The following is a 115343-nucleotide window of genomic DNA, read 5'->3' as shown; positions in this document are numbered from 1 at the left end:
TCGAGCAGGTCGCCCTCGATCACCGCGTGGCGGACGTCCGCAGCGACGAGCAGGTCGTGCAGTGCCTCGGCAGCGGTGGACTTGCCGACACCGGACCGCCCGCTGATGAACAGGACCTCGGAGCGGGGCGTGCTCGGCGCCGTCACCCGAGGCCCAGCGACAGGAGCGCGAGGGCAGCGTCCTCGGGGCCGTAGTCGAACATGCGCTCCCAGAACGGGTCCTCGGCCCACGGCACGTCGCCGTCCGCCGGTGTGGACTGCGCGGTCTCCACCAACCAGTCGAGTTCGGGCAGGACCGCGGTCGCGAAGGTCGGCGGCTGCCACCCGAGCGCGCGTGCCGCCGTCGTGTCGAGGACGAACGGTGACGGCGACGACCACGGGGTCGTGCCGACGAAGGCAGGGGCGTCGGCGTCGAGCAGGACCTCGTCGAACCGGTGGTCGAGGTGACTGGCGATGGTCCGCACGATCTCGAGCGCCGTCGGAGCGGTGTCGTCGGCGACGTTGAGGATGCGCCGGTCGGGAGCGTCCGCGACCAGTCGGACGAGCGAGCCGATGCCGCTCGCCGCCGTCGTGTGGTCCACGCCGCGGCCGCGGCCCGCGAGCAGGATGCGCTCGCGGCCGTCGAGCACCCGGCGGACCACGAACCACTCGCGCGGCCGACCGATGCCGACGCCGTAGACCTTCGACGGGCGCAGCACCGTGACCGGGGCGCCGTGGTCGAGCAGCACCTGCTCGGACGCCACCTTCGCCGCGCCGTAGCCGTCACGGCTGGTCGGGTCGCCGTCGCCCGCGGTGACGGTCGGTTGGATCTCGGTGACCGCGGCGCCGAAGACCGGCTTGTCCGTCGAGTTCGCATGCCGGCCCTGCTCGTCGACGTAGACCGCCCGCGAGGAGACGAAGGCCGTGGACCCGACGTCGTCGAGGAACGGCAGGAGCTGCGTCGCGTCGTCGCCGGTCAGCCCCACGGTGTCGACGAGCAGGTCCGCGCCGGGGCGGAGGAGGTCGCGCAGGGTGCTCGTGTCGCGGCGGTCACCCGCGGTGAAGGTCGCGCCGCGGGCGGTGACGGAATCGGCTGCCGGGCCACCGCGGCGGGCCAGGACGTCGACCTGCCAGTCGTCGCCGCCCCGCCCGGAGGCGTCGAGGAGCTCACGCGCGACGGCCGAACCGATCCCGCCGGTACCGCCGAGGATGACCGCGCGTCTGGAACTCATGCGCCAACGCTAGCCGGGACGCGCGTCGTCGTCAGGACGCCAGGGCCTCGGGCTCGTGCCGCCACCAGTCCAGCAGCGAGCCGTCGTACACGGTCACCTTGTCGTGGCCGAGAACGGTCAGCGCCAGCGCGTCGACGCACGCGGCGCTGCCGACCCCGCAGTACGTGACGATCTCGTCCTCGCCGACGACCGCGGCGAACGCCTCGGCGAGCTTCGGCCCGCGCAGGTACGCGTTCGTGTCCGGGTCGACCAGGGTGTCCACGGTGATCGGGGTGCTTCCCGGGATGATCGGCGGGTGGTCGTCGCCGAGGGCCGCTGCGGGCGCCGCGAACACCAGTGCCGCGGGCTGTTCACCCGTCACCGCTCGGCGGACACGGGCGTGGTCGGCCCAGAGCGGGCGTTCTTCACCGGCGAGGAAGGCGCTGTCGTCATCGGGCGTCTTCGCCGGCGATGGTGCCTGGCGCAGGGCACCGACGCGGACCGGTCGGCCCTCGTCCCGCCACTTCGTGAACCCGCCGTCCAGGACCGCGACCGAGTCGAAGCCGAACGACCGGAAGATCCACCACAGCCGTGCCGACCACTCGCCGACGCTGTCGTCGTAGACCACGACCGTCGAGGTGTTCGTGACGCCGAGGTCGCCGGCAGCTGCCTCGAACCGCTCGGCACTCGGGCGGGTGAAGGGCACCTCGGCACCCGGCGTGGAGAACGCGTCGACGAGGTCGGCGAAACGGGCGCCGGGGACGTGTCCGCGCTGCTCGTAGGAGTCGACCGCGGAGTGCCACATCGTCTCGAGGCCCGTCCCCACCGTGTGCACGGAGGCGTCGAGGACGACGAGCTCGTCACCACCGAGGTGGTCGGCGAGCCACTGCGTCGACACGAGCGGCGAGGTCAGGACGGGGGCCATGCCGCACACGATAATGCGGATCTCTGACGGGCGACAGGGAAACCGACACACTGCGCAACCGGGGCGCGTGTGGTGGCTCGTGCGTCGACTCGGAACGACAAGGTGGTCGTCGCACGACATCGCGATCGTCGTATCGAGTCCGCCCCGCACCCCCGCCCGCCCCGCACCCCGCCCCGCACGCACGAACGGCCCGCCCCGGCAGAACCAGGACGGGCCGTTCGGACGAGCTGACGCGTCAGTGTGCGGCGGCGGGGATGCTCCCGGTCGTCGTGGACGCAGCGTGGGCGAGCCGGTCGAGCCGCACCGACTGCCGGTTGATGAGCAGGCCACCCGCGAGGGCGACGAGCACGAGCACGCCGGCCGAGATGCCGAACGCCACGTGGTAGCCGTCGAGCGTGGCCTGCGCCTGCTGCAGCTTCGTGGGTGCCGCCGACAGCCCGGTCAGGCTGTTCTTCACGACGTCGGCGAAGATCGTCGACAGCAGCGCCGTGCCGATCGAGCCACCGATCTGCTGCATGGTGTTGACCGTCGCCGAGGCCACACCGGCGTCGGCGCGGGCCACTCCGGTGGTCGCAGTGTTCATCGCGGACGAGAAGATCGTGCCCATGCCGAGCCCGATGACGATCAGCGCTGGCAGGACGGTGCCCGCGTAGGAGCTGTCCAGGTCGGTGCGCAGCAGCAGGAGCAGGCCGATCGCGGCGACGAGGCCACCGGCGAAGATCAGGATCTTCGGGCCGATGCGGGGCAGCAGTCGCCCACCGATCTGCGTCGCCGAGATCATGATCGACAGCGGCATCGGCAGGAAGGCCAGACCGGTCTGCAGCGAGCTGAACCCGAGGGTCTGCTCGAGGTAGTAGGTCAGGAACAGGAAGATGCCGAACATGCCGATCGCCACCAGGCCGATCGCGATGAACGACCCGCCGCGGTCACGGTCGAGCACGACCCGCAGGGGCAGCAGCGGGTGCGCCACACGGGTCTCGATGAACACGAACGCGGCGCTGAGGACGACGCCACCGGCGAGCATCGTGATGGTGACGGGGGAGTCCCAGCCGTTGGTCTCGGCGTTCGAGAACCCGTAGACGACGCCCACCAGACCGGCCGTGATGGTGATGACGCCGGCGACGTCGATGCGTGGGCGGTCGACCTTCGGCGGCTTCTCCATGAAGACGAGCGCGCCGATCACCCCGAGCACGGCGAAGACGACGTTGACGTAGAGGCACCAGCGCCACGACGCGTACTCGGTGAGCACGCCGCCCAGGAGCAGACCGATGGCCGCACCGGAACCGGCGATCGAGCCGAAGATGCCGAACGCACGACCGCGCTCCTTCGGGTCGCGGAACGTGGTGGTCAGCATGCCGAGCGCGGACGGTGCGAGCAGGGCGCCGAAGACACCCTGCAGGGCGCGGGCTGCGACGAGCAGGCCGAACGAGTCGGCGAGGCCGCCGAGCACCGACGCGACCGCGAAGCCGACCAGGCCGATGATGAAGGTGTTCTTGCGGCCGAACAGGTCGCCGAGGCGCCCGCCGAGCAGCAGGAGCGAGCCGAACGCCAGCGAGTACGCGGTGACGATCCACTGGCGCTGGTCGGTGCCGAACCCCAGGTCGGCCTGGGCCGAGGGGAGCGCGATGTTCACGATCGTGGCGTCGAGCACGACCATCAGCTGGGCGAGGGCGATGACCGCCAGGGCGATCCAGCGGTGGTTGCTCTTGGCGGGGGTGGTGCCAGAAGTCGTGGGTGCTGCCCCGGTGGGGGTCGGCACGGTGTGTTCTGCCGTCACGGCAGCCTCCTTCGAGAAGGTTGGAGGGGGAGCACGAAGCGCGCACCGTCGGGCGTTTCGAAGAGGGGAGGTGTCAAACGGATGCGCGGCATCCGTTTGTCAACAGTGTAGACCGAAACGGAAGGCCCGCATCCACTTATTCCCAGAAAGTTCAACTAGGTTCGGCATCGTGAGCACCACCGAGTCCGCGCCCGACCTCGAGCGCCCGCTGCGCGCCGATGCGGCACGCAACCGCGAGCTGATCCTGCAGACCGCTCGCAAGTGCTTCGCGGAGCGCGGGCTGTCGGTCACCCTGAACGACATCGCGCACGAAGCGGGGGTCGGTGTCGGCACCGTGTACCGACGCTTCGCCGACAAGGACTCCCTGATCGAGGCGCTGCTCGCCACCAAGTTCGAGGCGATGAACGACGCAGCGGCCCGCGCCGCCGACGTCGTCGACCCGCGCGAGGCCCTGCGGGTCTACCTGACCGGGGTGTTCGAGTTCCGCGCCCGCGACCGTGCGCTCGCCGACGCCATCGTGCGCGCAGGCAAGGCACGTCCGTCGATCGTGCAGGAGCGTGACCGGCTGGAACGCCAGGTCTCCGCGATCATCGGTCGGGCCGAGACCGCCGGGGTGGTCCGCGCCGGCTTCGACTACCGCGACCTGCCGATGCTCACCGCCATGGTGGGTGCGGTGGCCGATGCCACCCGCGAGCACGACCCGAACGCCTGGCGCCGGTACGCCGAACTCCTCATCGAGGGCGTCCTGCCGCAGACCCGGACCGCGCCGAGCATGGTCGGCGACCCGCTCGACCGCGAATCGATCGAGCGCGCGCTGCACGCGCAGTCCTGAAGCGTCCGCGCGGACCGTGTGCGGCTCGGGTGCCAGCCGACTCCGGACCGGAGGCCCGTGGCGGAGTCGATCCGTGCCTCCCGTCCGGCGGTCGGGTCACGACCAGTGCGCCGGGCCGGTCACGACCAGTGCGCCGTGCCGGTCACGACCAGTGTGCCGGGCCGACACCCGACGCGCGCTACAGCCAGCTCGGCAGCCAGTAGTGCGACCGGATGAAGTCCCACGGCACCTGGATCGCGGTCCACATCGGGTACCAGTACGCCGACGCGAGCAGCACCACGGCCAGGTACACGCCCACCCACACGACCGCCCGGGTCCGTCGGGGCCGCGGATCGGTCCGTGACCCGAGCACCAACCCGATCGCCGCCGCCAGCGCCATCACCATGAAGGGCTCGAAGGCGATCGTGTAGAACTGGAAGACCGTCCGGTTGACGTACATCAGCCACGGCAGGTACCCCGCGGCGACGCCGAGCAGGACGAAGCCGTACTGCCACTGTCGGCGCAGGATCCAGAGCACGAGCAGCGCCACGGTCGCGATGACCGCCGCATACCAGATGAACGGGTTCGCGACGCCGGTGATCGCCTCGCCGCAGCGGCTCGCCGAGCAGCCGTCCTGGCCGGCATCGGTGCCGACGTAGAACATCGACGTGGGGCGCTGCATCACGAGCCAGAGCAGCGGGTTCGCCTGGTACGAGTGCGGCGTGTGCAGCCCGATGTTGAAGTTGTAGATCTCCGACTGGTAGTGCCACCAGTTCTGCAGGCTGTCCGGCACCCACCGGAGCACCCCGGTCCACCGCTCTCCACCGGAGGCCAGCCAGTTCCGGTCCCAGCCGTCCTTCGACACGAACCAGCCGGTCCACGACGCGACGTAGGTGACGGCGGCGATCGGCACGGTGAGCAGGAACGACACGGGGGCCTGCTGCAGCAGTGCGCTCGACGACCAGAACTCGACGCCCGCACGACGGCGCATCAGCATGTCGCTCAGCACGGAGTACACGGCGAAGAACGCCAGGAAGTACATCCCCGACCACTTCGTCGCGGTGGCCAACCCCATCGTCAGCCCCATCGCGAACAGCCACGGACGCCACCAGAGCACGGGCCCCCACAGGGTGTCCCGGCCGGCGGCGACGCGCTCGGCGACCCAGTCGTCGAGCCGCCGCTGACTCCGGCGCCGGTCGAGCAGGAGCGCCCCGAACCCGAGCACGACGAAGAACGTCAGGATCCCGTCGAGCAGCGTGACGCGGGACATCACGATGGCCTGGCCGTCGATCGCAAGCAGGCCGCCGGCGAGCGTGCCGACCAGGGTGGAGCGGAACAGCGACCGGGCGATCACCGCGGTGAGGAACACCGTCGCGATGCCGAGCACGGCGACGGCGAACCGCCAGCCGAACGAGTTGTCCGCCCCGAACAGGAGCATGCCGAGCCCGATCAGGTACTTGCCGAGCGGCGGGTGCGCGATGAACTCCGCGGCGCTGGTGAAGATGTCCGTCTCACCACTCGAGAACCGGTCGTCGGTCGTCGGGGCGGAGTCGCTGCTCGGGTTCGCCGGCCAGGTGCCCTCGTACCCGAGGTGGACGATCGACCAGCCGTCCTTGACGTAGTAGGTCTCGTCGAAGACCAGCGAGTGCGGGTTCCCCAGGTTCGCCAGGCGCAGCACGGCGGCGAGCAGCGTCACCGCGATCGGTCCGGCCCAGCGCCACACCGCGACGCGCTGGGCGGTAGAGAGCACCCGCTCCCACCAGTCGTCGAGGCGCGAGCCGACCGGCCCGTCGGGCACGGCCGTGCGGTCGTCGGTCAGCTCGCTGGTCATCGCTGAGCATCCTACGGATCGACCGCATGTCCGCGCTGCGTCGGTGCTGCGACGACAATGGGTGGCGTGATCGTCCTCGCAGCAACCCCCATCGGCAACCTCGGGGACGCCTCGCGCCGTCTCGTCGAGACCCTCTCCAACGCCACGGTGGTCGCGGCGGAGGACACCAGGACCGCCATCCACCTCATGCGCGCCCTCGGCATCGAGAACCGTCCGCGGCTCATCGCCCTGCACGAGCACAACGAACGGGCGAAGGCGTCCGAGGTCGTCGAGCTCGCCCGTGACGAGGACGTCGTGGTCCTCACCGACGCCGGCATGCCGGCGATCAGCGACCCCGGCTTCCCGCTCGTCGAGGCCGCGGCAGCCGCGGGCGTCACGGTCACGGCACTGCCCGGCCCGTCGGCGGTGCTCATGGCGCTCGCCGTCTCCGGACTGCCGACGGACCGCTTCACGTTCGAGGGGTTCCCGACGCGCAAGGGCGGGGAACGTCGTCGTGCGTTCCAGGCGCTCGCGGGGGAGCAGCGCACGATGGTCTTCTTCGAGTCGCCGCACCGGTTGGCCGAGACGCTCGCCGACATGGCCGTCGGGTTCGGGGGCGACCGTCGCGCCGCGGTCTGCCGTGAGCTCACGAAGCTGTACGAAGAGGTCCGTCGTGGGCCGCTCGACGAGCTCGTCACGTGGGCATCCGAGGGGGTCCGGGGCGAGATCTGCATCGTCGTCGCCGGTGCCGCCGAGGCCACCGAGGAGGCAACGCTCGACGACGGGGTCCGCCTCGTGCTCGAGCGGGTGGCCGCCGGCATGCGCATGAAGGAGGCCGCAGCGGCGGTCGCGGACGCGACCGGCCTGTCGAAACGCGACCTCTACGAAGGCGCGCTCGCGGCGCGCTGAGCGGGGCTCGTCACGTTCGCGTCGGCCGGTCTGGAGGCGCGGGGCGGGCCCGCCACGGGCCTCCCGGATCCGGTTTTCCACAGTCCACCGCCGCGCGCGTCATCCGGGTTCCGCGCGCCCGTAGGATGGTCCGCATGTCCGACGGGTCCTCGTTCAGCATCACCACGCCGATCTTCTACGTGAACGACGTGCCTCACATCGGGCACGCCTACACCGAGGTCGCCGCGGACGTCCTCGCACGCTGGCACCGGCAGCGGGGTGACGACACCTGGCTGCTCACCGGCACCGACGAGCACGGCCAGAAGATCCTGCGCACCGCCTCGGCGAACGAGGTCACGCCCCAGGAATGGGCCGACCGACTCGTGACCGAGGCGTGGAAGCCACTGCTCGACACCGTCGACGTGGCCAACGACGACTTCATCCGCACCACCGACGAGCGCCACGAGCGCGGTGTGACGGCGTTCCTGCAGAAGCTCTACGACGACGGCTTCATCTACGCCGGCGAGTTCGAGGGCTTCTACTGCGTGGGCTGCGAGGAGTACAAGCAGCCGAGCGATCTGGTCCCCGGCACCGGCGCGTACGAGGGGCAGCAGGTCTGTGCCATCCACTCGATCCCGGTCGAGGTGCTGTCCGAGCGCAACTACTTCTTCCGGATGTCGGACTTCGAGCAGCGCCTGCTCGACCTGTACGAGTCGAACCCGCTGTTCATCCAGCCGGAGAGCGTCCGCAACGAGATCATCTCGTTCGTGAAGCAGGGCCTCCGCGACCTGTCGATCTCGCGGTCCAGCTTCGACTGGGGCATCAAGATCCCGTGGGACAGCGACCACGTCCTGTACGTGTGGTTCGACGCCCTGCTCAACTACGTCACGGCGCTGGGCTACGGCACCGAGGACGACGAGGCCTTCAAGCGCCTGTGGCCGAGCGTGCACATCGTCGGCAAGGACATCGCCCGCTTCCACGCCGTCATCTGGCCGGCGATGCTCATGGCTGCCGGCCTGCCCGTCCCCGAGCGCGTCTTCGGTCACGGCTGGCTGCTCGTCGGCGGCGAGAAGATGTCCAAGTCGAAGCTGACCGGCATCGCGCCGTCGGAGATCACCGACACCTTCGGGTCCGACGCCTTCCGCTACTACTTCCTCCGCGCCATCACCTTCGGGCAGGACGGCAACTTCAGCTGGGAAGACATCTCGGCGCGGTACCAGGCCGAGCTCGCGAACGGCTTCGGCAACCTGGCCTCGCGCCTGGTCGCGATGCTGCAGAAGTACTTCGACGGCGCAGTGCCGGCGCGCGGGTCGCTGACCGAGTCGGACGAAACCGTCGACGCCCTGGCGGTGTCGGTCACCGAGCGTGCCGACGCGGCCATCGCCGCGTTCGCCCCGCACGAGGCGATCGCCGCCGTCTGGGAACTCGTCGACGCTCTGAACGGGTACATCACCGAGCAGCAGCCGTGGGCCCTGGCGAAGGACGACGCGAACCGCGAGCGGCTCGGCACCGTCCTGACCACGGCCCTCCGTGGGCTCGGCACCGTTGCGGTCCTGCTCTCCCCGGTGATGCCGAAGGCCACCGAGAAGCTGTGGGCGTCGATCGGTGCCGGCGGCTCGATCGCCGAGCAGCGAGTCGATCGCGCCTTCGAGTGGCAGGGTGCTTCGCGCGTCGTGGCGCTCGAGAGCGGGCTGTTCCCGCGCATCGAGCAGTCGGAGCAGGTCTCCGCGTGACCGACGCCCACCTCCGCTCCCGCGGCGACGGGGACGGCTCCAAGCGCGACCTGACCTACCCGCCCCTGCCCGAGGCGCTCGTGGTCCCGGTCTACGACAACCACACGCACATGGAGATCGCCGACGGTGGCGACGGGGCGCTCGACTACCGCGAGCACCTCGGCCGTGCCTCGAGCGTCGGCGTCCGCGGTGTCGTGCAGGTCGGCACCGACCTGGCGACCTCGCAGTGGTCCGCGTCGATCGCCGCCCGTGAGCCCCGCGTGCTCGCAGCGGTCGCACTGCACCCGAACGAGGCGCCGTCGCTGCAGGAGCAGGGACTGCTCGACGAGCACCTCGCCGGGATCGAGGCCCTGGCGGCACTGCCCCGCGTCCGGGCGATCGGTGAGACCGGTCTCGACTTCTTCCGCACCGGTGAAGACGGGCGCGACGCCCAGATCCGCTCGTTCGAGGAGCACATCCGCATCGCGAAGGAGCACGGCCTCGCGCTGACCATCCACGACCGTGACGCGCACGACGCCGTGGTCGAGGTGCTCGACCGCGTCGGGGCTCCGGAGCGCACGGTGTTCCACTGCTTCTCCGGCGGACCCGACCTGGCTCGGCTCTGCGCCGAGCGCGGCTGGTACATGTCGTTCGCCGGCACCGTGACGTTCAAGAACGCAGCACTGCTCCGCGAAGCCCTCGTCGTCGCGCCGCGGCACCTGATCATGGTCGAGACGGACGCGCCGTTCCTGACCCCGACGCCCTACCGCGGCCGGCCGAACGCCCCGTACCTGATCCCGATCACCCTGCGGTCGATGGCGGAGACCCTCGGCACCGATGCCTCGATGCTCGCCGCGCAGATCGCGTCGAACACCGAGCTCGTCTACGGTGCGTGGGACGCCGAGCCCGTGACGGTGGACGAGTAGTGGGCGCGCTGCTCGGCCCGGCCGAGATCCGGGAGCTCGCCGCCGAACTCGACGTGACCCCGACGAAGAAGCTCGGGCAGAACTTCGTGCACGACGCCAACACCGTCCGGCGCATCGTGTCGGTCGCCGGCGTGACGCCGTCGTCCCGCGTGCTCGAGATCGGGCCGGGCCTCGGCTCCCTGACGCTCGGGCTCACCGAGACCGGGGCGCCCGTCACCGCGGTGGAGATCGACAAGCGGCTCGCGGCGAAGCTGCCGTCGACGGTCAGCGCGCTGCAGCCGGCAGCGACGTTGACGGTCGTGCAGCAGGACGCGATGACCGTCGCCGCCTCGGACCTCGACACCGAACCGACGCACCTCGTCGCGAACCTGCCGTACAACATCTCGGTGCCCGTCCTGCTGCACCTGCTCGCGACCTTCCCCTCGATCGAGCGGTCGCTCGTGATGGTGCAGGCCGAGGTCGGGTACCGTCTCGCGGCGGGCCCGGGCAGCAAGGTCTACGGGTCGCCGAGCGTCAAGGCCGCCTGGTACGGCTCGTGGAGCACGGCCGGGCTCGTCAGTCGGCAGGTGTTCTGGCCCGTCCCGAACGTCGACAGTGTGCTGGTGGCGTTCGACCGGTACGAGCCCCCGGGGGACGAGCGGCTGCGGTCGCGGGTCTTCACCCTGGTCGATGCCGCGTTCCAGCAGCGTCGGAAGATGCTGCGGCAGAGCCTGTCCGGTGTGCTCGGCGGCAGTGCCCACGCCTCCGAGGTCCTGACGGCTGCGGGCATCGACCCGACGGCGCGGGGCGAGGCGATCGGGGTCGACGGCTTCGTGCGGCTCGGTCGGACGGTCCTCGCGGCTGCGGAGTAGCTCGTCTCCCGCCTCGGATCGGCGAAATACGGAATGTTCGGTGCCGTCCGTTCGGTGCTCTTAGGGTTGATCACATCGACCGAGGAGGCACCGTGCAGCCGACCGAACCACGCCGACCGAACCGCCGCGGCCTGACTGAGGAACAGCTCACAGCGGGACGTCGTCGCGCACTGCTCAGCGCGGACCCCGGTCGGCAGCGGGGGCCGAGGATCTTCTCCGAAGCCGAACGGCAAGCGCTGTTCGCTCGGACGCCGCGACCTGAAGGCACGTTCGAAGAACGTCGCGAGCGCCGACGGCGCGCGATCGAGTCGATCGATCCGGACTTCTGGGTCGAGCCGACCGTCTCATTCCACACGCATCCCTGACCGTGTTCGAGCGACTCACGCCCGAGCATTTCGACGAGCACCGGGTCCTCGAGTTCAACGACTGCGCCGCGCGCCCGGACGCCGTCCTCGTCGATTCGAGCTTCCTCCGGAGCGCGCTGCGCCGGACCGATCGTCACAAGGTGGAGTCGGTCGCGTTCCTCGACCACCTCGACCTCGCGGGTACAGAGATGACGTACAGCGCCTACGCGGAGTTCTGCACTGGGTCGGGATCGATGCGGTCAGCGATGAGGTCCCAGCCCTCATGGCAGAGTTCGGCCTGACCGTCTCGGGTGCATTGCACGTTGCAACAGCTCGGCATTGGGAAGTCGACGGCTTCGTGACGGTCGATCCCGCGTTCGGCGTCGTCGACAAGGAGCGCCTCCCGCTGATCATCGACGCCGAGGGTGCGCAGCTGGCGCGTCGCCTGCGGGCAGGTTCCCAGCGCTGATCCGCGATGGCGGTGTCCTGCGGCCTACGATGACGGCATGACCGACGGAACGGTTCGCTCGCACGCGCAGGGGATGGCGCCGGACCGTGTCCTCGCGGCGACGGGCAAGTCACCGGACGAGTGGCACGCGCTGATCGACACGGCGGGCGGAGCCACCATCGGGCACGCTGCGATCGCTTCGTGGATCGTTGGTCAGGGCGTCGAGCCGTGGTGGGCGCAGGGCATCACCATCGGGTACGAACAGGCGCGTGGGCTCCGCATCCCCGGGCAGCGCACAGACGGTACCTTCGCGGTGTCGGCCTCGCGGCAGGTCCCTGGTGAGCGCGAGGCGGTACTCGATCGGATCGTGCCGGTGTTCGCGGCCGCACTCGGGTCCACGCCGACGTCCGAACGCCGCGGCGGCAAGCGCCCGTCGGCCCGGTGGACCCTCCCCGACCGCGAATCCGTGCTGCTGAACACCGAGGACGGTCCCAAGCCCGACACGGTCCGCATCTCGGTGCAGCGGGAACGGCTCACCGGCCCCGAGCGGATGCCCGACGCCAAGGCCGAACTGCAGCACCTGCTCGCCGGCCTCTGACGCCGCGAACGGGGGAGCGCGCGCACGGGCGTCACGCCCCTACGATCGGCGGGTGCCTCGCATCACCCTCCCCCGCTGGATCACGATCATCGCCGTGCTCGGCGGGCTCGCCATCGACTGCTTCGCAGTGTCGGTCATCGTCCGCGATCCGTCCAGCGACGGGGCGTGGGCCGCGGTGGTGCTCGGCCTGAGCATCGTCGTGTGGGGGGTCGCGTTCGCGTACTTGGACGACGGACCGAACACCGACGAGCCGAACACCGACGAGCCCGGCACGACAGCGGTCGGGTCCGTGCCGCGCATGCACCGTGACCGAGCGCATCGTCTGCTCAGCACAGCACTGACGGTGATGGTGTTCACCGCGATCTACGCGGGCACCCGCTGGCAACAGGTGCCGGTCGGCTGGGCGCTCGGCGGAGCGGTGATCGCGACGGGACTCCCCATGCTGAACCGCGCCCTCGACCGGCGGATCGCTCGCAACGAGCAGGCCGAGGGCGCAGCCGACTGATGTGCCGCGCGTCAGTGCGCGCGCGACGCCATCGCGTCGAAGATCTGCTGGTGCGTGCCGTCGCGCTCGGCGAACCGGAGCGGCAGCACGTTCTGCACCAGGATCTCGGGCGATGCCCCCGACTCCAGCAGCGAGAGGACCTCGTCGGCGAAGGCGTCGAGCGGCATGCCACCGAAGTCCGCTCCGCCCATCAGGTCGGTCGACACCGCCGGGGGAGCGAGCTCGAGCACCGACACCGGGGTACCGAGCAGCTGCTGACGGAGGGACTGCGTGTACGAGTGGACGCCGGCCTTCGTGGCGTTGTACGTCGGCGTCGCGGTGAGCGGGACGAACGCGAGGCCGGACGAGACCGTGACGATGGTCGAGGCGGGCTGCGCCAGCAGGTGCGGCAGGAACGCGTCGATGAGGCGGATCGTGCCGACCAGGTTGGTCTGGATGATCTCGAGCGCGTCGTGGATGTGGTCGGGGGAGCGCAGGTCCTCGTTGCGCATGATCCCCGACATGGTGACGAGGGTGTCCAAGGACGGGTGGGTCTCGAGGACCGAGGCGGCAGCGGCCTCGATCGAGACGGCATCGCTCACGTCGATCTGCACGGTGCCGAAGCCGTGCTCGGCGGCGAGCGAGTCGAGGAGCGACTGGCGACGCCCGCCGATGACGACGGTGCTGCCCGCGGCCTGCAGGCGCTGGGCCAGGGCGAGGCCGATGCCGGAGGTCGCGCCGGGGATGAAGACGGTGGAGTTCGTGATGTCCATGTCCACCACCATGCGCCGTCGTCGGCAACCCATCCAGACCTCGGTCATCGGGGGATCGGCGATCCCTGGCACGGCGGCGGGAACCGGACGACAATCGGGACCATGGACCGTGCTGCACTCGCCGACTTCCTCCGCCGTCGCCGCGAACTGCTGCGCCCCGAGGACGTCGGCCTCGGTCAGGGACCACGACGCCGGACGCCTGGTCTCCGGCGCGAAGAAGTCGCTGCGCTCGCGGGCATGTCGGTCGACTACTACACGCGTCTGGAACAGCAGCGCGGACCGCAGCCGTCGGAGCAGATGATCGCCGCGATCGCCCGGGCGCTCCGCTGCAGCCTCGACGAACGCGACCACCTGTTCCACCTCGCCGGACAGAACGCGCCGACCCGGTTGCACCGCGCCGACCACGTCGACCCCGCGATCCTGCGGGTGCTCGACCGGCTCGAGGACACGCCCGCGATCGTGGTCAGCCACCTGGGCGAGACCCTGGTCGAGAACCGGCTCGCGGCGGCGCTGCTCGGGTCGTCCGTCAGCCTGCCCGGCAACGAGCGCTACCAGGCGTGGCGGTGGTTCGTGACCGGCGACGAGCTCGCGAAGTACGCGCCGGAGCAACACGAGCGACTGGCCCGGGTCGTGGTGGCGTCGCTGCGGGCGGCGGTGGGGCTGGCCGGACCGGGGGACCGCCGGGCCACCGAGCTGATCGCCGAGCTCGAGACCCGCAGCCCCGAGTTCCGCCAGCTCTGGGCACTGCACGAAGTGACGAGTCGCTGGTCCGACAACAAGACGATCGTGCAGCCGCAGCTCGGCCGGATCACCGTCGACTGCCAGGTGCTGCACACCGACGACCAGGCACAGGCACTGCTGCTCTTCACCGCACCCCCAGGATCCGAGGACGCGCAGAAGCTCGAGCTCCTCGGCGTCGTCGGCCAGCAGGCCTTCGCGGGCTGACGACCTCGCACGGTGCGGGTCCGTTCGGCTCGTGCGAGGTTGGTCGAGCCCGCACGGTGCGAGGCCGATGATCCCGTGCGCCGTTGACCGCTCGGTGCCGCGCTTCATCCCGGCACCGAGCGACCGACCTCGCACCGGCCGGACAAGCGCGCACCGTGCGACCCGGACCCCCGAACCCCCGAACCCCCGAACCCCCGAACCCCCGAACCCCCGAACCCCCGAACCCCCGAACCCCCGCCCCCCCCGGACGCACCACACGAAGCAACCGCGCGTCACACACTTGGCCGCGTGCGGTATACCGTGCCTAGGGTGGGCGGGTGAGCACTCCCCGCGTGTACGTCATCCACGAGAACCCCGAGTGGTTCCCGCCGCTCGCCGCAGCCTTCGAGGCCGAGGGTGTCCCGGTGCAGGAGATCCTGCTGACCGAGGGACAGATCGACCTCGGTGCCGAGCCGGAGCCCGGTGTGTACTGGTCCCGCATGTCGGCGTCGAGCCACACCCGCGGCCACGAGCACAGCAAGGAGTACACCCGCGCGGTCCTCGGCTGGCTCGAACGATCGGGTCGCCAGGTCGTCGGCGGCAGCCACGTGCTCGAGCTCGAGGTCTCCAAGGTGGCCCAGCACGGGCTGCTGCAGAACGCCGGGTTCGACGTGCCCCGCACCACCGCCGTGTTCGGCACGACGACGCTCAAGCAGGCCGCGCGCACCTTCACGAACGGCCAGGACGTCCCGTTCATCACGAAGCACAACCAGGGCGGCAAGGGCCTGGGCGTCCGCCGGTTCGACTCGCTCGCCGAGTTCGACGCCTACGTCGACTCCCCGGAGTTCGAAGCGCCGGTCGACGGCATCACCCTGCTGCAGGAGTTCCTGACGGCCCGCGAGCCCTTCATCACCCGTGTCGAGTTCGTCGGCGGCGAGTTCGTCTACGCCGTCCGCGTCGACACGAGCGCCGGCAGCTTCGAGCTGTGCCCGGCCGACGCGTGCGAGGTCCCCCAGGTCATCGCTGGTGCGGTCTGCGACGTGCCCGGAACCGAGACCGCCGGAGCACCGCCGGCGTTCAGCGTCCGGACCGAGGTCACGGCCGAGCACCCGCTCGTCCAGCAGCTCCGCACGTTCCTCGCCGACCAGCGCATCACGATCGCGGGCGTCGAGTTCATGGAGACCACGGACGGCCGCACGGTCGTCTACGACATCAACACGAACACGAACTACAACCCCGCCGTCGAGGAGTCCGCGCCGGCCTCCGGCCCGCGCTCCATCGCGCGCTACCTCGGTGGCCTGCTGGAGACGCAGTACGCGGCGCAACTCACGGCCTGAGCACGCAAGAACCACCGGACAGGAGGCCCGTGGCGGGCCCGCCACGGGCCTCCCGTCCGTTCCGCGCCCCTTCCCGGGCACTTCCCACCTCCCCAAGGAACTCACCCCGTGCGATTCGGATACTGGACCCCGCTCTTCGGCGGCTGGCTGCGCAACGTCGACAACGAGAACATGCCGGTCACCTTCGACTACGTGAAGCGGCTGGCGCAGCGCGCCGAGCGGATCGGCTTCGACCTGACGCTCGTGCCGGAGCTCAACCTCAACGACATCAAGGGCACGGCCGCGCCGTCGCTCGAGGCCTGGTCACTCGCCGCGGCCATCGCGGCGACGACCGAGCGCCTCGAGATCATGGCGGCCATGCGCCCCGGCTACCACCTGCCCGCGGTGACGGCGAAGCAGGCGGCGACGATCGACGACATCTCCTGCGGCCGCTTCACGTTCAACGTGGTGAGCGCGTGGTGGGCGGAGGAGGCCAAGCAGTACGGCGGCATCTTCTCGGAGCACGACGACCGCTACAAGCGAACCGCGGAGTTCGTCGAGGTCATGAAGGGGATGTGGCGCGAGACCCCGTACTCGTTCTCGGGCGACTACTACGACATCGAGAACGCGCACCTCGAGCCGAAGCCCCGCGTGACGCCGCGCATCTACGCCGGCGGCGAGAGCGAGGCGGGCAAGGCCGCGATCACCGGGTACGCCGACGCCTACGTGACCCACGGCGGCACGGTCGAGGAGCTCCGCACGAAGATCGCCGAGATGAAGCAGCGCCGAGTCGACGCCGGACTGCCGCCGTTCGAGGCGTTCGGCATGGCCGCGTACGTCATCGTCCGCGAGACCGAGCAAGAGGCGCAGGCCGAGCTCGCGCGGATCACCGACGTGCAGCACGGCAACGCGTACGAGTCGTACCAGGACTTCATCTCGAAGTCGCAGCTCGAGCACGTCCCCTCGCTCGAGGACTACTCGGTGTCGAACCGCGGCCTGCGCCCCGGGTTCGTCGGCACGCCGGCGCAGGTCGCTGCCCGGATCAAGGAGTTCGAGGACGCGGGGGTGGACACGCTGCTGCTGCAGTTCTCGCCGCAGCTCGAGGAGATGGACCGCTTCGGCGAACAGGTCATCCCGCTCGTCCGCCCGATCGTCGCGGCGCAGTCCTGATGGGTGCCGCGGAGACCAACGCCGAGGACGGCTGGGCGTTCGAGACCCGGCAGATCCGCGCGGGCTTCAAGGCCGACCCGGGGTTCGGCGGCAACGTCCCGCCGATCGCCCAGACCGCGGCCTTCGTCTACCCGTCCGGTGAGGACGCGGCGGACCGCTTCATGCTCAACGCCCCGGGGCACACGTACTCGCGCGTGAACAACCCGTCGGCAGCGGCGCTCGAGCGGCGCATCGCGGACCTCGAGGGCGGCGTCGGTGCGCTCGCGCTGGCGTCCGGCCAGGCGGCCACCTCGCTGGCCGTCCTCGGTGTTGCCCGGGCCGGTGACCACGTCGTGTCGAGTGCCTCGCTGTACGGCGCGACGTACACGCTGTTCGCGTCGACGCTGCACGACCTCGGCATCGCGTTCACCTTCGTGCAGGACCCCACGGACCTGGACGAGTGGGCTGCCGCGGTGCGTCCGGAGACGAAGGCGTTCTTCGGCGAGTCGATCCCGAACCCGCGCGGTGACGTCCTGGACTTCGCGGGGGTGGCCGGGGTCGCGCACGACGCCGGCGTCCCGCTCATCGTCGACAACACGATCGCGACGCCGTACCTGGTCCGACCGATCGAGCACGGTGCCGACATCGTCGTGCACTCGGCGACGAAGTACCTGGCCGGCCACGGCAGCGCCATCGCCGGGCTCATCGTGGACAGCGGCAACTTCGACTGGGCGGCCCACGCCGACAAGTTCCCGCAGCTCGCGACCGCCGAACAGTCCGGGTTCGCGAACACGGACTTCGCGTCGAAGTTCGGGCGGCGCGCATTCATCCAGCGCACCCGGTCGAAGCTCTCCGCCGACCTCGGTCCGGCGATCGCCCCCTTCAACGCCTTCCTGGTGCTGCAGGGCATCCAGACGCTCTCCCTGCGCATGGAGCGGCACGTGTCGAACGCGGCCGCCGTCGCGTCGTGGCTGGACGCGCACGACCAGGTGCTCGGCGTGCACTACGCGGGACTGCCGTCGTCGCCGTGGCACCACCTGCAGCAGCGGTACGTGCCGAAGGGGCCGTCGGCGGTCCTGGCGTTCGACCTGGACGGCGGGGTCGAGGCCGGACGGCGGTTCGTGGCCGCTCTCGAGCTGTTCGACCACGTGTCGAACATCGGTGACGTCCGGTCGCTCGTCGTGCACCCGGCGTCGACGACCCACGTGCAGATGACGTCGTCGGAGCGGGCGGCGGCGGGTGTGGGTGACGGGCTCATCCGACTGTCGATCGGCCTCGAGCACATCGACGACGTCCTCGCCGACCTGGCGCGTGGCTTCGCGGCAGCCGCAGCGGGATAGGTTGGGGGCATGACCACGTTGGCCGCACCGACCCGCGTGCGGACGCGCGCCCCCGGCAAGATCAACGTGTTCCTGTCCGTCGGTGCGCTGCAGGACGACGGCTACCACGACGTGGCGACCGCGTACCAGGCCGTGTCGCTGTACGAAGACGTGACGGCCGAGCACGCCGACGACTTCTCGGTGACCTTCACCGGCCCGATCGACACGTCGAACGTGCCGGTCGACGAGTCGAACCTGGCGATCCGTGCGGCCCGGCTGGTGGCCGACGCCGCTGGGCACCGGGGCGGGGTCCGGTTGACGATCGACAAGCAGGTACCGGTGGCCGGCGGCATGGGTGGTGGCTCGGCGGACGCCGCGGCCACGCTGCTCGCGGTGGACACGCTCTGGGGCACCGCCCTCGGGCGTGAGGAACTGCTCCGTCTCGCCGCGCAGCTCGGCGCGGACGTGCCGTTCGCGTTCGCCGGTGGCACGGCCGTGGGCACCGGCCGCGGCGACGAACTCAGCCCCGCGCTGGCGAAGGGCGAGTTCCACTGGGTCCTCGCGCTGAGCGACGACGGCCTGTCGACCCCGGCGGTCTACCGTGCGCTCGACGAGCACCGGGAGCGCTACCGCGCCGACATCGCACCGGCGCCGTCCCACCCCGTGGTGGAGTCGAACGTGCTGCAGGCGCTGCGTGCCGGTGACCCCGACCTGCTCGCCGACTGCGTCCACAACGACCTGCAGGCCCCGGCCATGCGGCTGCAGCCCGGACTCGCGTCGACCCTCGAACTCGGCGAGAAGGCCGGGGCGCTCGCGGGTCTGGTGTCGGGCAGCGGTCCGACGGTGGCGTTCCTGGTCGGTGACCGTGACGCCGCGCTCGAACTGCAGGTCGAGCTCAGTGCCGCCGGCCTGGTCGCGCTCCGTGCCACCGGTCCGGTGCACGGCGCCCGCCTCGTGCACTGACCCGTACGACGAAGCGCTGACCGTACGACGACCACTGACCGGCCGTCGGCTCAGCGGCTGTACTTCCAGAGGATGACCGTGTCCTCGTGCCACCAGCGCACGACGTGGAACCCCTGTGCCTTCAGCGTCTCGGACACCTGCGGGCGGATGTTCCGCGACGTCGCGCCGACGAACCACACGGTGTCGATGTCGTCCAGGCGGGCCGGCACCGTCGTGGCGATGTCGCCGTTCGTGTTCCAGAGCTCGCCGCGTTCCGCTCCCGTACTCGTGACGGCGAGGTCCCGCATGCCGGTGAAGGCCTCGGGGTAGGCGTCGGCGATGACCTGTGCGGTCGTGGTCGGGTGCCCGTACACGCTGCCGTAGATGACGCCTTCGTCGGAGTCGGTCGCCCAGTTGCGCTCGCGCTCGATCACGGCCGCGGCGTTCGCCCAGTGCGAGGACTGCTTGGCGTGCGGCAGCCGCACGATCGTCGACGTCGGCACGGACACCAGGACCATGGCCACGACCGCCATCGCGATCCAGCGTCGCGGGCGGATGGCCGTGATCGCCAGTCCGATCAGGAGCGCCACGAACGGCAGGCTGATGCTCGCGTACTTCGGGGAGTACAGGTGCTCACCTGCGGCCGTCGCGGCGATCAGGAGCGCGGTCGGCAGGATCGTCAGGGGCACCGCGACCCGGACGGCCTGCATCCGCAGGACGTCACGCGCGCCGGGCTCCGGACGCCGGATCGCGCGCACCGTCAGCACGACGGCGACGATCATGAGCAACCACCCGAGGGCGGCGTACGGGTAGACGACCCCGAACCAGGCCGTCGCGAAGACCTGCCGCAGGGTGGCCCACCCGATGCCGGTGATCCAGCCGACCTGCTTGGCCTGACCGGCCGCGAGTCCGATGAACGGCAGGACGACCACGGCTGCTGCCGTGGCGGCGACGGCCCAGCGGACGACGACGGCGCGGTCCACCATCGACGGGGGCACCGCGCTGCGGCGGTCGGTCACCGAGGCCTGCCGTCGGGCCGCCCGATCGGCGACGCCGGTCCACGCGAGCACGACGCCGTGCGCCACGACGGCGAGGGACAGGTAGACGTTGAACAGGACGGCCACGGCCGCCAGAGCGCCGTAGACGATCCACCACCGCGTCGCGTGGTGCCGCACCCGGGTGCGACGGACCGCGGTCAGGCCGACGAGTGTGAGGAGCGCCGCGAAGGTGGTGACGGTCGCGTACGGGCGGCCCTCGGTACCAGCCCAGGCGACGCGGGGCAGCAGCAGGAAGACCAGACCGGAGACGACCCCGAGCCGGACGCCGCCGAGGCGCCGGCCGAGCGCCACCACGAGTGCGGCGGCGATCCCGATCGCCAGGGCACTGGGGAAGCGGAGCGTGAACGGGGAGTAGCCGACCAGCGCGAGCCAGACGTGCATGAGCGCGTAGTACAGGCCGTGCACGGCGTCGACGTTCTGCAGCTCCGCCCAGAGCGCCGGCCAACTGCGCTGCGCGCTCGTCAGGGTGGCGGCTTCGTCGTACCAGACCGACGGCACCCACGTGAAGGCCGCGGCGACGACGACTCCGACCACACCGATGGTGATCTCCGGTGCCCGCACCAGTGCCCGGACGGTCGAGAGGGCGAGCGCCTTGAGCCGTGCGCGCGTCGACACATCCGACGTCGTGCGTCGGACCGTGACGGTGCCGGTGCGGGGAGAACTCACGCCCGCGACCGTACCGAGCGGCTCTGAGCATCCGCCGCGTCCACCCGCTGAACATTCACATGCAGGGATTCGGCACGACCGGCCAGAATGACGGGATGGACCCCCTCGTCGCCCCCGTCGCAGCACTCTCCCCGTGGCGGACCCGGCTCGGCTCGCGGACCGCTGCCCTGTCCGACGTCGGCGCCGTCGGGCTCCGGCGGCTGGCCGCTTCACGCGTCCTGGTGGTCGGGGCCGGCGGACTCGGGGCTCCCGTCGTCGCGTACCTCGCCGGGCTCGGACGGCTCACGGTCGTCGACCCGGACGTGGTCGACGCCTCGAACCTCGCGCGCCAGACGCTCTTCACCGCTGCCGACGTCGGATCGTCGAAGGCCGAGGTCGCCGTCGCCTGCGCCCGCGCCGTCGACCCGGAACTCGACGCCGTCGCCGTGGTCGGGTCCTTCACCCCGGAGCTCGTCGCCGGGCACGACGTGGTCGTCGACGCGGCGGACTCCGTCCTGGTCACCCGGGCGGTCTCGGACGCCTGCGCCGACGCGGGCGTGCCGTTCGTCTGGGGCACGGTGCTCGGCCACGACGGCCAGGTCAGCGTGTTCCGTGACGCCGGGCCGGACGGCGTCGACTTCCACGACATGCACCCCGAGGCCCTGCCCGACGAGGGCTCGTGCGCCCTGGACGGCGTCGTCCCGGCACTGTGCGGAGCGGTCGGAGCGGTGATGGCCGGGCAGGTGACCGCCCTGGTCACCGGCACCGGCGAACCGTTGCTCGGACGGGTCCTGACCGTCGACGCGCGCCGCTGGCGGTGGAGCGAGAGCCCCGTCCGGCGCGGGCCGGCATCACGCCGTCCCGTCGCGGTCGCTCCGTCCCGGACCGAGCGCATCGCCCCGTCCGCACTCGCCGCGCGCCTGGCCGACCCCGCTGACCCGGTGGTCGTCGTCGACGTGCGCACCGACGCCGAACGCGCGGACGGCGTGGTCGCCGGAGCCGTCACGGGTGACGCGGTCACCGGCGACACCGACGCGGCGGACGTGGTCGTCTACTGCGCCCGGGGTCCGCGTGCGAACGCGTGGGCTGCCGCACAACCTGCCTGGAGGCACGTGGCGGTCCTCGACGGCGGGTTCGAGGCCTGGCGCCGCGAAGGGTTGCCCGTGGTGATCGGGCACCTGTCCTGATTCGACACTGATCGGGTCCAGGGCGCCGCTTCCGCGGCTAGGATCGTCGCATCATGACGCAACTGCGGATCCGCGACGCTGCAAGCTTCCTCGGGGTGAGTGACGACACCGTGCGTCGACTCGTCGACGGAGGCACCTTCGACCGGGCCACCGACGATTCCGGGCGCGCCGTCGTCGACGGTCGGCAGGTGGCCGAGTACGCCCGGGCGCGGAGCACCGAGCTGGCCGCCCCGGACACCGGCGTGAAGAGCTCGGCACGGAACCGCTTCGTCGGCATCGTCACCGACCTGGTCGTCGACACCGTGATGGCGCAGGTCGAACTGCAGTGCGGCCCGCACCGCGTGGTCTCGCTCATGAGCGCCGAGGCGGTGCGCGACCTCGGGCTCGAGGTCGGGTCCGTCGCCGTGGCGTCCGTCAAGGCCACGATGGTCACCGTCGAGGCGCCCACGCACCAGGAGGACCCCCGATGACCCGTCGTTCCCGCTCGCTGCTCGTGCCCCTCGCCGTCGTCGCGGCGCTCGGGCTGGCGGCGTGTTCCACCGCCGACGCTCCGGTGGGGTCGTCGTCGCCGTCATCGACGTCGAGCGCAGACGCAGACGTGTCGGGTTCGATCACCGTCTTCGCCGCGGCGTCGCTCCAGAAGACCTTCACCACGCTCGGCAAGCAGTTCGAGGCCGCGCACCCGGGCACCTCGATCGAGTTCTCGTTCGCGGGCTCGAGCGATCTCGTCACCCAGATCCAGAACGGTGCCCCCGCCGACGTGTTCGCGTCCGCCGACGAAGCGAACATGGCGAAGCTGTCATCGACCGACCTGGCGAGCGGGTCACCGCGGGACTTCGCGACGAACGTCCTCGAGATCGCCGTCGCGCCGGGCAACCCGAAGGGCATCACGAGCCTCGACGACCTGACCGGCTCCGGCGTGCAGCTCGTCACGTGTGCCGCCCCGGTGCCGTGCGGTGCCGCGACGGCGAAGGTCGAGTCCGCCTCGGGCGTCGATCTGCAGCCCGTCAGCGAGGAGCAGTCCGTCACCGACGTGCTCGGCAAGGTCGAGTCCGGTCAGGCCGACGCCGGGCTGGTCTACGTGACCGACGTGCAGGGTGCCGACGGCAAGGTCGACGGTGTCCCGTTCGACGAGTCGAGCAAGGCCGTCAACACGTACCCGATCGGCGTGCTGAAGGGCTCCGAGAACCCGGAGCTCGCGCAGGCGTTCTCCGACTCCGTCCGGTCCGCCACGGGCCAGACGGTGCTCACCGCCGCCGGGTTCCGGAAGCCGTGACCCGTGGCCTCGCGGGCTGACGGACGGCCGCCGGTCGCCTGGTGGCTCCCGCTGCCCGCGGTGCTGGGTGGCCTGTTCGTCGTCGTCCCCGTGCTCGCGATGCTCGGTCGGGTCGACTGGTCGTCGTTCGTCGCCCTCGTCACCTCGACGGCGTCGCTCACCGCCCTCGGGCTCAGCCTCGGCACCGCGCTGACCGCCACGGCCGTCGCGTTCGTGCTCGGGTACCCGCTCGCCGTGCTGTTCGCCCGGTCCCGGTCACGGTGGGTGGGGATCGCCCGCGCCGTCGTCCTGCTCCCGCTCGTGCTGCCGCCCGTCGTCGGCGGGCTCGCGCTGCTGGCGGCGTTCGGTCGCCTCGGGGTGGTCGGGGCGTTCCTCGACGACCACGGACTGCACATCGCGTTTACCACGACAGCGGTCGTCATCGCGCAGACGTTCGTCGCCATGCCGTTCCTGGTGTCCTCGATCGAGGGCGCGCTCCGCGTCGAGGGGGACCGGTACGAGCGGGTCGCCGCCACCCTCGGCGCCGGTCCCACCCGCACGTTCCTCACCGTCACGACCCCGAGGGTCCTGCCCGGCATCGTCTCCGGACTGGTGCTCTGCTTCGCGCGCGCACTCGGCGAGTTCGGTGCGACCCTGACGTTCGCGGGCAGCCTGCAGGGGGTCACCCGGACCCTGCCGCTGGAAATCTACCTGCAGCGCGAGGTCGACCCGGACACCGCCGTGGCACTTGCGGTCGTGCTCGTCGTGGTCGCCGTCGTGGTCATCGGCGCCTCGTCGCTCCGGACCCGGGGCATGGCAGCGTGACCGGGGTCACCGCACGCATCGTCGTCGAGCGGCGCGGAGTCGACGTCGCCCTCGAGGTCGCGGCGGGGGAGTGCGTGGCCGTCATCGGGCCGAACGGCGCGGGCAAGTCCACCGTGGTCGAGGCCCTCGCCGGCCTGCTGCCGATCGACGCCGGACAGGTGGTCCTCGGCGGCACCGTCGTGTCGGACCAGCGGCGGACCGTCCCCGCCCACCGCCGTCGCATCGGACTCGTCGCCCAGCGGCCCGACCTGTTCCCGTTCCTCGACGTGGTCGGCAACGTGGCGTTCGGCCCGCGCGCCGCCGGTGTCCGACGGGCCGCGGCCCGTGCCCGCGCGCTCCGGGCCCTGGCGGCCGTCGGCATCGACGACCTGGCGGGACGGAGCCCCGACGCGCTGTCCGGCGGGCAGGCCCAACGCGTCGCGATCGCCCGGGCGCTCGCGACCGACCCGGCGGTCCTGCTGCTCGACGAACCGACGTCGGCGCTCGACGTCGCCGCGCGCGACGAGGTCCGTGCAGCCCTCCGCACCGCGATCGGCGGGCGCCCGAGCGTCCTGGTGACCCACGACCCGGTCGAGGTCGTCGCGCTGGCCGACCGGGTGGTCGTCGTCGAGCACGGCCGGATCGTCGAGGACGGCACCCCAGCGGCCGTGCTCGGACGGCCGACGAGTGCCTTCGCGGCGGCGTTCTCCGGACTCGCGCTGGTGCGCGGGACCGCCACCGCGGGTGGGATCGCCACCGACGGCGGGGGCGAGCTGGCGTCCGGGACGCACGCCGTGCCTCCCGGTCGGCCCGCCCTGGGCGCCTTCCACCCGACGGCCGCCGTGCTCACGCGGGACGGCGCCGGACCGGAGCGCACCGTCACGTCGCTCGAACCGCGGGACGGTCTCGTGCGGGTGCGCGCCGGCGACCTGGTCGCGGACCTGACCCTGGCGCGCGTCACGGCGCTCGGGATCGGCCCGGGCGATGCCGTCCGCGTCGACGTCCCGGCATCCGAACTGGCGGTGTACGCGCCGCGCGGTTGAGACAATGGACGGATGACCTCCTGGTTCCCCAAGGCGTGGCCTGTGGCCATCCCGATCCTGGCGGCCGTCGTGCTCGCGTTCTCGTACGGCCGCTACGGACTCGGCACCGTGGTCGTGGCGATCGTCGCGGTCGTGCTCGCCGCCACCGTGCTCGCTGCGGTGCACCACGCCGAGGTCGTCGCGCACCGGGTCGGGGAACCCTTCGGCTCACTCGTGCTCGCCGTCGCGGTCACGATCATCGAGGTCGCGCTGATCATCTCGCTGTCGAGCTCCGGCGGCGCCCAGGCCGAGACGCTGGCGCGCGACACGGTGTTCTCGGCCGTGATGATCACGATGAACGGGCTCGTCGGCCTCGCGATCCTGATCGGGACGCTCCGGCACAACACCGTGCGCTTCAACCAGGAGGGCGCGAGCGCCGCGACGATGACGGTGGCCGCACTCGCCGTGCTGACCCTGGTGCTGCCGACGTTCACCACCGGCACCGACGACGCGTCCTTCACCGGCACGCAGTTGGTCTTCGTGGCCGTGGCGTCGCTCGTGCTCTACGGCCTGTTCGTGGTGACGCAGACCGTGGCCCACCGGGACTTCTTCCTGCCCGTGAACCGGTCAGGGGGTGTGCTCGCCGAGTCCGAGGACGCCCACGCTGCCCGGCCGACCGGTCGCGCGACGATGATCTCGCTCGCACTGCTCGTCGTCGCCCTGGTCGCCGTGGTCGGGCTCGCCAAGGTCGAGTCACCCGCGATCGAGGCCGGCGTGGCCGCGGTCGGGTTCCCGCCGTCGTTCGTCGGTGTCGTGATCGCTCTGCTCATCCTGCTGCCCGAGGGCATCGCGGCGTCGAAGGCCGCCGCCCGCAACCGGATCCAGACGAGCCTGAACCTGGCGATGGGGTCGGCGATGGCGTCGATCGGTCTGACGATCCCCTCCATCGCGGTGGCGTCGCTGTTCATGCCGGGCACGCTGCTGCTCGGGCTCGGGTCGTCGCAGATCGTGCTGCTCGCGCTGACGATCGTCGCCGCGGTGCTCACCGTGCTGCCCGGTCGGGCGACGCGACTGCAGGGCGGGGTGCACCTGGTGATCTTCGCCGCGTTCATCGTGCTGTCCGTCTCGCCGTAGCGCGGCGGCGGCGGGGGGGGGGGGGGGGGCGGCGTACCTGGTTGGATCGGGCATACCTGGTCGGAAGTTCTGCCCCGGTACGCCCGGAAGCACCAGGCATCGCGTGCGTTCTGGGAAAGAACGGGCGAGGGGCCGTTCAGCCGCCGGCGAAGGGGGGCATGACGTCGACGACCGCGACACCATCGAGCGCGGTGGCCCGGTCGCGGGTGGTCACGCCGTCGACCAGGTACGAGCACCGCTCCTGCAGCGCACTCCAGCGCGACGGGTCGGCGGCGGTGACCTCGCGCAGCGCCTCGTCGAGCGTGCCGGCCGCGGTGGTCAGCGTGTCCGCGCCCACTGCCGCCCGGGCAGCGGCGAAGAACCGGATCGTGGTCACCGCTCAGCCGCCGATCGCGCTCATGCCGCGCGTCGGGTGCACGAGCTCGTCGCTGTCGTCGCCGTGGTCGCGCGGCTTCGCCCACATCGCCCGGCGCCACAGCTCGGCCAGGTCGTCGTCGGAGACCCCCGCGCGCATCGGGCCGAGCACGTCGGTCTCGGCGTCGGAGAACAGGCAGCTCCGGACGTTGCCGTCGGCGGTCAACCGGGTGCGGGTGCAGTCGGCGCAGAAGGACTCGGTGATGCTCGCGATGATGCCCACGGTGCCGAGTGACGCACCGGAGCGCGCGTCCTGCACCCGGTACCGCTCGGCCGGGGCACCGTCACGCGGTGCCTCGTCTGGCGTCAGCACGAACGACGACGCCAGCAGCGCCCGGGTCTCGGCAGCGGTCACCATCTCGGTGCGGTCCCAGGCGTGGTCGGGGTCGAGCGGCATCTGCTCGATGAACCGCAGCTCGTAGCCGCGGTCGAGGCACCAGCGCAGCAGCTCCGGCGCGGCCTCGTCGTTGATCCCGCGCAGCAGCACCGCGTTGACCTTGATGTCGAGGCCGGCGTCGTGGGCGGCGGACAGCCCGGCGATCACCTTGTCGAGGAACGGGCGGCGGGTCACGGTGGTGAACACGTCCGGGTCGACGGTGTCGAGCGACACGTTCACGCGCCGCAGCCCGGCGTCGTACAGGGCCTGGGCGCGGTGGGCGAGACCGATGGCGTTCGTGGTGAGCGACAGCTCCGGGGCGTCGGGCAGCGCGGCGCACCGGGCGATCACGTCGACCAGGTCGTGCCGGAGCATCGGCTCGCCACCGGTGAAGCGCACCTTGCGCACGCCGAAGCGCGAGGACCCGATCCGCACCAGCCGCTCGATCTCGGCGGCGGTCATCAGGGCGTCGTCGGGGGCGAAGGGCAGCCCGGCGGCCGGCATGCAGTACGTGCAGCGCAGGTTGCACCGTTCGGTCAGCGACACCCGCAGATCGATCGCACGGCGCCCGAAGCGGTCGACGAGCCCGGCGGACGCCGGGTCCACGGTCGTGCCGAGCAGGGTCGCGGGTGCCATGCGGCTCAGCGTACGTGTTCGACGCGCCGGAACGACAGCCGTTCCCACCAGCGCCGCCAGTCCGACCGGCTCGTGCGCAGGAGCGTCACCACCACGATGACGGCCACGGCGGCGAGCAGCCACCACCGGTAGGCGTCCGTCGACGGCCACACCCCGCGCAGCGCGATGGCGAGCCCGATCGACAGCCACTCCCACCGCCCCGACAGCACCACGAACGGGATGAGCAGCAGCGCGTACCAGGGGTAGCGCGGCGTCACGGCGAGGAACGTCACGCCGATCATCAGCACCTCACCGGACCACGGCCGCGACGGGTCGGACAGCCGCCAGGCCACGAAGGCGGCGAGCAGCACGGCGAGCCCGACCACGACGGTCGCGGCGTCGCCCCGGAACACCAGCGACACCAGGGCGAACCGGGAGCCGTCCTCGTAGCCCTCCTCGCTCAGGTAGCCGGGCAGGTACCCGAGCACGTCGAGCCCCGTCGTCAGCACGTAGGGCACGTAGAGCAGTCCGAACACGGCGATGCCGACCGGGATCGCCCACCAGGAACGCCACCGGCCGAGCAACGGCGGGTACACGATCGCCGGGATGAGCTTGGTGGCCGTGGCCGCTCCGAGCGCGATCCCGCCCCAGATCGGTCGACCGAATGCGACGAGGACGGCACCCGCGGTCGCGAGCGCCGCGCCGAGGGCGTCGACGTGCGAGTTCGTCACAGCCTCGGACGCCACGAGCGGCGACCAGGCCCAGAGCGCTGCCCACCACGTCGGGCGACCCGTCTTCCGCAGCACCACGACGAGGGCGACGGTCACGACCAGCGAGAGGAGCAGGCCCGCCACCTGGAACGGCATGTACTGGGCGGTGGCCGGCACGAAGGCGCGGACCCCGGCGAACCAGAGCTGCGCCATCGGCGGGTAGATCGTCGTCACGTCCGGCCGGTTGATCGGGGTGCAGTGGCCGTCCGCGCCGTCGCCCAGGCCGCGGAACCGGGGCTTGAGGTCGTCGCACGTGCCGTTCACCTTGTCCGGGAACAGCCATTCCGGCCGCAGACCGGACAGTGCCGTGGACTGGGGGGTGTGCGCGTACGGTGAGACTCCGGCATGCTGGACGATGCCGTCCCACGCGTACCGCGCCGAGTCGGTGCTGGTGCTCGGGGGCCCGGCCAACGCCGCGAGGCCGACCACCACCGCCCCGACCATGACCACGGCGGTCATCCACCGGGCGGGCACGAACCGCAGCGCGAGCACGGCGATCACGAACACCGTCCAAGCGATCAGCGTCCACGCAACGAATGACGAACGAGTGTCGGATCGGAGGAACCCCAGATGCGTGACGCCGAAGGCGATGACGCCCGCGAGGGCCAGTACCCCGACGACCGCGCCCACGACGGCGAGGCGGGCACCGGGTCCGACGGCGGAGGACGGTCGGACGGCACGCAGTCGGTCGCTCATGGTCCGTCGAGGCTAGCGGGCGTGCGGCACCTGCTGTTCGAGGCGCGGGCCGCACTGGCCTCACCGAACCGGAACGCGCGCTCTGCGGTGGTGCTCGGACGACTGCTCGGCATCGCCTTCGTGGTGTGCTTCGGCACCGGCATCTACAGTCACCTGCTGCAGGAGCCCCTCGGCTGGATGCGGTTCCCGACCCGGCCGACGCAGCTCTACCAGTTCACCCAGGGCCTGCACATCACCACCGGCATCGCGATCATCCCGCTGCTGCTGGCCAAGCTCAACACCGTCATGCCCGCGCTGGTGCAGGTCCCGCCGGTGCGCGGTGTGCTGCACCTGTTCGAGCGGCTGTCGATCGCCGTGCTCGTGTCGGCGTCGATCATCCAGGTCACGACCGGCCTGCTCAACACGTACCAGTGGTACCCGTGGCCGTTCCCGTTCCGCCAGGTGCACAACGCGATGGCGTACGTGATCATCGGGTCGCTCATCATCCACATCGCGTCGAAGCTGCCGGTGATCGCCCGTTACTGGCGGAAGCGCGACTCCTACGACGAGCAGGGCCGGTTCATCGCGGACCCCGCGTCCGGCAGCGAGTTGCTTCCCCCGGTACGGGAGGCCCGCCCCGCGTCCGCCCCGCCGGCTGCGGGTGCCGAGACGGCCCAGTCCACGGCCGCCGGCCTGCTCGGCCGCGTGTTCCGCTGGATCGACGGCGTCGACGCGGTCAAGGCTGTCGAGGCGGTCGACGCAGCCCCGGACGAACCGGTGGCCGATGCGCCGGAGCCGACCCGGGCCTCCCGGTCGGTCGACGAGCGCGCACAGGGCCGACGCCAGCGGATCGCACGACGCGGGTTCTTCGGCGGCGTGACGGCCGCGGTCGTCGGCGTCGTCGCCCTGACGGCGGGGCAGTCCTCGAAGCTCGCCGAACCGTTCAACGTGTTCGGCGCGCGCCAGCGCGGTCTCGGCGCCAACGGCCTGCCGGTCAACCGCACCGCCCGCGCGGCGGGGGTGCTCGCCAGCGCGACTGCCGCGGACTGGACGCTGACCGTCGTCGGGCCCGACGTGACCCGGACCTTCGTGCGCGCGGAGCTCGTCGCGCTCGGCACCACCGAGGTCGACCTGCCGATCTCGTGCGTCGAGGGGTGGAGCCAGATGGGCAGCTGGAAGGGCGTGCGGATGCGCGACCTGCTCGGCGCCGTGCAGGCCGAACCCGGATCGCACGTGCGCGTCACGAGCCTGGAACGACACGGCGGCTACCGGATCATGGACATGGGGCCGGAGTACGCCGAGGACCCGACCACCCTGGTCGCGCTCGAGCTGAACGGTTCGACGCTCGACCTGGACCACGGGTTCCCGGCGCGGATCATCGCTCCGGGGCGGCCGGGCGTGCTGCAGACCAAGTGGATCGAGAAGATCGAGGTGCTGCGGTGAAGGCCGCGCGGATCGTGCTCGTCGTGCTCGGCGTGCTGGTGATCGCGTTCGGCGCTTACGTCCTGGTGACGTCGGTCAAGCCGAACCGGATCGGCGGGCTGGCGACCTGGCTGCTCGGCGCGGTGATCCTGCACGACGCGATCCTGTCGCCGTTCGTCGTCGGCGCCGGGCTACTCCTGCGTCGGGCGGGGCGGTCGCTCCGGGCGTGGGTGCTCGTCGTGGTGCAGACGGTGATCGTGCTCGGCAGTGTGCTCGCGCTCGTGGTGCTGCCCGAGATCGCGGCGAAGCGGCACGGGCAGAAGAACCCCACGATCCTGCCGTTCGACTACGGCACGCGGTTGCTGATCGTCGAGGGGGTGCTGCTGCTCGTGGTGGTGGCGGTGCTCGTCGTCGGGGTGGTCCGGGCGCGGCAGTCTGCTGTCCGCGGCTCACGCGACACTGGTTAAACCGACAACCATTCGGTAGGATGCAGCCATGACCGACGAGACCCCGTGGCTCACCCGCGAGCAGCTGCGCGCGTGGATGAAGCTCGTGGCCGTCATGGAACTCCTGCCGGCGGCGCTCGACCAGCAGCTCCAGCGTGACGCGGACCTGACGCACTTCGACTACATGGTCATCGCGATGCTCTCCGAGACCGACGGCCGCACGCTGCGGATGTCCGCGTTGGCCTCGGCGACGAACGCCTCGCTGCCCCGGCTGTCGCACGTGGTGTCCCGGCTCGAGAAGCGCGGACTCGTGACGCGCTGCCCCTCGACCTCGGACCGCCGCGCGACCGACGTCCGGCTCACCGACGCCGGGTACGCCACGATCGTCGATGCCGCTCCGGACCACGTCCGCACCGCACGCCACGTCGTGATCGACGCCCTGAGCGACGAGCAGGTCGTCCAGCTCGACGGCATCGCGGCCGCACTGCTCACACGGCTCGACCCCGAGGGGCGGTTCGCTGCCCTGACGTACCCGCGGGACGACGACGGCACCGCGATCTGCGAGGCCCGGCTGACCGGCGCCAGCACCGACTGAACGGCGCTGTGCGCCCGCGTCTGCCGGCTCGGTCGTTGCAATAGGCTCGGCCCATGACCGACCCCGCCGCGCCGTCCGACACGTACTCCTACCTCGGACCCGCCGGCACCTTCACCGAGGCGGCCCTGAAGCTCGTCGAGGCCGCGGCCGGCAAGCCCTGGCGGAGCGTCAACAACGTTGGTGAGGCCCTCGACGACGTCATGTCCGGCCGCTCGGTCGGCGCGGTCATCGCCATCGAGAACAGCGTCGACGGTGGCGTCAGCGCAACGCAGGACGCCCTCGCCCGGATCCCCGGCGTGCGGATCGTGGGGGAGTACCTCGTGCCGGTCGACTTTGTGCTCGTCGCGCGCCCCGGCACCGTGCTCGCCGACGTCCGCACCGTGAACGCGCACCCGGTCGCGTACGCGCAGACCCACAACTGGCTCGAGGCGAACCTGCCCGGTCACGGCCACATCCCGGCGTCGTCGAACGTCGCCGCGGCGCTCGCCCTGCTCGAGGCGAACCCCACCGCCGACGCCGCCGTCGCACCGCCCGGCATCACCGACCACCACGACGTCGTCGTGCTCGCGTCGTCGATCGGCGACAACGCCTCGGCCGTCACCCGCTTCGTCCTCGTGTCGAAGACGCTGGCGCTGCCCGAACCGACCGGTGCCGACAAGACGAGCGTCATCGTCGAGCTGCCGGCCGACCACCCCGGCGCCCTGGTCGACATGCTCGAGCAGTTCGCCACACGGGGCATCAACATGGGGCTGCTGTCATCGCGGCCGATCGGTGACGAGCTCGGTCGCTACCGGTTCGTCATCGACCTGGACGGGCACGTGCAGGACGAGCGCGTGGCTGACGCGCTGCTCGGCCTGCGGCGGTTCAGCCCGCGCGTGACGTTCCTCGGGTCGTACCCGCGGGCCGACGGCGCGCAGCCCGAGGTGCCGGCGCGCTACTCGGACGCCGCCTTCGTCGAGGCGCGGGACTGGCTGCGAGCGATCGTCTCCGGCGAGCCCGACGCGGGCTGACGCGCGGCGGTGTGCTCGTGCTGCCGGTGCTGTGCTGTCGGTCGGTGCTGTGCTCGTCGGTCGGTCGGTCGGTCGGTCGGTGCTGTGCTCGTCGGTGCTGTGCTCGTCGGTCGGCGCGTCTGGCGCACGGTGCGGCTCTTGTCGGCCGGTGCGAGTTTGCCCGCTCCGTGCGCCGCTACAACCTCGCACCGAGCGCGCAACCGCGCACCAGTCGAACGACCCCGCACAGTGCGTGATCACCCCGGTCCGCTCAACCGCGCACGTGCTGAACAAACCCGCACCGTGCGTGATCGGCCGATCCGCGCAACCTCGCACAGGCCGAACGACCCCGCACGGTGCGGCGCGGCCAGCTCCCGGCTCAGCGCTTGCGGCCGCGCACCCAGCTCGGCCGCGGCTCCACCGTCGGCACCTTGACCGTCAGCGAACCGGGGTCGATCCGCGCGCGGAACGCCGTGATCTCGCCCACCGGGTCGCCGTCGATCTCGAACTCGTCGGGCTTCTCGAGCCGCAGTGTGAACTCCTCGCCGCGCATGTAGCGCAGCGGACGTTCCTGCTTCGCCGCCGTGGTGATGCGCCGACCGATCAGCGTCTCGGACAGGGCCGAACGCCGGAACCAGCGCAGGATCCCGTTCTCCCAGAAGACGCGGGCACCGATCCGCACCCAGCCGAAGAAGCCGCGGGGGCGCATCACGACGATGTCGAACACGCCGTCGTCGATCTCGGCGTCGGGCAGCAGCATCGCGTTCGCCTGCAGCATGCCGCAGTTGCCGACGATGACCGAGTGCGCGCGCACTGAACCGTTGCGAGCCGACTCGTCGAGCCGGTACTTGAACTCGAAGCCGTCGGTGTCCCGCACGGAGCGGAGCAGTGAGTCGAGGTAGGCGAGCCACCCGACGCGCTTCTTCAGCTCGGGGCGGGTGTTCGCGATCATCCGGGCGTCGAGCCCGAGGCCCGCCATCACGACGAAGCCGAACTGCTCGCGGGCGCCGTCGGGCCGCTCGATGCCGATGAGGCCGAAGTCGATCGCCCGCTCATGGCCGGAGAAGATCGTGTGCGCGCTGCTCGCCAGGTCGTCGAGGGGGAGCTTCATGTTGCGGGCGAGCAGGTTGCCGGTCCCGCTCGGCAGCAGCGCGAGCGAGGCACCGGAGCCGTGCACGACCTCGGCGACGGCGCGCACGGTGCCGTCGCCACCCGCGGCGGCGACGACGTCGGCTCCCGCCTCGAGCGCTGCGCGGGCCATGCCCCCGCCCGGGTCTTCCTCGGTGGTCTCGAACCAGAGCGTCTCGGCCCAGCCGGCCTCTTGCTGGTGCTGTTCCACGGTGGCCTTGAGGGTCGGCAGGTGGACCTTGACCGGGTTGTAGACCACGGCAGCCGTCCGGTGCTCGGTGGGGAGGGCGTCCTGGTCCGCGGGCGCGGTCTCCGAAGGGGTCGACATGGGATCAACGGTACCGATCGGACGCTGCGAGCGGCGGGTTCCTCCCCGTGTCGCCGCCTCTAGGATGGAGCGGTGATCGATCCCCAGCTGCTTCGTGACAACCCGGACGTCATCAAGGCCTCGCAGGAGTCCCGCCGCGCATCCGTCGCCGTGGTCGACGAGGCCGTCGCTGCCGACGCCGCCCGACGCAGCGCGATCACCGCGTTCGAGTCGCTCCGCGCCGAGCAGAACGCCTTCGGCAAGACCGTCGCCAAGGCCCCGAAGGACGAGAAGGCCGCGCTCGTGCAGCAGGCCCAGGCGCTCTCGGCCCAGGTGAAGGAAGCCCAGGCGACCGTCACCGCGGCCGAGGAGACCTTCAACTCCGTCGTGCGCGCCATCCCGAACGTCGTGCTGCCCGGCGTCCCGGCCGGTGGCGAAGAGGACTTCGTCACCCTCCGCACCGTCGGCACGAAGCCCGAGTTCGACTTCGAGCCGAAGGACCACGCCGACCTCGGCGAGCACCTCGGCATCATCGACATCCCGCGCGGCGTGAAGGTCTCCGGCTCGCGCTTCTACTTCCTGCGCGGCCTCGGCGCCCGGCTCGAGATCGCGCTCATGTCGCTCGGCCTCGACCGCGCCATCGCTGCCGGCTTCGAGCCGCTCATCACCCCGACGCTCGTCCGCCCCGAGACGATGGCGGGCACCGGCTTCCTCGGCGAGCACGCGGCCGAGGTCTACCGGCTCGAGGCCGACGACCTGTACCTGACCGGCACGAGCGAGGTCGCCCTCGCCGGCTTCCACGCCAACGAGATCCTCGACATCGAGAAGACCGCGCACCGCTACGCCGGCTGGTCGACCTGCTACCGGCGCGAAGCCGGCTCGGCGGGCAAGGACAACCGCGGCATCCTGCGCGTGCACCAGTTCAACAAGCTCGAGATGTTCGCGTACGTCCACCCGGACCAGGCCGAGGCCGAGCACGAGAAGCTGGTGTCGTACCAGGAGCAGATGCTGCAGGACCTCGGGCTGCACTACCGCGTGATCGACGTCGCCGCTGGTGACCTCGGCACGAGCGCGGCGAAGAAGTACGACATCGAGGCCTGGGTCCCGACGCAGGGCACGTTCCGCGAGCTCACCTCGACGTCGAACTGCACGACGTTCCAGGCCCGTCGCCTCGACATCCGGTACCGCACCGAGAGCGGCAAGACCGCCCCGGTCGCCACCCTGAACGGCACCCTCGCGACCACCCGTTGGATCGTCGCGATCCTCGAGACCCACCAGCAGGCCGACGGCTCCGTCGTCGTGCCCGAGGTGCTGCGCCCCTACCTCGGTGGCGTCGAGGTGATCGAGCCCCGATGAGCGCGCAGGGGCGGTTCGTGGACGGTGCGGCGCAGGGCGCGGGCGCCGGTGCTCCCGCCCGCACGAAGCGGTGGCTGGTGGCGCTCGACATCGACGGCACCACGATGCGCGAGGACGGCGTCATCACGGAGGCCGTGGTCGCCGCCGTGCGCGATGCCGAGGCCGCCGGGCACGAGGTCATGCTCTCCACGGGCCGCAGCGAGGGCATGACGGTTCCGCTGCTGGAGACCCTCGGCATCGAGCCGAAGTACCTCGTCTGCGCCAACGGTGCGCTGACCCTGGCCCGTCGTCCGGACGGGTCCTACGAGCGCATCCACGTCGAGCACTTCGACCCGAGCGACGTCCTGCAGACCATCCGTGGCGCCCTCGAGAACGCGGCCTTCGGCGTCGAGGACGAGACCGGCCACTTCCGGTTGTCCGAGAACTTCCCCGCTGACACCATGACCAACGCCGGCGAGCTGGTGCCGTTCGAGCAGCTGCTCACGGTCGAGGCCACCCGCGTCGTCGTGATCTCGCCGGAGCACGGGCTCGAGGAGTTCCTGCAGATCGTCGAGGACATGGGCCTGCACAAGGTCTCGTACACGGTCGGGTGGACCGCGTGGCTCGACATCGCACCAGAGGGCGTGACGAAGGCCACCGCGATGGAACGCGTGCGCGAGTGGCTCGACATCCCGCGGTCGCGCGTCTTCGCTGCGGGCGACGGCCGCAACGACATCGACATGCTCCGGTGGGCCTCGACCTCCGGTCGTGGCGTCGTGATGGGCCAGGCGCCCGACGACGTCGTGGACGCCGGCAACGAACTCACCGGTGGCGTGTCCGACGACGGCCTGGCAGCGGCGCTCGACTCCCTGCCGCGCTGACCCCGGCATGCGCTGACGCGCACGGCGGACGGGAGGCCCGTTAGACTTCCCGGGACGCGGTCACGTCTCGCCACGTGGTCGCGTCACTGGAGGGTTGTCCGAGCGGCCGATGGAGCCTGTCTTGAAAACAGGTGGGCAGAGATGTCTCGTGGGTTCGAATCCCACACCCTCCGCCATGGACACCCGGTTGCGCCTGCTCCGCGTCGACGACGCGGCGACGCTCGCCGCCGTCATCACCGCGAGCGCCGAGCACCTACGCCCGTGGGAGCCGTCCCGGGCACCGGCGTACTTCACCGAACAGGGCCAGCACGACGTCATCGTGCAGTCGCTCGCTGCGGAGCGCGCCGGCACCGCGGTCCCGTTCGTGATCGAGTCGACCGACGGTGAACTCCTCGGGCGCATCACGCTGAGCGGCATCACCCGCGGGGCCCTGCAGTCCTGCGCGATGGGGTACTGGATCCGCGCCGACCGGCTGCGCCAGGGCCACGCCTCCCGCGCCGTCGCCGCTGCTGCCGCCCACGCGTTCGACGTCCTCCGACTCCACCGGGTGCAGGCCGAGACGCTGCCGGAGAACGTGGGGTCGCAGCGTGCCCTCGAGTCCGCGGGGTTCGAGCGCTACGGGTTCGCGCCGGAGTACATCAAGATCAACGGAGCCTGGCGCGACCACGTCATGTTCCAACTGCTCGCACCCCCTCCTGCCACACGGCGCGCTCGATGATCGAGGTCGTCGAGTACCAGCCGTCGTGGCCCGAGCGGTTCGCGGTGTTGCGGGACGCGTACGCCGCAGCCCTCGACGCCGCCGGCGCTCGGTACCGCAGCATCGAACACGTCGGCAGCACGTCGGTGCCCGGCCTCGCGGCGAAGCCCGTGATCGACGTCGACATCGTGGTCAACGCCAGCAACGTCGCGGCGGCGGTCGCAGCGATGGCCTCGATCGGCTTCGAGCTACGGGGAGACCTCGGTGTCCCCGACCGGCAGGCCTTCCGGACACCCGAGCGCTTCGCCCCGAGCAACACCTACGTCGCCACCGCCGGATCGCTCTCGCTGCGCAACCACCTCGCTGCTCGTGACGTGCTGCGCGCCGACTCGGTGCTGCGCGACGAGTACGCCGCCGTGAAGCGCCGAGCGGCCGCCGAAGCCGAGGACATCGACGACTACATCGAGCGCAAGAGCGGCGTGCTCGGTCGTGTCCTGGCTGCCGCAGGCATCTCCGTCGAGGAGCGCGCCGCGATCACCGCCGTCAACCGCGACATCACCGACAGAGGCGCCCGCGGTTGACCCCGAGACCCGTCAGGCCTTCGCGCTTCGGTGGATGAAGTCCGCCATGCCGGGCACGGTGAAGGCGAGGTAGCCCCGGTCTGGTGCGTAGATGTGACCGTTCTTGATGAGCTCGTTCCGGGACACCGAGAGATCGCTGGTCCGGGTCTTGCCGGTCCGAGCGACGAGATCCTGGATCGCCGAGCGGTCTTCGTCGTCGAGCGCCATCGCTTGCATGAGTTCGCGCTGCTTCGGCGTCGCGCGGTCCCAACGTGACTGGTAGAGCCCCTGGTCCACCTCGTCGCGAGCAGCGAGCACGCCGATCTCCGCAGACTCGACGTCGATGGAGTCCTCCACCGAGCGGGCATCCCAAACGTGCTTGCCACATGCTTGCGCGAAGTAGGGATACCCCCGGGTGGAACGGACGGCGAGTTGCAGCGCGCCCGCTTCCCAGGCGACGCCGACCCGCTCAGTCGGGTTCGTCAGCGCGTAGCGCGTCTCGTCATCGGTCAGGAGATCCAGGCGTCGCTAGTCGTAGAGCCGCGTCCATCGACCATGGCGTAAGTCTGTGTCAGGCCGTATACAGCCCTGCCTTATACGGCCTGACATGAGGTCACCGAACCGATCAAGCCGTCGCGAGCGCCGGGTACAGCGCCGTCAGCGGCGCACTGAGCCCGGCGCGGACGTCACGGCTGACCTGGTCCGCCAGCACCTCGTGCTCGCCGGCCTCGACGGCGTCCCAGATGAGCCGGACGATGTCGGCCGGGTCGGACTTCTCGACGTCGAGCCCCGCCGTCATGCCGGTGTCGGTGTAGCCGAGGTGCGCGCCGACGACCTGGGTGCCCTGGGGTGCGAGCTCGAGGCGGAGTGAGTTCGTGATCGACCAGAACGCCGCCTTCGACGCCGAGTACGCGCCGGCCAGGGCGACCCAGCTCAGGGCCGAGTGCACGTCGATCAGTGCGCCGCCGCCGATCGTGGGAGCCAAGGCCTTGGCGACACGGAGCGCGCCGAAGACGTTCGTCGCGAAGATGCGCTCGACCTCCGCGACGGAGGTGTCGACGAGCGGGTCGGCGCCGGCGATCCCGGCGTTGTTCACGACGATCGTGGTGTCCGCGGCGGCACGGGCTGCGGCATCGACGCTCTCCTGGCTCGTGACGTCGAGGGCGAGCGGCACGATGCGCTCGTCGTCCCAGGTGCGCGGGGTGCGGGCGGTCGCGTAGACCTTGGCGGCGCCGCGGTCCAGGGCTTGCTTGACGAACTCGGCGCCGAGGCCGCCGTTCGCTCCGGTGACGAGGACGATGGCGTTGGTGAGGTCGGTCATGAGGGGCTCCAGACGAGAGATGTTGAGTACGGAAACCGAACCTAGCACGTTGTGTCCGGAAATCGAACCCAGCTAGGATGAACGCATGCTCGGCATCCTCGGCGGCGACGAGCGCTGCCCCATCGCACGGTCCCTCGACGTCCTCGGCGAGAAGTGGACGCTCATGATCGTGCGCGACGCCCTCGCCGGTTCGACGCGCTTCAGTCAGTTCCAACAGAGCCTCGGCGTTCCGCGCGAAGTCCTGACCGCGCGGTTGGCCTCCCTCGTCGACGGGGGAGTGCTCGAGCGCACGACCTACAAGCCGGAGGGTGCCCGGGCGCGCGAGGAGTACGTGCTCACCGAGGCCGGCCGCGACCTCTCGCTGGTGCTGCTGGCGCTCGGTGGCTGGGCCGACCGGTACCGGCCGACCGAGTTGACGTCGGACCTGCGCTTCGTCGACACCGATTCCGGCGAGCCGGTCGAAGCGGTCGCGGTGACGCAGGAGTCCCAGCAGCGTGTGCCGCTCCAGCGGCTCACCGCCGTGACGGAGCGTGCGTCCGACACGTGACGCAGTCGTGTGCGGTGCCGATAGCCGTCGATGTGGGACAACAAGACCGAACCGACACCTCGCCCGAGCAGGATCGATGGAAGCACTTCATGCCGAAGCGGACCAACGGGCGCGTGCCGACCGAGGCGGACGTAACTGCGTACTTACGCGCAGCGAAGGACGCGGATCTGCGGCAAAAGGTCCTCGGGGAACTGCGAGATCGGTCGCAGCTCGGTCCAGGCCTGTTCTTGCAGCTGCTCGGAGCGGGGACAGCGATGTTCGCCATCTTGGCGGCGACCGCATCATCGGTCATCTCATCGATCGCGGCATCGGATTCCGACACCGCTTTCGGGTTCAGCCTCGTGTTCTACGTCGTGATCGTCACCGCGACGGTGATCTTCTTCGTCGTCTGTTTCCTCAGCGCCATCGTTCGGCAGCTGAAGTCACGGGTCGCTGCCGTCTGGCTGGCCGCTTACGAGGAGGCGGAACGCCGGCCGTGGTGGAAGCGATCACGAGGCGGCATGAAGGTGAACACGGCCAGCTGACGGACGGGAGGCCCTTGGCGGGCCCGCCCCGCGCCTCCCGTCCGTCTGGTGGGTGCGTCAGCGACGCACGTCGCACCCGCAACTCGCGCCCAGGACCAACTCGGCGGGCACCAGGTCGCGGTGCCACTGGTTGTCCGCGTCGAGCCCGAGCACACGGTCGACGGCGGCGGTGGCCATCGTCTCGATCGGCTGCCGGACCGTCGTGAGCTGGGGGTTCGTGTAGTCCGCCTCGGCACCGCCGTCGAACGACACGATCGCGACGTCCTCCGGTGCGCGCAGCCCGAGTTCCCACAGTGCCCGCAGCACACCGACGGCCTGCATGTCCGAGCTGACGAAGACGGCGCGGGGGCCCGTCCCGTCCGCGAACATGCGGAGGCCGGCCTCGTACCCGCCCCGTCGGGTGAAGTCGCACCGCACGATCGGGCCGTCCGGCAGCCCGGCGTCGCGCAGGGCCCGCATCCAGCCCTGTTCACGGAGTTCCATCGACCCGGCGTGCCCCATGACCAGGCCGATCGATCCGTAGCCGTGCTCGACCAGGTGGCGGGTGCCGTCGTACGCGCCGCGCAGGGCGTCGACGCCGATGCTCGCGTAGTCGGGCACCTCGAAGAAGGTGTTGAGCAGGACGAGTGGGATGCCCGGGTCGGAGACGTTGGACAGGTCCGGGTGGGTCATGATGCTCGTCAGGATGATGCCGTCGACCTGCCGGGCGGACAGACTGCGGAGTCGCTCGCGCTCCTGGGTGCCGTCACCGTCGCTGTTGGCGAGCAGGACGTCGTAGCCGCGGGCGGCCGCGGCGTGGGTGACCTCGACGGCGAGCTCCGACCAGAACGGGTTGTCGAGCTCGGGGACGATGAGCCCGAGCATCTTCGACGACCCGGTGCGCAGGGCCTGGGCGCTGGCGTTCGGGCGGTACCCGAGGACCCGGATGGCGTCACGGACCCGGGCGGCGGTGGCCGCCGCGACGGGGCGGGGGCCGTCGTGCACGACGTAGCTGACGACGGAGGTGCTCACGCCGGCGTACCGGGCGACGTCGGCGCGGGTGACCGCCCTCGGGGTCGTCGGGACGCTCACGGGTGCCACCTTCGTCGGCTCGGAAGTCGCGTTCGGGTGCCGGCCCGTGCGGACCGACACCCGAACACCACTTGCTATTCGCTGGCGATACTAGACGAGGGCACCGCCGAGGTCGTCTCCGGGGCGTCCCCGAAGTCCGGCACCTCGAGGCGTGCGCCGCCCTGCAGTGCGGACTGGTGGGCGATGATGCCGGGCAGCGTGAAACGTGCGGCGGTCCAGGCGTTCACCGGCGGCAGGGTCCGGTCGACGACGGCGCGGACGAAGTCGTCGGCCAGGAACTGGTGCGAGCCCTCGTGCCCGGTCGGCACGCCGGCGTACTCGGCGGGCAGGCGGTCGGTGTCGTGCACCTCGGCGTAGCCGGACACGAACGCGTCGCGCAGCGAGGGGTCGACGCCGGCGAGACGCGGGTCGTCGAGGTCCATCGTCGCCTGCGTGTTGATCTTGTCGCTGATGTCGTGCGAGTCCTCCTTGTCCTGCCAGACGCTGGTCTTCGCGAGCTGCTCGAAGCTGGCTTCGGTGCCGAAGTAGCGGAAGCGCGACTCGCGGATGTGCGACGGGTAGCCGACACGGCGCATCTCGTTGATGCGCATGACGCCGCCGTTGTCGAGCTCGAACAGCGCGGTGGCGTTCGAGAAGTCGTTGTCGAACTGGCTGACGTCCTTGTCGAAGACGCCGTCGCCCCGGTCGTCCTTGACACCGATGCAGCTGACGCTGACCGCGTGGCCGGGGATGGCGCCGAGGACGCCGCCGACCGAGTGGGTCGGGTACAGCATGGGCGGGTAGCTGGCGGTGCGCTTCCAGTCCTCGCCACCGCTGAACTGGTACGCGGCGTAGAACCCGAGGTCCATGTCGTGCACGTAGTCGCCCTCGGAGTAGAAGACCCGGCCGAAGGCGCCGTCGGCGACCTGCTTGCGGGCGAACACCGTCGCGGGGTTGTAGTAGCTCGTCTCGCCCATCATGTAGGTGAGCCCGGTCTCGCGGACGGCCTCGATGATGTCGCGGATCTCGTCGACGGAGATCGCCATCGGCACCGCCGAGTAGACGTGCTTGCCGGCGCGGAGCGCCTTGACGACGAGCGGACCGTGCGTCCAGCGCTGGGTGAAGATCGCGACGGCGTCGACGTCCGAGGCGAGCACGGCGTCGAAGTCGGCGAACGTGCCGTCGAGGTGCTGCGACTCGACGAGCTCCGACGCGCGGTCGTCGACGAGGTCGGTCACGAAGACGCGGTCGACGTCCGGGTGGAGCTTGAACAGCTTGGCGAACTGGGGGGCGAACTGGCCCGCGCCGACCATTCCGACAGAGATCATCAGTGACCTTTCCAGGGTGAGGGATGCGTCGCCGGGCAGGTCGCGCCGATGCGATCGACCGCCATCCTGACACGATTGTCTACACGTGACAACCCCGGATTCAGAGCATGAAAAAGCCTCTTGCCACCCGGTGTCACCACGTGTAGATTCCCGGCTCACGGACTGCTGCACGTCAGTCCACCGCAGACGAAGGAGTCGCGATGGCCACCGAGAGCCCTGTGTCGTCACCCTTGACGACCGCCAGCACGAGACGGAGGAGTCGGGCAGCCGACCTCCCGCTCGCCAGCACCACCGTCCCACGCCGCCGCCGTCCCCGGAACGACCTGTGGCTCGCGCTGCTGTTCATCGCGCCGGCCGCGATCGGCTTCGTGGTGTTCCTCGCCTGGCCGACCGTGCGGGGCATCTACCTGAGCTTCACGTCCTACAACCTGCTCACCGAGCCGGAGTTCACCGGGCTGCAGAACTACGCCCGGCTCGTGCAGGACTCGATCTTCTGGCACTCGATGGTCGTCACGATCGAGTACGTGCTCATCAACATCGTCATCCAGACGGTCGTCGCACTGTTCATCGCCGTGATGATGCACCGCCTGACGAAGTCGACCTTCGTGCGCGGCATCGTCCTGGCGCCCTACCTGGTGTCGAACGTCGTCGCGGCGCTCGTCTGGCTGTGGATCCTCGACACCCAGCTCGGCATCGGCAACGAGATGCTCGCGGCCCTCGGCCTGGACCGCATCCCGTTCCTGCAGAGCGACGTCTGGGGCATCCCGTCGATCGCGCTCATCAACGTGTGGCGGCACGTCGGCTACACGGCGCTCCTGATCTTCGCCGGCCTGCAGTCGCTGCCCGAGACGGTCTACGAAGCCGGCCGCATCGACGGTGCGAGCGAGTGGAAGATGTTCTGGCGCATCACGGTGCCGCTGCTCCGCCCGATCCTGTCCCTGGTGCTCATCATCACCGTGATCGGGTCGTTCCAGGTGTTCGACACCGTCGCCGTCACCACGCAGGGCGGCCCCGCGAACGCCACGAACGTCGTGCAGAACTACATCTACAACCTGGCGTTCGGCCGGTTCCAGTTCGGCTACGCGTCCGCGGTCTCGGTCGCGCTCCTCATCGTCCTCAGCATCATCACGATCATCCAGTACCGACTCACCCGCTCGGGTGAGTCGGACCTGGACTGAACGGAGCGCCGCACCATGACCACGACCCTCACCCGTTCCGTCACCACGAAGCGCCCGCCCCGTCCGGGAGCCGGCCACCGTCGCCGTCCGTCGGTCGGCCGCGTCCTCGCCTGGGTCGCGATGATCATCGTCATCGTCGTCACCCTGTTCCCGTTCTACTGGATCCTGCGCACCGCCCTGTCGTCGAACGGTGCGATCAACTCCGACCCCACGTCGCTGCTGCCCGTCGGGTTCAGCCTGGGCGGGTTCGAGCGGGTCCTCGGCCTGCAGTCCACCGAGGAGGCCCTCGCCCAGGGTGGCTCCGGCGCTGCCCTGAACTTCTGGCGGTACCTGCTCAACTCCGTGATCGTGTCGACGCTCGTCACGGTCGGCCAGGTGTTCTTCTCGGCCGCCGCCGCGTACGCCTTCGCCCGACTGCGCTGGCCCGGACGCGACAAGGTCTTCGGGGTGTTCCTCGCTGGCCTGATGGTGCCCGCGATCTTCACGCTGCTGCCGAACTTCACGCTCATCAAGCAGCTCGGGCTCGTCGACAACCTGCTCGGCATCGCGTTGCCGACGATGTTCATGACCCCGTTCGCGGTGTTCTTCTTGCGGCAGTTCTTCCTCGGCATCTCGAAGGAGGTCGAGGAGGCCGCGCTCATCGACGGCGCGGGCAAGGTCCGGGTGTTCTTCCGGCTCGTCATCCCGATGGCCGCCGCACCGATCGCGACGCTCGCCGTGCTGACGTACATCACGAGCTGGAACGACTACTTCTGGCCGCTCATGGTGTCGTACACCGACAGCTCGCGGGTGCTCACCGTCGCACTCGGCGTCTTCAAGTCGCAGTCCCCGCAGTCCGGCACCGACTGGGCCGGGCTGATGTCCGCGACCCTCGTGGCGGCGCTCCCGATGATCGTGCTGTTCGGCGTCTTCGCCAAGCGGATCGTCAACTCCATCGGCTTCTCCGGGATCAAGTAGCCCCGGCACGGACAGGACCACACCATGACGAACACCCTCTCCCGCCGCGCACTGTTCGCCGGCGGCGCCTCAGCCCTCGCCCTCGGTGCGCTCGCCGCCTGCTCGTCCCCGAGCCGGGGGACCGCCTCGAAGGGCGGCGCCCGCACCGTGAGCTACTGGCTCTGGGACTCCAACCAGCTGCCCGCCTACCAGCAGGTCGCGAAGGCCTTCCACCGCGAGAACCCCGACATCACGGTGCAGATCACCCAGCTCGGGTGGGCGGACTACTGGACCAAGCTGACGGCCGGGTTCATCGCCGGCACCGCGCCGGACGTCTTCACCGACCACCTGACGAAGTTCCCGCAGTTCTCCGACCTCGACGTGCTCTACAAGCTCGACGAGCTCGACGCGACGAAGTCCATCAGCGACGACGACTACCAGTCCGGCCTCGCCGAGCTGTGGAAGGGCCAGGACGGCCACCGTTACGGCTCGCCGAAGGACTGGGACACCATCGGGATGTTCTACGACCGGAAGGCGATGCAGAAGGCCGGCGTCTCGGACGACGAGCTCGCCACGCTCGAGTGGAACCCCGACGACGGCGGCTCGTTCGAACGGATGCTCGCGCACCTGACCATCGACTCCAAGGGTCGGCGGGGTGACGAGCCCGGCTTCGACAAGGAGAACGTCGAGGTCTACGGCATCTCGTCGAACGGGTCCGGCGGCGACGGCTTCGGCCAGACGCAGTGGTCGCCCTTCACCGGGTCGACCAACTGGTTCTACACGAACGAGAACCCGTGGGGCGACAAGTTCCGCTACGACGAGAAGACCGTGCAGGACACCCTCGCCTGGTACTACCGCCTGGCCGACAAGGGCTACATGGCGAAGTACGGCGTCTTCTCGACGACGACCGGCCCGGACGTGCAGCTCGGCGCCGGCAAGTGCGCGCTGTCGTTCAACGGCTCGTGGATGATCGGCACGTACCTGAACATGAAGGACCTCGACATCGCCGTCGCCCCGACGCCGATCGGGCCGACGGGCAAGCGGGCGTCGATGTTCAACGGACTCGGCGACTCGATCACGAAGCAGGCGAAGGACCCGGAGGCGGCGGCGAAGTGGGTCGCGTTCCTCGGCAGCGACACCGCGCAGGAGATCGTCGGCCGCGCAGGCGTGGTGTTCCCGGCCCGTCCCGCCGGTACCGAGGCGGCGGTCGCGTCGTTCCGGAAGCGCGGGCTGGACGTGTCGGCCTTCACCCGGCAGGTCGAGGAGAAGACCACGTTCCTGTTCCCCGTCACCCGCAACCCGGCGGACGTGCAGGCGCTGCTGCAGCCGGCCTTCGACAACGTCTACGCGAACGGCAAGCCGATCTCGACGTTGACCGGCATCAACGAGCAGGTCAACACCCTGCTGGCGCTCACCTGAGCGCGCGGGTCGCCTGACGCGGTCTGACGCGACCACCCCTCGGTCTGGAGGCACGGGGCACGCCCGCCCCGCGCCTCCAGGCCGTCAGACTGGTCACGTGGAACGACGTGAGCAGATCCTGGTGGCCGCTGCGGAGGAGTTCGACCGCGTCGGCTTCGCCGCCGCGACGATTGCGGCCATCGCCCGCGGGGCGGGCGTCTCGCAGGGGGCGCTGCACTTCCACTTCCCGACCAAGCTGGCTCTCGCGCTCGGTGTGATCGACGAGCAGAACGTCCGGACCTTCGACGTCGTGAGCCACACCGAGCAGTCACCAGCAGCTGCACTGGTCGGCGCCTCACGAGCCATCGCGGACCTGCTGCGGACCGACCCGATCGTGCGCGCGGGCATCCGGTTGTCACTGGAGCGCGGCGAGTTCCACGCGGCGACGGTCAGCTTCTACGAGCAGTGGATCGGCGGGATCGTCGACGTGTTCCGGCTGGCGATCGCGAGCGGCGAGCTCCGCACCGACCTGACCGCAGAACAGCTCGGTTCCACCGTCGTGCCGTACTTCACGGGCGTGCAACTGGTGTCCGACGTCCGCACCGGACGAGCCGACCTGTTCCCCGCAGTCGCGACGATGTGGCGGGTGGTGCTGACGGCGACGGCGGACCCGGCGCACCGCGACCGGCTGCTCGGCGTCGTCGACGAGGCGTTCAGCGGTCGTGGAGTTCGCGGTCGCGGAACCACTTGAGCAGCCACGCGGCGCTCGTGCGGTCGAACGACCGCGGGAAGTCCGTCTCGCCGGACAGGAACGGACTGAAGCCCGGCTCCGCCTGGACGTCCGCGTCGTCGAGCGAGCGGTAGGCCATCGACCAACCGTCGAAGCGTCGTCGCTCGATGTCCTCGCGGATGAGCGACTTGACCTCGCCGTGCCGCGGATCACGGCTGATGGCGGCGAACCGGTCGTCGACGCTCCACGCGGGGCCCTCGAGCAACTGCATGAAGCGGCCGCCCTTCACGACGAGCAGCCCGGAGACGCCGAGCGCCTCGTTGCGGAGCCGTGAGCCGTCCAGCAGCGTCGCGAGATCGCCGTCGTCGAACGGGACGACGGCGCGACTCATGTAGACGATGGAGACGAGCACGGGTCCATGGTGTCAGTCTGAGGGGAGTTCGTGGGCCGTGACGTCCTCGTTGCGCTTCTTGCGCCACGGACGCGCGGGGGTGTTCGGGCCGTCCCAGACCAGGATCGCGCCCCACGCGGCGGCCAGCAGCGGCACCGAGATGATGGCACCGGTGATGCCCGCCAGGACGGTGCCCGCGGTCAGGCCGATCAGGATGACCAGGCCGTGCAGCTTCAGGGTGCGTCCCATCAGCACCGGCTGGAGCAGGTTGCCCTCGAGCTGGTTCACGAGGATCACGATCCCGACGACGATGAGCGCCTGGACCGGACCGAGTGCGACGAGCGCGACCAGGGCGGCCAGGATGCCGGCTGCCGTCGCACCGACGATCGGGATGAAGGCCGTGATGAACACGACGACGGCCAGGGGGAGTGCCAGCGGGACGCCGACGATCGCGATGCCGACACCGATGCCGATGGCGTCGACAGCGGCGACCGTGGCGGTGCCGCGCACGTACCCGCCGAGGGTCGAGACCACCCGGTCGCCCACCCGGCGTGCACGGTCGTAGCGCTCACCGGTGAACGGGCGGAGCAGGAACTCCCAGATGCTCGGGCCGTCCTTCAGGAAGAAGAACAGCACCACGATCATCAGCACGAGGCCGGTCAGGAAGTTCGCGGTGGCCGAGGCACCGGCCAGGGCGCCGGAGCCGAACTGCGCACTCGTGATGAAGTCGGTGACGGACGCCACGGCGTCGTCGACCTGCTTGTCCGAGATCGAGATCGGCAGGTTCTTCGCGAAGTCCTGCAACTGCTGGAACCCGTCGACGGCCGACTTCTGCAGCTGCGACCACTGGTTCTCGACGGCGACGACGATGAGCCACCCGATGAGCCCGAGCACCGCGAGGACGCCGATGAGCACCGCGAGGGTCGCCAGGACCGACGGCACCTTGTGCTTGCGCAACCAGGACACGATCGGGTGCATGGCCGAGGCGATGATGAGCGCGAGGAGCACCGGGATGGTGACGACGCTCAGCACGCTGCCGGCGTAGACGACGCCGGCGATGACCACGACGACGATGATCACCTGCAGGCACCGCGTCGCGAGGCGGCCCGTCGAGTCGGACCACGCCGCCTGGATCTTCGAGGGGGTGGTCGGCTGGGGGCTGTCGCGGAAGAACGGCATGGGATCGACCGTACCGATCCGCGGGGCGGCGCGCCCGGACCCGCGCCCGCAGCGCCGTTTGCTGGGTTCTGCTCGCGGCCAGATCCTCACGAGGCCCCCTCTTGGGAGGGGGCCTCGTTCTCGTCGGCTTGGGGGATCAGGACTTGTGACGCTGGTGCCGTCGCAGCAGGCCCTGGGAGAGCATCCATGCGGCGCCGACGACGGCTGAAGCCACTGTGAATGCGCCGCCGACATCCATCAGGTTCTCCCAGCGAGGGGTGCCTTCCGGGTAGGTGGACGCGTAACCAAGAAGAGCGGACCCGGCACCGAGCAGGAGCGCGATGACCGTGATCGCCAGGAGGTGCGGGAGCTTCATCAGGGATCCAATCGGGTGTTCGTCATTACTGCGAGCTGACGCCGGCTGTGAGGGGATTCGCCCAGAACTTCACACCCTTGCCCTTGTTCTTGTTGTCGATCAGCACGGCGCCGAGGGCAAAGCCGGCTGCTGCCACTCCGGCCGCTGCCGCTCCTCCACCGGTCACCGCGAGGATCGATCCGATCAAGGTTGCAACGGCGACACCACCCTGGATCCCCTTGACCACCTCGTCCGTCTTGCACGAGTTGATGTAGAGGTTCGCCTGCGCCCCAGTGACGTCGAACGAGTTCTTGCCCTTGCAGGCTGTGATCGAGATGCCGTCCAGACGACCTGATTCGCTCCGATCGACAGTGGTGTTCTCGACCATCCCGCCGCCGGCCTGGTATCCCGCTGCGAACTGCGACACCGCGTCGGTGGGGGCGCCGGCGTCACGGGCTGCTCGGCCATCGAAAACGCGATGGGCCTGGTCGACGCCAGCGCCCAGTGCGGCTACCTGTTCCTGCGTGAGCTGGGTGTGCAGAGCTGTTTCGGTCGAGGCGTTCGCAGGTGAACCCACGAGGACCCCCGCAACCACGACGGCGGTGATGGTGCAGGTGGAAGCGATGCGCCGAACTGTGGACTGCTTCATGGTGGTGACGTCCTTTCCTTCAGCTTCGATGCTGAGGTCTGAACTCAGCTTCGCTGCTGAGTGTGACCACAATGCATGCTGTCATCCAAAATGTACAACGTCAGGATTTCCGGGCGTGTCTTTGCCGATCCTCTGAGTGGTCAACGCCGGACAGCTCTACCGGCAGGAGAGCGTGCGCCGGACGTAAAACCCCGGGTGTTCCGGGCACACTGGGAGGTCGGCGACCTCGGCGTCTGGTCGGGCCGGGTCGACTGAGGCATCGACGGTGTGTCAGTCGCGGGACTCGCGGGCGGCGGGGGCGACGACGAAGGCGGCGACGAGCAGCACGAGGGGCACCAGCATCGCGGCCTGCAGCCCGAGGTGCTCGCCGACGAAGCCGAGCAGGGGCGGTCCGACCAGGAACGCGATGTACCCGGCGGTGGCGACGACCGACACCCGGCGGTCCCCGTCGGTCGGGTGGTCACCCGCTGCCGAGATCGCGAGGGGGAACCCGAGGGCGATGCCGAGTCCCCAGACGGCCGCGGCGATCGCCGTGACGACCGGGCTCGGCGAGACCACCACGAGCAGGACCCCGACCCCGCCGACCGCTGCGCAGAGCCGGACGACCGGGCCTCGCCCGAGCCGCGTGACGAGCGGGGTGCCGGCCGACCGGCCGATGAGCATGGCGAGCGCGAAGCCGGTGAAGACGAGCGAGCCGACCGCTTCCGGGGCGTCGTGGTCGGTCGTCATCAGGAGCGGGAGCCAGTCGCTGGCGGCGCCCTCGGCGAAGGCCATCGCGAGCGTGATCACCGCGATGAGCGCGAGCTGCACGGTGATGACGGAGCGGCGGGTCGCCGTGGTGACGCGGGACGTGCCGGCGGCGTCTGCGGTCTCGGCTCCCTCCGTCTGCACTCCGGCACGCGGGAGGGGCTGCAGGTTGAGGGCAGCGAACGCCGCGAGTGCCGCCATCACCGCAGCCCCCACGAGCAGGTGCACGACCACCGGTGTCCGGGCAGCCGTCATCGCGATGCCGACGACCCCGCCGACGACGGTCCCCAGGCTGAAGCAGGCGTGCAGCACCGGCACCACCGGGCGGCCGATGCGCCGTTCGACCGCGGCGGCCTCGACGTTCAGCCCGATCTCGGCGACCCCCGACCCGAACCCGATCAGGAACAGCCCCGCCCAGACACCCGCCGGCGCCTGCGCCGGGGCGAGCAGGGCGACGAGGACCATCCCGACCACGGGCAGCGCGCCACCGAGCAGGATCAACGGTCGTGTCCCGAGGCGGCGGACGAGCGCACCGGCACCGAGGATCCCGATCATCGACCCGATCGACAGCCCGAGGAGCACGAGCCCCATCGCCTCGATCGACGCCCCGAGTTCGTCGCGGATGGCGGGCGTCCTGGTCACCCACGTGGCGATGCCGAAGCCGGTCATCGTCGACGTGGCGAACAGGGCCCCTCGAGGGTGCCGGGTCATGTGACCATCTGATCGGTCCGCCGACGGCCCGTCAAGGGTGCGGTCGTCAGCGGAGCATGCCGAGGGCGCGGGCCTCGGAGACCGCGGCCGTGCGCGAGGACACCCCGAGTTTCGAGAACACGTGCACCAGGTGCGACTTCACGGTGGCGTCGCTGATGTGCAGGCGAGCGGCGACGGCGCCGTTCGACGCGCCCTCGGCGACGAGGCGCAGCACCTCGAGCTCCCGCGCCGACAGGCTCACCGACGGGGCGCGCATCCGCGCCATGAGCCGACCCGCGATCGTCGGCGCGAGGGCGCTCTGTCCGGACGCGGCGGCGCGGACGGCCGCGACGAGTTCGTGCGGGGGCGCGTCCTTGAGCAGGTACCCGCTCGCGCCGGCCTCGACTGCACCGAGGATGTCCCCGTCGGAGTCGTAGTTCGTCAGCACGAGCACGTAGGGCGCGGCGTCGAGCGCGCGGATCCGTCGCGTCGCGTCCGCCCCGGTGAGGTCCTGCCCGAACTGCAGGTCCATGAGCACGAGTTCCGGCGAGAGCCGGGCGGCGAGGTCCACGGCCTCGTCGGGGGTGGACGCCTCGCCCGCGACGACGAGGCCGTCGAGGCCGTCGAGGAGTGCTCGGAGCCCGGCGCGGACCACCGGGTGGTCGTCGGCGATGAGGATGCGGATCACCGGACCTCCAGGGTCGCGACGAGCGTCGTCCCGCGGCCAGGGGCCGAGTCGACCTCGAGCCGGCCGCCGAACTGCTCGACGCGCTCTTCGGTGGCACGCAACCCGAACGAGTCGGTCGTGCCCGACCGGTCGTGGACGGCGACCGGGTCGAAACCGACGCCGTCGTCCGCGATGGTGAGCCGGGCCTCCTGACCGTCCACGGTGAGTGACAGTCGGACGTGGGTGGCCGCGGCGTGCTGCACCACGTTGGCGACGGCGCCCTGGGCGATGCGGAGCAGCGCGGTCTGGACGTCCATCGGCAACGAGGCCTCCGCGACGTCGACCGTGACGTCGAGGCCGTCGCGCGACCACTGGGAGCCGGCCAACCGTTCCAGCGCTGCTCCGAGTCCGCGTTCGAGCGCCGGTGGTGCGAGTTCGCGGATGAACCGCCGGGTGTCGGCGAGGCCCTCGGCAGCGGTCTCACGGGCGAGCCGGATGTGCTCCGTCCCCGGACGTTCCCCGTCCGCGCGTTCCGCCGCGTGCAGCAGCATCTGGATGCTCGACAACCCCTGCGCGACCGTGTCGTGGATCTCACGGGCCAACCGGGCCCGTTCGGCGAGGACGCCTTGCTCGCGCTCGGTGACGGCCAACCGGTCGCGCGTGGCGAGGAGCTCGGCGACCAGGGCCTCGCGTTCGACCGCCTCGCGCGCGAGCGCCCGGTACCCCAGACCGATGAGCAGGGCGACACCTGCTCCGACGAGCGGGCCGACCACACCACCGACGGTGAAGCCGCCGTGCAGTCCGAGGGCGACGACGGCGACCAGGGTCGCGGCGATGACGGCCACCGGTCCGACGATGCGCGGCAGGACGTGCAGGTACAGGAAGAAGAGCGGGAAGACGAGGTAGGCGGCCTCGGGGACTCCGACGAGCAGGGCGATCCAGACGAGGGTGAGGGCGACGAGCCAGACCGCACCGGCGACCGTCCGACGGCGGCCGTCGCCGCGTGCCACGAACGCCCCGAGCAGGTACACGCCCGCGAACACCGCAGCCAGGACCAGCCGCACCCACGTGCCGGGGTCACCGTCCACGAGCACCCGCACGACGACCAGGGTGAGCAGCGCGGCCGACAGCACGTGCAGGCCGGTCCGCAGACCGACGAAGACCGGGGTGAGGGTGCTGTGCGCCATGTGGTCCCCAGCGTACGGAGGCGCCGGCCGGTGCAGATCAACCGAAAGTTCGATCGGAGGACCGAACCCTCCGGCGATGCCGCGGGGGAGCGCCGCGGCGAGGCTGGGAGTCGTGGTCGCGGAGCGTCCGTGACCAGGGAAGGGAACTCCGTGTTCGTCGCTTGGCGCGATCTCCGGTTCGCCCGCGGTCGGTTCGTCCTCATCGGCTCGGTCGTGGCACTCATCACCCTGCTCGTCGGGTTCCTCGCCGGGCTGACCGGTGGGCTCGCAGCGCAGAACGTCTCCGCCGTGCTCGACCTGCCCGGCGACCGCCTGGTCTTGCAGCAACCGTCCGCCGGGCAGCCGTCGTTCGGCGACTCGACCATCGGGCAGCGGGCCGTGGACGGCTGGCAGGCGGCCACCGGGGTCGACGCGGTGATGCCGGTGGGCATCGTCCAGGGCCGGGCGACGGCGGGGGCGGGGTCCGGCGCCGCGGGGTCCGGTGCTGCTGCGTCGGGCGCGGCCGTCGGCGTCGCGCTGGTCGGGCTGCCGACGGGCGCTCGGTCGACCCCCGTCACCGACCTCGCCCCGGGTCGCGACGACCAGGTCGGGCTGTCGTCGGGGGCTGCGGCCGACCTCGGCGTGCAGGTCGGCGACCGCATCACCGTCACCGGGACGGACTACCGCGTCGCCGTCGTCGGCGGCGACGCCTGGTACAGCCACACGCCGGTGCTCGCCATGACCCCGGAGGCGTGGGCCGCGGTCGACCGGCGACTCGGCGGCGACGGTGCGCCGACCGTCCTCGCCGTCAGCGGCAGCCCGGACTGGGACGCCGTCGCAGCGTCCACCGGCACGTCCGCCGCGTCGCCGCTCGCGTCGCTGACCGCCCTCGAGACCTTCCGGTCCGAGATCGGGTCGCTCGGCCTGATGATCGTCATGCTCTTCGGGGTGTCCGCGCTCGTCGTCGGGGCGTTCTTCACGGTCTGGACCATGCAGCGCGCCGGTGACGTCGCGGTGCTCAAGGCCCTCGGCGCCAGCACCGGATCACTCGTCCGCGATGCGCTCGGACAGGCGCTCGTCGTGCTCGTCCTGGGGATCGGCGTCGGGATGCTGGCCGTCGTCGGACTCGGCGCGCTCGCCGGCGGTGCACTGCCGTTCCTGCTCAGCCCGGTCACCACCGTCGTGCCGGCCGCCGCGATGGCCGTCCTCGGACTCGCCGGCGCCGCCGTGGCACTGCGCACCGTCACCTCCGCCGACCCCCTCACCGCCCTCGGGAGCAACCGATGATCACCCTCGACGACGTCACCGTGACCTTCCCCGACGGCGATCGGCGGATCACCGCGGTCGACCACGTGTCCCTCGTCGCCCGGCCCGGCGTCGTGACCGGCGTCACCGGCCCCTCCGGATCGGGCAAGTCGTCGCTGCTCGCCGTCGCCGCGACGCTCATCCGGCCGGACTCCGGTCGGGTGCTCATCGGCGACGTCGACGCGGCCGCGCTGTCCCGGGACGAAGCCACCGCGCTGCGGCGTGCGCGGATCGGGATCGTGTTCCAGCAGTCGAACCTGCTGCCGTCGCTGACCGCACGGGAGCAGTTGCTCGTGATGGCGCACCTCGGCGAGCGGCACCCCGCCGGCGGTCGTCGCGCGGAAGGGCTCCGGGACCGGGCCGACGACCTGCTGGACGCGGTGGGGCTGTCCGACCACCTGGACAAGCGGCCGGCGCAGCTGTCCGGCGGGCAGCGGCAGCGCGTCGCGATCGCCCGGGCACTCGTGCACGAACCCGACGTCCTGCTCGTGGACGAGCCGACGAGCGCGCTGGACCAGGAGCGCGGCGCGGCGATCATGGAGCTCATCGCGCGACTCACGCGCGAGCGCGACACCGCGACGATGCTGGTCACCCACGACCTGGTGCACCGCGGGACCCTCGACGAACTCGTCACGGTGGTGGACGGTCGGCTGGCCGGGGCGCCGGTGATCGCCGCCTAGGATCGGGCACATGGCGACCGTCCTCCTCGTCCGACACGGACGCACCACCGCGAACGCCACGGGCGTGCTCGCCGGACGCACCGCCGGCGTGCGACTCGACGCCGTCGGCCGGAAGCAGGCCGACCGCACCGCGGAGCGCATCGCGGCCGTGCCGGTCGTCGCCGTCGTGTCGAGTCCGCTCGAGCGGTGCCGGCAGACGGCCCGGGCGATCCTGGAGCGCCAGTCGGGCGACCCCGCGTCGGCCATCGAGCGGGCGATCACCGAGGCGGACTACGGCGAGTGGCAGGGGCGGAAGCTCGCCGACCTGGCGAAGGAGCCGCTCTGGCGGACGGTGCAGGCGAACCCGAGCGCCGTGGTGTTCCCCGGCGGTGAGTCCATGCAGACCATGCAGTCCCGGGCGGTGTCGGCCGTCCGGCGCATCGACGCCGAGGTCGAGGCGGAGCACGGGCCCGGAGCGGTCTGGGTCGCGGTGAGCCACGGCGACATCATCAAGTCCGTCCTGGCCGACGCGTTCGGCATGCACCTCGACCTGTTCCAGCGCATCGGCGTCGGGCCGGCGTCGGTCTCCGTCGTGCGGTACGGCGAGCACCGGCCCGAGGTGGTCGCGACGAACACCGAGTCCGGCGATCTCTCGTGGCTCGCGACCGCTCCGGCGCCCAGCGGGGACGCGGCGGTCGGCGGCGGGGCCGGACATCCGGAGGCCCCGTCCGAGGCAGGCCCTGCCAGACCCTGAACGGGCGCAGGCCCGCACTCCTACAATGCGGGTATGCCCTCCATCGTCCACGGCTTCGACTGGCCGGACCGCCTCGTCGTCGGCACCATCGGCCGTCCGGGCGAGCGCGCCTTCTACCTGCAGGCCCGCTCCGGCAAGCGCGTCACGAGCGTCGCCCTCGAGAAGGAGCAGACCGCCGTGCTCGCCGAGAAGATCGACGAGCTGCTGGACGAGGTCGCCACGGTCGAGGCGAACCGCTTCAGCGTGCCGGACACCGCCCCCGTGGAGCTCCGCGACCCGGAACCGCTCGACCAGCCGGTGGAGCCCGAGTTCCGTGCCGGTGCCCTGAGCCTGGGCTTCGACCCGTCGACGGCGCAGGTGGTCATCGAGGCGTACCCGATCGACGACGACGTCGAGATCGTGTCCGAGGAGAGCGAGGACGGCCTCGAGATCGAGGCGGTCGTCGAGATCCCCGAACCCGACGAGCTCTTCCAGGTCAAGATCCCGGTCGGGACCGCGCGCGCGTTCGTCGAACGCACCCGCGAGATCGTCGCCGCCGGCCGTCCGCCCGGCGACGCATGAGCGACGGCTCACTGAGCATCACGGCGCGGATCCGCGAGGCCTCGAACGCGACGTTCCTGGCCGAGCTGGACGGCGAGGCGGTCGTCTACAAGCCGATCGAGGGGGAGCGCCCGCTCTGGGACTTCCCGGACGGCACGCTCGCCGGCCGCGAGGTCGCCGCGCACCTGGTGTCCGAGGCGTTCGGCTGGGGCATCGTGCCACCGACGTGGCTCGGTGACGGACCGTTCGGCCCCGGCATGGTGCAGCGCTGGCAGACGATCGACCCGGACCAGGACGCCGTCGACCTCGTCACCCCCGAGGCCGCCGAGGCGGACGGTTCGCCGTGGCTGCCCGTGCTCGAGGCGATCGACGAGCACGACCAGCCGGTGACGCTCGTGCACGAGGACTCCGAGGCGTTGCGCCGCATGGCCGTCTTCGACGTCGTCGTGAACAACGCCGACCGCAAGGGTGGCCACGTGCTGGCGATGCCCGACGGACACCGGTTCGGTGTCGACCACGGGCTGGCCTTCCACGTCGAGCACAAGCTCCGCACGGTGCTGTGGGGGTGGATCGGCGAGCCGCTCGGGCCGGACGAACTCGAGGGGCTCGACCGGGTGTCGGAGGCGCTCCGCGGTGCCCTGGGCGACGAACTCGCCGAACACCTGACGCCGGAGGAAGTCGACACGGTGCGCGCGCGGTGTGCGGCGCTGCGGGCCGTCGGCATCTTCCCGCCACCGCCGGGCCACGGCTCCGCGGTGCCGTGGCCGTTGTTCTGACGCACCCGTCGTGAGCCGGCGCCCCGGCCTGCCCTGCCGTGGCGAATCCGGTCCGGGACGGTGGGGCCCGTCGGGTCCGGACCCCACCGACCGGTCCGCGTCCGTGATCCGTGGACGCGGAGACCCGTGGCGTCCGGTGGCGTGCGCCGTTGCACTCCGGGACCCCGCGGGAGTCGACCGGTCGAGAACGGATCAGGTGCACTCGGCCGACCGCTTCCGGCGCGCCGACGACGTCGGCGCAGGAAGAACGATCACGGCGGCCGGGGTCTGGGGCAACTGTGGTGGCGCTCAGCATACGACTGCGGAACCCCGCGCAACAGTCCCTGTCGGGATCGACTCGGCGGCTAGTCGAACAACGACTGCCCGCCGCGGCGCGACCCGAGGTACGACCCCACGACGGCGACCCCGAGGTCGTCGTTCTCCGGAGCGACGACCGAGCCGTCCACCCGCTTCGCCATCGCGTCGATGAACCGTGCGAGCCCCGGGTCGTCGCCGAGGCGGAAGAACGTCGTCTGGGCGCCGAGCCGACCGGCGTTCTCGAGCTCCCGAACGGTCAGCGCGATCGTCACCGGGTCCGGCGGGTAGTCGAACCACACCTGTCCGTTCGGCTCGAGGTGCGACGTCGGTTCCCCGTCGGTGACGATGAGCAGCACGGGTTGGGCGGTCGGGTGCTTCCGGAAGTGCCGGTTGGCGAGGAGCAGGGCGTGGTGCAGGTTCGTGCCCTTGTCCCACATCGCGTCGAGACCGACGAGCTGCTCGATGTCCACGACTTCGGCCTCGCGTCCGAACGCGATAAGCTGCAGGTCGTCGCCGCGGAACCGCGTCGAGACGAGCGTGTGCAGCGCCAGGGCCGTGCGCTTCATCGGCACCCAGCGGTCCTCCATCGCCATCGAGAACGACGTGTCGACGAGCAGCGCCACGCAGGCCTGTGTGCGGGACTCGGTCTCCTGCACCTCGACGTCGTCGATGGTCAGGCGGACGCCAGGGCCCACCCGCCCGTCGGCCGCGGTCCGGGTCAGCGCGTTCGTGATCGACCGGGTGACGTCCCACGGCTCGGTGTCGCCGTACGCCCACTGCCGGGTCGCGCCCGAGGGTTCGCCGGCCGCGCCGGACTGCCGGATGTCGCGGGCACCCTGTCGGCCGGACATCCGCTCGGCGACGTCACGGAGCAGGCTCTTGCCGAGCTGCCGCATGGCCTTCGGGGTGAGCCGGAGCTGCCCGTCCGCTCCGCGGCGCATCGCCCCGGAGTTCCGCAGGGCCTTCTCGAGCTGCTGCAGGGTCCTGGCGTCCACGGCGGCCTCGGCACCGAGCTGCCGGGTCAGGGCGTCGAGGTCCAGGTCGTCGAGCTCGGAGCCCGGTCCGGACTGGGCGAGTTGGTCGGCGAGGGCGTCGAGGTCGGCGATGTCCTGGAAGACCCCCGTCCCGTCGCCGAGTCCGAGCCCCTGGCCACCCTCCATGCGCTCGGATCCGCCCCAGTCCTCGCCGGGGCGGAGGGACCGCAGGTTGCCGTCGAGCTGGGACAGCTGCCCCATCAGGTCGGGGGAGCCGAAGGCCTGCTGGGCGAGGGCGTCGAGTTCGTCGCGCTGCTCCTCGGTCATCGAGTTCCGCATCCGCTGGGCGGCGGCGGCACGGGCGGCCAGGTCGTCGAGGAGTTCGTCGACGTTCGCGGGGTCCGACGGGAAGTACTGCCCGTGCTGTGCCATGAAGTCGTCGAACTGTTGCTGGGTGTCCTCGCCGCGGGCGTGCGCCTCGAGCAGGGCGTTGAGGTCCTGCATCATCGCGCTGACCGCGGCACGGTCTTCGTCCGTGGCGCCCTCGAGCGCCTGCTTCATGCCGGCGAAGCGCTGGTCCAGCACCTCGCGACCGAGCAGGTCCTTGATCTCGTCGTACTTCTGCCGGGCCTCGCGGCTCGCCCAGTCGTACCCGCCGAGCTCCTGCACCGCGGCGGCCGGCGACGGGGACAGGCTGTCGAGCTGCATCTCGGCCAGGGCGCGGTCGCCGTCGTCGAGGTCGACGTTGCGGGCGAGTTCGCCGCGTTCGGCACGGAGCGCCTGGTCGAGCAGCTCGCGGACCTGCTGCAGGGTGCCGTCGAGGTTGTTCTTCGCGGTGAGTTCCCGCCGCCGCTCCGCGACCTTGCGCGCGAGGTCGTCGAGTCCGCGCTGCGTCCGGCCGCCACGGCGCAGGAACTCCCGCATCGCGCGCTCCGGTGAGGTGCCGGCCATCACGTCCTGCCCGATGGCGTCGAGCGCTTCGGCGAGGTCGGCGGGCGGCGCGAGCGGGTCCGGACCGTCGGTGTATGCGCCGTACCGGGTGTCCCGCGTCAGTCGTCGATTCTGCCTAGCCATAGACGGCTTCGCCCCCGCCGGACTCCTTGCTGATGCGGCGGGCGAGGAAGAGCCCCTCGAGCGCGAGTTCGATCGCACCCGCGCGCTCGCCGTCGTTCGTGGCGCCGAGACGCTCGCACACCTGGTCGTACAGGTCGGACTCGCCGATCGACGGCAGCCCCTCGAGGAACGCCCGTGCGCCGACCTGTTCGCCCGTCGTCACCATCGTCCCGCCGTCGAGCGCCTCGACGAGTACTCCGAAGTCGAGCCCGCGGAACCGGGCGCGCACCGTCTCGGCCGTGGCGGTCCGCAGCAGGTGCTCGAGGACCTCGTCCGCGCGGTCCTCTTCGCCGTTCTCGAACTCGATCTTGCCGCCGAGCACGTCGACCGCCGTCTCGAGGTCGATCGGTCGCGCGACGGCCTCGGGCTCACCCTGGCGTGCTGCACGGTGCACGGCCGCCGCGGCGACCGTCTCGGCGCCGGCGATCGCGAACCGGGCGCTGACACCGCTGCGCTGGTCGACCGCGCTCGACCCGCGCAGGGCACGGGTGAAGCGGGCGAGGATCTCGACGATCGCGTCCGGCACCTCGGCGGTGAGCTGCGCCTCCTGCCGGATGACCGCGATCTCGTCCTCGAGTTCGATCGGGTAGTGGGTGCGGATCTCCGCGCCGAAGCGGTCCTTCAGCGGGGTGATGATCCGGCCGCGGTTCGTGTAGTCCTCCGGGTTCGCGCTGGCCACCACGAGCACGTCGAGGGGGAGTCGGAGCACGTAGCCACGGATCTGGACGTCGCGTTCCTCCATCACGTTGAGCATCGCGACCTGGATGCGTTCGGCGAGGTCGGGCAGCTCGTTGATCGCGACGATGCCGCGGTGGCCGCGGGGGACGAGTCCGAAGTGGATGGTCTCCGGGTCGCCCAGGCTGCGCCCCTCGGCGACCTTCATCGGGTCGACGTCGCCGATCAGGTCGGCCACGCTCGTGTCCGGCGTCGCGAGCTTCTCGACGTAGCGGTCGTCGCGGTGCCGCCACGAGATCGGCAGGGCGTCGCCGAGGTCGTCGGCTCGGCGGGCGCTCGCGGTGGTGATGGGCTCGTAGGGGTGCTCGCCGAGTTCGGAGCCGGTGATCACCGGGGTCCACTCGTCGAGCAGGCCCTGCAGGGTGCGGAGCAGGCGGGTCTTGCCCTGACCGCGCTCGCCGAGCAGGACGACGTCGTGTCCGGCGATCAGCGCACGTTCGAGTTGCGGGATCACGGTCGTCTCGAACCCGTGCACGCCGGGCCAGGGGTCGTCTCCTGCGCGCAGCGCGGTGAGCAGGTTGTCGCGGATCTCGGCGCGGACCGTCTTCTGGACGTGGCCAGAAGTGCGGAGCTCGCCGACCGTGCGGATGTCGGGTCGGGTCACGCTCTGGACGTTACGCCGTTGCGGACGGGAGGCGCGGTGCCAGCTGGCACCGCGCCTCCCGTCCGCTTGTGGGTTTCCGTAGCAACCGCAATGATTGAGACTCCGGCATCGGAGCCGGATTCGATAGGGGGATCCGGCTCCGAGCCGGCCCCGTCGTACCGAATGTGAACCATCTCGCCGATCTCGGCGTAGGTTCCCCTCTCGTGAGCAGCACGAACGGGGCGATCAAGAGCCTGGTCCCCGCCAGGATGGACAGACTGCCGTGGACACGGTTCCACTGGAGTGTCGTCGTCGGACTCGGGGTCTCCTGGATCCTGGACGGTCTGGAGATCCAGATCGTCTCCAACGCGGGCTTCCAGGCGGACCTGAACCTGTCGACGCAACAGGTGACCTCCCTCGGCACGATCTACCTGGTCGGCCAGGTGGTCGGAGCGCTGGTGTTCGGGCGCATGTCCGACCGGCTCGGGCGGCGCAAGCTCTTCATCCTGACGCTCGCGATCTACCTGATCGGCTCGGGCGTCGCCGGTCTCGCCCAGGACTTCTGGTTCCTGGCCGCGTTCCGGTTCGTCGCCGGTCTCGGCATCGGTGGCGAGTACGCGGCGATCAACTCGGCGATCGACGAACTGATCCCGGCGAAGTACCGCGGCCACGTCGACATCGCCATCAACGGCACCTACTGGGGCGGCGCCGCGCTCGGTGCCTTCGCGAACATCTACCTGCTCGACACGGCCAACTTCTCGGAGAGCATCGGCTGGCGCATCGGCTTCTTCCTCGGCCCGGTGCTCGGCATCGCGATCATCTTCCTGCGACGGCACATCCCCGAGAGTCCGCGCTGGCTCATGACCCACGGGCGCGAGGAAGAGGCCGAAGCGACCGTCACCCAGATCGAGGAGGCGGTCGAGAAGTCCACCGGCAAGCGGCTGCCGGACGTCGACGAGTCGAAGGCCATGACCGTCACGCCGACCGACCGCGTCGGGTTCCTGACCATCGCGCGCGTGCTGCTCAAGCAGTACCCGACGCGCACCCTGGTCGGGGCGTCGATGATGATCACGCAGGCGTTCCTCTACAACGCGATCTTCTTCACCTACGCGCTCGTCCTGACGAACTTCTTCGGCCTCAAGACCGCGCAGACGTCGATCTACTTCTTCCCGTTCGCGATCGGGAACCTGCTCGGACCGATCATCCTCGGTCGGTTCTTCGACACGTGGGGCCGTCGGCAGATGATCTTCCTGACGTACCTGGTGTCGGGGCTCGTCCTGGCGACCTCGGCGTTCCTGTTCCGCGCCGACGCGATCTCGGCGACGGTGCAGGTGGCCTTCTGGTGCGTGTCGTTCTTCTTCGCTTCCGCTGGTGCCTCGAGCGCGTACCTGACGGTCAGCGAGATCTTCCCCCTCGAGCTGCGGTCGCAGGCCATCTCGTACTTCTTCGCCCTCGCGCAGGTCTTCGGTGCGGTCGCACCGCTGATCTACGGTGCCTTCATCGGGGACGGGTCCTCGCGTGAACCGCTCTTCTGGGGGTACCTGCTCGGGTCCGCGGTGATGATCGGCGGTGGGGTGATAGCGCTGGTCTTCGGGGTCGATGCCGCGCGGAAGGGGCTCGAGGACGTCACCCAGCCCCTGTCCGTCCTGACCGGGGACGCGGAACAGCAGCGACGTTGAACAGCGACGGCGGCCATGCAACATTCTGTATTCAGAGTGTTTAGCACGGCCGTCGTCGTGATGTCACGGTGCTGGCATGGCACTCCTCCACAGCGCGACACTCACCACGACGATCCACGACGGTGCCGGTGCGGTCGGCCAGGGTGACCGCCGTGCGTGAGGCTGGCGCGATGGAGCAGTCACCGATGCGTGTCGGCCGGGGCGACCGCGATCCCCACGGCCTCCGGCGCAGTCTGTTGCGCGACGCGGTCTTCCTTCGCCTGCTCGACAGCGTGCTGCGCGGCGAGTACCGCCGCGGGCAGCGCCTGCGCCTCGACACCATCGCCGAGGACATGCGCGTCTCCCGCACGCCGGTGCGCGAAGCCCTCGTCTCCCTCGAGTCCCATCAGCTCGTCACCGTGCAGCGGTACGTCGGCGTGGTGATCACGCAGTGGTCCGTCGGGCAGATGACCGAGCGCCTGCGCATCGCCCGTGCCCTGGTCGTCGACCCGCCGGTGAGCGGCACGGGCCACGACGACCGCTTCGACCCGGCCTGGCTCCGCGAGTGCTGGACCGAAGCCGGGGCCTTCGTCGAACTCGCCGCGTGGTTCCTCCGGCGGCGCGGCGCCTCGGTCAGTGCCGACTGGATGCTGTCGCAGCGCACGGTGCTCGACACGTTCTTCACCGACGACGTCGCACTGGCCAACGGGATCGACGCGGTGGTCGACCGGGCGCGGCGACTCGACCTCGTCGACCAGGCCGTGCGGGCAGCGGAGCGTGACGCGCTCGACGACTGCGCCGTGGTGCTGCTCGAGCTCGCGGCGGCGCTCATCGCTCTGCCGGACCGGTTCCGGGGGGCCGTGGCCTCCTGAGCCGCGGCGGCTGCGTGTTCGCACAGGTCGGCGTCGCGGCGCACGGATCCGGGGGTCGACGGTGGACCGCTGGGCTCGCTCCGACGTCGTTCGCACTGGATCGCCAGGGACCTCCGTGGCAGCCTTGACCGGTTGCCGCCCCGGCGCGTCCACCGACGACAGGAGAGCCCGTGAACGACGTCCGCGATCGCTCCCATCGACTCAACCGAGCCGACGGGATCGCACGGCACGGACGTCTCCGTCGTTCCGGACCCCTCCGGACCGTCGCTGCGCTGGTCGCGAGCGTGGCCGCAGTGGCGCTCGTCAGCACCGCCTCGGTCGCCGCGATCGCCGCGAAACAGGTGACCGACGACCTCGGTGACGGCGTGCAGATCGAGGGGCAGCCCGCGCCGCGGTCGAACGGCACCAAGGCCCCGTCGCTCAGCGCGTACAAGGGCGGCTTCAACATGCTCGTCGTCGGGACGGACAACGACCCGGACCAGTCCGCGGAGTTCGGGGAGCGCGACGCCACGCTCAACGACGTCAACATCCTGCTCCACGTCTCGGCCGACCACACCAACGCGACCGCGGTGAGCATCCCCCGTGACCTCGTCACCCCGATCCCCGCGTGCAAGAAGACCGACGGCTCCGGGACCGCGCCGGCCATGGCCGCGCAGCCGATCAACACCTCGTTCAGCGACGGCGGGCTGAACTGCGTGACCCAGACCGTGCAAGGGCTCACCGGTCTGGACATCCAGTACTCGGCCGCGGTCTCGTTCAACGGCGTCATCGAGATGTCGAACGCGATCGGTGGTGTGCCGGTCTGCGTGGCGCAGCCGATCGAGGACCCCTACACCGGGCTCGACCTGCCCGCCGGTACCTCGACCCTGCAGGGCGACGAAGCCCTCGCGTTCCTCCGGACCCGGCACGGCGTCGGTGACGGTTCCGACCTCGGCCGGATCTCGAGCCAGCAGGTGTTCCTGTCGTCGCTGCTCCGGACCGTGAAGTCGAACGACACCCTCACCTCGCCGGCCACCCTGTACAAGCTGGCCCGCGCCGCGGCGTCGAACATGCAGCTGTCCGAGAGCCTGAACGACATCGGGACGATGGTGCAGATGGGTCGGGCGCTGCAGGACCTCCCGCTGTCGCAGGTGAACTTCGTGCAGTACCCGGGCACGACCGGCGGCACCGGGGTCTACGAGGGCAAGGTCCAGCCGACGACGTACCTGGCCGACCAGCTGTTCGCGAAGATCAAGGCGGACCAGTCGTTCTCCCTGGGGGAGGACAGCACGGGCATCGGGTCCGAGGCGAACGGGGCGCCGTCGGCAGCGGCCTCGTCGCCGGCTGCTGCGGCGCCGTCGGCTCCGGCGCCCGCACCCGCGGCTGCCGCGCCGTCGTCGCCTGCCGCAGCTGCTCCGACTGCGCCCGCTGCTCCTCCGACGGCCTCCGCGACGCCGGAGACCATCGACGGGCTCGAGGGGCAGTCCGCCGACCAGGAAACGTGCTCCAAGGCCTTCGGCTACTGACCCGGCGGCTCAGGCCCCCGCCCGCCCCGCGTCTCGCGTCTCGCGAAAGCGACAGTGTGCCGCCGAACATCCGCGGCACACTGTCGCGCTGGCGGCACAGACCGCGGGCCGTGCCGGGACACCGTCGCTTTCGCGTACTGGTCGGACACCGTGCCCGGCCGCCGTGCCCGGACGCAGAAGCGGGGGCGCGGTGGTGGACCGCGCCCCCGGAAGCCGCTCCCCGAGCGGGCGCCAGGCAACCGGGCGCGCCGGGCCCGGCTCGGAGAGCGACGTCGGTGCTGTGTCGCGACTACGGGGACGAGCCCCGGAATGTGATCGCCGCGTCTCGACGATGCTATTCACCGGGGTACGTCGGGACAACCCCGAGGTGTCCCCACTTCGGGGGACCCGCGTTCTGCGACCGTGCCACGCGCGGGGGTGCGGTCGGGTCGAGAGTGGCCCGGTCCTCCTGTATGGTGGTCGGAGCGCTCGCGAGAGCGCTTGGAGACGTCGCATAGTCCGGCCGAGTGCACCACCCTGCTAAGGTGGAGTCCCCTTTAGGGGACCGAGGGTTCAAATCCCTCCGTCTCCGCACTCCGGCAAGTTGTCGAATCGCCGGGGTTCGGGTTCACGAATGAGTGGGCCAGAACCCCGGCGTGACGGCGATGTAGCCGCTCTGTTTTCAGCTCCTTCGGTCACCGCCCTTCGTTCGGCGGAATCTGCAGCTGTTGAGTCTGATGCCGCCTAGCCCTTGGGTTTCCGGGACTGTCAAGGCCGTAGCGGCGGTGTGCGTGTCGTCCATAGCCTGGTTCACCCCCGCCTTGTCTTGGCGTGCGCGGCGCTGGAGTGCTCGACGAGAGAACTCGCACGCTTCGAGTGACGCTTAGGCTCTCTGACGTCATGGGAACTGATCAGGATCTGGCGCCGGCGGCGATCGCCGCGGCGATTGAGAACTACCGTCCGCAGGTCGTGTCTGAGTATTGGGCCGTTGCGGGTGGCGATTTCGCGCGCGCTGCGGTCATGAAGGCGAAGCCGGCGACGACCGCTGACGCCTACCGGCTCATGTACAACGTCGCGCCCTTCGTAATGTGGGCGCGCGCGCAGGATCTGCCGGAGAACGTTGAAGCTGTGTTCACGCCGGATCGATTGGACGAGTACCTCTCGACGGGGGATCGGCGGGAGTGGGTGTCGAATACGCATGTGGTCGCTCGGTGGGCGATAACTCGCGTGGGGCGTGCCGCGACTCGCCGCGCGCCGTGGAAGCTGCGTGTTGCTGCGCCGAAGGACGAGAAGCTGAGCGCGCCGTATTCACCCGAGCAGATGGATTGGTTCCGGGAAGTCGCTCAGACGCAAGCGACGACGCGGCGGTCGCGTTATATGCGGGCGGCGTTGGTTCTGCATCACGGTGCGGGCCTGAAACACAACGAGCTGCGGTTCGTTGATGAATCGGATTTTGAGCAGCGCGATGGTTTCTTCGTGGTGCGCGTCACGGAGAAGCACACGGTGAAGAGCCGCATGCCGAATCGGGCGGTTGCTGTCGACTCGGCCTACACGGAGTGGCTGCGGGAACTGTTGGATCAAGCGCGCGGGGAAACGCTTGCGCATGCTGCGAGCGGGTCGGCTACGTACGACCCGCTGAAGGTGATTCGGCGGGAGATTGAAGTTCCCGCGGCGCTGCCGTCGTTTGATCCGCGTCGGCTTCGGAACACGTGGTTGGCGGACATGTTGAATCGGCGAGTTCCGCTGCGGGCGGTGCTGGCTGCCGCTGGGTTGCAGACGCTGGACTTGCCCTTGCTGCTTCCGGCGTTGCGGGACGATGACGAGCGCCTGAGCCTCTCGGCGATGGCCGATATCTCGCTCGAGATGGGCTCCGATGAGTCGTCTGTGAGCGGCGTCGGGGGCATGTGACACCTGTTTTGAAAGATCTGCTACTCACATGTTTCCCTGTTGTGAGGTTGACGATCTGAGCTGTAAGGTTCGGTGGTGCCCGCTGACCCCGCTCAACCCCGCGAGCACGCGCGTCAAAAGTTCGGGCTCGACTGGCCCTTCTCACCCGCAGATCAGCCGAATCTTGCGGGAGAGTCAATTGATTTTGTCCTGACCACGATCGTCGCCTGGAACCTGCAGCAGGACATCCGATCACTTCGTCAGCTGTGGAGTCACACGCGCACTCACAGAACCACGCAACCTCAGATCCGTGAGGAGGTCGCGCGTAGATACGAGCTGTCCGTCAATCAGCTGAACAAGCTTGTGCACGGCAAGCGCTACCTGCACATCCGCGAGCTGCAGCGGTTTCTCGACGACGCGACTATCGGTCCGCAGCTCCGCGAATCGCTTCGCGATGCCCAAGGCGTACTGTACGGCCGTTCGATCAAGAGCCATGCACTCGAGGCCGCGGTTGCCCGCTTTCGACCTGTCACCATGAGGAGACGAGGAGGGAAGCGTGTGATGAGTAACGAAGACCTGACGGCCGAACGGCAGTCGCAGCTGCACGAGATTGAGTCAGCGATCGAGACGCTCATGCATGTTGCCGCCAGCGTGCAGGGCGACCTTCAGGGACTCGCGGACTTCAGCGACGGACGCAACCCCGCGTGGGGCTCGAAGCTCCATATGGACTGGGAACGCACTCACGCGCAGCTCCGCGACCAAGGTCTTCGGAAGCGCATTGCCGCCGAGGCGCCTGAGCCCCAACTCGGTGTTCCGTTCGCGGCGACCGTGCGAGCAGCGATCCCGTACCGGCGGGAGTTCACGCTCACCGACCTCCGCAAGACGCTCGGCGTGGACCGCATCCATCCGTCATCGAGCAACATCCTGCACTCGACCATCGACTCGATGGTCAAGCGTGGGGAGCTGATCCGCATGGGGCGTGGACGCTACGAGTCCACACCGCTGCTCGGAAAGCGCAAGCAGTCCCGAGGCCCCCGCCTCAATGAGGACAACACGACTTCCGGCGACGACATCGCCGGACCGATGGGCTAACGCCCCGATTCACTGTCCACGGACAGGGAGGAGTACGAGGAACTCGCCATGCACAGCCGCCAACACGGCGGCGAAACCACAAAAGCCACCACCGGAGCGGAACATCCGCAGGGTGATGGCCTTCGAGGTATCTCTCGCCAAAAAGATTACTTCGAGGCTACACGCCGCTCCGGAAATGCGCAACCCCTGGTTTCGTCGACCCTTCACACCATCATGCCCGGACCCCGTTCCGAGCCACTCGAAGCACCACACGTCGTACCGCCCTACCCTCGGAGGCGGCCCGCTACACGCACCCGCCCTGGGACCCGCGTGCCCGATCTCACCCGTGGTCGCCGGCGCACGCAGGCGGCAGCGTGGTGAGCCGCGCCTACGTCGGCGGGGTGTGGGCGCACACCACCGACGAGGTCTACGCCCGCTACCGACCGTGGTTCTGCGACGAACGCTGGTTCGTCGCGGCACGCGAGCAACTCATCGGTTGGGCGCGAAGCGTAAACGCGTCGACTCCGACGGCCGCGTACAAGAACACGATGTACGTCTGCCAGTTCGCCCGCTTCGCTCACAAGCACGACATCCCCTTCGACCCCGAAAAGCTGTTCACGCCGGAGAACGTCGAGTGGTACGTCCAAACTGAGCTGACCGAGCACGGCGAACACTCCCGGTCCACCCAGCGCGGATCACTCCGCCTGGTCGGCCGAACGATCACCCGTCGAGTCGCGTGGCCGCCACCGGAAACCCGGTTTCCGAAGCCCGCCGCGGCAGAGCCATACTCGAGCCTGGAACAGCACCGACTGATCAGCCTGATCGATATCCAAGCGACCGAGCGTCGTCGGCGCGCATGCCGCGGCGCCGTGCGGCTGGGATTGGGCGGCGGATTCCGCGGGCCCGAACTGGAACGGATCACCGGCGCCGACGTCGAACAACGCGACGACCTCGTCATGGTGCACGTCCGCGGCGACCGGGAACGTACCGTCCCGATCCGTCGTGACCACGCCCACGACGTGTTGGAGCTGGCGTTCGAGCACCCCGAAGAGCCGCTACTCGGACCCTTCAAACCACATCAGCGGGACCCGTTCTCCCGCGTCAAGGCACTGCTGGAGATCCCCTCCTGGGCGCCACCGCTGGAAGTGCGACGCCTCCGCGCCACCTGGATGGTGTCTGTCCTCAACGAGGACATCCAGCTCGCCACCTTCGTCGACGTCGCGGGAGTCACCGACTTCCGCTTCGCACACCTACTTCCCCACCTGCACAGAAAGGACACCAGCGAGGTCGCACGCGCCCTCGCCGGGCACAACGCATGACGAACACCACCGACTCCCACAACCCGATGCCGTCCTGGCTGCCCGAAGGTCGCCCCATGGACCGCGTCGAAGCGATCACTACCGCCCTGGCCATCCTCTCCAACTCCGGCCTAGAGCCGCTCCTCAACAAGCTGGAGCGCACCACCCCGGGACGTGGACGGCACGTCAGCTTCGCAGCGATGCTCGCCGCCAGCATCGCGTTCAAGGTGCAGGACCCCAAGCGGGACGTGAAGATCGCCGACATCGCCCGCTGGGTCAGCGCCCTTGCCCCCGGACAGCTGCGTCGACTGGGTGTCCCGCGAGGGTGGACCTACTTCAACTTCCAGACCACGTTCAAAGCTCTGGCCGAAGCGTTGGAACCCGATGGAAGCGACCGCCGCATCGACTCAAACGGCACGATCATCAGTGTCCGCCGCCCGGACCTGTTGAGCTTGGACGAGTTCGCGAACTCCCTGCTCTCGGGGTCCTGGAAGCTGCGCGACTGGAGGGCGCCGCTGCCGTGGACACAGGTGCAGGCGATCGACTCGACCGACATCGAAACCCACGCCCGCGCCCGCGCGTGGACGAAGCGGCCGGACAGCCTTGACGAGTACGAGCCCGACGACTCCACCCCGAATCGGGAGTGGAATGAAGACCCCAACGAGTGGCCGAAGATCGGGCACCTCGACAGCCGGAAGATCGTCAGCGCCGACCTGCAGGCCCGCATCGGTTGGCGGACCAAGACTGACGGGCGGGCCACGAACGCGTTCAACGGGTACGACGCGCACCTCCTGGTCGACGCCGGCAACCCGGGATCGAAGTTCTGGGTACCACTTATCCGCGGCGTCACCGTGCGACCGGCGGGCAGCTACAAGGCGCAGGCTGGACTCGACCTGTTGGACTCACTGCACGGCGGCATCCAGTTCGACCACCTCACTGCCGACCGTGGATACAGCCACGCGAGGTCCGAAGCGTGGGCGAAGCCGCTTGCGGCTCGTGGCCTGAAGTACGTCCACGATCTCCACACCAGCCAGCGCCGCCCGCACCCCTCTGACAGCCTGCCGGGAGCGTTCTGGCTGGACGGAACCCTGTTCCCAACGTCGCTACCCACCCGGATGCGAAAGCTGCCCGGCTTCAAGGCACGCACCAGTCGAAAGGAACGCGACGAGCTGCTCGCCCGCTACGACGAGCGCGCACAGTGGGCGTTCGTTCCCAACCGACGCTTCGACAACGGCGACATCCAGTACAAGGGCCCTGCGCGCGCCGGGCACCTTCGCTGCCCGAACTACCCGCCCTCGGCACGGCTCGGCGCGCACGTGCCCCGCAGCAACTGCGTGCCAGGGGAGCCGTGCGCCTGCGCGGCGACGAAGGTAATTCCCGCCACCGAAGGAGCCTGGGTGCGCCAGCAGTACGTCTACGGCACCACCAAGTGGGCCGCCTACTACGGGCTGCGGAACATGGTGGAAAGCCAGAACTCGCAGCTGAAGTACTGGCGAGGTTCAATGCGCCGCCACAGCACCCATGTGTTTGGAACTACCGCGAACACCCTCGTGCTGGTCCTGAACTGCATCGCCGTGAACATCAGCATGCTCCGCGACGCCTACGGCGCCACCGACCCCACCCGCCCTACCTCCACCCACTACGTGGCCCCGCAGCGCCGACGGAAGCCCAAGGTCACGCCCACACACCTTCAGCCCCGACGCCGCAGTCGCACAACCACCTGACGCGAAACCCTCCATGGGGTGCGCCGTCGACCACTCTCGGCGCACCCCACCCGCCGGCGCGCCCACGCGCCACCGATCCTCGCCAAGGAGACCCCATGACCCACCCGACTCTCGTGAACGGTGCCCCGCAACTGCCTGTCATCCGAGGCAAGGGCAACAGGCCCGCGACCCCCCGAACGGTCCGCCTGTCTTCAGGACAGCGCCGCCTCTGGCCAACCCCGACCGGAGCGCCACGCTTCGACCTGACCTACCCCTACGAGCACCGCGTCGCCATCGCGGGCGACTGGGAATCGGACTGGCCATCAGTCGCGGCGACGCTCCAGGCGCTTCGACGACGTGCACCCGACATCCTGACGATTCTGCACCTCGGCGATCTCCGCTACGAAGCCCCCCGCAGCACAAGCGCTGGCGTACCGGGTCGTCGCTTCATCAGCGACCTCGACGAACTCCTCGAACAGCTCCGATTCAACCGGCTGATCCTCACCGCAGGAAACCACGACTGGTGGGACCAACTGCACGCGGAGTTCGAACGGCACCCGGATCGTATGTACCGCATTAGCCCCCGAATCTGGATCGCCCCCAGGGGCTTCCGATTCCAGATCGGTGAGGCCACGTTCATGTCATTCGGCGGGGCAGTGTCCTTGGACCGCGGACCCGGCAGCAGCTCATGGAGCGTCAACGAGGCGCCGACACGTGTCGACGTCGACCGGGCGAGCCGCGGAGGACGGGTCGACGTGCTCCTCACCCATGAACCGCCCGAAGCCGGCATCCCACAAGTCGACGCCATCACTGGCCGAGCAGAGCGATGGCCACCGGAGCGGCTCGAACGATCAGGGCAATCACGTGCGCTGATCACCGACCTCGTCGCAGCCGTCACCCCGTCGCGCATTTTCCACGGGCACATGCACGTCCGGGGCGAAGCCCACACCGCCGACGGACGATCAACGTTCAGTCTCGCCGTCGCCGGAAAGCCCGGCAACGTCGGCGTCCTCACCGTCAGCGACGACCACTTCCTCGACTTCAACTGGAGCGAGGCCCCGCCGAACCGATGAGCCCACCGGGCCCGCGCCGCCGGGCACACCCTCGCGACCGGCTGCGGCGCCGTTGGATCCAACCCAGACGCCCGGATCGCCGTCCAAGCTCACGACCACCGAAACCCGCCATCAGGAGAAACCAACCCTGAGCACACATCGCCAGCTGACGGATCGCATCGGCCGTCCGCTGCGGAAGTACGAGACGAACTCGACAAACAACACGAGGAAACGCCATGACCGAGCAGCTGCCGATCAAGCGAGCAGCCCGCCTCCTCCAGCGAAGCGGGGACCCTGCGTACGCGAAGTACACCGTTGCCCTTCGCGTGGCCACGGCCCGGGCCTCTACAGATCCGGAATGGGCACCCCAACTTGTTCAACTGCATCTCGCCGACCGCGACAACGCCCGGGACGCCGGCCGCGACCCGGGACGGTTTGGCACCCCTCTGAGCGCCTCCTGACCCGCGCGCGACAACGACAGTGCTCCGAGTAGCCCCCGAACCAAAGACAGGAGAACCAACCATGCCTGGAACGAACGACCTGACGGATCGCATCGATCATCTGCTCCACCAGTACGACATGAACCCGGACGCGTTCTACAGCGCCATCCTCTACTCCTTGCACCGCAGCGGCCCTCCCCACCGGCCGGCGATCCCTCCGACACTGAAGCTGGACGAGACTGACCTGGAGGACGCCATCGAACAGATAGCTGCAGGTGCTTTCCAGACGTACGCAGCCGAGAACGCCGCGGTCGCCGTTGCTGGATCTGACTCCGTCGCGACTGCGGCGCGGCTCCTCCAGATCGAAGCCAAACCGTTCGCGGACATCGTCGAAGGGGGACGCCTCCTCACAGTCCAAATCGCCGGCAGCGTTAGAGTGCCGCGATGGCAGTACACCGACGCCCTGCCGACGAGCCTTCTGCCCGGATTACCCGCGATCCTCACCGGCGCACACACAGCCCGTATCTCAGCGCAGACGTTGGCGGGCTTCATGACTCTTTCACAACCTGCCCTCTCCGCCGAAGCGGCGCTGACCCCCCGCCAGTGGCTGATGGCGGGCTACCCCGCCGACGCGGTCCTCCGCATCATCGAAGGCTGGGCTCACCGATGAACACCATCACCAACGAAACCCGCCAGATCACCATCACACTGCCGACCCGAACCGCAAGTCTTCTCACCGCCAGCAGCATCCACGAGAGCGCAAACGTGAGCGACTACATGGTCGTCGCGGCCGTCACCACTGCCCGCGCACTCATCGACAAGGACCTCGCAGGGGGCCATACCGAGATGCGATGGCAGTTTGTTGACGAGCGGTGGTTGCGCCGTCACTCACGCCGGATCCACCGGTACGTGCGCCGGGGCTGTCGATTCATCGTGACGCTTCACGGCGAACCAATCGGGTACCTGCTCCGCCCGACCGCCGGTCCCGAAGGTCCGCGCACTGCGCCTCGCACGCAACGGAAGCGGCATCCATGATCCTCACCGGCATGAATCGAAGCACCCAAGCAACGTTCCCGGTCGACGTCGCAACCAACGCCCCGTACGTCAGCGTGCGGCGTTTCGCCCTCGAGCGCCGCGATCGAGGGCTGGGACAGGACATTGTCATCACGCTGGGCTACGACGTCGGCGCGGACGAGCCCCCCACGTGCATCTCGTTGCTTGCTGTCATCGGTGCGACCCTCACCGACCCAATGACACACACTGACCTGCGACCGCGTGTCTACGACGAATGGGGGCCAGTCCCCTGGGGTGCGCGTCCCCCATCGGTCCGGATTGCCGCGCCGTTGTCCGCGCAGTACTGGGACGCTCCCAGCGCAGCTGAGGTCGACCTCCGCGTCACAGCGTGGCGCACTTCGACATGACATCGTCGTGAGAACGTCGTTGGCCTTCCGCGGCTTTCCGCGGCTTCCGGCGGTGACCGGTCGATCGTGTGCTGCCGGTCACCGCCTTCTAGTGCGTCAGTGGGCTGCTTCGTACGCGTCTCGCACAGCGCCGCTGATACGACCGCGAGAAGAAACCTCGTGGCCGTTCTCCGCCGCCCAGCTGCGGATCTTGGCGAGTTCATTCGGGTCAGTGCGAGACGACGGGGACGCGGACGGCCGGCGAGACGCGTTCCCGATCTTTCGCGCGGCCGCGATGTAATCCGAGAATTGTTCCCGGATCGCGTCGACGTTCGCGTCCGTGAGATCGATCTCGTAGCTGTTGCCGTCGAACGCGAACTGGAGCGTCTTACCAGATCCGGGTTCGATGGTTTCGCCCGTCAGATCGTCCACGAGATGAGTTGTAACCTTTTGTGCCACGGAATGCTCCTTGTCAGGTTTCTTACGAACCTACTATCGCACAAGAGCCGCCTCCCGGTTTCCGTTGCGTTCGGATATGGGTGCACCGCGTCCGGCACGGTTCGGAGCGGAGGGTGAATGCTCGTCTGAGATCGTTGAGGGACGAGAAGGGTCCGCTATCCTTCCGATCATGAACGCGGATGGCTTCGCCGCTCGAGATGACGCTGAGCGAGTCAGGTGCCGCGTTCGTCACCCGAAAGGATGATCAGGAGGCGCGGCGCGAAGTTGCAACCCGCTTCGATCGCGGCGTCGGCGATGGGTGCATCGAGCGCTGCTGATACACCTACGACGGCATTGGGAACCCGTTCGCGGTCCCCGTCGACGACGGAGCCGCGTTCTCGCACTCCTACGACCCGTACGGCACCGAATCCCTCAGCTACGACGGCGGCGGCGATGGGCTCCCGTTCAAGCCCGGAATCAGTGATGCCGCCACCGGGCTACCGAAATTCGGGCAGCGCTGGTACGACCCTTACACCGGCGCCTGGACCCAGCAAGACACCCTTGACAGCCCTCTCGACCCCCGCCAACGGCAACCGATACGCCTACGCAGCGAGCGACCCCATTCACGGGGCGGGCGTTCGGTCTCAGCTGTACGGGTGCGATAGTTGGTGAGGCGTCTGTATTCGAGGTACCGGGACTTCTACTTCAACAGCCTCGTCCCCGCCGCCTGCGGAACTTCGCAAGCTTGGCAAACGACTCGGCCGCTGGCTGACGATTCGCTATGGCAGCGGTCATCCTGCGAGCGATCACCGTTTCTCTGGTCGTACGGGAAGGCACGCGCTGTGTCCGGCACTGAGTCGGTCACGGCGCTCAGCCAACCGTCCGGCGGGGCGCAGCTTCGCCCATCCGCCGATCCTCATAGGCAATGACGGTCGGTCAAGGGCACTGATTTGGCGCCGCGATCTCTCAGGGCGACATGCGGCCCGCGGTTGTGGTGCGGTTCCTCCATTGACAGGAGAATTGGGACGGCACCGCCACAACGGCGCAACCACTCGCTCGAGTCCACGACTTGAGCCCCCAGAAGGAGACCCCCCTGGATCACGAGGAGCTTGCACGGATCCGCGCGGACTTGCAGCGGATCGGCTGGGCAGTGAGTACGGGCACGCCGGAAGAGGTACTCCGTGTCATACGTTGGGATCCTGTCTGGAGTGCGATGCCGAACCGACCTGGAGCCTCCAGGCAGTCGACCGTGCTGAAGCCGATGACGCGAGCGGAGGCCCCACAACGATCGTTGAGTGCGACCTACGGGTTGGACGCGCAGCCCTTGCACACAGATGGAGCGCACCTGACGGAACGCCCTGACGTGATCATGCTCGCGTGCGCGGACACGAGTACCACCGACACGCTCGTCCGCGCGTTCCAGCCCGGCAACCTGCCGGACTTCGTGTTCAGCGGCGTCTTCACCGTGAACACAGGGAAGTCGAAATTCCTAGCTCCCGCGTACGACGGTGCACTCCGGTTCGACCCGGTCGCGATGCGTCCTTCCGATTATCTCTCGCGCCGAACCGTAGAGTACTTCGCCGCTGAACGAGCGAACGCGCACCATCACCGCTGGGAAGACGCGAACATGCTGTTGTTCATCAACAACCGACTTAGCCTCCATGCGCGCGACGCCATCACAGAGGACGCCGACAGTCGCCGCGTGGCTCGTTACGCCTTCCGTATTGAGCGCGACGCATGAGCCCGTTCGACGCAGACGGGTTGTGGATGAAGAGCCGGCTCTTCATCAACAGGGCGATGGACCCAGACCGCGATTTTGAGGAGCGTGCGTTCTGGGCTTGCGCGTCGCTAGAGGTCCTCGGAAAATCGGCGCTTGCGCACGTGTCACCCCTGCTGGTTGCGACTCCGACGGATGATGGTAAGAGCCTGCTCGTCGCGAGCGGAGTGGATTTCCCGAACGCGAACGCAACCTCGGTGCAGGCAAAGGCCGTGTGGGCTCGTTGCGCCAAGCTCTTCAAGCCGTTCAGCGACGCAGCCGCGACCAGGCTTTCCTACGGCCGGAACGAGTACATCCATTCTGCGACGATCGGATTCGACGCCATCCCGGAGCACGCCTGGTGGCCAAGCTTCTGGGCGCAAGCAGTGATTCTCCTTCAGCACGTTCAGCGGGACGTGGCCGCCTTCGTCGGGGACGACGCTGCTGCGGCGGTCGCCCAACATCTCGCGACGAACAAGGACACCCTCGCTCGACAGCTCCAGGCGCGTCTGGAGCGAGCGCGCTCGATGCTCGCTCGGCACACCAAGGGAACACTGACGTCCCAGGGTGCGGCGGAATGGTTAACGTTCACGGCACCCTACGCGTCCTACACGCAGGTCACGACCTGTCCGGCCTGCGAATCGAAGACGGCGTTGATGGGCGGCGATGAGAAGAACGGCACTCGCGTCGATTCGTACCAGGACGAGCGCTCGGGAGCCGTCCTCGTAGATGTGACAGTGGAGGTCAATACGGACTTCATCGCCTGCCCGGTGTGCCACCTCCTCATCAACGAATGGGACCTCCTAGCCGAGGCCGACGTGGAGTTGGCGTTTGATGCCGAAGGGTCGATGGATGATCTCGACTTCGAGGACTACAACAACGAATAGGCGAGCCAGTAGCCCGGCATCCGACAGCGCTGGAACGAACTTCTTGGACTGGAACTGGCTGCCGCGATCTGAATGAACCACGGTAAGGAGCGGGCGGCGGCGAGAGATTGCCATCTGCAGTGCCGCGACGGCGAGCGAGGAACGCAACCGAGAGCCGATGGAGTAGCCGACGATCCGTCGGGAGCACGCGTCCTTCACGGCGCAGAGGTAGAGCTTGCCCTCGCCCGTGTTGTGCTTGGTGATGTCTGTCAGCCACAGCCTGTCCATGTCCGTCGCGGTGGGCGACCTCCGCACCCGATGGTCATGCACTGGTGGTCCGGCCCGGGTCAGGCCCCGTTTCTTCGCGTGCAGTGACCAGAGCCGCTGCTGCGAGCACGGTCGCCAAACGTGCCGCTCCGAGACGAGCAGGCCGGCTGCACGGAGGTCATCGGCGATGAACCGGCACACAAACGTCGGGTCGTCGCGGTGCACGTCGGCGGCGGCGACCGGGCGCGTCTGCGGTCGACGTTAGGCTGCCCGCATCCGATCAGGTGCTCTGCACCTTCCCGGCTGGAGGGCAATGATGACGCAGGCAACAGATCTTCTCGCGCAGCGCGGCGTCAATCTGCTTGCGCAAGAGGTCATGAAGCGCGGATGGATCTTCCGAGAGACAAGCGCAATCGACCAAGGCATCGACGGGCAGATCGAGATCGGCACCGACGGCATCGGCGAAGGGCAGCTCATCGCCGTTCAAGTGAAGACGGGTAAGGCCTACTTCAGCGAACGAACCGCTAGCGGATGGCGGTATCGGCCCTCACAACGTCACGCCACCTATTGGACGCAGGGAACCCTGCCGGTGATCCTGGTGCTCGTTGACCTCGATCGGGATGAAGCATTCTGGCAAGAAGTCACTCCCGCCGCGTTGCGCCCCACCGGGAAGGGCTTCGCGATCGACGTCCCCGAGACACACTCCTTTCGACACGAGGCAACCTGGAAGCGTCTCGAGGAACTCGCGCGCTGGAGCGCCGAGTACAGAACCTTCACCGACGACCTCAAGAAGCTCCCGCCGGTTGCCGCTCACCGTCTCCGCGACGCGGAGCAATACGATCGGCGCAGTGCAGAACGACTCACCAGGCTGCTGTCCACAACCGACAACCCGGCAGCGATCTGCCGGTCCCTCGCCGATCAGCCGCCACACTGGCTCACCGCTCACGCCGCCCCACTGTGGGCAGCGATCGCCGGCTACGCAGAAGAGCACGGCCTGTGGGATGACGCTCGTCGCGCGCTCGAACGGATCGGGACGGGCAGCGATCGCGAGGCCGCGGACCGCGCCAATATCCGGCTGGCAACCCTCGAGATGGACAACAGTCCAAAGCGGGTAGTCCGTATCCTCGACCGTCTCGCCGCCGCCGCCGCCGATGGGGTGTGGGCTCGGATTCTCCGCCTCTGGGCTGAGGATCCTGAACACGGGGAACGAGCCTTCGACGCCGTTGATCTCACCACTCCCGAGGCGCTGGAGAACATCCACATTCTCGCGATGCGCGCAGAGTTCGCCTACCGCGGCGGCAACGTCAACGACGCAGTGCGATACGCGAACGACGCGCTTCGCCGAGCACCGTTCAGCAGCCCCACGATGCGGATGCTGGCACAATTCCTCCTTGCCCGCTCCCGAACAGTGCACGCCGAACGCTCCGACGTGGCGCAGGCGATCGACGCGTTGCAGGCAGCGGTCGATCAACGGCGGTCCTGGCGTGGCAGCACCGCCGGCTACCTCGACCTCCTCGCGCGCCTGTACGGGCTGAACGGACGCAACGACGCGGTTCTCCGTCTGTGCTGCCTTCCCCCGGTCGGACAAGCGCACCCTGAAGAAGCCAGCCGGCCAGAGGTCGCGCAGATGGCGATGGCGGCGGCGACCAACCTGGGCCGGCGTGATCTTCGGCCAGCGATCATCGGCGCAGTCGACGATCGTGACGCCGCTCGACGTATCGAGGTCACGTTCGAACCTGCCCCACACGGAAGTGATCAGTACGCGGCGTACTGGGTGGAACAGCTCGAAGCTGCTGTCCGCGGCGGTGAAATCGCTCAGGCGTTCGACATTGTTCAAGAGCTGGCCTGGGCCGGACAAAATCACACCCTCGCGTTGCAACCATTCGTCGACGCGGGCCAGATAGAAGCCACCCTCGTCGAGATCGTGGGCGCTGACGCCGACGCGGTAGCAGGGAAGCCCGGCGGTCGAGCGCACCTCCGAAGACTCGCCCGTGAGCGACTGGAAGCAGCCTCCAACCTCGTGATCCTCCACCAGCGCGAAGGCAAGCTGGCTGAGCTGTGCTCGGTGGCACGAGCCGCCGCGGTGCAGTTCGACACAGTCGAGCTGGTCGACCTCGAAGTGAAAGCGCTCCTCCACCTCAGCCGTATCGATGACGCCGCGACCGTGGCTTCGGGCGCGTTGCAGACCGGACGCGTCGTTCCCGAGGTACGTCCGACGTTGCACCGCGCGCTCGCCCAACGCGCCGCCACCAAAGGACAGTGGGGCGCCGCCGAAGCTCACTATCTCGATTCGCGAGCTGAACAGCCGGTCCTCGCGGTCGAGGACGCATGGAACCTTGTCCTCGTCCGGCTGCGCCTCTACCGATACGACCGAGCAGCCCAACTCATCGATGAAGAACACCTTGAGCCCGCCACGGACTACCAGGCTGAACTCTGGCTGTCCGCACGTATGGCATCCGAGTGGCAACCCGCGGACGCGCGCACCGCAATCCGCGCCGCCGAAGCGCACTCGGACCAGCAGATCGCGGCGACGCTCACATCCAATGTGGTCACTCGCGTCGACCTCAGCGACTCAGGTTGGGACGAAGTCGAACCTGGCGCAGCTTCCTCGTGGCGAGACCGTTTCGTAGCGCTGGTCACGCAGCATGCAACGTCAACGGAAGGAGCACCGCTTCGACCGGTCCCCAACCTATCTGAAGAACTTGCTGCGGCCACGGAGCAAGCGCAGCAAGATCAGGAACGTCGGCGCCTTGTGCAACGGACGCTCCGACGGGGAGCCCCCATCGGGATCGTCGCGGACGCCGAACGCGAGCCCTACAGCGCCTACTACGACCGAACACCATTGCCGGGGTACCCGGTCGGTGCCGGCGACGACGACACCCACCAAACCGAAGTCACAGTCGCCCGAGACGCGCTCGACGAAGCCGTCGTCGTCGACGCCTCGGCGCTGATCATCGGCCACCGACTTGAGCGGTGGGCAGAACTGCGCAGCTTGTTCTCGTCGGCGTTTGTAACCCCGTCCGTAGTCCACGATCTGTTCGCTTCCGCCAACAACCGCCGGCTCGACGCTCATAACGACGGCGTCCTTGCGTACGACCACCGAACTGGCGGGATGGTCCGGATCGACAACACGGAGGCGCAGCGGGCCAAATGCCGTTCTGATGCGAGTCTCTACGCCGGAATGGTGCACGCGCTCGATGTCGACTCCCGAGAACTCACCACCACCCTCAAGCTCCCCACCGACGACCCTGCCCCCTGGTCGGACGCGCTGCTGCTCGCTGCTCAGCGCAACGCACCGCTATGGTCCGATGACGCCGGCCAGCGGGCCCTAGCGCGCCAGCTCGGAATCGCCGCATTCGGTACTGACGCCGTCCTCAAAGCCGCAGCCGAAGCACAACTCTTCCCAACTACGACCAATCACGACCAACTTGACCGCGACAACCGCCTCGCTCTGATCAGCCTCGGCGCCACAGGCATCGCCCTCAGCCGGGAGGAGTTCAACGAGCTTGGCGAGGCCGAAGCCTGGTCCGGTACGACTGCGGCCCCACAGATGTCTCGTACAGCATGGTGGCTCGCCACGAAGAAACCATTCCAGTGGCTTCAACAGGCTCTCACCGGCGCAGCTGCTCACCACGAACCCGAAGCGCTCGCACGGTGGGAGTTGTGCGCCAGCGAAGGACTCGCGACCGTCACCATCGGAGGAAACACCTCACCCGTCGTCCACATCGCTGTGGTCCTCGTCATGAGTTGGGCGGCGAACCCGGACCCGCAGCGGCTGGAGGGGATGCTGCAGCGTGCTCGAGCGGTGGCTTGGATCTACGGAGGTGGCGACCCGGCGAAGAAAGTTCTGACCGCCGCAACCCTCCTTGGCGGCGCGTCGCTATCCACGGACTACCTTCCGCACGCCACGACTCTCTTCAGCGCCATCACCGCCGCGGCGCTCTGACATCATCAGCACTTCGAGGACTGCGTTCTGTCGCTCGTCGGGGGGATCAAACTGCCGTGGGTACTCGCAAGCGATTGCGGTGGGGCGCTGCGGCGTGTGGAGCAGTGCCCATGCGGAACATCCCGTTAGCCAGCGCAATGCGCGCGTGGGCGGCATCGCAGACGAGTGAAGGAGCCCACATCCCGTTCGTCGGGTAAGCGTGCCCGCTTGATTGCTTTACACGAAGAGGCGGGTAAGTGCCTCCAGAATCTCGTGGACGGAGGGTTCTGACCCAGCAGGCGGTCACAGCGCCGCCGGTGCTGCCGGCGACCGCGCCGGCCGGCGGCTATAACGGCCGCGGTCTGTTGATATCTCGTTCCCCTACGTCTGACAATCACCGAAAAAACATAGACGAGGCAATGTTCCTGTACCGCCCGAAGATTCGAGGGGGACTCTGGACCAGTACGGGCCACTCGACAACCGGCGTACCGGCCGTCGGGTGGCGGACGTGAGGCGACCTCGACACACGCGGCGCGATCAGGGATTTTCCCGGGACACTAGGAGATGACAGTGGTTCGATGCAATATGTGTTCGTGGTCAGTCAGGCAGTGCTTCAGCGCGAGGGGGACACCGCTGCTGTTCGCCTACCGAGGGGCACGGGAGGGCACCCGGAGAGCGCAGAGAGCTTTCATCTTGGGTCCCAAGACCTGATTCGCCTCGCTGGATTCGCTCAGGAAAACGGCTTCCAAGTGTCGCAGATTTTCGTGGCGGACCCCTACCTTTCTCCGCTCGATAGCGAGGAAGAGCGGTTTATCTCGGAGCGGATGATCCAGCTACTCAAGACCTATGGAGCACGCGAATTACGTAGTGCCATGGAAGACGAGTTCGACGGCTTCTATGTCGTCGGCGTGGCCCTGATTTCCAAGCGTTCTGGCATGCGCATAACGATTCGCCGACGCGGTTTTGTTGATACATCAATCGTCGAGGAAGCGGAGAGCTTGCTCACCTCGGCGTGGAAAGAGCGAAGTCTGAGGTGAAGAACAGATGGGGGGTCATCGCTTCTGAATCCGCGAAGGTTGCGGTCTTAGTTTGGGTTGTTTCTTTTCTGGACCCGTTTGTAGAACAGGTTCTGCCGAAGCTCGGGCTGGGATTTCGATATCTGCTTAGCGCGCTTGTAAGCGCCTTCGTGTTGGAGGTCGTGCTTCAACTAGTTTTCGGCTGGCCGAAACTCACAATAAGGTGGGTCGAACAAGGCGAGCCCGTAGCGCCCAGACGTGAACTGATCGCCCGGATGACCTTGCGTAAGAAGGTTACCGGGGTTGTGCGTCTCAATGTCACTGCCTCCAGTGATGGATGGTTGGGGCACTTTCTGCTCCGCGTGATCGTCGGTGGAGGATCTGTTTTGCGTGTTGAGCTGAATGAGTCGTCATTGCGTCCGTTTGTCGACGGTAGCTCTGAGCGAAATGATGCTGACACTGTTGTCCCCAATGATGGAACTCACGGATTCGATGTCGACCTCGGCCCCGTCCCGAGGCGCGCCGGCGAGTGGCATTGGGCGCGCGTTCGCTGGGAAGCAGACGCGATACCGGATGACGTGCCGTTCAACATTTACCTAAGCCTGCATCATGAGTCCCGAGTACGACGGCTGCTGATGATGTTCGTTATCAAGTCGTCCAACGTCCGCCTGCTACGCGTCATTAGGAAATAGGTATGCCGACCATTAGTGCATCGTCGGTCAAGGTGCAGCCCGTCATGAGTTCATCGAAAATGAGTCTGTCTGAGATTCGTCAAGAGATGATGGTCCGCCGCCCGGACTTGAGTGCACACACGGGGGGATGGGCGAGCAACGACGACGCGCAGTCGAATATTGGTCTACCTAACGTAGCCCCGCCGGTGTCGGATCCCGAAATTGTGCAGTCAAACGGCGTTATGCCCGAAACTCTTCGCGCTCGTTTCTATTATTGGAAACCAGCACCGGCCGGACTGCAACAGCAGCAGTCGAATCTCAGCCAGCATCTCGTCCGGCGTCTCGATGCCATTGATGTGATCCTTCACAAGCCGGACGCCGATCATGTAAGCATACTCGTGACGTCTCGGAGCGCGGTCTTGACGCACCGGAAAGATGGCGCAGTGGTATCGCTGCAGACAATCTTCCAGACCAAGGACTCCGCATTGAAAGTTGATTGGCGGTCGTCCGCATTCGAGCTGTCTAGTGCTGATGTTTTCCTCTGGCTGGCAGTCCAAGTTCGTGATAATGCGCAAATTGCTCCCGAACTGAGGTTAGACTCGGTCCTTGGTATCAGTGGCACGGATTCCTTTGACCGTGTTGCCGATCTACGGTCAGGGGTTGATTTTACCCGCCCCAATTTCCTAACGGCGGTCGCCGAGTCGGACACGCTGGGACCTATCGAACTGTCGTTTGTGCACACCTATGGCTCGGAGCAGAGGACCTATTCACTGAAGCTTTGGCTCGACGGTGGATTCGCGATTTATGACAGTGGCCTTCACTTTGGCGCAGTGCTCGACCTTCGAGACAAGATGATTCTAGCGACAACAGAGTTGGCGTTTCGACTGATTCCTCGTATGAATGAGCTGTTTGGGCATTACCGGGCCTGGCCTCAGAAGAAGTTCGATGTTATTGAGGCCGCTATGGAGGAACTCGAGGATCGCTATAAGGGCCTGCGCGCCGCCCTCAATAGCAGGAAGCCGAAGTCGCGACCCTAGCTGGCTAAAGTAGCGTTGGGCTGATTTTCCGTTATACGTTCTACGGCGCTCCGCCACGCTCGTACGCCGCGTGGTCGTCCGTTCGCTTCACCCGACCATTAGTGCATCACCGATTGCTCCGCGCGAGCGTAGCCAGCAGTGACCTGAGCCAAGAGGAGACCCCGAACAATCTCACTTTCCTGGTCATGCCCCTCCAAGGGGTTCTGCTGTCGGATCGGGAAGAGTGGTCATAACCAAGCGCTCACTCGCTCCTCAGAGTCGAAGTGCCCAGAGGTGGCACAGCGACCTCTCACCATCCGACTCAGTAGCGCCGCCACGCTCGAAGCGGGGACTGCTGCAGGTTCGGTTGACTCGTTCGTTTAGGCCGCGAGTACGACCTGTGGGTTGATGATCGTCTCGTACTCGATGGGGGTTAACTCCCGAGACCGCGTTGGTGCCGCTTCCGGTGTAGGTCGCCTCGATCCAGGTGATGATCGCGAGTCGGAGTTCCTCCCGAGTGGCCAACCGCTTCCGGTTGAGGACGTTCTTCTGGAGGAGCGCGAAGAACGATTCCACCGCCGCGTTGTCTGCGCAGGCTCCGACGCGGCCCATCGATCCGAGCACCCCGGCATCACCCAGCGCGCGGACGACCTTCTTCGATCGGAACTGGCTGCCGCGGTCCGAGTGGACGACGGTTCCTGCCGCGGTACGGCGGTGCACCGCCATCTGCAGGGCCGCGACTGCGAGCGAGGACCGCATCCGGTCACTGATCGAGTAGCCGATTATGCGCCGCGAGTAGGCATGCTTGACCGCGCCGAGGTAGAGCTTGCCCTCACCTGTCGGGTGCTCGGTGATGTCGGACAGCCGCAGCCTGTCCAGGTCTGGCGCCGTGAATGCTCGTCGGACCCGGTCGTCGTGCTCCGGTGGCCCGGTCTTGCGATTCAGGCCGCGCTTCTTCGAGCCGCTGCTGTGAGCACAAGCGCCACACCCGCCGTTCCAAAACCCGGTGGCCGGCCGCGTGGAAGTCGTCGGCGATGAACCGATACCCGAACGTCGGGTCGTCGCGGTGCGCGTCGACCGCTGCGTTGGTCAGGTGCGCGTCGTCCCAATCGCGCTTGGACACGGGGCTGGCACGCCACCGACAGAACGCCTGCTTCGAGAAGCCCAGCAGCCAGCAGGCCACCGCGACCGGGATCCGATCTGCGGCGAGTTCGAGGACCAGCGGGTAGGTCATTTTGGGAGCGGGGGCTGACGCCAGACGACGCTTCCTGGTGTGCTTACGGCGCGGTGGCGCCGAGCGCTTCAGCGCGCTCGCGCCAGCGCCGGACGCGGTCCGGGAGGTTGAGGTGCTGCGCGAGCCCGTGAGCAAGGTGCGCCAAAGAGAGGCGAAGGTCCGGCGCGTGGACGAGATCGATCGCGTCGTCCTTGAGTCGCCATAGATACGCGCCTCCAAACTGCGCCGCCGCTGGCCCTCGCTGCCAATGGTACTCAGCGCGCTCCAGCGCTTCGCCGTGGCGTCCGAGAAGCGCCAATGCGGTGCACACGTTGATCAGCGTCATCGTTGGATTGTCCGCGGTCTTCAACCGGATGGACTCCAAGTGGTGCAGCGCCATCTCGGGTCGAAGTGGCATGAGGCAGAAGCCGAGGTTGTTGCGAGCGAGCACGTCCCCGGGCGTTTGCTTGAGGTAGAACTCGAAAAGAGCCGCGGCTTCCGTGTATCGCTGCTCGGTCAGGAAGTCGATGGCTTGGTCCTGGAGCTGGAACAGCAGCTGGATCTGATCGGGCAGGTCCGGACCACGAACCCATCGCTTCGCCATCTGAACGTGCAGTTCGGGGTCGCTCGCTCGGTCGACGGTTAGACCGTCCAGGGGGAACGGGGGTTGCCAGTCCTGCTCACGCCACTGGAACTCCAGACGAAGGGATTCGTCGGCCCACTTGGACAGATCGTCGTTGCCGAAGCGCTCCCAGAGCCATCGATACGCCTCGGTGACACCACTGGCAGCACCGCCGGAAGTTACCTGTTGCAGTAGCTCCGGTGCTGGCGGGGTGAGTGTGACGACGTCCTGGATGGGCGCCTCGAGCACCCAAGTCGGCAAGAGATGTACCGCTCGATCGATCAACGTCGACATGGCGTTGGCGTCCGTCGGCTCCGTTCCTGTCCCGCTCGAGGAAGATCCGGGAACTGGGAGCGTGTCCAGCAGGAGCGCCCGCATCCAACCGTCGATGTCGAGAGGGCTGTCCTCGATCGTCGTGTCGTCTGCGTTGATGATCAAAAGGGAGATGACCGGCACCCAAGCGAGCCCAGCCATGCCGTGCCTGATCAACGCGGCTGCGTCGACTCCATGCTCCTCGATCCCGGACATCAGCAGACGCAGCTCGATCGCGCGGCCTTTCCGGTCTTCATCTTGAAGCGGGGCGCGGCGGAGCACCTGCCCCAACCGGCTCACGAGCGCGCCGAGTGATCCGTCGCTGGTCTCGTCTGCGCTCTCCGCTGTGCCGTCCATCGCACTTCCTCTCAATCCTCGCCAACATCGTACCCAAGATCCTGCTAATCTCGGAGCATGTCGACCGAGACGTACTCTGTGAGTGATCTAGCCGGCGCCAAGCGCACCCAGTTCTTCCAAGACGCCCGCGCAGGGCGTGCCCGTGTACGGGACAAGGACGGCCAAACCTTCGTCATGCTTCGCGAACAGCGGCTCGACGTCCTAGACCAGTTCGCGCACTGGTCTACAGCCCAGCAGCGTCTTCAAGCGGTGGTCGCAGCGGGCAAGATGCCATCGGTCGCCGAGTTAGGGGAGCTTGCTTGGGTCCGCGGTTTCGATCTGGAGGACATCTCCGAGTTTGCTGAAGAGCTACACACTGCCCTCATCTCTGCTCTTGCCGACCAGGACACTAGCCTCGTCCTCGACGTTGTCGACGCATGGAGAGTCACCGCGCGGCAGCTAGAGGACCCATTGCGAAAGTCCATACTGCTCGGGGAGCTGAACGCTTCTTCCTTCGTAGAGGCAGATGTCCCTCGTGGGTGACACACCGCTGCCAGGGGCGTACGCACCGTACGTGTCGGCGCGTCGCCCCGGCGCTTCTCCGGACAAAGCCCCGCTATACCGCGTTCTCGTGCATCGTCAATACGCAGACCTATGGGCAGAGTTGGAGACCCGCGTGGGGACCTCAGGCGCGCAAGAGTTCTGGGATCACGTCGCGACGAATCCTGGGTCCATCTCCGGTACTGCGAAGACCACGATCCTCCGGGGAAAGGCCGGCAGGCCGAAGCAGCCGGGATGGTCTCGGACATACCACTTTGAGGTCTCGGGCGCAGGAAGGATTGACTACCAGTTCGACAACGCCCATCGCACTGCTCCTGACGGCGACGAACATCGTGCTGTCTTCATTCTGACGGTGAGCTACGCGAGCCACTAGACGTCGACTTCGGGAACCCGATCCGGTCAGAGTAGCTTTCGACTGCGAGGAGGGGCAGCGTGGTGGATTACAATTCGAGCACGTGGTGGCTGGCGCGGCCAAGGCTCAAACGTTTAGGTGGCATCGGTGCGAGTCTGTTCTTCACCGTCTTTCCAGCGTTCGCACTCCTCGCCGTCACGGCTCTGATCGTCACGCTCGTGGCGTGGAAGCCACCGGAACGAATGGGCGACGCGCTCATCGCGCTCGGTGCGTCTGTTGCCCGTGATGCCCTTGCAATAGACGGCATAATCATTGGCGTCCTCGCCTCGTTGCTCATCGCTCAAGTGCTAGCCAAGCGTCCACAACTGCGGTCCGCATGGCAGCTTCGACGCTTCGGATCGGTCGCGCTGTTCGCTCATGCTCTCGCCGGCGTGACACTCGCCGTCGCAACGCTCTGCCTACTCGGTGCACTCCGAGACGCCGAGCATGCCCGACAACTCTGGGTCATCCTCGTTGCGACGGGCGTTGCTATCGGCGTCGCTCAGTGGATCGATCGTTACTGGTCACGCAACCGGCGCCTGGTGCGCTCGCGTATTCGAACGACGATCACGATGAACGCCTGGGTGATCCACCGTGCGGCCCGAAGCCTGCGGAGACGGACCGGCGCGCGCACACGCCCGGCGGGGAAGCTCCTCATCCACGTCGTGTCCTTCGTTGTGCTCTCGACTTTGTGCGCGGGGGTCGCGGCTGCTGCCGTCATCTGGATCTCGGGCAATGGATTCGATGCTCTGGCCATTGTGATGTTTATGATCAAGATGCTGCAAGCCCAGGCATTTCTAATGGTGCTCTGGTTGGTTTGTGGCGGTATGCAGGCGCATGCGCTGCTCGAGCGAGGCCGACAGTTCTCGACGATCTGGTGGCTGGTCGTATCGTTCTTCACCGTGCCTTGGGTCGTCGCACTGCTTCTGCTCGTGGACTACGCGAACCCGAACGAGGTCGCGTTCGCGGCTGGCTTCATCACGCAGCTCGTCGTGCCGTACCTGCTGCTCTTGTTGAACCCCCGGCGGCGGCTCGCGCTCGTACCGCGGATCAATGCTTATCGCCTCTGGTTGAACCGCCGCTGGCGGGTCGTGCACTTGCGCGACCTGTACGCCGTCGACTGGAGGCCCTCCGAGAAGGCTCGGAAACGACGCGTTCGACAAGCGAGCCTGCGTCGGAACCGCCCACGCTCTGGGCCCGCGTCATCACAGCTAGACGGCGAGTGGGGTGCGAGCTTCCGCATGTATGCACGAGGACGGTGATGACCGCACACTTACGGTGCTGTGTGCGTCGAGATTCTGGGAGCGCAGAGGACTCAGGGGGAGAACGCGGTCGCCGTCGACTTTTGGATCCGGCAGTCTCAAATCTTCCCGCAGCAGTCCGAACTCAATCGCTCATCGATGCTGAAAGGAGCATCCGCGGATGGAATCCAATATCCTCGCTCAACTAGGCGTGTCAATAGTCGAGACTCACGCGCTGGAGCGTGATTGGCTCTTCCGAGCACAGCCGGTACTCGATTTTGGTATTGACGGGCACCTCGAGCTACAACGAGATGGCCAAGCGACAGCTCGATTGATTGCCGTGCAAGTGAAAACGGGGGCTTCCTATTTTGCCACTCCGACGTCCTTGGGGTGGCGTCATACCGTGTCTGCGCGCCACGCCAAGTATTGGTCTGATGGGTCGCTGCCAGCGGTGGTGGTGCTCGTCGACCACGAAAGACGAAGCGCGTACTGGCAGGAGGTTACCGCGTCGACCCTTCGTCGAACGGGGGCGGCGTTCGCGTTGGAAATTCCGCGGGACCAGAGGCTCGACGCCGACGGGTCGTGGGAACAGCTCTCGTCCATAGCCCGGTTCCGCAGCAGCGACAGCGGCTTCGAAGCGAACCTCTCCGTCATGCCCCCGGACGCCGCACGTCGACTTCGGAAACTTCGCCTCACGGACTCGCGTGGTGCCGAGCGTCTCGCGGAGATTCTCGCAACCGGTAGGGCGTCGGCCGGCGACACGATCGCGCAGCTTCGTACCGATCCACCTCACTGGCTGACTCCGGCAGGGTTCGCTCTCTGGCGGACGATCTGCGCGTACGCGGACGATCACGGTCAGACCGAACACGCTCGCGAACTCCTGGAATGGATTGGCTCTTCCGGAAGGAGAAAGGAACATCAGGAAGCACGCCTGCGCGCCGCCGCACTCTGGATGCTAGAAGATCCCAGCAGGACCATCGCACTGTTGGACGCTCTCCCAAGACCGACCCGTGGTGATCTGTGGGTGCGGGTGCTGCGTCGGAGAGCAGAGCTGGGACCGGTGCAAGCGCCGCGTCTCGAGGATGAGTTCGACTTCGAAGCTGAGGAAACGAAGTTCCCGTTGCCGCTGCACGTACTGCGAGCACACAACGCTTTGCGGAAGAAACGTCCGGCGGATGCCGTGCGACACCTGGACATCGCTCTATCGGGCAGCGGAGACAGCAGCAGTCTCATGCAGCTGGCCTCGCACGCGATCCGTCTGCGCTCGACGACTCGAGATGCGGAGTCAGACGACCTACAGCGTGCGCACGATTTGTGCTGGCGCGCACTGATGCAACGGCGCTCCTGGGGCGGAGATACCGTCGGATATCTCGAAGACCTAGGACAGATCCTCGGTCAGCTGGGCCGCGATGCTGACGTGCTGCAGCTCTGCGCGCCGCCGCCTGTGGGTGACGCCTCGCCGGGCGAAGCTGGTCGCCGTGAGGTGGCGAAGCTCGCGCTTGCAGCGGCAATCCCCCTACGCCGGGAAGACGCCATCACGGCTGTACTCGATGCTGCACCAAGCGCCGAGGATCGGGCTTGGTTGGTGCATGCATTCCGCCTGGGGGAGGAGCCTGCGCCAGCGAGCTTCTGGGAATCCCAACTCGCGGCTGCCGTGGAGTCAGATGACGTGGCCGGAGCAGTCGACGCGGCACACGAGCTGGCTTGGCTTGGGGCCGATCACACCGCCGCCCTGCAGACAATGGTCGACACTGGGGCCCTCGATCCGGGCTACGTCGAGACGCTTTCGGCGCAAGCGGAAGCGATTGCCGGCGCGCCAGGCGGTCAAGCTCGATTGCGCACCCTCGCCAGCCGTCGCCTCGATGCGGCAAACATGCTCGCCGTGCTGCTGAGGCGTGCTGGCAGATTCGGGGACGCCGCTGACCTCGCCGCGCAAACTCGCGATCGATTCGCGTCGTTCGCGCTCATCGAGTTGGAAGTTGATGCGCTGGAGCGCGCGGGCCGTACCGACGAAGCCGATCAGGTCGCAGCGGTCGGTTTGAGTAGCTCGACGACCAGCCCGGAACAACGCGCGGTCCTGTTCCGCGCGCGTGCGGGTGCGGCGGCGGTGGCAGATCGCTGGTCCGACGTTGTCGACCAACTCGAGGCATCACGACGGCTGCCCTCATCGTTCGGTGAGTTGGATGCGTGGAACCTCGTGATAGCGCTCCTGCGCATCTCTCGAATCGATCGTGCAGCGTCGTTGATTCGTCAGCTCAGGCTCCGCCCGACGAACGCTGACCTCGTGCGCATATGGCTCTACGCCCGCTCGGGGTCGGACTGGGACGACGAAGAGGTGCGCCTCGCAATCGACCTCGCGGATCGCTTCGATGGTGAGGAAGTGGCTGTAGCGCTGACGTTGCATCTGCTGATGCGCGATCACCCGGACGACGAAGCGTGGATGGAGGAGCACGCGGCCGGGAGCGAGCGCAGCTGGTCGGAACGACTCCAAGATCTGTTCGCACGCCACAGCTCGGACGAAGCAGGGGCACCACTGCAGCGCATTCGCGGTGACATCGATGCGCTCATTGAGATCATCCGACAGAAGGCCGAGCAGGGCGCCGAATTCAACCGTCAGCTGCAGCGCCTGCTGCGCCAAGGGATGCCCACGGGAGTGATATCGACGTTCCTGCATCGCCCGTACGCCTACACCTACGACCAGCGACCACTTGGCATGTTTCCCGCGGTGGCCGTTGACGACGACGAGCACGAACAGGAGCGCGACGCAGCGTCCGCCGCGCTCGATCAAACGGTCGTACTCGACGGTTCAGCCTTGGTCCTCGTCGGACGCCTGAAGATCGCCGAGAAGTACCTGTCTCGGTTCGTTAGGACTCTGTCCGCCGGTTCGACCGCTGAGGATCTGATCGAATCCGCACGCGAAGCGCGGCGGACAGCGAAGTCTGCCGGTATCACGAGTTGGAATCGCGTGTTGAACGCACCGACCTTCACCGATGTCTCGGACGAGGCTCAGAGCCGGTTGCTCGCCGACGCGTCCTTCTACGAAGGACTTACAGCCGACCTTGACATCGTCGCCGCGCCTCAGCTCGAGGTACTGGCGGAACTCGATCGCAGCGGGCCCTGGACTGATCCCATCGCGCTTGCCCAGGAGCGTGGGATTGCACTGTGGAGCGACGACGAAGGGCAGCGCAAACTTGCCCGCCAGCTCGGTGTTCGCACCTTTAGTACCGCCTCGCTCATCGAAGCGGTTGCTGTTCAGGCGATGCTGTCCGATCCGGAAGTCGCTGACGACACCGCGCGGACCCTTCGCCATACGCAACTGCAGCTTGTTCGCGCCGGTGTCGCCGGTCTCCCACAAACGGTCGAAGAGATCGAGCATCTCGCCGACACCGACGGATGGGGGTCCGGGATTGCGTCGCTAGCGGTAACGAATGAGTCCTGGTGGCTCAGCATGCACGAGCCGTTTCGGGTGCTGCTCGGATGGTTCCGTCACGCAGCGGCTGCCGGCTCGAACGCGATGACGGTATGGGAGTGGCACGCCTTCGAAGGCGCAGCACGAGTCCGTCTCAACGGCAGTACCACCCCATCGGACAGCATCGCGGCGGTTGCGCTGCTGGCTTGGAGCATCGATCCCGACTCTGAACGTGCGCCCTGGACTGCACTTCGCATGCGGTCCGTCGCGGACATCTGGGACCTGCCGGACCCAGTCCAGTCGTTGACGTTCGCGGCCGATCTCCTGCAGCACTTACTACCGGCATCCGACTGGAGCGCCGCCGGAGAATCGCTCACACGGGCGATCAAGCAGGGGACGCTAGGCGCGGCCTCCGAGTTCAGCAGACAATCATAGAGATTGTAGATCTCGCGGTACATGACGCACCGACGATCATCCAACGAGAAGCTGACGTTCGAGAGCGTTGGCGCCAGCAGGCTCCGAGCCTAGCGTTCTGTTGACCCGGGTTCCGGTTCCCCGTTTCTCACGGCGTTGTCACCACTCAACCACGCCGCCAGTTTCACCGCTGCTTCCGTCGAGCCACGATCGACCTGCAAAGAACGACGCCGCGCTAGAGGCGCTCCGCGAGAAAGTTGCGAAGCGCAAGTGAGCCTCTCAAACCGAATAGTCTTACTTCGAAACCTCGGCGGCGCAATCAAATATCGGGCGCACATTGCATGGTGCGTCTCGCCTCGCCGAGGCGGCGGTTGTTTTCCCTCAAACCGTCGACGCAAAACTTAGACATTGTGACGAGATCAACCGCACGCACTAATGTCAACGTCTCATCTCGGGTTGGCTCTATGCGGCAGCGGAGGCCAGAGAGTCGGCGACGACCTACTCGCAGAAGCGCTGGAACGATAGATGGACGATCAGGGGGCAGCATCGTGACACTCGTACAGCTCGAATCGCTTCAACGCGCAGTAATCTGCGAACAGACCGGACTTCTTGGCCTGTCAACGCATGACCCGGCGATTTGGTTAAGGAAGCGGCGTGGGCCATGATAGCTGAATGAGCATTAACTGGCCAGAGATCCTGATCGGCGGCGTGATATTTTTTGTGCTCGGGGCTGTCTTCGCGGTATTCATCCAACCGACTCTCGAGAGACAGAGAGACCAGCGCCGGGAGACCTCTCGACAGAGACGCATAGAAGCGGATGCACACCACGCCGCCGAGGTGGCGTTGCTGGTTCGGTCCCCTCGCTTATTTGCTGCCACTTTCCGTGAAGGCGTCGCGCGCGTGGTCTCGTCGGTGCTGTCCGGGCTTGTCACGGTGCTCGCGGTATTCATCCTGCGGGCTCTGCCAATATCACTCTTCCCTCTAGATACTTTGATATTCGGCGTCGCTTTACTCTTCATTGTCCCTGCCGCTTCTGCGACTCAGCGGCTCATCATGCTGAGCAGCGGGGTTCGACAAGAGCTACGGCGACTTGAGGACAGTGACGAGGGCGGCGGCTCGGCTGCCGGCGCGGAGGCGCCGGCATGAACTTCCGGAGGCTGAGTGAGCCGCCGAGCCTCCCGCCGGAAGTACGGCCCGACAGCTGCTTGCGACAACGGGTGGTAGGTCTAACGTCGACCAACCGCCTTCTCCGCTCGCAGTGCAGTCGCCCTCTTCCCGGCAAGCGTTGGTCGTAATTTGGTGGATGAATGACGAACCGGTGAGTAGAGCGGCCCATCGGGGTCGAACAGGGGTGAGTTCGCGCCTGCGAGGTGCGCTTGGCATAGCTATGCGGCGGCCCGGCGAAGGATCCCGTTCTCCCGCTCGAGCAGCCGGGTCGGGTTCTGCGCTTCGCGCAACTCCGCCTGCTCGGCCGCTTGCGCCGACGGCGTCGGCCGCGCTGACGCCGACGTTGCTCTGCGCGAGCCGCAGCCGGCGGGCCAGGCCGAACTCGGACCATCTGAAGTCCTCTGCAACCTGCCATACCGACGTCTCTCCTCTCCGGGCAACCGCCCTCACATCACGGCGCGACTCTGTCGGATACGCCTTCACCCCGGCGCACATCCCTCCAGCAGGAGCCAACGCACCTACCTATCAGGAGTCAACCGAACCTGCAGCAGTCCCCTCCACCGTGACTGGGACACGACCGAGGCCGTGACGCCCACCGATCGCCCGTAAGGGGCCGATGGCCGGGTCGTGATTCCGGTCCGACCGTTCGATGCTGTGGCCCGTTGCACGGGCCAGGGTGTCTGCGCTGGTCCGCTTCCCCGGAAACGAAGGCTGCTCCCGGATGTTTTGGCTCGTGACGGCCTTCGCGGTCGGTGGTCGGAGTGGACGAGCCCCCGTCAGAATGTCGGTGCCCACAGCTAGCCTCGATGCAGGCCCGGTGTCGCGCCCGACGACCGGCGGCTAGAGAGGCGATCGCATGGTCCAGTCTGAGGGGCTCCCAGCCCGCGGTGTGGTGTTCTGGCCGGTCGGCACCGGCGACAGCACGACGGTCGTGGTAGACGATCTGGTGGTGCTGCAGGTCGATCTGCACGACATGGCAAAGGCCGATGACGAGGCCACGCCTGAGGTCGCGGTGGTCGACCGGCTGGTCGAGGCGCTGCCTCTGGTGGACGGCGTGCCGTACTTGGCGACCTTCGCGCTTACGCACGCCGATTTGGACCACTGTCTGGGGTTCGCGGACCTACTGGACCGGGTCAGGATCGGTGAGCTGTGGTCCACCCCCCGGTTGTGGCGCGAGTACAACGATCCTGACGCTCCGGCGCTGTGTGCCGACGCAGTGGCGTTCCGGGAGGAGTCCGAGCGGCGCATCGCTGCAACGATGGAGGCGGTGAACGCCGCAGGGGCCCCGACCAGTGGGGATCGTATCCGGATCATCGGATACGACGACGACCACGGCTCCCACGCTTACGACGAGCTGCCGGATGAGTACCTGGCGTGGCCGGGACGGCCACTGACGGTGCTGGACGGGTACGAGCGGGCGGGGGTATTCGAGGCGTTCATCCACGCTCCGTTCAAGGACGACGCCGCATCGGCGCGAAACGAGACGTCGCTGTCGATGCAGGTCACCCTGACTGACGAGACCGGTGTCGACGGCAAGGTGCTGCTGTTCGGTGACCTGGCCCACGACACAATCATGAAGATCTTCGACTACAGCGAGTACTACGACCGTGAGCAGTACCTTGCATGGGACCTGCTGCTTGCCCCGCACCACTGCTCCAAGCGCGTGATGTATCAGAAGGACAGTGACGGCAACGAACAGCTCCAACTGGACGTCCTCAACGCGTTCGAGCGCAACGCCCGCCCGAACGGGATCATCGTGTCCAGCAGCGGGGTGTTCCCCGACGTTGACGTCGATGGGCACAACCCGCCTCACCGGATGGCGGCAGACAGGTACGCGGAGATCGCGGACGAGATCATCTGCACCATGTCCTGGGTCGATGAAACAGCACCGTCCCCGGTCGTGTTCGGCGTTGACGCGACCGGCGCGCGCGTCATCCGTGGCGACCTCGTGCACAGCGCCGCGATCGAAGCTGAGAGTGAACTGGCTGCCGCAGCGACGGGTCGCCGATTCGCCGCCATCACGGCAGCCGCCGTCGCCGTCGGTAACGCGATCCCCGTCGCTGCTGTTGCGGCACCGTCGGGAGCGGGTTCGGAGCGTGTCGATGCCGCGGTGGCGGCCGACCGGGGCGGAAGCAGTGCTCCAGAGACGCCGGTCGGGTTCGGTCGTTGAGCAACCTGGCCCACCGTCAACTGTCCGACCTCGCCGACGTCAGCGGCGGCGCAATCCAGCTCCTGGGAGTGGAGCAGGACGAAAAGGGCCAGACCACGTTCACCGTTTCCCTTGACACCTCGGGGATCATCACGAGCGGGCCAGGCATCCGAGTGCGCGCACGGGAACGATTCGAGATCCTCGTCGGGCCCTCCTTCCCGTTGGCGCACCCGGACGTCTACGTAATGCACCGCCGATGGGCGGGGACGCCCCACGTGCAATGGGGACGAGTGCTGTGCCTGTACGCGGCTCCCTCGGTGGAGTGGAACCCGGCGGACGGGATGCGCGGCCTGATCGGTCGGCTCAACCTCTGGTTGCAACGTGCTGCGGTTGGAGAACTTGACCCGGCCGGTCAACCGCTGCACCCGCCGGTCGCGTACAGCTCCTACAAGAACGGCTGGGTCGTGGTCCGACCAGACGTGGGCGAGCTGGCCCCCTGGATAGATACCGAACCCAACTCAGCGCCGGTACGCCTGCTGTATGCCTGGTGTGCTCACCGAGGCGAACGGATCGACGTGTTGGAGTGGCTGACCAGACAGCAGGTCTACCAGCGGCTGGTGGCTGACGAACTGCCGGCTCGCGACGAGGCCGGCACGGCGCTGTTCGCCGCCCCGCTCATACTCGTCAGCGACACCCTCGATATGGAGTACCCCAGCACTGCCGACGCTCTTGCAGGCTCGCTCGAGACCTACGGGTACAGCCGCGACGAACTGCTGCGGGCCTTCGTGACCGCTCGCACCATCAACAAGGCAGTCGGTGTCGCGCTCGAAGGGGACGGCGCCGTCCCCGCGATGATGCTGCTTGGCACGCCTGCGCGCCGCCTCGACCCTGGACAAGCGCTGGCTCACATCACGGCATGGCATCTGGATGACCTAGGGGCGCAGATTACCGATCTACTGAAGAACGTCAGCCCCGAACACGTCGAACTCACCAAGCGCGTGCGCGAACTCGCGGAGAGCTGGTTGGGCTTCGCCAAGATTCAGTGGATGGTCATCCACGAAGCACGCCCGGAGGTAACCCGACGCCGCGACAGCGGATCATTCGTCCGGTGGCTCACAGGCCGCAAGATTCTGATCCTGGGCTGTGGCGCTCTCGGCGCACCGATCGCGGAACATTGCGTCCGCGCTGGAGTCGCACAGCTACACGTGGTCGACAAGGGCACCGTCACGCCCGGAATTCTGGTCCGGCAACCCTACGAGGACGCCGACATCGGCTACAACAAAGCCGAACGACTCGCGCAGCGGCTCTCTCGCATCCGAGGAGACCTCACCGTCACCAGCGCCCGAGGTGACATCGTGACCGGCACGTTCGCTGATCCGGCACCGCTGCTGGAGTACGACCTCATCATCGACGCGACGGCAGACACCGGAGTGCGGGTCGGGATTGAACGCCTACGCGCCGCCGCGCGTGAGAACTGGCCACCGATCATCAGTGCGCTGTTCGGTCACACCGCGCAGCGAGGCATCGCCACGGTCTCGATGACCGGGGCCACCGGCAGCGGCCACGACATCTTGCGTCGCCTTGCGATCGACACTGTCACCAACCCGCCCCTCGGGTGGAGAACGATCACAGAAGACCTGTTCCCGAACCCGCCGCGCACAAACCGGTTCTTTCCCGAACCAGGCTGCTCAGCCCCCACCTTCACCGGCGCCGCAGCCGAGGTCACGGCACTGGCATCCACCCTGTTCTCCAACGCCCTGGCCACCTTGGTCGACGCGGAGGCGGCGCCAATGTCCGCGATCGGCTGTGACCTGGCGCCGACAGCATCAGCTGCTCGACCCCTGCTGTTGACCTGGACGAACGATCACACCCTCACCGACCACACCGGTGAGTACGAGGTGCGCATCAGCGGACGGGCTCTGGCCGAGATGCGCACCGAAACACGCCGAGGACAACGGGTGCGCGGGGCACGCGTCGAGACCGGAGGGATGCTCCTGGGCAGCCTCGACGAGGCCACCCAGACCATCTACATCGACGGCGCGAGCGGCCCCTCGCCCGACAGCCACCTGTCGGCGGCGTACTTCGATCACGGCGTCGAAGGCACCCAGGAGATCGTCACAAGCATCCGCACAGCCACCATCGACCGGGTCGGATTCGTTGGCATGTGGCACACCCACCCGCACGGGATCGCCTCACCAAGCAGCACCGACGAGGCCGGTATGGCCGACATCGTCGCGCCAGACGGCACGGGGCGCAGAGCCGTCATGCTCATCCTCGGCGGACACGGAACTTCCTGGCAATCATGGCTGGAGACAGGCACCCCGCCCGATCTTTACGTGCGTGTGGTCAACCGCACGACCCAGTCCCGACCGGAGGATCCAGTCGCGCTCCACCTCATCTCGGCCAGCGCATGGTTCCCGGGCGGCTACGCCTACCCGAATCGCCGAGCCTCCGAGGACGATCACGAGCGCTCGGATGAGCACCAATGACCGCAAGAATCGGCCTCGCCCTGTCCGGCGGCGGGTTCCGCGCCACAGCCTTCGGCCTCGGGGCGCTGCGAGCCCTCCATGACCGCGACGTCCTGGACAAGGTCAGCGTCGTCTCCGGAATCAGCGGCGGCAGCCTCCTGACCGCCTTGTGGGCCTACGGGCCCCGACGGTTCCAGGAGTTCGACGACACCGTCACCGCCCTGCTCCGGGGCGGCCTGCAGAACGAACTCGTGCGCCGCGCGTTGGCCCCACGCGCCGCCTTGCGCTCAACATTCAGCGCGATGCGAGCCCTCAGCACACGGCATGGGCGCTCCTACTCCCGCACCGACGCGCTGGTCGAGGCACTGGCGGCGCGCCCCTTCGGTGCCATGTCGATGGCCGAGGTCACGCACGCCGGCCTGGACACAATCATTTCCGCCACTGACATGAGCACCGGCAACGCCGTCCGGTTCGGTAGTGCCCTCAGCGCGTCCTCACCCTACGGACGCATCGTCGATGAAGTGCGCGTCGCGGAGGCCGTCGCCGCCTCAGCAGCGTTCCCCGTCCTGCTCCCCGCCCTCCGCCGGCACTACGCGTTCGAACGGACCGACGGCGCCCGCCACAACGCCACGCTCGTCATGACTGACGGCGGTGTCTACGACAACCTGGGCCTTGCGCCACTACTGCCCGGCAGATCCCCCCAGCACAGCCCTCACGTTTACGAACTCGACTACATCATCGCCGTCGACGCTGGTCGAGGACGCGGAGCACGAACGGCGTCGCGCTTTTTGAGCGGGCGAATCGCGCAAAGCTTTGACATCACGCACACCAAGACCCAAGATGCGGCCCGCAACCGCATCCATCTCATTGGCGAGCGAGCCGAGATCACAGGATTCATCCACGTCTACCTCGGCATGCAGGATCAGCGGCTCCCGACCCCCGTGGCCGACCTCGTCCCGCGCAGCGCCGTGCAGGCCTATCCCACCAACTTCGCGGCCATGACCCAAGCAGACCTCCAAGCGCTCGCACTTAGGGGTGAACAGCTCACGCGCACACTCATCACCGCGTACACGCCGGACCTCGGCTGGTAGGTCGTCCCCCAGACCCCGCGAACACACCCAAGCCGAGATCGCCGAGTTGTCAGCGTCTCCCGCACCACCATCTACCGCGAATCCAACGAGGATCAGCGCTCACGCCTACCGTGTCACCGTCGGGTGGTGCGTTGACCGGTTGGGACCGCCGTCGTCTTTGTGCACCGCGAGGAAGGTATCGCCAGCGCGAATGACGCGGATGCGCCTCTCTGCGGTCCGGTCGACGAGGATTCGCATGAGGTCCTCGGCGGCGGTCCGCGACAGGTTGCTCGCAACGTTGACGGCGCCTCGGCTGGTGCGCACCACTCGAGGCTTCGTTGACGAGTTTAGGTTTTCGCGCCGTTGCGAGATGGCACCGTCGATTTCTACCCGCTCCACACCTTCGGCATCGGCAACCAGCGCGACGAGATGCCGAACAGTTCGAGCGGCGGTCATCAGCGGGGAAGTGCCCTCCTCCGACTCAACGGAGTAGATGGCGAACTTCCCGCGCACACGCCTGAGACGAAGCTGCAGCAACTGAGTTCGATTCGAGTCATTCGCTGAGTCCACCCAGCGGTCCGTGAACGCAGCCAGGATCTCGTCGTCAAGACGCCGGACACCGGTAGTGGCCTCGGGGTAATCCATCAGCTGCGCGACGTAACCAGGTTCAACCTCAGCCAAAGCGCGTTCCAATTTGCCGACTGCAGTGACGTCGACGGTCGCGAGTTGCTCAACCAACGATTCCATACTCCGCTTGTCCCCACGCTCGGCGATGGGGTGCCGGGCCGCGAGAAGGGCGCCGAGAGTCTCGACGCTCAGCGGTGCGTCGTTCACCTCCTCCGGCTCAACGTCAGCCTCGACCGCCTCCGCAGGAAGAGCCGTGTCTGCAGTCTCCGTGATGAGCGTCTGCTCGATGCGCGCGAACAGATCGTCCATGACTCTCCGCATGCCGCCGGCTTCGACGAACCACTGGTTGATCTGATCCTTCCGGTCCTGAGGTAGGTCCTGGTAGGCGCCGGGCTTGTACCGCACGTCATGCTCGTACTCCGCCCAGGCGTGCGCAGCGACGCTGCGGAACTGAATCTCGAGCCCTGGATACGTTCGGAGGTACTGGGCGAGGCCCGGGTACCGGGCACGAGCGTCGTCGTCGAGCACATCAGTGATCACGAGATGCTCGCTGTCGTAACCGTTGAACTTCCGCTTGCCCGGATTCTGGTGCTCATGCACAACGGTGCGGGCTTTGACGAGTTCGACCAAGTCGTTTCGGGCACTCGTCGTGAACAGAATGACCCGTGCTGCGACGCTGTCGAAGATCTGAGTCGCGGGGTCCGCGTAGTTCGCGCTCTTCGCGCCATACGAGGCGAGCGTCTTCGCCCGGGCACTGATCGCGTGAACGGTAACGCTGGCGGCAAGCGCGATCTCCGCCAAGTACATGTCGATTTCGCGAGCCGCTTGGCTGAGCACCTGTTGATCTTGAGCGAACTGCCACAGGTAGCTCGGCACTTTCTGCGTCTCGTCGGTCACGTTTCCCCCTGGTCGGCTCGAGGCAGCCCGGATGACCCACGCCATGCCTAGTGTGATGAGCCTGACGCGCACAGCGCTTCCCCCCGTTGTGGGCAGCCCGGCGCTTCGTGCAGCGTTCGTCCCGAGCGGCGCCGAAGGGCAAGTCAGCACACCGCTCACCGCAGGGAGCTGCCGACGCTTGGAAGGAGTGGCTCACGTAGGCCGCAAGGACGCCAATCGCTGACGGGGGAGGAAGGCGCGTGGCGTGCAAGCGCGAATGCCCCTACCCGTGCACGCACTCGCTGGTCTGCTCGGTGTCGATGGACGGGCCGTCGGTTCCTATCGTGCGTCCACGGCCTGGGACGAGGGCGAACGGTGCGCGCAGTTCGGAGGGGCGTCGCGCGCGGAGTGCTGCTGTCCGGCTCGTCAGCAGCGTCTCCGTTCCTACCCCGCGGCCAGCATGGGTCCGCGCGTCGCGCACCGTTTGCTGACATGCTGCGACAGCCGTGGTACCCCGGCGGTGCCCGTCACTGACGAGTTTCTCTATAATCTCTATAATCCGGGCTCAAACCCGAAGAGAGCGACCTCTGCGCCCTACGGCGCAGTTACGACGTTCCGCGGGGCCGGATGGCTCATGGAAGCTATCGCTTCTCCTCAGAGTCATTCAAGCCCGCTTCGCGGGTGCCCTCGATGGCATCAAGTTTCCACTCGAGATCCGCCCACACCACCACCGCTTCGTGGAGCGTTTCCGCAAGCTGCTCGCAGTCGTCGAGGAGCCGGAGCAGCTCGACATCGAGGTCGCGGCCAATACGGACCCAGCAGGTTCCGACCGCGGCCCGGACCGTGAGGTCGAACCATTGACCTCGTTGGCGACCGTCGGTGTGCACGTACTCGTCAAGATGTTGGATGACATCACGCGCCGGCTTTAGGTGCGGTGAACCAGCGTGTAGAAGCTCCAGTTGTTCGTGGATGGCCCTCTGCATCAGGTCGGGTAGGCGCGGAAGCGACGCTACCGCTCGCGCAGCCCGAACGATGTCGCGTGCTGCGCTGACGGCGAGAAGCGCCTCAGCCTGGAAGGCGCCAGAGGATGTCGCGTCTGCCTGCAGATCGGCCACCAGTCGCTTCAGCGCGCGAGCGTAGCCCGCGGCGACCTGCGCCAAGAGGAGACCTCGAACGATTTCATTTTCCCGGTCATGCCCCTGCAAGGGGATCTGTCCAGGATTGGGAAGGGTGGTCACAACAAAGCGCTCGCTCTCTCTTCAGAATCGAGGTGCCAAGGGTGGGCCGATGACCGCTCACCTTCTAACTCAGACGCGCCGCCACGCTCGAAGCGCGTCGGATAGCTTCGTCAGCAGCTCTACGACGTCTGCTTCGACTTCTCGGTATCTCGCTACACCGGAGGTCGTAGCTTCCACAAGGCCGTACGCAGGTTTGCTCGCAGCGAGTCCAGTCAGCGCCTTCGGGACGCCGTAGTGCATGGATCGGTTGCGCAGGGAACGCATCTGGAGGACTCGGGCGGCCTGTTCTGATTGCAGGACTGCTTTCACTTGCTGTTGGGCAGTTGAGCCGGCGTCGTCGCCGAAGCGTTCGAAGAGCTGAGTGAACGCACTTAGGGCGTGCGTGGTCACGACGAACCGGACGCGGAAGAGGCTTGACCGATGCGTGGTGGCAGTAGGGGCGAATACCCACAGTGCCGCGTTCACCGAGCACTCCACCATCAGCAGAAGGTCCTTCACGGACAGGGTGCCAAAGTCTCCATAGGACGTCGCGTCGAACAGGACGGCTGTCGTGTCGACGAGGCGAGGCACAGCAACCGCTGGCAGAGCGATCTGACGAATGACAGGATCTCCCATACCGAAGGCGCGTTGAAGCTCCACGGTGCGCTGCCCCATCGTCTGCCCCAGGATGAACGACCGTGAGTCCTCGTCAGCGGCCCACCGGTCGTTGAGGCTTCCCGCCGTTTGATAGGACGCCAACCGGGTGGACGCGAGCGCACGTGCGTCGCTTTCCAGCAACGCGAAGTCGTTCAGCGAAGAGAACGCCGCGGTGTGCTCGGCGGCGATCGATGCGAACTGGTCCAGCACGGAGTCCACAGACTTCTTGTCGTCATCGAGGAGCTTCACCGTGTGTCGAGCTGTGGCGATGTCCACATCCCATCCCACCGTGACGAGGTCGACGGCCTCAGGGGCAACGCGCTTCAGCTGGTTCAGTCCCTCGTGGAGGACACGCGCAACCTGCGGGAGGACCGACAGCCCGACCGTCGGTTCCCAGTCCGTGCCGACCGCCGATGTCACCAACGAGGTCCACCACGACACATCATCGCGGAGCATCACCGCGTCCAACTCACGCCGCTGCTCAGCGGTCTCCACCACGGCCTTCCGCTTGGCCTTCGCTGACTTTCCACTCATAGTAACCATCCTGTCGTTTGCAGCGGCAGCGGACAGCTCTTACACCCAATCAACACGCATCGGTGTACCGTTTCGAGCGCGCAAAATCTCCAATGACGCGCTCCGCTTCCCTGACTCGTGCGCTCGTGCCGGTCGCAGAAGTTAGTACGCCCCTGACACGGAGTTCACCAAGGTCTTGAACTGCGGCAGCGTCGCATCCGTATCGATATACCGACTCACCATGCCACTGCCGCCGGGGCGGACAGCGCGCGCTCCGTCCGCAAGTAGCTTCGACTCCAGCAGTCCGCCAACCGCCCAGCCGGACAGGAGGCGGTTGGTGATCCACTGCCGGGTCGCTGCCTCGTCGAGTCGTGACCAAGCGCGCAGCAGCCCCCAGAAGTCGTCGACGGTGGTGTTTGCCGACGCCGGGACGTGCCCTGCCGCATACCTGCTGGCACGCTTCGCAATGGCGTTGACCACACCTTCAGTGGCGGTATGGAGGTTGCCAATATGAACGCCAAGCTGGTCCGTCACCTCGCGATCGACGCCTCGACGGAGCAACTTCGGCTCTGCGGGGTCGAGGTGAGGCCCGAGCGCCACCTTGGGATCACGGGGCGGGCATCGACGAGAGCTGCACCCGGACCAGCCTGATCATATGATGCGCTAGATCATCGTTGACTTCCCAAAAATCCCGTGTTAGCGTCGAATAACAACTAGGGGGAAAGGAGGGAAAACAATGAACCTCGACATGCAGGACGACGTCCAGACCGACGGCCTCACGGCTGACACCTTCATCTGATTCAAAAGAGGGAGCGGCAGCAGTGCCGCTCCCTCTTCTTCTTTGTTGGCGCGCTTAAGTCGGCAGATTTAGGCGGCCATGTTGGGTTCTCCGGGGGAGTGGCGCAAGTGGTGTATCAATTCAAGCAAAATGTTGCTATACGAATCCCGGGCAATGGGCGGGTGGTCATTGGTGGCGGGCGCTTTGCGAAAAGTATCGTAGACAACGAAGCCAATAGGGCGCTCTTGCGCGGTGTCAGCCGCGGCCAGTCCATATCAGAGATCGTCAGTCAAGTTGAGGCAGCGGGGCTAACTCTGGCCGAAGCCGACGTCGAAATGGCCCTAGAGCAGCTCGTGTCTGCAAATCTAGTTGAGGAGAAGGCTGCCGAACCCGCGAAGGCTGACCATCGGCTTAGTCGACAGGAACTGTTTTTTTCTCTCTATAGCACGGACCGTGAATTCCCAGCGGAAAGCTCGAGACTGCTGGCCGAAGCTCGCGTGCTTATTCTCGGATGCGGCGGCGTTGGGTCCATGACCGCGCTCAACCTTGCCGCTATAGGGGTCGGTCACATCCGCATCGTTGACTTCGACACGATCGATGTGACCAATCTCAATCGCTCGTTCATCTTTCAAGCGGCCGATATCGGGAGACCGAAGGTTGAGGTCCTGCAGGAGCGACTGCCGATCCAGTTCCCTGACACTCAATTTGAGTTCTATTCGGCAAAGATCGGTGACACCGAAGACCTGGTTCCGTTCCTGGACGGGGTTACCCTCGCCGTCCTTGCAGCGGACTCACCCTACCTGAAAATAAACCGTTGGTTCAACGGTGCCTGTCTGTCAGCAGACGTTCCCTACACCCTTGCCGGCTGCAGCGAAAGCTATGGTTCGGTAGGCCCGCTCACCGTACCCGGCGAGACGTCGTGCTTTGAGTGTCAGGGATTCGACCTCACGGATATCGGCGAGGGACCCGAATTCTCAGTCGAAACTAACGCGAAGCGAAAAGCTCCATCGTTCGCGCCACTCATCTCTACCGTAGCCAGTTTGAATGTTTTGGAGATCGTGAAGTACCTTACTCGGTATGAAAGCCCTCAAATCTTGAACACTCAGCTACGCTTCGAGTTCGACACTATGGAGTTGGTCAAGGTCGATCGCTCACCAACTAGTACGTGCGATTGTGGTGCGCGGTTCGAGACCGGTATTGTAGTGGCATGATCGAGCATTACTCGAACCCGACCGTCGCAAAATACTTCGAGGCTGTCGAAGACTATGACGCCGATTTCGCTTTTTACGATCGTCTAGTGGCAGAAGGACATCGTCGGTTCCTGGACGTAGGTTCAGGGACAGGTCGGATCGCTCGTCGAATCGCCCAGCGGGGAGCCCTAGTCACGGGAATCGAGCTTTCGGAAGCCATGATTGCTCGCGCGGTCGACCACCCGGGTCACGCGGAAGTAGCTGGCTCAATCAGTTACGTCCATGCTGACGCAAGGGATTTTTCTCTTCCGGAATCAGACTACGACGTGGCATTTCTCGCCGAGTACACTCTGAATGCCATTCTTGACACCCGAGATCACGTTCGCTGCGTCAATGAGATCTACAAGCATCTGCGCGTTGGTGGTGAACTGGTCCTGCATCTATTCTCACCGAATCCCAGCTACTTCGCCGCCCTACCAGTTGGAGGAGTCGGCGGAGCCACATGGGAATTTGTTGGCAACATACCTGTTGAAGACGGCGTGACGCTTGGGATCTCCAAAGCCAATACCTACTCTCGGGTAACGCAGACGATTCATTCAGACGTCATTTATGAGGAGATACTCCCAGACGGCTCAAGCCGTAAGACTGCCTCGCAGGTCGACACGCACGCCTTCACACGCTCTGAAATTCAGCTCCTTCTCCAGCTCACTGGCTTCGACGACGTTCGGTTCTTTGGCGACTTCGACGATGGGCCTTTGACCGACGCGAGCTGGGAGATGATTGTCCGCGCAACTAAGCGTTCTGTCAGGAGCCGAGACGTCGAACTTCGGGCCTCTTGACCAGGGAATGGCACTTCATCACTGCCGGTTCGGGGGACGCTCGAACCGCTTACGAACGTTGGTGCGACGGTGATTTGCGGGTGACGCTACCGGTTCGCGGTGTACAACATACCTATGTCGGCCTGTTATGTTCACCCGGCGCATGGCGATTCCTCATATCTATTGGCATCGTGCAGAATGGAACATTCTATCTAGTATTGAATCTCAAAAACGTGGTTCCTCTCGCTGGTCGGACGTACGAGCCAGATGGACCGCTTCACGGAACGAGCACTGAGAGGCTCAAGCGCCGCATCCTCATCCACAACCCTGGCTTGAGCGGAACACTCGACCTCATGGAGACCCTGAATGTCCCGACCGACGTCGTACATGGATCACCCAAGCGGGAATGAAGCCAATTTTCCTTGGAGCGCTTGGAACGGGGCGTGGCTGCGAGGTGGCAGCGAGGTAGGCATAATCTCCGACGAATCGGGAGCTCCGGCTCTCGTCACCTTCAACGCCGAAGGGCACCTGCCGCCGCGGACCGTGCCGCTCGGCGAGTGGCACTTGGTGACCTTTGCGCCGGTTGGGGATTCGATCGTATTGATGGTTGACCGGGGCGGCAACGAGGGCATCCAGCTTTTGAAGTACGACGAAGATCTTCCGCAGCTTCTCACTCCTGACGCCGGCGAGACTAATCTGTTTTACGGTGCCGCTTTCGATGACGGCCGGATAGCATATTCGTCGAATCGGTTAAGTCCAAGCAGCATGGAGATTGTTGTTCAGGGGCTATGCGATAACGATCCGCACGTATTTGCGATCGGCGAGGGATTCTTCACAGTGCGCGACGCGTGTTCGGCAACGAACGTGCTCCTCGTATCCGAACGCTTGTCTAACGTTCACAACCGCTTGCACCTCCTAGATGTCTCGACGGAAAGCTTCGGTGTGGTCACCACCGAGGAAGCACACTATGCGGGCGCGGTGTTCGCGGGCAACGGCGCGCGAATCATCTGCCGCACCGATCTGCGGTCAGAGTACATGCGACTAGCAGTTTACGACATCGAACTCTGCTCATGGAGCTTCTTGACGGAGGACAGCTTCGACGTTGATTGCTTCGACGTCGGTTCCTGCGCGGGCGGCGAGGAGTTGACGTACTCCGCGAACATTCTTGGCGAGTCAGTACTCCACCAGGTTCGGCTCGACAATCCAGCCGAGAACCTTCCCCTTCCTGCGTATCCAAAGGGAGTAATTTCAAGCATCCATTCCGACCCGCAATCTCGTCGTCTACTCGTCTCCGTGAGCGGTCCGAATACCTCGCCATCCATCTGGAGGTTAGGCCGCTCAGGCGAGGTCGATCGACTATCTGGGGCAGAAAGTGCGGGCGAACTGGGATCAATCGACTGCTCGCAGTTCACACTAACGTCGTTTGACGGGCTCCCAATTTCCGCACTGCTTTACAGTACATCGGTGAGGTCACGCTCTGCCGTGATCCTTGTCCATGGTGGCCCGGAAGACCAAGCACGTCCTCACTTCGACCCCATGATTAGGTCACTTGTGTTCGCTGGGTTCGACGTCATTTGTCCCAACGTCCGTGGCTCGACCGGATATGGGCGTTCGTTCACGTCACTAGATGACGGCGGACAACGGTGGGGTGCGTTTCGCGATGTTCGCGCTATAGCCGACGTGGCCCGCTTGCAATTCGGATACGCCCGCCTTGCCGTAGCAGGAGGGTCGTACGGCGGCTACGTCGCTGTGTCCATGATGATGTTCTACCCAGGGGTTTTTGACGCCGCAGTGAGCATCGTCGGGATGACCAATCTGGTCACGTTCCTTGAGGGCACCGCTCCGCAGCGGAGAGCGATTCGAGAAGCTGAATATGGCAGTCTTGAGCGGGACAAGGAGTCTTTGTCTGCTTTGAGTCCAATACATGAAGCGAAGCGCTTAGCGGCGCCGCTGCTTCTAATTCACGGGAGGAACGATTCGAGGGTCCCTGTCCACGAAGCAATGCAATTGATAGAAGCCGTCGATACTGCGACGCTTGTGGACATGGTAATTTATGAAGATGAAGGCCACGGCCTCAGCCACAGGAGCAATCAGATCGATGCTTATGGGCGAATGTGCGCGTTCTTCACGCAAACGCTCAACCGGTACTGACCGTCGAGTGCCCACTTCGTGGTGTGGCTTCAAAAGGATTTTATCCTTAAGCCTTCCTACGGGATGCCTGTCAGGTCCGTGCTAGTTTTGTAGCCCCCGGACGCTCTTGGAGAGCAGAGCCGCTGCAGTTGCCGCAACAATTAGAGCGGCGCATCCGAAAAGCGTTACATCTAGGCCAATTTGTTCAGCGAGAGGGCCAACGGCAATCTCTCCGACGGGAATTGCAATGAAAGATCCAACCATGTCATAGGAGTAGACACGCGACAGGGCGCGTTCGGGGATGTGAGTCTGTAAAGATTGATCCCACGCGATTGTGAACAGTTCGAGCGAAACTCCCCCGATCGCGAAGGTGATAATTAAGGAGATAAGCGTCGGGGATATTGCCAGAGTAGTAACCGGGATCGCTGTCAGCGCGATAAGGCCTACTCCGAAAGCTAGGCTCCGCCGCGGCTTCCAGCGGAGAGCTAATATCGCGCCGAAGGCCAGGCCGAAAGTCTGCGCAGCCACGACGACGCCCCAACCGGCACGCCCGAACGTGTTATCCGAGATGACGGGACCGAGCACAGTTGTGGCACCGACGAAGGCCGCGTTCAAGACGCTGAACTGGAGAACTACTACCCAAACCCATCTGCGGCTAGAGAACTCCTGCCATCCATTTCTCAGGTCGTCTAGCGGAGAAGCTGGGTTGGTAAGTTCAGCATCAGACTCATGAGGTTCCGGCAACGGAAGGCGGATCATTGCGAAGAACGCTGCGGCTAGTGCGAATCCCGCAGCGTCAATCGCAATACCCCACCCTGGGCCTACCAGGCTAACGATACCGGCACCGCCGGCTGCTCCCACGATCCCGCCTGTGTTAAGGCCAAGTCGGAGGATGGCGTTCGCTGGTCGAAGCAAGCCGGTAGGAACAGTTTGGGGGATAAGAGCAGCCGATGCTGGCATGCCTATCGCAGCGACTGCGCCGTTGATGATGCTGAGGAGGATGAGCGTCCAAACGGTCGCTGTTCCAGTGAGGACGAGGGCGGCAATCGATGCTTGCGTCAAGGCCGCCGCGATCGAACTTCCGACGAGCACAACGGTCCGGGGTAGGCGATCCGCGATCACCCCGCCAACAATGAGTACCGCAACGTTCGATATAGAACGGGCTGCAACGACCAGGCCAAGGTCGGTCGCTGAGCCGGTGAGATCAAGAACCGCAAAAGCAAGAGCGACCGGGGCGATTGCATTTCCCAGGATGTTCGTGGTCCGTGCAGCCATTAGCCACCGGAACGCGGGGTACCGCAGCGGGTTCGGACGGGATTGGTTAGGAGGCTCGAATCCGGGGGAGCTTGCTGGTGAGGGGGATGTCATGAGAGTTCAGAGACCATAGCGAGGGTCAACAGCGACAGGAGCCTGTGGCAGGGGGCAAAGCTTTGTAGACTACTGCGCGTCAGGGGTGTGTGCGGGCTTTCAGATGTGTCGACCGTTCGCATATGCAGAGTCTATTGCTGTCGCGCGCCGCGCCGCGGCGCGCTGCGCAGCGGTGCCCTCCGCGCGTCGTTGTGGAGATCACGTTCGAGCCTGAAGACCGGACCGCAATCGAGATCCTCACCGAGCGGCCTCCGTGCTTCGTGTGCTCTCTTGTGATCGGGCTCACATCTCCGTCAACTGGGGGCGTTGATCTGGTCCACCGCGTTGTCGTCGAGTAGAACGCGGGGAACGATATTCCATCCGCTCTCTCCGCGAGGCGAGCCGCCGCACACCGGTCTCTTCGGCGTGGGTGGCGTGATTCGCGTGCATCATGCGAGAGGTCGACGTCCCGTCGAGCCGTTGAGACCGGGACGTCTCAGGACGTCGGCCGGTTCGCCCCCAACGCTTTCACGGCACACTCGACCCGGCACCGCCGAGTTCGAGACAAATCACCATCTGCCTTTGCTCGCAGCATGGCCATTCGACGATCGCGGGCTGCTTGGCCGCTCGTCGCTTCTAACGGCCCTGCTGTGCCAGAAGTGGAAGCAACGCTGTGCTACGGATTCGCAAGCAGAGCGGGAATGTCCCGCAGACACAGCGATCGAAGCCACTCGTTAACTACCCCACTCCACGAAACCCCGGTCCGATCGGACCGGGGTTTCGTCGTCCCTGCGCCCGACTGGATCAGCCGCGCTTCCTGGCGTTCACATTTGGCGAGTGTTCAATTAAACTGAACACGGCGGGCTATTGAACGGTGGTGTCCATGGACGAGGTCCTCGCAAGCATCGGAGAACGTCTCGGCGAGTACGGGTTGGGGCTGACCGCGCGCGGCGGTCCCGACGGTGCGGATCTGAGCGTGTGGGACGCCGAGTTGATCCGACTCGACGGACAGTGGCGGAAACCGATGACCGCCGCGTTCCTGCCTGCGATGACCTTGGGGTCGTACGACCGGGTGTCCTGGCCGTCGGACCGTCCTCGAGATCGGCTGATCCTCGGCCACCGCATGACTCCGCGGAGTGCGGCGCAGTTCCGTGCCCTGGGGGTCAGCTACGTCGACAGCGCAGGGAATGCCTTCGTCCAGGATCCGACGCTGCTGATCGACGTCCGGGGGAAGGTGCCGGTCGCGTCGGGCCGCGGAGAACCCGAGGCGGTGGGCCTCGTCAACTTGTTCAGCACGAAGCGGGCGCAGGTGCTGTTCGCGCTCCTGAGCTGGCCGGCCCTGACGGAGATGTCGACGCGCACGGTGGCGAGGTGCGCGGGAGTGTCCGTCGGGCTCGTCAGCGAGGTGCTCGAGCAGCTCAAGGCGACCGATCGGGCACCCTCCGACCTCGTTCCCGGTGGACGCTCACGAGACGCACTGATCGACCAGTGGACGGCGGCGTTCCCCACGGGGTTGGGCGCCGATCGGCGAACACGACGATTCGAGAGCGGAGACCTCGACGTCCGGCCGGTCCCCGGCGTCGAGATGATGGTGAGCGGTGAGGCGGCGACCTCGTGGGTGCGTCACCAGACGGTTTCCCTGTGGGTCCGCCCTTGGCAGCCCGCGATCGCGTTCGCCAACAGGTGGCGAACCGGAGGGGGATCGAACGTCGCCGTCCGTGACATGTTCTGGCTCGCGCCCGTGCCGAGACCCGGCGGGATCCGAGCGGCACCGCCGCTGCTCGTCTACGCCGAGCTGATGGCTGCGGGCGATGGTCGCGCGCGTGAAGCCGCGGGGCGCTTGCGTCAGGAGACGGACCTCGTCGATGCATGAGGCCGATCGGCTGGTGGTGGTCGACCACGTCGTCAGTGACCTCGTCGATCGCCGCGGCGTCGATCCGGACCGGTTGATGATCGTCGGTTCGGAAGCACGAGACCATCTGCACCACACCGTCTTCAGTCGGAAGGATCCACTCCGGGGGACGCAAGACGTCGACGTCGCCATCGCCACGGACGACTGGGTGACGTACGAGACGGTCGTCGACGAGTACCCGGCGACCGGAGCCAACGGCGTGCGGTTCGTCGTCGCGAACGTCGAGGTGGACTTCATGCCGTTCGGCGGCGTCGAGGACCCGGACGGTGTCGTCGAGCCAGCGGCTCGCCGTGAGCACATGAGCGTGTACGGCATCGCGGACGTGTTTCGTTCGGCACCGTCGGTGGTGCTTCCGAGTGGTGTGGAGGTGCGGTTCCCGACGGCCGAGGGCTACACGCTGTTGAAGCTGCGCGCCTGGGTGGATCGGGCGCACTACAACGACAAGGACTCCGAGGACCTCGCGATCGCTGTCGATTGGTACTGCGGCGACGCCGCGATCCGCAACTCGCTCTGGGACGAGGTCGAGGAGGCGGTGTTCGAGGCGCATTCCCACGACACCGACCTCATCGCGACCTGGTTGCTCGGAACGCGCGCCGCAGCCGTTGTCGGTCCGGAGCGGGCGCGAGAGCTCGCAGTTTTGCTCGAGCGGACCCCGGTCAGACCGCGTCGTTTCACGTTCTCACCTCTCTCGTCGATGCGGAACGACGAACGGGTACGTCGGATCGAGGCACTCACGGAGGGTTTCCTCCGCGGCGCCGACCGCTGAAGCGACGGGTGACCGTCAGGCCGTCGCGACGCTCCCTGTCGAGGTCAGCTCGCCAGCACCGCGCGAACGCCCACGCCGCACGGCACCCATGGCGACGAGCGTCAGGGCCACGGCGGCCAGGGTGATCCCGGCGCCCGCCCAGATCGGCGACGTGTAGCCGAGCCCAGCGGCGATGGTGAGCCCACCGATCCAGGCACCCAGCGCGTTGCCGAGGTTGAACGCGGCGATGTTCGCCCCGCTCGCCAGGGTCGGCGCGTGGTCTGCGTACTGCATCACGCGCGTCTGCAGGGCCGGCACGGTCGCGAACCCGAAGGCGCCCATCAACACGAGCGCGATGACGGTCAGCACGGGCGAGCTCGCGACGAGGGCGAACAGCCCGAGCACCACGGTGAGGGCGACGAGCACGACGAGCAGGGTCCGATCGATCGAACGTGCGGCGAGCTTGCCGCCGACGAAGTTCCCGACGAACAGCCCGACGCCGAACACCACGAGCAGCCACGGCACCGCCGAGGACGGGAAGCCGGACACCGAGGTCAGCGTGTACGCGATGTAGGTGAACGCCCCGAACATCCCGCCGTAGCCGAGCACGGTCATGCCGAGCGACAGCCACACCTGGTCGGAGCGGAAGGCGCCGAGCTCGCGGGCCAGTGACGGGGTGTCGGTCTGACGGACGGCGGGGACGAGCACGAGGACGCCGACCAGGGCGACGACACCGATCGCGACGATGGCCCAGAAGGTCGAACGCCAGCCGAGCGCCTGGCCGAGGAACGTGCCGAACGGCACCCCGAGCACGTTCGACGCTGTCAGCCCCGTGAACATCAGGGCGACCGCGGAGGCGCGCTTCGAGCGCTCGACCATGTTCGCGGCGACGACGGAGCCGATGCCGAAGAACGCTCCGTGGCAGAGTGCCGCGATGACGCGTCCGGACATCATCACCTCGTAGGTCGGTGCGATCGCCGACAGCGTGTTGCCGATGATGAACAGCACGAGCAGCCCGAGCAGGACGGGCTTGCGGGGGAGCCGGGTGGTGGCTGCGGTCAGGCCGAGGGCGCCGACGATGACGGCGAGTGCGTAGCCGGTGACGAGCCAGCCGGCCGTGGTCTCGGTGACGCCGTAGTCGGCGGCGACCTCGGGTAGCAGGCCGGTGATGACGAACTCGGTCAGTCCGATGCCGAATCCGCCGAGTGCGAGGGCGATGAGTCCCGCGGGCATGGGGGTTCCTTCCGTTGTGCGGTGGCGCTGTGCCGCGTACGCTGGTTGTTGCAGACGCGCGGTATCGATAGTTGCACACGCGGGGTATCAGCGCAAGCAACTACACGCGCCCGCAACGACCGCAGCGACCGACCGTGGCGACCGACCGCCGCAACCGACCGCCGCAACCGACCGCCGCAACCGACCGCGCAACCGACCAGAAGGAGCCCGATGTCCGTTGACGACACCTCCACCGCCGTCCGCGCCCACGGTTGGCGCACCCTGGCGGCGCTGCACGGCCTGATCGAGACGCGACTCGAGCGCGCGCTGCGCGACGTCGACCTGTCCGTGGTCGAGTACACCGTGCTCGACGCGCTGCGCCGGCAGGACGGCTTCCACATGCGCATGCAGCAGCTCGCCCGCGCGGCGGCCCTCAGCCCGAGTGCCACGACCCGGCTGGTCAACCGGCTCGAGGAACGTGCGCTCCTCACCCGCGTGCTCTGCGCCGACGACCGCCGCGGGCTCTACACGGAGCTCACCCATGCCGGTCAGCGGCTGCTGGATGCGGCCACGCCGATCCACGCTGCTGCGCTCGAGGGGGCGCTCGCCGAAGCGCGCGAGGTCCCCGAGCTCGAGGAACTCGCGGTCGCGGTCGACCGGCTCGAGGGTGCCACGGTCTGACCCCTCGACCGGGAGGCCCGGATCACCGCCGCCCCGCGCACTGCGGTCGGTGGGCGGTGGCGCCTCAGGCCCGCGGCGGCGCCGTCGTGGACCGCACGACGAGCGACGGCGGCACCAGGACGCTGCTCGGAGCGGGTCGTTCGGCCGCGCCGACGAGCTCCACGAGCCGGTTCGCCGCGAGCCGCCCGACCTCGTCGTTGTGCGGGTCGACCGTGGTCAGGCGCAGCAGGGGTGAGGCGGCGAGCGGGGTCTCGTCGTTGCCGACCACCGAGACGTCCTCGGGGACCCGGAGTCCGGCTTCGCGCACGGCGGCGATCGCGCCCATCGCCATGACGTCGTTCGCGGCGAACACCGCCGTCAGGTCCGGGTGGTCCCGCAGTGCGCGGCGGGTGCCCTCGTACCCGGTCGTCTCGGACGTCGGGCCGTCGCCGTAGACCAGCGGCGCGATGCCGGACGCGACCATCCGCGCGACGGTGCCCTCGCGGCGGACCGCAGCCGGGCCTCCCGAACCCGTGACGTGGACGATGCGGCGGTGACCGAGCCCGATCAGGTGATCCGCTGCCAACCGGCCGCCAGCGGCCTCGTCCGAGGCGACGACGTCGAGCCCTCCGGGTACGTCGGCCCGGGCGCCGGCGACGACGACGGGGGTGTCGGCCGGCACGACCAGGTCGGGGAAGCCCTCGGCGGCGAGGACGACGCCGTCGACCCGCAGTGAGACGAGGTCGTCGAACGGCGAGGAGTCGAGGTGGGCGTTCGCACGGGTGTCCGCGAGGGTGAGTCGCAGGCCGTGCGGTGCGAGCGCGTCGCGGATGCCGTCGAGCAGGGGGACGAACCATGGGTTGCGGAAGTCGTCGACGATGACGCCGACGGTGCGGGTCCGGGTGCCGGCGAGGATCGCGGCGGCGCGGTTGGGGCGGTAGCCGAGCTCGGCGGCCGCCGCGAGCACGGCCGAGCGGCGTGCGTCGGAGACCCCCGGATCGTCGCGGAGCACCATCGAGACGAGTGACTTCGAGACGCCGGCACGGGTCGCGACGTCGATGATCGTCGGGGGTCGTGACACGCGGCTCCTTGACAGGACATGGGGTGGTCGGTCTACAGTCTACCGACACGTTCTGGAACGTTCCAGAATCAGCACCGGACTTCTCGAAGGAGAGAACCATGAGCGACAGCATCGGCGTCGCCGTCATCGGGGCGGGCATGGCGGGCAAGGCCCACATGGCCGCGTGGCGGAACGCACCCTCACTCTTCGCCCCGACGCTGCCGCCCGTGCGGCTCGTGTCGATCGGCGACGTGTACGAGCCGTTGGCGGCCGAGGCTGCGCAGCGCTTCGGCTACGCCCGCCACGACACGGTCTGGCGAGCCATCGCCGAGGCCGACGACATCGACGTCGTGAGCGTCGTCGTCGCGAACAAGCTCCACCGCGAGATCGTCGAGGGGCTGCTGGCCGCCGGCAAGCACGTCCTGTGCGAGAAGCCGCTGTCGGACTCGCTCGAGGACGCACGGGCGATGGCCACCGCGGCCACCGAGGCATCGCAGCGTGGGCTCGTCGCCCGCGTCGGGTTCACCTACCGCCGCGCCCCTGGCCTCGCCGCGATCAAGCAGCTCGTCGAGGACGGCACGCTCGGCCGCGTCCTGCACGTCTCCGCCCGCTACTGGACCGACTACGGTTCGTCGCCCGACGTGCCCTTCTCGTGGCGCTTCGCGGGTGCCCCCGGCACCGGAGCCCTCGCCGACGTCGGCTCGCACCTGGCGTACGTGGCCGAATTCCTGGCCGGCGAGGTGCAGAGCGTCAACGGCGGCATGTTCACCACTGCGATCACGAAGCGCCCGATCGCCGCCGGGTTCGCCCTGCGCGGCCAGGCCGTCCCGCTGACCGGTGAGTTCGCCGACGTCGAGAACGACGACTACGCCACCTTCAACGCACGCTTCGGCGACGGCTCCGTGGTGGGCTCACTCGAGGTGTCCCGGGTCGCCACGGCGCACCCGAACGGCCTGGTCATCGAGGTCTTCTGCGAGAACGGTGCAGCGCGCTGGGACCAGGAGCGCGCCTCGGAGATCGGCCTCGCGCTGCAGTCCGACGGCTCCCGCCTCGGTGGGTACCGCCAGGTCGTGCTCGGCCCGGACCACCCCTACGTCGCCGGCGGCATGGCGATGGACGCGCCCGGAGTCGGCTGGGGGCAGAACCAGATGTTCGAGTACCAGGCGCGCGCGTTCCTCGACGAGGTCGCCGGCGTCGCGGACCCGCTGCCGGCCAACGCCACGTTCGACGACGGCGTGCACAACATGGAGATCCTCGACGCGGTGGCACGGTCCGCCGGGGCCGGTGGGGCCTCTCTCGACGTGCCGTCCGTCCGCACCACCGAAGGAGCGCACGCATGAAGCTGGGTCTGTACAA

The 115343-nt window shown here is 67.9% G+C and carries 107 protein-coding genes, 2 tRNA genes and 2 pseudogenes (2 of these 111 running past the window's edge); 76 read left to right on the top strand and 35 right to left on the bottom strand.

The annotated features are described in order from the left end of the window. The 4 genes from EDF40_RS07415 to EDF40_RS07400 all read right to left on the bottom strand — a co-directional run. A protein-coding gene (locus EDF40_RS07415) for an AAA family ATPase (RefSeq protein ID WP_123338554.1) crosses the window boundary here: on the bottom strand, nt 1-146 show its beginning. 400 nt of this gene lie to the left of the window's left edge; the window shows 146 of its 546 coding nt (coding positions 1-146); its start codon is at nt 144-146; its stop codon lies beyond the left edge, outside the window. Continuing rightward, the gene (locus tag EDF40_RS07410; protein WP_123338555.1) at nt 143-1210 is read right to left on the bottom strand and encodes an NAD(P)-dependent oxidoreductase; all 1068 of its coding nucleotides are present in this window, start codon (nt 1208-1210) and stop codon (nt 143-145) included. The genes EDF40_RS07415 and EDF40_RS07410 overlap by 4 nt, the downstream gene beginning before the upstream one ends. A 31-nt stretch (nt 1211-1241) precedes the next feature. Continuing rightward, on the bottom strand, nt 1242-2114 hold the full coding sequence (locus tag EDF40_RS07405) for a sulfurtransferase (RefSeq protein ID WP_185002874.1): 873 nt from the start codon (nt 2112-2114) through the stop codon (nt 1242-1244). A gap of 235 nt (nt 2115-2349) precedes the next feature. Next, nucleotides 2350-3891, bottom strand: coding sequence for an MFS transporter (locus tag EDF40_RS07400; protein ID WP_123338557.1), 1542 nt, complete (start codon nt 3889-3891; stop codon nt 2350-2352). Between the two features lie 169 nt (nt 3892-4060). Here EDF40_RS07400 and EDF40_RS07395 point away from each other — a divergent pair, with 169 nt between their 5' ends. Continuing rightward, nucleotides 4061-4723 carry a TetR/AcrR family transcriptional regulator gene (locus EDF40_RS07395; protein ID WP_159574131.1) on the top strand — a complete coding sequence of 221 codons (663 nt, stop codon included), beginning with the start codon at nt 4061-4063 and terminating at the stop codon, nt 4721-4723. Between the two features lie 178 nt (nt 4724-4901). Here the strand turns inward: EDF40_RS07395 and EDF40_RS07390 are convergent, their stop codons facing one another. After that, the gene (locus EDF40_RS07390) at nt 4902-6533 is read right to left on the bottom strand and encodes a dolichyl-phosphate-mannose--protein mannosyltransferase (RefSeq protein ID WP_123338559.1); all 1632 of its coding nucleotides are present in this window, start codon (nt 6531-6533) and stop codon (nt 4902-4904) included. A gap of 66 nt (nt 6534-6599) precedes the next feature. Between EDF40_RS07390 and rsmI the strand changes: the two genes are divergently transcribed. From rsmI to EDF40_RS07350, 9 genes are all read left to right on the top strand, one after another. Next, nucleotides 6600-7421, top strand: a complete 822-nt coding sequence (gene rsmI, locus EDF40_RS07385; protein WP_123292295.1) for a 16S rRNA (cytidine(1402)-2'-O)-methyltransferase — start codon at nt 6600-6602, stop codon at nt 7419-7421. 134 nt (nt 7422-7555) lie between these two features. Continuing rightward, entirely contained in the window at nt 7556-9133 is a 1578-nt protein-coding gene (gene metG, locus EDF40_RS07380; RefSeq protein WP_123338560.1) for a methionine--tRNA ligase, read from the top strand. Then, entirely contained in the window at nt 9130-10038 is a 909-nt protein-coding gene (locus EDF40_RS07375; RefSeq protein WP_123338561.1) for a TatD family hydrolase, read from the top strand. Before metG ends, EDF40_RS07375 begins: the two co-directional genes overlap by 4 nt. Then, nucleotides 10038-10889 (top strand): 16S rRNA (adenine(1518)-N(6)/adenine(1519)-N(6))-dimethyltransferase RsmA, encoded by an 852-nt coding sequence (rsmA, locus tag EDF40_RS07370; protein WP_123338562.1) that lies wholly within the window; start codon nt 10038-10040, stop codon nt 10887-10889. Before EDF40_RS07375 ends, rsmA begins: the two co-directional genes overlap by 1 nt. A 92-nt stretch (nt 10890-10981) precedes the next feature. Continuing rightward, nucleotides 10982-11254 carry a hypothetical protein gene (locus tag EDF40_RS07365; protein WP_123338563.1) on the top strand — a complete coding sequence of 91 codons (273 nt, stop codon included), beginning with the start codon at nt 10982-10984 and terminating at the stop codon, nt 11252-11254. 2 nt (nt 11255-11256) lie between these two features. Beyond that, complete coding sequence (locus tag EDF40_RS07360; protein ID WP_123338564.1) at nt 11257-11535, top strand: hypothetical protein; 279 nt, start codon at nt 11257-11259, stop codon at nt 11533-11535. Continuing rightward, nucleotides 11517-11702: a hypothetical protein gene (locus tag EDF40_RS18860; protein ID WP_148053765.1), complete on the top strand. Its 186-nt coding sequence runs from the start codon at nt 11517-11519 to the stop codon at nt 11700-11702. Before EDF40_RS07360 ends, EDF40_RS18860 begins: the two co-directional genes overlap by 19 nt. A gap of 37 nt (nt 11703-11739) precedes the next feature. Continuing rightward, nucleotides 11740-12279: a hypothetical protein gene (locus tag EDF40_RS07355; protein ID WP_123338565.1), complete on the top strand. Its 540-nt coding sequence runs from the start codon at nt 11740-11742 to the stop codon at nt 12277-12279. 52 nt (nt 12280-12331) lie between these two features. Next, on the top strand, nt 12332-12784 hold the full coding sequence (locus tag EDF40_RS07350; protein WP_123338566.1) for a hypothetical protein: 453 nt from the start codon (nt 12332-12334) through the stop codon (nt 12782-12784). A gap of 11 nt (nt 12785-12795) precedes the next feature. Here EDF40_RS07350 and EDF40_RS07345 read toward each other — a convergent pair whose 3' ends face one another. Then, complete coding sequence (locus EDF40_RS07345; RefSeq protein ID WP_123339017.1) at nt 12796-13536, bottom strand: SDR family oxidoreductase; 741 nt, start codon at nt 13534-13536, stop codon at nt 12796-12798. A 102-nt stretch (nt 13537-13638) separates the two neighbouring features. Between EDF40_RS07345 and EDF40_RS07340 the strand changes: the two genes are divergently transcribed. The 5 genes from EDF40_RS07340 to EDF40_RS07315 all read left to right on the top strand — a co-directional run bounded on the left by EDF40_RS07340 (nt 13639) and on the right by EDF40_RS07315 (nt 19207). Further along, a complete protein-coding gene (locus EDF40_RS07340; RefSeq protein ID WP_123338567.1) occupies nt 13639-14481 on the top strand; it encodes a helix-turn-helix transcriptional regulator in 843 nt (280 codons plus the stop codon). Between the two features lie 317 nt (nt 14482-14798). Beyond that, nucleotides 14799-15797, top strand: coding sequence for a RimK family alpha-L-glutamate ligase (locus EDF40_RS07330; RefSeq protein ID WP_123338568.1), 999 nt, complete (start codon nt 14799-14801; stop codon nt 15795-15797). A 108-nt stretch (nt 15798-15905) separates the two neighbouring features. Then, nucleotides 15906-16946, top strand: coding sequence for an LLM class flavin-dependent oxidoreductase (locus EDF40_RS07325; RefSeq protein WP_123338569.1), 1041 nt, complete (start codon nt 15906-15908; stop codon nt 16944-16946). After that, nucleotides 16946-18265: an O-acetylhomoserine aminocarboxypropyltransferase/cysteine synthase family protein gene (locus EDF40_RS07320; RefSeq protein WP_123339018.1), complete on the top strand. Its 1320-nt coding sequence runs from the start codon at nt 16946-16948 to the stop codon at nt 18263-18265. Before EDF40_RS07325 ends, EDF40_RS07320 begins: the two co-directional genes overlap by 1 nt. 9 nt (nt 18266-18274) lie before the next feature. Next, a complete protein-coding gene (locus EDF40_RS07315; protein ID WP_111084697.1) occupies nt 18275-19207 on the top strand; it encodes a 4-(cytidine 5'-diphospho)-2-C-methyl-D-erythritol kinase in 933 nt (310 codons plus the stop codon). Between the two features lie 50 nt (nt 19208-19257). On the opposite strand, the gene EDF40_RS07310 is transcribed toward EDF40_RS07315, so the two are convergent. Continuing rightward, nucleotides 19258-20910, bottom strand: a complete 1653-nt coding sequence (locus tag EDF40_RS07310) for a glycosyltransferase family 39 protein (RefSeq protein ID WP_123338570.1) — start codon at nt 20908-20910, stop codon at nt 19258-19260. A 95-nt stretch (nt 20911-21005) separates the two neighbouring features. Here EDF40_RS07310 and EDF40_RS07305 point away from each other — a divergent pair, with 95 nt between their 5' ends. From EDF40_RS07305 to EDF40_RS07280, 6 genes are read left to right on the top strand one after another with little or no spacing between them, the layout of a single operon-like run. Beyond that, nucleotides 21006-22076 carry a HesA/MoeB/ThiF family protein gene (locus EDF40_RS07305; protein ID WP_185002871.1) on the top strand — a complete coding sequence of 357 codons (1071 nt, stop codon included), beginning with the start codon at nt 21006-21008 and terminating at the stop codon, nt 22074-22076. A 53-nt stretch (nt 22077-22129) separates the two neighbouring features. Then, the gene (locus EDF40_RS07300; RefSeq protein WP_123338572.1) at nt 22130-22546 is read left to right on the top strand and encodes a molybdopterin-binding protein; all 417 of its coding nucleotides are present in this window, start codon (nt 22130-22132) and stop codon (nt 22544-22546) included. Further along, nucleotides 22543-23352, top strand: a complete 810-nt coding sequence (gene modA / locus EDF40_RS07295) for a molybdate ABC transporter substrate-binding protein (protein ID WP_123338573.1) — start codon at nt 22543-22545, stop codon at nt 23350-23352. The genes EDF40_RS07300 and modA overlap by 4 nt, the downstream gene beginning before the upstream one ends. A gap of 3 nt (nt 23353-23355) precedes the next feature. Beyond that, nucleotides 23356-24156: an ABC transporter permease gene (locus tag EDF40_RS07290; protein WP_123338574.1), complete on the top strand. Its 801-nt coding sequence runs from the start codon at nt 23356-23358 to the stop codon at nt 24154-24156. Beyond that, nucleotides 24153-25178 (top strand): ABC transporter ATP-binding protein, encoded by a 1026-nt coding sequence (locus EDF40_RS07285; protein ID WP_123338575.1) that lies wholly within the window; start codon nt 24153-24155, stop codon nt 25176-25178. The genes EDF40_RS07290 and EDF40_RS07285 overlap by 4 nt, the downstream gene beginning before the upstream one ends. Nucleotides 25179-25190: 12 nt before the next feature. Further along, a complete protein-coding gene (locus EDF40_RS07280) occupies nt 25191-26291 on the top strand; it encodes a calcium:proton antiporter (protein ID WP_123338576.1) in 1101 nt (366 codons plus the stop codon). A 136-nt stretch (nt 26292-26427) separates the two neighbouring features. Here the strand turns inward: EDF40_RS07280 and EDF40_RS07275 are convergent, their stop codons facing one another. The 3 genes from EDF40_RS07275 to EDF40_RS07265 are packed head-to-tail and all read right to left on the bottom strand — an operon-like array spanning nt 26428 to nt 29162. Then, nucleotides 26428-26667: a MoaD/ThiS family protein gene (locus tag EDF40_RS07275; protein ID WP_123338577.1), complete on the bottom strand. Its 240-nt coding sequence runs from the start codon at nt 26665-26667 to the stop codon at nt 26428-26430. Between the two features lie 3 nt (nt 26668-26670). After that, complete coding sequence (moaA, locus tag EDF40_RS07270; protein WP_123338578.1) at nt 26671-27717, bottom strand: GTP 3',8-cyclase MoaA; 1047 nt, start codon at nt 27715-27717, stop codon at nt 26671-26673. Nucleotides 27718-27722: 5 nt separating this feature from the next. Then, on the bottom strand, nt 27723-29162 hold the full coding sequence (locus tag EDF40_RS07265; RefSeq protein WP_123338579.1) for a glycosyltransferase family 87 protein: 1440 nt from the start codon (nt 29160-29162) through the stop codon (nt 27723-27725). 21 nt (nt 29163-29183) lie between these two features. Between EDF40_RS07265 and EDF40_RS07260 the strand changes: the two genes are divergently transcribed. From EDF40_RS07260 to pheA, 4 genes are read left to right on the top strand one after another with little or no spacing between them, the layout of a single operon-like run. Continuing rightward, nucleotides 29184-30584, top strand: coding sequence for a molybdopterin-dependent oxidoreductase (locus tag EDF40_RS07260; protein WP_185002868.1), 1401 nt, complete (start codon nt 29184-29186; stop codon nt 30582-30584). After that, the gene (locus tag EDF40_RS07255) at nt 30581-31030 is read left to right on the top strand and encodes a hypothetical protein (RefSeq protein WP_123338580.1); all 450 of its coding nucleotides are present in this window, start codon (nt 30581-30583) and stop codon (nt 31028-31030) included. Before EDF40_RS07260 ends, EDF40_RS07255 begins: the two co-directional genes overlap by 4 nt. Before the next feature lie 28 nt (nt 31031-31058). Further along, entirely contained in the window at nt 31059-31604 is a 546-nt protein-coding gene (locus EDF40_RS07250; RefSeq protein ID WP_123338581.1) for a MarR family winged helix-turn-helix transcriptional regulator, read from the top strand. Nucleotides 31605-31657: 53 nt separating this feature from the next. Next, on the top strand, nt 31658-32614 hold the full coding sequence (gene pheA, locus EDF40_RS07245; protein WP_123338582.1) for a prephenate dehydratase: 957 nt from the start codon (nt 31658-31660) through the stop codon (nt 32612-32614). Between the two features lie 358 nt (nt 32615-32972). On the opposite strand, the gene EDF40_RS07240 is transcribed toward pheA, so the two are convergent. After that, nucleotides 32973-34049, bottom strand: a complete 1077-nt coding sequence (locus EDF40_RS07240) for a diacylglycerol kinase family protein (protein WP_123291840.1) — start codon at nt 34047-34049, stop codon at nt 32973-32975. 72 nt (nt 34050-34121) lie between these two features. On the opposite strand from EDF40_RS07240, the gene serS reads away from it, so the two are divergent. The 5 genes from serS to EDF40_RS07215 all read left to right on the top strand — a co-directional run bounded on the left by serS (nt 34122) and on the right by EDF40_RS07215 (nt 37522). Further along, nucleotides 34122-35384 (top strand): serine--tRNA ligase, encoded by a 1263-nt coding sequence (gene serS / locus EDF40_RS07235; RefSeq protein ID WP_123338583.1) that lies wholly within the window; start codon nt 34122-34124, stop codon nt 35382-35384. Then, a complete protein-coding gene (locus tag EDF40_RS07230) occupies nt 35381-36244 on the top strand; it encodes an HAD-IIB family hydrolase (protein WP_123338584.1) in 864 nt (287 codons plus the stop codon). The genes serS and EDF40_RS07230 overlap by 4 nt, the downstream gene beginning before the upstream one ends. Before the next feature lie 88 nt (nt 36245-36332). Continuing rightward, nucleotides 36333-36420 (top strand) — tRNA-Ser (locus EDF40_RS07225). Further along, nucleotides 36420-36962, top strand: coding sequence for a GNAT family N-acetyltransferase (locus tag EDF40_RS07220; RefSeq protein WP_123338585.1), 543 nt, complete (start codon nt 36420-36422; stop codon nt 36960-36962). Before EDF40_RS07225 ends, EDF40_RS07220 begins: the two co-directional genes overlap by 1 nt. Next, nucleotides 36959-37522 carry a GrpB family protein gene (locus EDF40_RS07215; protein ID WP_123338586.1) on the top strand — a complete coding sequence of 188 codons (564 nt, stop codon included), beginning with the start codon at nt 36959-36961 and terminating at the stop codon, nt 37520-37522. Before EDF40_RS07220 ends, EDF40_RS07215 begins: the two co-directional genes overlap by 4 nt. Before the next feature lie 12 nt (nt 37523-37534). Here the strand turns inward: EDF40_RS07215 and EDF40_RS07210 are convergent, their stop codons facing one another. Both EDF40_RS07210 and EDF40_RS07205 read right to left on the bottom strand, forming a co-directional pair. Continuing rightward, the gene (locus tag EDF40_RS07210; protein ID WP_123338587.1) at nt 37535-37858 is read right to left on the bottom strand and encodes a hypothetical protein; all 324 of its coding nucleotides are present in this window, start codon (nt 37856-37858) and stop codon (nt 37535-37537) included. 268 nt (nt 37859-38126) lie between these two features. Then, on the bottom strand, nt 38127-38822 hold the full coding sequence (locus EDF40_RS07205) for an SDR family oxidoreductase (protein WP_123338588.1): 696 nt from the start codon (nt 38820-38822) through the stop codon (nt 38127-38129). Between the two features lie 85 nt (nt 38823-38907). Here EDF40_RS07205 and EDF40_RS07200 point away from each other — a divergent pair, with 85 nt between their 5' ends. Beyond that, entirely contained in the window at nt 38908-39369 is a 462-nt protein-coding gene (locus EDF40_RS07200) for a helix-turn-helix domain-containing protein (RefSeq protein ID WP_123338589.1), read from the top strand. Between the two features lie 89 nt (nt 39370-39458). Next, on the top strand, nt 39459-39893 hold the full coding sequence (locus EDF40_RS07195) for a hypothetical protein (RefSeq protein WP_123338590.1): 435 nt from the start codon (nt 39459-39461) through the stop codon (nt 39891-39893). A gap of 57 nt (nt 39894-39950) precedes the next feature. On the opposite strand, the gene EDF40_RS07190 is transcribed toward EDF40_RS07195, so the two are convergent. Beyond that, on the bottom strand, nt 39951-40964 hold the full coding sequence (locus tag EDF40_RS07190) for a LacI family DNA-binding transcriptional regulator (RefSeq protein WP_260212501.1): 1014 nt from the start codon (nt 40962-40964) through the stop codon (nt 39951-39953). Between the two features lie 74 nt (nt 40965-41038). Further along, entirely contained in the window at nt 41039-42271 is a 1233-nt protein-coding gene (locus EDF40_RS07185; RefSeq protein ID WP_333925394.1) for a Gfo/Idh/MocA family protein, read from the bottom strand. A 230-nt stretch (nt 42272-42501) separates the two neighbouring features. Between EDF40_RS07185 and EDF40_RS07180 the strand changes: the two genes are divergently transcribed. The 4 genes from EDF40_RS07180 (at nt 42502) to EDF40_RS07165 (ending at nt 46534) form a co-directional block, all read left to right on the top strand. Then, the gene (locus EDF40_RS07180; protein WP_123292300.1) at nt 42502-43449 is read left to right on the top strand and encodes a carbohydrate ABC transporter permease; all 948 of its coding nucleotides are present in this window, start codon (nt 42502-42504) and stop codon (nt 43447-43449) included. Nucleotides 43450-43464: 15 nt separating this feature from the next. Then, nucleotides 43465-44406 carry a carbohydrate ABC transporter permease gene (locus EDF40_RS07175; protein ID WP_123291849.1) on the top strand — a complete coding sequence of 314 codons (942 nt, stop codon included), beginning with the start codon at nt 43465-43467 and terminating at the stop codon, nt 44404-44406. Between the two features lie 24 nt (nt 44407-44430). Beyond that, nucleotides 44431-45804, top strand: a complete 1374-nt coding sequence (locus tag EDF40_RS07170; RefSeq protein WP_123338591.1) for a sugar ABC transporter substrate-binding protein — start codon at nt 44431-44433, stop codon at nt 45802-45804. A gap of 97 nt (nt 45805-45901) precedes the next feature. After that, entirely contained in the window at nt 45902-46534 is a 633-nt protein-coding gene (locus EDF40_RS07165; protein ID WP_185002865.1) for a ScbR family autoregulator-binding transcription factor, read from the top strand. Here EDF40_RS07165 and EDF40_RS07160 read toward each other — a convergent pair. From EDF40_RS07160 to EDF40_RS07130, 7 genes are all read right to left on the bottom strand, one after another. Continuing rightward, entirely contained in the window at nt 46497-46925 is a 429-nt protein-coding gene (locus tag EDF40_RS07160; protein ID WP_123338593.1) for a BLUF domain-containing protein, read from the bottom strand. The genes EDF40_RS07165 and EDF40_RS07160 overlap by 38 nt on opposite strands. 12 nt (nt 46926-46937) lie before the next feature. Then, nucleotides 46938-48083 (bottom strand): AI-2E family transporter, encoded by a 1146-nt coding sequence (locus EDF40_RS07155; protein WP_123338594.1) that lies wholly within the window; start codon nt 48081-48083, stop codon nt 46938-46940. 136 nt (nt 48084-48219) lie between these two features. Next, entirely contained in the window at nt 48220-48438 is a 219-nt protein-coding gene (locus tag EDF40_RS07150) for a hypothetical protein (RefSeq protein WP_123338595.1), read from the bottom strand. A 25-nt stretch (nt 48439-48463) separates the two neighbouring features. Continuing rightward, complete coding sequence (locus tag EDF40_RS18855; RefSeq protein ID WP_148053767.1) at nt 48464-49066, bottom strand: hypothetical protein; 603 nt, start codon at nt 49064-49066, stop codon at nt 48464-48466. Nucleotides 49067-49336: 270 nt separating this feature from the next. Continuing rightward, nucleotides 49337-50524 carry an MFS transporter gene (locus EDF40_RS07140; protein WP_123338597.1) on the bottom strand — a complete coding sequence of 396 codons (1188 nt, stop codon included), beginning with the start codon at nt 50522-50524 and terminating at the stop codon, nt 49337-49339. A gap of 46 nt (nt 50525-50570) precedes the next feature. Beyond that, entirely contained in the window at nt 50571-51191 is a 621-nt protein-coding gene (locus EDF40_RS07135) for a response regulator transcription factor (RefSeq protein WP_123338598.1), read from the bottom strand. Then, the gene (locus EDF40_RS07130; protein ID WP_123338599.1) at nt 51188-52357 is read right to left on the bottom strand and encodes a sensor histidine kinase; all 1170 of its coding nucleotides are present in this window, start codon (nt 52355-52357) and stop codon (nt 51188-51190) included. The genes EDF40_RS07135 and EDF40_RS07130 overlap by 4 nt, the downstream gene beginning before the upstream one ends. Before the next feature lie 150 nt (nt 52358-52507). Between EDF40_RS07130 and EDF40_RS07125 the strand changes: the two genes are divergently transcribed. The 5 genes from EDF40_RS07125 to EDF40_RS07105 are packed head-to-tail and all read left to right on the top strand — an operon-like array spanning nt 52508 to nt 56370. After that, a complete protein-coding gene (locus tag EDF40_RS07125) occupies nt 52508-53623 on the top strand; it encodes an ABC transporter permease (protein ID WP_123338600.1) in 1116 nt (371 codons plus the stop codon). Beyond that, nucleotides 53620-54321 carry an ABC transporter ATP-binding protein gene (locus EDF40_RS07120; RefSeq protein ID WP_123338601.1) on the top strand — a complete coding sequence of 234 codons (702 nt, stop codon included), beginning with the start codon at nt 53620-53622 and terminating at the stop codon, nt 54319-54321. Before EDF40_RS07125 ends, EDF40_RS07120 begins: the two co-directional genes overlap by 4 nt. Nucleotides 54322-54331: 10 nt before the next feature. Next, nucleotides 54332-55054, top strand: coding sequence for an MSMEG_4193 family putative phosphomutase (locus EDF40_RS07115; RefSeq protein WP_123338602.1), 723 nt, complete (start codon nt 54332-54334; stop codon nt 55052-55054). A gap of 33 nt (nt 55055-55087) precedes the next feature. Further along, nucleotides 55088-55615: a DUF3090 domain-containing protein gene (locus tag EDF40_RS07110; protein ID WP_123291859.1), complete on the top strand. Its 528-nt coding sequence runs from the start codon at nt 55088-55090 to the stop codon at nt 55613-55615. Then, complete coding sequence (locus EDF40_RS07105; protein ID WP_123338603.1) at nt 55612-56370, top strand: SCO1664 family protein; 759 nt, start codon at nt 55612-55614, stop codon at nt 56368-56370. The genes EDF40_RS07110 and EDF40_RS07105 overlap by 4 nt, the downstream gene beginning before the upstream one ends. Nucleotides 56371-56714: 344 nt before the next feature. On the opposite strand, the gene EDF40_RS07100 is transcribed toward EDF40_RS07105, so the two are convergent. Beyond that, nucleotides 56715-58715 carry a VWA domain-containing protein gene (locus EDF40_RS07100; protein WP_123338604.1) on the bottom strand — a complete coding sequence of 667 codons (2001 nt, stop codon included), beginning with the start codon at nt 58713-58715 and terminating at the stop codon, nt 56715-56717. Then, on the bottom strand, nt 58708-60093 hold the full coding sequence (locus tag EDF40_RS07095) for an AAA family ATPase (protein WP_123338605.1): 1386 nt from the start codon (nt 60091-60093) through the stop codon (nt 58708-58710). The genes EDF40_RS07100 and EDF40_RS07095 overlap by 8 nt, the downstream gene beginning before the upstream one ends. Before the next feature lie 203 nt (nt 60094-60296). Here EDF40_RS07095 and EDF40_RS07090 point away from each other — a divergent pair, with 203 nt between their 5' ends. The 13 genes from EDF40_RS07090 (at nt 60297) to EDF40_RS07035 (ending at nt 72958) form a co-directional block, all read left to right on the top strand. Then, entirely contained in the window at nt 60297-61751 is a 1455-nt protein-coding gene (locus EDF40_RS07090; protein ID WP_311316753.1) for an MFS transporter, read from the top strand. 170 nt (nt 61752-61921) lie between these two features. Continuing rightward, nucleotides 61922-62602 carry a GntR family transcriptional regulator gene (locus EDF40_RS07085; RefSeq protein WP_148053768.1) on the top strand — a complete coding sequence of 227 codons (681 nt, stop codon included), beginning with the start codon at nt 61922-61924 and terminating at the stop codon, nt 62600-62602. Between the two features lie 293 nt (nt 62603-62895). Then, entirely contained in the window at nt 62896-64107 is a 1212-nt protein-coding gene (locus EDF40_RS07080) for an LCP family protein (protein WP_260212502.1), read from the top strand. Between the two features lie 482 nt (nt 64108-64589). Then, nucleotides 64590-64678: transfer RNA gene (locus EDF40_RS07075), tRNA-Ser, on the top strand. 308 nt (nt 64679-64986) lie between these two features. Beyond that, nucleotides 64987-65994: a hypothetical protein gene (locus tag EDF40_RS07070; protein ID WP_148053769.1), complete on the top strand. Its 1008-nt coding sequence runs from the start codon at nt 64987-64989 to the stop codon at nt 65992-65994. Between the two features lie 75 nt (nt 65995-66069). Further along, entirely contained in the window at nt 66070-67065 is a 996-nt protein-coding gene (locus EDF40_RS07065) for a hypothetical protein (protein WP_148053770.1), read from the top strand. A gap of 356 nt (nt 67066-67421) precedes the next feature. Further along, complete coding sequence (locus EDF40_RS07060; RefSeq protein WP_123338611.1) at nt 67422-68363, top strand: hypothetical protein; 942 nt, start codon at nt 67422-67424, stop codon at nt 68361-68363. After that, complete coding sequence (locus EDF40_RS07055) at nt 68360-70066, top strand: transposase (RefSeq protein ID WP_123338612.1); 1707 nt, start codon at nt 68360-68362, stop codon at nt 70064-70066. The genes EDF40_RS07060 and EDF40_RS07055 overlap by 4 nt, the downstream gene beginning before the upstream one ends. Before the next feature lie 95 nt (nt 70067-70161). After that, complete coding sequence (locus tag EDF40_RS07050; RefSeq protein WP_123338613.1) at nt 70162-71118, top strand: metallophosphoesterase; 957 nt, start codon at nt 70162-70164, stop codon at nt 71116-71118. A gap of 215 nt (nt 71119-71333) precedes the next feature. Continuing rightward, nucleotides 71334-71558, top strand: a complete 225-nt coding sequence (locus EDF40_RS18850) for a hypothetical protein (RefSeq protein WP_148053771.1) — start codon at nt 71334-71336, stop codon at nt 71556-71558. 61 nt (nt 71559-71619) lie between these two features. Further along, the gene (locus tag EDF40_RS07045; RefSeq protein ID WP_123338614.1) at nt 71620-72207 is read left to right on the top strand and encodes a hypothetical protein; all 588 of its coding nucleotides are present in this window, start codon (nt 71620-71622) and stop codon (nt 72205-72207) included. After that, nucleotides 72204-72572, top strand: a complete 369-nt coding sequence (locus EDF40_RS07040) for a hypothetical protein (protein ID WP_123338615.1) — start codon at nt 72204-72206, stop codon at nt 72570-72572. The genes EDF40_RS07045 and EDF40_RS07040 overlap by 4 nt, the downstream gene beginning before the upstream one ends. Then, entirely contained in the window at nt 72569-72958 is a 390-nt protein-coding gene (locus EDF40_RS07035) for a hypothetical protein (protein WP_123338616.1), read from the top strand. Before EDF40_RS07040 ends, EDF40_RS07035 begins: the two co-directional genes overlap by 4 nt. 96 nt (nt 72959-73054) lie before the next feature. Here EDF40_RS07035 and EDF40_RS07030 read toward each other — a convergent pair whose 3' ends face one another. After that, entirely contained in the window at nt 73055-73396 is a 342-nt protein-coding gene (locus EDF40_RS07030; RefSeq protein WP_123338617.1) for an Lsr2 family protein, read from the bottom strand. A 179-nt stretch (nt 73397-73575) separates the two neighbouring features. Here EDF40_RS07030 and EDF40_RS19175 point away from each other — a divergent pair, with 179 nt between their 5' ends. The 3 genes from EDF40_RS19175 to EDF40_RS18845 all read left to right on the top strand — a co-directional run bounded on the left by EDF40_RS19175 (nt 73576) and on the right by EDF40_RS18845 (nt 76018). Further along, nucleotides 73576-73713: a hypothetical protein gene (locus tag EDF40_RS19175; RefSeq protein ID WP_185002863.1), complete on the top strand. Its 138-nt coding sequence runs from the start codon at nt 73576-73578 to the stop codon at nt 73711-73713. A gap of 1025 nt (nt 73714-74738) precedes the next feature. Continuing rightward, complete coding sequence (locus EDF40_RS07025) at nt 74739-75116, top strand: TauD/TfdA family dioxygenase (protein ID WP_123674728.1); 378 nt, start codon at nt 74739-74741, stop codon at nt 75114-75116. Then, nucleotides 75113-76018 carry a hypothetical protein gene (locus EDF40_RS18845; RefSeq protein WP_123338619.1) on the top strand — a complete coding sequence of 302 codons (906 nt, stop codon included), beginning with the start codon at nt 75113-75115 and terminating at the stop codon, nt 76016-76018. Before EDF40_RS07025 ends, EDF40_RS18845 begins: the two co-directional genes overlap by 4 nt. A 9-nt stretch (nt 76019-76027) precedes the next feature. Here the strand turns inward: EDF40_RS18845 and EDF40_RS07020 are convergent. After that, nucleotides 76028-76501, bottom strand: a pseudogene (locus EDF40_RS07020) (transposase); the annotation flags it as partial. A 79-nt stretch (nt 76502-76580) separates the two neighbouring features. On the opposite strand from EDF40_RS07020, the gene EDF40_RS07015 reads away from it, so the two are divergent. From EDF40_RS07015 to EDF40_RS18835, 4 genes are all read left to right on the top strand, one after another. Next, on the top strand, nt 76581-80210 hold the full coding sequence (locus tag EDF40_RS07015; protein WP_185002860.1) for a DUF4365 domain-containing protein: 3630 nt from the start codon (nt 76581-76583) through the stop codon (nt 80208-80210). Between the two features lie 557 nt (nt 80211-80767). Beyond that, a complete protein-coding gene (locus EDF40_RS07010; RefSeq protein WP_123338622.1) occupies nt 80768-81226 on the top strand; it encodes a hypothetical protein in 459 nt (152 codons plus the stop codon). Continuing rightward, the gene (locus EDF40_RS18840; RefSeq protein ID WP_148053772.1) at nt 81223-81897 is read left to right on the top strand and encodes a hypothetical protein; all 675 of its coding nucleotides are present in this window, start codon (nt 81223-81225) and stop codon (nt 81895-81897) included. The genes EDF40_RS07010 and EDF40_RS18840 overlap by 4 nt, the downstream gene beginning before the upstream one ends. A gap of 2 nt (nt 81898-81899) precedes the next feature. Beyond that, a complete protein-coding gene (locus tag EDF40_RS18835; protein WP_148053773.1) occupies nt 81900-82913 on the top strand; it encodes a hypothetical protein in 1014 nt (337 codons plus the stop codon). Between the two features lie 359 nt (nt 82914-83272). On the opposite strand, the pseudogene EDF40_RS07000 reads toward EDF40_RS18835, so the two are convergent. Together EDF40_RS07000 and EDF40_RS06995 are read right to left on the bottom strand one after the other, a co-directional pair. After that, a pseudogene (locus tag EDF40_RS07000) lies at nt 83273-84240 on the bottom strand (IS3 family transposase); the annotation flags it as partial. Further along, a complete protein-coding gene (locus EDF40_RS06995) occupies nt 84170-85396 on the bottom strand; it encodes a hypothetical protein (RefSeq protein WP_123338624.1) in 1227 nt (408 codons plus the stop codon). The gene EDF40_RS06995 and the pseudogene EDF40_RS07000, both read right to left, overlap by 71 nt. Before the next feature lie 57 nt (nt 85397-85453). Between EDF40_RS06995 and EDF40_RS19170 the strand changes: the two genes are divergently transcribed. The 7 genes from EDF40_RS19170 (at nt 85454) to EDF40_RS06960 (ending at nt 98266) form a co-directional block, all read left to right on the top strand. Continuing rightward, nucleotides 85454-85918 carry a hypothetical protein gene (locus EDF40_RS19170; RefSeq protein ID WP_185002858.1) on the top strand — a complete coding sequence of 155 codons (465 nt, stop codon included), beginning with the start codon at nt 85454-85456 and terminating at the stop codon, nt 85916-85918. A 450-nt stretch (nt 85919-86368) separates the two neighbouring features. Then, complete coding sequence (locus EDF40_RS18830; protein ID WP_148053774.1) at nt 86369-87589, top strand: hypothetical protein; 1221 nt, start codon at nt 86369-86371, stop codon at nt 87587-87589. A 160-nt stretch (nt 87590-87749) separates the two neighbouring features. Beyond that, entirely contained in the window at nt 87750-91412 is a 3663-nt protein-coding gene (locus EDF40_RS06980) for a DUF4365 domain-containing protein (RefSeq protein WP_123338626.1), read from the top strand. Nucleotides 91413-92063: 651 nt separating this feature from the next. After that, nucleotides 92064-92537, top strand: coding sequence for a hypothetical protein (locus tag EDF40_RS06975; protein ID WP_123338627.1), 474 nt, complete (start codon nt 92064-92066; stop codon nt 92535-92537). Nucleotides 92538-93414: 877 nt separating this feature from the next. After that, on the top strand, nt 93415-94728 hold the full coding sequence (locus EDF40_RS06970) for a hypothetical protein (protein ID WP_123338628.1): 1314 nt from the start codon (nt 93415-93417) through the stop codon (nt 94726-94728). After that, nucleotides 94725-97196, top strand: a complete 2472-nt coding sequence (locus EDF40_RS06965) for a ThiF family adenylyltransferase (RefSeq protein ID WP_123338629.1) — start codon at nt 94725-94727, stop codon at nt 97194-97196. The genes EDF40_RS06970 and EDF40_RS06965 overlap by 4 nt, the downstream gene beginning before the upstream one ends. Beyond that, the gene (locus EDF40_RS06960) at nt 97193-98266 is read left to right on the top strand and encodes a patatin-like phospholipase family protein (protein ID WP_123338630.1); all 1074 of its coding nucleotides are present in this window, start codon (nt 97193-97195) and stop codon (nt 98264-98266) included. The genes EDF40_RS06965 and EDF40_RS06960 overlap by 4 nt, the downstream gene beginning before the upstream one ends. A 105-nt stretch (nt 98267-98371) precedes the next feature. Here EDF40_RS06960 and EDF40_RS06955 read toward each other — a convergent pair whose 3' ends face one another. The 4 genes from EDF40_RS06955 to EDF40_RS06940 form a co-directional block, all read right to left on the bottom strand. Beyond that, on the bottom strand, nt 98372-99769 hold the full coding sequence (locus tag EDF40_RS06955) for a hypothetical protein (RefSeq protein ID WP_185002855.1): 1398 nt from the start codon (nt 99767-99769) through the stop codon (nt 98372-98374). Nucleotides 99770-100389: 620 nt separating this feature from the next. Beyond that, nucleotides 100390-100986 carry a hypothetical protein gene (locus EDF40_RS06950; protein WP_148053776.1) on the bottom strand — a complete coding sequence of 199 codons (597 nt, stop codon included), beginning with the start codon at nt 100984-100986 and terminating at the stop codon, nt 100390-100392. A gap of 69 nt (nt 100987-101055) precedes the next feature. Further along, on the bottom strand, nt 101056-102156 hold the full coding sequence (locus tag EDF40_RS06945) for a hypothetical protein (protein ID WP_148053777.1): 1101 nt from the start codon (nt 102154-102156) through the stop codon (nt 101056-101058). Nucleotides 102157-102297: 141 nt separating this feature from the next. Further along, nucleotides 102298-102669 carry a hypothetical protein gene (locus EDF40_RS06940; RefSeq protein WP_123353890.1) on the bottom strand — a complete coding sequence of 124 codons (372 nt, stop codon included), beginning with the start codon at nt 102667-102669 and terminating at the stop codon, nt 102298-102300. A gap of 375 nt (nt 102670-103044) precedes the next feature. Between EDF40_RS06940 and EDF40_RS06935 the strand changes: the two genes are divergently transcribed. The 3 genes from EDF40_RS06935 (at nt 103045) to EDF40_RS06925 (ending at nt 107072) form a co-directional block, all read left to right on the top strand. After that, on the top strand, nt 103045-104124 hold the full coding sequence (locus tag EDF40_RS06935) for a ThiF family adenylyltransferase (RefSeq protein ID WP_148053778.1): 1080 nt from the start codon (nt 103045-103047) through the stop codon (nt 104122-104124). Continuing rightward, a complete protein-coding gene (locus EDF40_RS06930) occupies nt 104121-104942 on the top strand; it encodes a class I SAM-dependent methyltransferase (RefSeq protein WP_123338636.1) in 822 nt (273 codons plus the stop codon). Before EDF40_RS06935 ends, EDF40_RS06930 begins: the two co-directional genes overlap by 4 nt. A 345-nt stretch (nt 104943-105287) precedes the next feature. After that, a complete protein-coding gene (locus tag EDF40_RS06925) occupies nt 105288-107072 on the top strand; it encodes a S9 family peptidase (protein WP_123338637.1) in 1785 nt (594 codons plus the stop codon). A gap of 81 nt (nt 107073-107153) precedes the next feature. On the opposite strand, the gene EDF40_RS06920 is transcribed toward EDF40_RS06925, so the two are convergent. Next, on the bottom strand, nt 107154-108419 hold the full coding sequence (locus EDF40_RS06920) for an MFS transporter (RefSeq protein ID WP_123338638.1): 1266 nt from the start codon (nt 108417-108419) through the stop codon (nt 107154-107156). Between the two features lie 862 nt (nt 108420-109281). On the opposite strand from EDF40_RS06920, the gene EDF40_RS06910 reads away from it, so the two are divergent. Both EDF40_RS06910 and EDF40_RS06905 read left to right on the top strand, forming a co-directional pair. Next, a complete protein-coding gene (locus EDF40_RS06910; RefSeq protein WP_123338640.1) occupies nt 109282-110271 on the top strand; it encodes a type IV toxin-antitoxin system AbiEi family antitoxin in 990 nt (329 codons plus the stop codon). After that, on the top strand, nt 110264-111076 hold the full coding sequence (locus tag EDF40_RS06905) for a hypothetical protein (RefSeq protein WP_148053779.1): 813 nt from the start codon (nt 110264-110266) through the stop codon (nt 111074-111076). Before EDF40_RS06910 ends, EDF40_RS06905 begins: the two co-directional genes overlap by 8 nt. A 15-nt stretch (nt 111077-111091) precedes the next feature. Here the strand turns inward: EDF40_RS06905 and EDF40_RS06900 are convergent, their stop codons facing one another. After that, nucleotides 111092-112288, bottom strand: a complete 1197-nt coding sequence (locus EDF40_RS06900; RefSeq protein ID WP_123338642.1) for an MFS transporter — start codon at nt 112286-112288, stop codon at nt 111092-111094. 210 nt (nt 112289-112498) lie between these two features. On the opposite strand from EDF40_RS06900, the gene EDF40_RS06895 reads away from it, so the two are divergent. Beyond that, nucleotides 112499-112948, top strand: coding sequence for a MarR family winged helix-turn-helix transcriptional regulator (locus tag EDF40_RS06895; protein ID WP_111084650.1), 450 nt, complete (start codon nt 112499-112501; stop codon nt 112946-112948). Nucleotides 112949-113012: 64 nt separating this feature from the next. Here the strand turns inward: EDF40_RS06895 and EDF40_RS06890 are convergent, their stop codons facing one another. After that, nucleotides 113013-114008 (bottom strand): LacI family DNA-binding transcriptional regulator, encoded by a 996-nt coding sequence (locus tag EDF40_RS06890; RefSeq protein WP_123338643.1) that lies wholly within the window; start codon nt 114006-114008, stop codon nt 113013-113015. 98 nt (nt 114009-114106) lie between these two features. Here EDF40_RS06890 and EDF40_RS06885 point away from each other — a divergent pair, with 98 nt between their 5' ends. Continuing rightward, on the top strand, nt 114107-115327 hold the full coding sequence (locus EDF40_RS06885) for a Gfo/Idh/MocA family protein (protein ID WP_123338644.1): 1221 nt from the start codon (nt 114107-114109) through the stop codon (nt 115325-115327). Next, nucleotides 115324-115343 carry the beginning of a sugar phosphate isomerase/epimerase gene (locus tag EDF40_RS06880; protein WP_123338645.1) on the top strand. It continues 985 nt past the right edge of the window, so the window shows 20 of its 1005 coding nt (coding positions 1-20); its start codon is at nt 115324-115326; the stop codon falls past the right edge of the window. Before EDF40_RS06885 ends, EDF40_RS06880 begins: the two co-directional genes overlap by 4 nt.

The organism is Curtobacterium sp. PhB170 (assembly GCF_003752345.1).
GTDB lineage: Bacteria > Actinomycetota > Actinomycetes > Actinomycetales > Microbacteriaceae > Curtobacterium.
The sequence above is the reverse complement of the archived record's forward strand: the minus strand, read 5'-3'. Positions and strand labels throughout refer to the sequence as shown.

What these genes read in the sequence shown, in the direction of transcription:
- EDF40_RS07410 (WP_123338555.1), bottom strand. Translation starts at nt 1,210, where the DNA reads ATGAGTTCCAGACGCGCGGTCATCCTCGGCGGTACCGGCGGGATCGGT.
- EDF40_RS07405 (WP_185002874.1), bottom strand. Translation starts at nt 2,114, where the DNA reads ATGGCCCCCGTCCTGACCTCGCCGCTCGTGTCGACGCAGTGGCTCGCC.
- EDF40_RS07390 (WP_123338559.1), bottom strand. Translation starts at nt 6,533, where the DNA reads ATGACCAGCGAGCTGACCGACGACCGCACGGCCGTGCCCGACGGGCCG.
- metG (WP_123338560.1), top strand. Translation starts at nt 7,556, where the DNA reads ATGTCCGACGGGTCCTCGTTCAGCATCACCACGCCGATCTTCTACGTG.
- EDF40_RS18860 (WP_148053765.1), top strand. Translation starts at nt 11,517, where the DNA reads ATGGCAGAGTTCGGCCTGACCGTCTCGGGTGCATTGCACGTTGCAACA.
- EDF40_RS07355 (WP_123338565.1), top strand. Translation starts at nt 11,740, where the DNA reads ATGACCGACGGAACGGTTCGCTCGCACGCGCAGGGGATGGCGCCGGAC.
- EDF40_RS07345 (WP_123339017.1), bottom strand. Translation starts at nt 13,536, where the DNA reads ATGGACATCACGAACTCCACCGTCTTCATCCCCGGCGCGACCTCCGGC.
- EDF40_RS07340 (WP_123338567.1), top strand. Translation starts at nt 13,639, where the DNA reads ATGGACCGTGCTGCACTCGCCGACTTCCTCCGCCGTCGCCGCGAACTG.
- EDF40_RS07320 (WP_123339018.1), top strand. Translation starts at nt 16,946, where the DNA reads ATGGGTGCCGCGGAGACCAACGCCGAGGACGGCTGGGCGTTCGAGACC.
- EDF40_RS07315 (WP_111084697.1), top strand. Translation starts at nt 18,275, where the DNA reads ATGACCACGTTGGCCGCACCGACCCGCGTGCGGACGCGCGCCCCCGGC.
- EDF40_RS07305 (WP_185002871.1), top strand. Translation starts at nt 21,006, where the DNA reads ATGGACCCCCTCGTCGCCCCCGTCGCAGCACTCTCCCCGTGGCGGACC.
- EDF40_RS07300 (WP_123338572.1), top strand. Translation starts at nt 22,130, where the DNA reads ATGACGCAACTGCGGATCCGCGACGCTGCAAGCTTCCTCGGGGTGAGT.
- modA (WP_123338573.1), top strand. Translation starts at nt 22,543, where the DNA reads ATGACCCGTCGTTCCCGCTCGCTGCTCGTGCCCCTCGCCGTCGTCGCG.
- EDF40_RS07280 (WP_123338576.1), top strand. Translation starts at nt 25,191, where the DNA reads ATGACCTCCTGGTTCCCCAAGGCGTGGCCTGTGGCCATCCCGATCCTG.
- moaA (WP_123338578.1), bottom strand. Translation starts at nt 27,717, where the DNA reads ATGGCACCCGCGACCCTGCTCGGCACGACCGTGGACCCGGCGTCCGCC.
- EDF40_RS07265 (WP_123338579.1), bottom strand. Translation starts at nt 29,162, where the DNA reads ATGAGCGACCGACTGCGTGCCGTCCGACCGTCCTCCGCCGTCGGACCC.
- EDF40_RS07250 (WP_123338581.1), top strand. Translation starts at nt 31,059, where the DNA reads ATGACCGACGAGACCCCGTGGCTCACCCGCGAGCAGCTGCGCGCGTGG.
- pheA (WP_123338582.1), top strand. Translation starts at nt 31,658, where the DNA reads ATGACCGACCCCGCCGCGCCGTCCGACACGTACTCCTACCTCGGACCC.
- EDF40_RS07240 (WP_123291840.1), bottom strand. Translation starts at nt 34,049, where the DNA reads ATGTCGACCCCTTCGGAGACCGCGCCCGCGGACCAGGACGCCCTCCCC.
- EDF40_RS07230 (WP_123338584.1), top strand. Translation starts at nt 35,381, where the DNA reads ATGAGCGCGCAGGGGCGGTTCGTGGACGGTGCGGCGCAGGGCGCGGGC.
- EDF40_RS07220 (WP_123338585.1), top strand. Translation starts at nt 36,420, where the DNA reads ATGGACACCCGGTTGCGCCTGCTCCGCGTCGACGACGCGGCGACGCTC.
- EDF40_RS07215 (WP_123338586.1), top strand. Translation starts at nt 36,959, where the DNA reads ATGATCGAGGTCGTCGAGTACCAGCCGTCGTGGCCCGAGCGGTTCGCG.
- EDF40_RS07205 (WP_123338588.1), bottom strand. Translation starts at nt 38,822, where the DNA reads ATGACCGACCTCACCAACGCCATCGTCCTCGTCACCGGAGCGAACGGC.
- EDF40_RS07200 (WP_123338589.1), top strand. Translation starts at nt 38,908, where the DNA reads ATGCTCGGCATCCTCGGCGGCGACGAGCGCTGCCCCATCGCACGGTCC.
- EDF40_RS07195 (WP_123338590.1), top strand. Translation starts at nt 39,459, where the DNA reads ATGCCGAAGCGGACCAACGGGCGCGTGCCGACCGAGGCGGACGTAACT.
- EDF40_RS07185 (WP_333925394.1), bottom strand. Translation starts at nt 42,271, where the DNA reads ATGATCTCTGTCGGAATGGTCGGCGCGGGCCAGTTCGCCCCCCAGTTC.
- EDF40_RS07175 (WP_123291849.1), top strand. Translation starts at nt 43,465, where the DNA reads ATGACCACGACCCTCACCCGTTCCGTCACCACGAAGCGCCCGCCCCGT.
- EDF40_RS07170 (WP_123338591.1), top strand. Translation starts at nt 44,431, where the DNA reads ATGACGAACACCCTCTCCCGCCGCGCACTGTTCGCCGGCGGCGCCTCA.
- EDF40_RS07155 (WP_123338594.1), bottom strand. Translation starts at nt 48,083, where the DNA reads ATGCCGTTCTTCCGCGACAGCCCCCAGCCGACCACCCCCTCGAAGATC.
- EDF40_RS07150 (WP_123338595.1), bottom strand. Translation starts at nt 48,438, where the DNA reads ATGAAGCTCCCGCACCTCCTGGCGATCACGGTCATCGCGCTCCTGCTC.
- EDF40_RS18855 (WP_148053767.1), bottom strand. Translation starts at nt 49,066, where the DNA reads ATGAAGCAGTCCACAGTTCGGCGCATCGCTTCCACCTGCACCATCACC.
- EDF40_RS07140 (WP_123338597.1), bottom strand. Translation starts at nt 50,524, where the DNA reads ATGACCCGGCACCCTCGAGGGGCCCTGTTCGCCACGTCGACGATGACC.
- EDF40_RS07130 (WP_123338599.1), bottom strand. Translation starts at nt 52,357, where the DNA reads ATGGCGCACAGCACCCTCACCCCGGTCTTCGTCGGTCTGCGGACCGGC.
- EDF40_RS07120 (WP_123338601.1), top strand. Translation starts at nt 53,620, where the DNA reads ATGATCACCCTCGACGACGTCACCGTGACCTTCCCCGACGGCGATCGG.
- EDF40_RS07115 (WP_123338602.1), top strand. Translation starts at nt 54,332, where the DNA reads ATGGCGACCGTCCTCCTCGTCCGACACGGACGCACCACCGCGAACGCC.
- EDF40_RS07110 (WP_123291859.1), top strand. Translation starts at nt 55,088, where the DNA reads ATGCCCTCCATCGTCCACGGCTTCGACTGGCCGGACCGCCTCGTCGTC.
- EDF40_RS07105 (WP_123338603.1), top strand. Translation starts at nt 55,612, where the DNA reads ATGAGCGACGGCTCACTGAGCATCACGGCGCGGATCCGCGAGGCCTCG.
- EDF40_RS07100 (WP_123338604.1), bottom strand. Translation starts at nt 58,715, where the DNA reads ATGGCTAGGCAGAATCGACGACTGACGCGGGACACCCGGTACGGCGCA.
- EDF40_RS07085 (WP_148053768.1), top strand. Translation starts at nt 61,922, where the DNA reads ATGGAGCAGTCACCGATGCGTGTCGGCCGGGGCGACCGCGATCCCCAC.
- EDF40_RS07070 (WP_148053769.1), top strand. Translation starts at nt 64,987, where the DNA reads ATGGGAACTGATCAGGATCTGGCGCCGGCGGCGATCGCCGCGGCGATT.
- EDF40_RS07055 (WP_123338612.1), top strand. Translation starts at nt 68,360, where the DNA reads ATGACGAACACCACCGACTCCCACAACCCGATGCCGTCCTGGCTGCCC.
- EDF40_RS07050 (WP_123338613.1), top strand. Translation starts at nt 70,162, where the DNA reads ATGACCCACCCGACTCTCGTGAACGGTGCCCCGCAACTGCCTGTCATC.
- EDF40_RS18850 (WP_148053771.1), top strand. Translation starts at nt 71,334, where the DNA reads ATGACCGAGCAGCTGCCGATCAAGCGAGCAGCCCGCCTCCTCCAGCGA.
- EDF40_RS07045 (WP_123338614.1), top strand. Translation starts at nt 71,620, where the DNA reads ATGCCTGGAACGAACGACCTGACGGATCGCATCGATCATCTGCTCCAC.
- EDF40_RS07040 (WP_123338615.1), top strand. Translation starts at nt 72,204, where the DNA reads ATGAACACCATCACCAACGAAACCCGCCAGATCACCATCACACTGCCG.
- EDF40_RS07035 (WP_123338616.1), top strand. Translation starts at nt 72,569, where the DNA reads ATGATCCTCACCGGCATGAATCGAAGCACCCAAGCAACGTTCCCGGTC.
- EDF40_RS19175 (WP_185002863.1), top strand. Translation starts at nt 73,576, where the DNA reads ATGGCTTCGCCGCTCGAGATGACGCTGAGCGAGTCAGGTGCCGCGTTC.
- EDF40_RS18845 (WP_123338619.1), top strand. Translation starts at nt 75,113, where the DNA reads ATGAGCCCGTTCGACGCAGACGGGTTGTGGATGAAGAGCCGGCTCTTC.
- EDF40_RS07015 (WP_185002860.1), top strand. Translation starts at nt 76,581, where the DNA reads ATGACGCAGGCAACAGATCTTCTCGCGCAGCGCGGCGTCAATCTGCTT.
- EDF40_RS07010 (WP_123338622.1), top strand. Translation starts at nt 80,768, where the DNA reads ATGCAATATGTGTTCGTGGTCAGTCAGGCAGTGCTTCAGCGCGAGGGG.
- EDF40_RS18835 (WP_148053773.1), top strand. Translation starts at nt 81,900, where the DNA reads ATGCCGACCATTAGTGCATCGTCGGTCAAGGTGCAGCCCGTCATGAGT.
- EDF40_RS06995 (WP_123338624.1), bottom strand. Translation starts at nt 85,396, where the DNA reads ATGGACGGCACAGCGGAGAGCGCAGACGAGACCAGCGACGGATCACTC.
- EDF40_RS19170 (WP_185002858.1), top strand. Translation starts at nt 85,454, where the DNA reads ATGTCGACCGAGACGTACTCTGTGAGTGATCTAGCCGGCGCCAAGCGC.
- EDF40_RS06980 (WP_123338626.1), top strand. Translation starts at nt 87,750, where the DNA reads ATGGAATCCAATATCCTCGCTCAACTAGGCGTGTCAATAGTCGAGACT.
- EDF40_RS06975 (WP_123338627.1), top strand. Translation starts at nt 92,064, where the DNA reads ATGAGCATTAACTGGCCAGAGATCCTGATCGGCGGCGTGATATTTTTT.
- EDF40_RS06970 (WP_123338628.1), top strand. Translation starts at nt 93,415, where the DNA reads ATGGTCCAGTCTGAGGGGCTCCCAGCCCGCGGTGTGGTGTTCTGGCCG.
- EDF40_RS06960 (WP_123338630.1), top strand. Translation starts at nt 97,193, where the DNA reads ATGACCGCAAGAATCGGCCTCGCCCTGTCCGGCGGCGGGTTCCGCGCC.
- EDF40_RS06945 (WP_148053777.1), bottom strand. Translation starts at nt 102,156, where the DNA reads ATGAGTGGAAAGTCAGCGAAGGCCAAGCGGAAGGCCGTGGTGGAGACC.
- EDF40_RS06930 (WP_123338636.1), top strand. Translation starts at nt 104,121, where the DNA reads ATGATCGAGCATTACTCGAACCCGACCGTCGCAAAATACTTCGAGGCT.
- EDF40_RS06925 (WP_123338637.1), top strand. Translation starts at nt 105,288, where the DNA reads ATGTCCCGACCGACGTCGTACATGGATCACCCAAGCGGGAATGAAGCC.
- EDF40_RS06920 (WP_123338638.1), bottom strand. Translation starts at nt 108,419, where the DNA reads ATGACATCCCCCTCACCAGCAAGCTCCCCCGGATTCGAGCCTCCTAAC.
- EDF40_RS06910 (WP_123338640.1), top strand. Translation starts at nt 109,282, where the DNA reads ATGGACGAGGTCCTCGCAAGCATCGGAGAACGTCTCGGCGAGTACGGG.
- EDF40_RS06905 (WP_148053779.1), top strand. Translation starts at nt 110,264, where the DNA reads ATGCATGAGGCCGATCGGCTGGTGGTGGTCGACCACGTCGTCAGTGAC.
- EDF40_RS06900 (WP_123338642.1), bottom strand. Translation starts at nt 112,288, where the DNA reads ATGCCCGCGGGACTCATCGCCCTCGCACTCGGCGGATTCGGCATCGGA.
- EDF40_RS06895 (WP_111084650.1), top strand. Translation starts at nt 112,499, where the DNA reads ATGTCCGTTGACGACACCTCCACCGCCGTCCGCGCCCACGGTTGGCGC.
- EDF40_RS06885 (WP_123338644.1), top strand. Translation starts at nt 114,107, where the DNA reads ATGAGCGACAGCATCGGCGTCGCCGTCATCGGGGCGGGCATGGCGGGC.